Source organism: Aquirufa sp. A-Brett2-W8 (assembly GCF_054558755.1).
This window is the reverse complement of sequence record NZ_JBPXKS010000006.1, coordinates 115,344-230,686: the sequence shown is the minus strand read 5'-3', so window position 1 is coordinate 230,686 and position 115,343 is coordinate 115,344. Positions and strand designations below refer to the sequence as shown.

Here is a 115,343-nt window from a genome sequence, read left to right as displayed (position 1 = left end):
AATTCGAAGCCGCCATTCGACGCGCGTAAATCAATCATATCAATCATTTGGATCTTAGCGATCTCATTCACTGCCGTGTGGTCATCTGAAATGCCAAACGCATCTTGATCCACAAAAAGCTGGCTATAACCTAAATCCGTTGCCGTCGCCCAAACCGAGCGAACAATTCCTGGCGCATATTGCATCGACGTCCCCTCATGCGGGAACATCGCGCCTTTTCCGCCCACCATATCTAACAAGATACCATAATAAGGTCGGTAATTTACAGGAACTAGGTTAGCAGCCCAGTGTTGAGAACCTAAAGCCCAGCTAGTAGGCTTGTGTTCTCCCGTATAATCTTCTGGTTCGCCGTGATCTTCTAGGTCAAAAAAGATGATATCTACGCCCACAGCGGGTTTATTCTTAGCCTCGTGCAAATTGCGCGCGATTTCTAACAAGACGCCTACGCCACTCGCACCGTCATTCGCCGCATCGATGGGCTCGTTTTTACGTACCGAATCTTTGTCCGCCATACTGCGAGCATCCCAGTGGGCGGCTAAAAGTATACGTTTTGCGATGGCTGGTTGAAATTGAGCGATGATATTCGTGCCTTGTAATTTTTTGCCGTCATAGCGGAAAGCTGTAAAAGGCTGCTCGGTCACGGTCCAGCCGTAAGATTTCAATTTGGCAACCAAAAACTTCTGAGTATTTTGACTCGCCTCAGAACCCGGAATACGTGGGCCAAACGCAACTTGCTGAGCCACAAATGCATAGGCAGAATCCGCCTTAAAATCTGGGCTTTCTACAAGAGTGACTTCCGCGGCAGGTACCTCGGAAGCAGGCTTCCACAAAATATAGCCACCGCCTAAAGCGAAAGCAAGTAATAAAAAGAGGGCTATGCGAGAACGGTTCATCTGAAAAGGCTGAAAAACAAGCTCAAAGGTAGCAATAGAATGCCGAATTAGGAATTAAGAAATCAATAATGTGTACCTTGCGGGATAATTTGAATTGAAATACCATGTCATCCCCTAAGGAACAGAAATTTTTGAGCGGCTTGAAGGCTGAAATCCTAGAGTTTTTTGAATTAAACGATTACCGTTCGTATTCGTTGAATCAGCTACACAAGGCTTTTGCCATTCGTGATCGTAAAACGAAGGAGATTTATTCAGATCTAGTGGCAAAATTAGTCACGGAAAATCGCTTGATTCGCCACGATGATGGTAATATTCGATTTGATAATGAGTCTTTCCAAATAAAAGGACGCGTCGATCACGTAAATTCTCGTTTTGCCTTTGTGATTCCAGAAGAAGGAGGCAAAGATATTTGGATTGCAACAGGGGATTTAAAGAATGCCAAAGACGGGGATAAAGTACTCGTCCAAGCACGCAGACCATCAGAAAAGAGAAAAAATGACCGTCCGGAAGGAGAGGTAATTGAAATAATCGAACGCCGTTCAGCAGAATTAGTGGGAGTTATTCAAGTGACGCCACATTATTCCTTTTTAATTCCAGATTCGAAGAAAATCTACGAAGATATTTACCTGCCTAAGTTCGAAATCAAGAACGCAAAGCATTTAGACAAAGTAATCGTAGAGGTAACTCGCTGGGGTTCAGATGGAAAAAAGGCCGAAGGACGCGTAACCAAAGTATTAGGTAAGGCAGGGGAGAATGATACGGAGATGCACTCGATTTTAGCTGAGTATGGCCTACCTTATGATTTTCCAGAAGAGGTAGAAAAGGCGGCGGCCTCGATTCTGGTTCAAATACCAGCAACAGAAATTAAGAAGCGCAAAGACATGCGCAAAATCTTGACCTTTACGATCGACCCGATTGATGCAAAGGATTTTGATGATGCGATCTCTTACCAAAAACTCAAGAATGGTAACACCGAAATCGGGGTTCACATCGCCGACGTTTCACACTATGTAAAACCCGGATCTGTCCTTGATATCGAGGCCTACAAGCGGGCTACCTCGGTTTACCTAGTGGACCGCGTGGTGCCGATGTTACCAGAAAAGCTTTCGAATGGCCTATGTTCTCTTCGTCCAAACGAAGACAAATTGACCTTCTCGGCCGTTTTTGAATTAGATGCGAACGATACCATCGTGAAAGAATGGTTTGGCCGAACCGTGATCCACTCGGATCGCCGTTTTGCTTACGAACAAGCACAAGAATTAATCGAAAATGATTCAGATGATGTGTTAGTGCCGGTTATTCGGGACTTGAATCGCATTGCTAAAAGCTTCCGTAAACTTCGATTCGAGCACGGTTCGGTGAACTTCGAAACGGCGGAAGTTCGCTTCGAATTGGATGAGAACGGCAAGCCGATCGGAGTCTATCCTCGTATCAGGAAGGATGCGCATAAATTGATTGAAGAATTTATGCTTTTGGCCAACAAAAGAGTGGCAGAACACGTCTTCCATAAGAAAAAAGACGAGCCTAAAAACACGATGGTGTACCGTATTCACGAAGCACCGGATCCAGAAAAATTGCAGGTATTCTCGTCCTTCGCGAAGAAATTCGGCTACCAAGTCACGACCGATCCCCAACACGTCAGCAAATCGTTTAACGCCTTGATGGAAAACATCGAAGGCAAAGGCGAAGAGCGCGTATTGCAGAGTTTAGCTGTTCGTACGATGTCTAAAGCCCGTTATAGCACCGATGCTGTCGGTCACTTCGGCCTAGCATTTCCGTTCTATTCGCACTTTACGAGCCCGATTCGCCGTTACCCAGATGTAATGACACACCGTTTATTGCAACACTATTTAGACGGCGGGACTCCAGCTGAACGTTCCCCCTTAGAAATTCAATGTAAGCACAGTTCAGACCGTGAAAAACTCGCTTCTGACGCAGAGCGTGCTTCCATCAAGTACAAGCAAGTGGAATACATGAGCTTGCACGAACCTCAAGTTTTCGACGGTATCATCACAGGTGTAACCGAGTTCGGAATCTTCGTCGAAATAGGCGAGACTTCTTGCGAAGGCCTCGTGCGTATGGTCGACTTGAATGACGACTTCTATGATTTAGATAAAAATAATTACCGCATCGTGGGTAAATCGAATGGCCGCGTCTTCACTTTTGGGGATAAGGTGCAGGTCAAAGTCCGCGATACGAACTTAGCTAAACGTACCATTGACCTCGAACTAGTAGGCATGCGCGCTGGCCAAGTAGGTAAATTTGCTAACAACCGCTCTCGAAAGAGGGAGGCGCCGAGGGGTAATCGCGTTGTACCGCAGGGTAAGGAGCGTGGGAGGAGAAGATAATTTTATATTTCATTCAAAATTGTGCTGCGCAATAATTTTCGAATGAAACATAAAATTTCTCTCTCTTTTTTATGATTTATACATTTTGTAGATTTTTGAGAAAATGAAGGCGTTGATTTGTAGTTAGGTATGTTTTCAGAAAACTGAAATCAACCGAATTTAGGGTGTGTTTTCCTTACACAGTGGGTTTATTGTTTAAATGATTAACTTTAATCAAATTGCAATCATAGCCCTAACTGCAGCAATACTCGAAAGTTGTGTGCTAATGCCGACCGACATTTTAAAACAATCAACATGATTAAATTTTCAACGAAGTTTCTTCTATCATTTCTTCTCTTAGTTTCAACTAATGCCTTTGCACAATCTGAAAGTATTATTCTAAGTGATTTAAAATGGGATATAAACTCACCTGCCAGCTCGACTGAGCTTTTTATACCTTCAGGAAATTCACAAATAGCAGGTCTAATTTATAGTGCAAATGGTTTACAAAAACATCCTACCTTATTGCTTTTACATGGTTACCCAGGTAATGAACGCAATCTCGATATTGCGCAGGTTGTAAGAAGTCATGGATGGAATGTTATTTATTTTGATTATCGTGGTTCATGGGGAAGCCAAGGAAAATTTAGTTTCAAGAACTGTGTGGAAGATGTAGTCAATGTAGTTGCATTTTGCAATAAGTATCAGGACTCTTTAAAAATTGACACTTCTAACATTGTTCTGTTCGGACACAGTATGGGCGGATGGATTTGCCTTAAAGCACTACAAGAGTTGCCAACAATCAAAAAGGGGTTTGCCTTATCAACATGGAATATTGGTAATGACTATAAAAATGTTTCAACAGAAAAAGAAATGCTCCGTTTAGCCAACGACCCCAATACCGGCGGAAAGTATTTTGTTTTAAACACTTCGCTTAAAGATTTATATACTCCTGTTTTAAAAGATAAAACGTATTTCAATTTGTTAAATGACACAAAATCATTAGCTGATAAACAAATTATAATGATTGACGAGCATGAAAAAAATAGTCAATTAGCGACCAAAATGAAAGAATCTAGTAAATCCTATTTTGACTACTCTGTTTGGCAGACTGACCATTCATTTACAAATAAAAGAGTATCATTAATAAATAAGGTGCTTGCATTTCTAGAAAAATAATAAGTAAAAACAACAAAGGACCCACGATTTAACGTAAGTCCTTGATTTTCATGTAGCGAGAACGAGATTTGAACCCGGGACCTCAGGGTTATGAAGATTTTTTGAGAAAATGAAGGCATTGATTTGTAGTTAGTTATATTTTGACAAAACCGAAATCAACCGATTTGGACCGAATTAAAGGGGTGTTTTCCTCACGCAGGGGTTTTCTCAATTTTAGAACTGTTTAAAGTTGAGGCATGGAATTAATATTTAGAATTATTTTTGAATATATAAATATTTATAATTAATTTTTATTAGAAATTAACCTTAACAATTCTAAAAGCCCGATGTATGAAAAATTTATTGCTAATTATACTATTCGCATCTTCATCAAACTTTATTAAAGCACAAGACACCTTAACAATGAGATCTGGCGAAAATATAATTGTAAAAATAATTGAAGTCGGAAGCAATGAAGTAAAGTATAAAAAAACAGAAAATATTAATGGACCCATTTTTGCAACACTTAAATCAGACCTTTATTTGATTAGATACGAAAATGGAAGCAAAGATGATTTTAGTACTATTGGCAAAGCATCAAATACTCAAGAATTATATACTCAAGGATATAATGATGCTATAAAATATTATAAAAGTTATAAAGTTACAGGGAATTCTGTTTTAATCGCATCCGCCTTTCCAATGTATGGTTTCATGTTTGGTGGTACGACGGCAGCATTAACTTCTTTAGCAGAACCTTCGGATGAAAATTTAGATTATCCTGATATGAGTTTAATGAAAAATGAATATTACGCCAAAGGCTATAAGACAGCAGCAAAAAATATAAAAAGAAAAAAAATACTTACTAACTTCTTAACAGGGCTAGCCATTAGTATAGGGTCTACAGTAGCAATAGCTGTTGCTTTATCACCTCGTTAATAGTATGATAAAGTTCAATTTATTTATCAGCAGAGATAAACGGATTTCAGATGGTGTTTTCCTCACGCAGAGTAATAATACAAATATGATGTTCAGTTTGGCTCCCCTTACAGATGAAAGATGCAACTATAATACGATGATTGAGTATGTGACTATTAGGAGATTATTTTTCTGCTCTATTAATTAGATATTCATTTCTTTTAATCCACTTATCCGTACCATCAAATTTCACATCTTTAATGATTGAATAGGTATTCGATTTTAAAAAATAAGTGTGTCTTAAAACAGCCTTCTTATTTTCATTACCATCATTCCCATCTACTTCGGTAATCATTTTATATCCACCTTCAGAATCTTTCTTAAATTCAACAATTTTGTCTTTGCCAAAATAGTTTCCTACAATGAAAGTGGTATCCTTTGAGTTAGCGTGGGGTTCTTTAGGGTATTCATAACTCATTACATAGCCTACATTATCTGCAGTTAAACCAATTTTGATATTGGCTAGCATTGTAAAAGGTTTGCCTGAAGCATAATCCAAATAGGTTAATTTCCCTTCCCAACCCCCAACTGAACTTGATAAATCTTTGACTTGGACTGATTGTGCTTTTACTGATAAGCATAGCAACAAAAACGCAGTTGCAAATAAGATGTTTTTCATAGAACGAATATAATCAAAAGATGCAACTACCCTAACGCACTGAAAGACAACAAAAAAGGCGACATTTCTGTCGCCTTGTGCACTCTGGCTCCCCTTTCTGAGTTTGAACAAAGAAATGATAAAAACTAACACAATTCCTCACACAATAAAACCCAATGATAGCAAGTGTTTCAAGATAAAAAAGTGAGTTTTCCTCACACAACAAAGGACCCACGATTTAACGTAAGTCCCTGATTTTCATGTAGCGAGAACGAGATTTGAACCCGGGACCTCAGGGTTATGAAACCTGCAATTCTCCGCAAATAGTAGATTCAGAATCCATCGAAATTTAATATTTCTTTGCTGAATTAAATTTTTTACTTAGTTTATACTCTGAAAAACCTATTTACTTGTAAAAATTATTCAAAATGTCGCATAAAATAAAACTCGGATTGATTCTTATCGTAATCTCCGTTTTCACGATTAGCTTCTTTCAGCCAAAAGCGCCTACTTTTTTATCAATTGAAGGAAATACGAAGATCGCATTAGTGGGCGGCAATTTGGGCTCCCGCATGATCAATTATGATCATTTTGAAACAGAATTACATCTTCGTTACCCGTCCTTTAATTTGATGGTTCGCAATATGTGCGACGGTGGAGATACACCGGGATTTCGACCGCACTCAGCTCGAAATAAGCCATGGGCTTTTCCGGGAGCGGAAAAATTTCAATCGGAATTTGCTAATCCTTCGCAGAGTGAAGGCCACCTAGATACACATGACCAATGGATGAGCCGATTAAAAACGGATGTTGTCATCGGTTTTTTTGGATATAGCGAATCCTATGAAGGTAAGGCTGCGATTGCTATATACAAGGCAGAATTGGAGGCATTCATCAAGCACACTTTGGCACAAAAATACAATGGGGTTTCTGTTCCTCAACTAGCCATTGTTTCTCCTACGGCTTTCGAAGATTTAAGCGCAAAAATAGATTTACCTAACGGAACGGTTCAGAATACAAACATTACTTTGTACGCACAGGCGATGAAAGAAGTGTGTGAGAAGAATAATGTGTTATTCATTAATGCGTTTGATGCATCTAAAAAATGGTATGCAGAATCAGCGGAGGATTTGACCATCGACGGTTTACAATTAAATGATGCGGGATATAAAAAATTAGCGCTATTGCTTGCAGATCAAGTTTTTGGGAAGAAATCGACGGCTATCGAATCTAAAAGAGCGGATGTGTATGCAGCCGTTGCGGAGAAAAACTGGATGTGGCATACCGACTTTAAAATTCCCAATGGGGTTCACGTATATGGTCGCCGTTACAATCCGTTTGGACAAGATAATTATCCTGCTGAGATCGAAAAAATTCGTCAAATGACGGATAATCGGGAGGCTGCGATCCAAGCAGCAATTAAAGGGCTTCCGTATGATCTGGCCGCTGCAGATGCGAAGACGCGCAAGCTAGATCCCGTTAAAACGAATTTTAATCCGGATCAAAACGGCAGCTTGAAATACTTGTATGGAGATGAGGCGTTAAACGCCATTAAAGTAGCTCCGGGGTATAAAATTGAGCTGTTTGCTTCGGAAGAGGAATTTCCGAATTTGGCCAAACCGGTTCAAATGACTTTCGATAATAAGGGCCGACTTTGGGTAGTTTGTATGCCTTCCTATCCCCATTACAAGCCGGGGGATGCGAAACCTAACGATAAAATCATCATTCTTGAAGATACAGATAAGGATGGGAAAGCGGATAAGGAAACGATTTTTGCGGAAGGGTTGCACGTTCCGGTTGGGATGGAAATCACGGAATTTGGGGTATTTGTCAGCCAAGGAACAAATTTGGTTTTATTGAAAGATACGAATGGGGATGATCATGCAGATTCGAAGGAAGTCATTTTAAGCGGGTTTGATGACCATGACACGCACCATGAGATCTCCGCATTTGTCACAGACGAATCAGGCGCTATTTACATGGGAGAAGGGGTATTTTTGCACACGAATGTTGAAACACCCTACGGTACTGTTCGCGCAACGAATGGGGGTTTTATGCGTTACAATCCTGCTAGGCATCATTTGGAGCGGGTAGCTCAGTTGTCGATTCCTAATCCTTGGGGAATCGCCTTTGACAAATGGGGTCAAAACTTTTTTGCAGAAACCTCTGGTCCCGATGTTCGCTGGATGATGCCCGGGTCCACTAAAAATCGCTATGGTCAAACAGGTCACAAGTCATTTACCTTAGTGGAAGAAAAACATTTAGTTCGACCTACCTCCGGTTTAGAGTTTGTATCAAGCCGTCATTTTCCTGAAAATGTGCAAGGTGATTTTTTAATTAATAATACCATTGGATTTTTGGGAATGAAACAGCACCAACTAACCGATGATGGTACCGGATATAAATCAAAGCACCGCCAAGATTTGATTGTGGGCGAAGATCGCAATTTCCGACCGGTTGATATGGAATTTGCTCCCGATGGTTCACTTTATGTGATCGACTGGCATAATATTTTGATTGGACATATGCAGCATAGTGCGCGGGATCCATTGCGCGACCACACCCACGGCCGTGTGTACCGCCTAACGTATCCGTCTAGGCCTTTAGTGACACCTGCCAAAGTTTATGGGGCATCTATCGATCAGTTATTAGATAATTTAAAATTGCCAGAATACAGAACGCGGTACCGGGTGCGTAGAGAATTGCGTGGTCGTAAGGCTGCCGAGGTATTACCTAAAATTACGGCATGGGTGGCTAATTTGGATAAAAAGGATGCTGATTATGAGCACCATGTATTAGAGGCGCTGTGGGTTTCTTGGGGATTAAATAAGGTAGACCAAAAACTACTCAACCAGTTACTGCAATCAAAAGATTACCATGTTCGTGCCGCAGCCGTTCGCGTCTTGCGCTACACAGGTCATCAAGTTAAGAATCAAGCGGCGCTATTAGCAAAAGCAGTGGAAGATAAACACGGGCGTGTTCGAATGGAGGCTTATGTAGCCGCATCTTGGTTACCGAAACAAACAGCTCTGCCGATAGTAGCTTTGGCAAAAAAACATCCCTTAGATCCTTGGATGGATAAACCATACGAAATAGCCGTCGCTCATGCGAGTGGGGTGAACGTGGTTAAAAATAAGGAAGCGGCTTTAGTTTCATCTCTAAAAGGGAAAGATTTAGACTTGTATACCGCCGGCCAAAAATTGTATGCCAAGGACGGTTATTGTACTACCTGCCATCAGACCAATGGGAAAGGACTTCCTTCTTCTGGTTTTCCTCCCTTATCTAATTCTATCTGGGTGACAGGAAACCAGGAGCGTTTAATTAAATTAGTGATCAAGGGAATAATGGGGCCTATGGAATTGAATGGCGTTAAATATGCCGGCCAGGTTCCCATGACCCCGTATGGCGGCTTAATGTCTGATAAAGAGATTGCGTCCGTTCTTACCTATGTTCGAAATTCATTTGGCAATAAAGCAACGCCTATCGACCCGGAGAAAGTAAAGGAAGTGCGAGCTAAAATTGCCTATAAAAATGACTTATATAATGCCAAAATGTTATTATCTGAACACCCTATCGAAAAATAAGCATGAAAAAACTACGTCCTATTTTTCTTACCCTTGTACTTATTTTGACGGCCTGCATGCCGAGTTTTTCGCGGGAACAGGGCCCCAAAAAAGCGAAGAAGCCCCTGGTGGTATTTGTTTGTGGTGATCATGAATACTCAGGGGAGAACACGCTTCCCTTATTAGCTGCGGTTTTGGAAAAACAATACGGCTTTCGGACGAAGGTATTAAAATCGTTTCCGGATCAAAATGCGGAGCGAGACATACCGGGTTTAGACATATTAGCGGAGGCAGATTTAGCCGTATTTTTCCTTCGCTGGCGCCTACTTCCAGCAGATCAAGTAGCCCACATAGAGGCCTACTTAAAATCTGGAAAGCCGATCATGGGATTTAGGACAAGCACACATTCGTTTAACTATCCGAATACAGATCCATTAGTTGCCTATAATGGCTTTGCTGAAAGAGCCTTCGGAGCGCCTCCCGGCTGGGGTGGCCCCTCCCAGCATACACATTATGGCCATAATGCAAGTACGGATGCTACAGTCATTGCAGAAAAAGCAAAGCACCCAATTTTAACGGGTGTAGATCCTGCTTTTCATGTCAGGTCATGGCTATACCGTGTTTTGCCTGATTATCCTGCCAAAGGAACCGATTGGCTACTCATGGGCAAAGCGGTGAATCCCGATAAGCCAGCGGTAGATCAACCCATCGCCTGGACGTGGGAAAATCAATACAAAGGGAAAGTATTTTTTACCACCATGGGGCATCCGGAAGATTTTTCAGTGGAATCTTTTCAGCGACTTGTTGTCAATGCCGTCCATTGGGAATTAGGCCTGAAAGTCCCACAGACATGGGCAGGTAAATTAGCTATTCATGTTCCTTACAGAGGAATGGTCAACTCAAAATAGTCATACAATGAAATACCCGATTGCAATGAACACGCTGGTTTATGGACCTGATATGAATGAATCTATCATCCAGCATTTAGCCTATATCAAAGAAGTGGGTTATGAAGGAGTGGAGATACCCATTTTTGTGGTAGACCAGGAATATTGGAAACCTTGGAAAGCGGAAATAAATCGCCTGGGATTAAGCGTTTTTACGGTTACTTTTTTAGGAGCCGATATGAACACCATTTCTTCAGATCCTGCAGTGCGTCAAAAAGGGGTAGATTTTCTTAAAAAGGCCGTCGATATTACCGCTTATTTAGGAGCGTCCTACCTGTCAGGTCCTTTTCATTCTGCATTAGCGGTGTTTTCGGGTGCGGCACCGACCCAACAAGAATTAGATTGGTCGAAGGAAAGTATGTTAGCCGTGGCGGATCATGCCAAAGAAAAAAACGTGATTTTGGGATTAGAATATTTAAATCGATTTGAAAATTATGTAGTGAGCTCCGCAGACCAACTATACAGTTTGGTTAAAGCGATTAATCATCCAAATGTCAAGATCATGTTTGATACATTTCATGCGCACATCGAAGAATTCAATACAGGTGAAGCCATGGTCCGCATTGCGGATGAGGTGGGACATATTCAATTATCGGAAAGCACTCGTGCCACCTTAGGTGAGGGACAAGTGCATTGGGATAATGTATTTACACATTTGGAGAAAATGAATTACAAAGGCTGGTTAGTCGTAGAGGCCTTCACTCCTTTATTGCCTGCTGCCTGTATCTGGCGTAAAAATTATACGACAGAGGCTGAATTGATCTTAAAAAGTTACCAACATATTCAAAAGCATTTAGCGCAGTAATTGCTAAACCATAAAAAAGAGGCTTCAATTTGAAGCCTCTTTTTTATTCCATCTTTATTCTTTGTGCTTTATGCTCTATGCTTTAAATCTATACTCTCTACTCTATTATCTCTTATCTTTTAATTCAAGACAAAACGCTCCGCGTTTAATCTTGAATTAAAGCAGTCGGTTTTGTCGTATTATACAACTCATACCAATCCTGGTGATCCATCTCGATTTCGAATGCGTCCACGATATTTTGGATACGCTTTTCTTCCAAGGTACCGATTAATGGCAAGGCGCCTAATTTGATTAGCCAAGCGACAGCAACGGATTCGATATTGCTATCGTATTTCGTGGCCATTTCGTTTAGCTTCTTGCGTAATTTCAAGGCCTGCTCGTCTGTTCCATTTTCGATGCGACCTCCTGCTAAAGGCGAAACCGCTAAAGGACGCATGTATTTTTGCTTGATATAATCCACGACTCCGTTATCTAATGCACTTGTGTTTAACAAGTTCAAGTCGATGTGGTTAGAAACGATGGGGATGTTTAAGAAGGAAACTAATAGTTGGTGTTGGTAAACAGAGAAGTTAGAAACGCCGATGTTTTTTACTTTTCCAGAGCTCTTTAATTTCTCAAGTGCTAAAGCCGTCGCCTCGATGTCCGATAAAGGATCTAATTGATCTAACAAAAAGACATCTAAATAGTCCGTTTGTAAGTTGCGAAGCGAGTTTTCTACAGACGCAGTGATGTGGGCTGCAGAGGTATTTACGTGTGAGACGCGGTATTCGGGTCTCGCTGGGGAAGGGATGTTGACTCCGCATTTAGAGAACAAAACGATGTCAGAACGCTGGATGGATTTTTTTGCCAAAAGCTCTCCGAAGGTTTTCTCTGCCGTATATTGTCCATAGCGATCTGAATGATCGAAGGTGTTTATACCTTTATCTAGACAGAAATGTACGATTTCGTCCATTTTTCTGTCTTCTTTTTCCCATCGCCAGAAGCCGTAAATGGCTGGTGAAACTTTGGGGCCTGCGTCACTTAAATAGACTTTTTTCACGAATTAATTATTTTAGAGGCGGCTAATAAATCATCCACTAAATGTGTGGCTTTGGTTTCGGTTCCTGCTGGGGCTAAACGTATGGTACGTAGACCAGCGCGGGTTCCAGCTGTAATATCACGTTCATGGTCACCTACCATCCAGGAGGCCTCCATGTCTACCTCGTATTTCGCTGCGGCTTTTTCGATCAACAAGGATCCAGGTTTGCGCGTCAGCGAATGACTATCAAAGTTTTCGTGGTAAGGGCAAAAATAGATGTCATCTAATTTCACTCCCGTTCCTTCTTGAATCGCATCATGGATTAAATACACATCTTCGCGTTTATATATCCCTTTAGCGATACCACTTTGGTTTGTAATTACAATCAATAAATAGCCCGCGTCTTTCAAGGCTTGTAAGCCTTCTTTCACGCCGGGTGGGATCACAAAGTGGCCTAAATGGTACACGTAATCCACGCGATCCACATTTAGAACGCCATCGCGATCTAAAAAAATGCACTTATTCATTTAATGCTAATTTAGGCAAATAAAGCAGCTAAGCGGCTCCAAGGAATACGGCTTAAAATCAATACCAAACCAAGGCCATTTAATAACCACATGTTTTTGAATTTAGCAGCATCGGTAATAGCTTTCTTGTTTTTGGCATTAACAATCGTCGCTAAAACAATCGCAATGACGTTAACCGTAACGTGCTCTACTAAAATCAAGCGCGTTGCTGAATCCTTCATCGCTGCGCCAAAATCAGCAAAAGCTGCTGTTGTAACTGGGCTAAGAGCAAGATAAAGCACTAAACCGATCAATAATTGCGTGTGCAAAGAGATCATGTAAAACAAGCCGACTTTACGATCAGATTCCGTAAATGTTTTGCCTGTTAATCCTTTGTAAATAGATAAAATTCCTAGCGCTAACACGACTAGAAACAAGATCGAGTGAATGGTTACGAATGATGAATACATATGAGTGTGTTTAATTTTATCAAAGATACAAAAAGCCTTCGTAACGAGACCTTTGTTACGTTTAATCATCTAATTTTCTTTACCTTTGGGCATAAATTACCCGATTATATGTCTAATCCCAGCAAGCTTACGGCCTTAATTAATGCCCGTTGCCCACACTGCCATGAGGGCCGCCTGTTTAAATACAAGTGGTGGAATGTGTTCAATTTCGCCCAAATGCACGAACACTGTCCCTCCTGTGATGTTCGCTACGAAGTAGAGCCAGGATTTTTTTATGGCGCCATGTATATTTCCTATGCCTTCACGGTGGGAATTATGTTAGTAGGCGGAATTTTAGTTTTTAATTTTCTAAATGATCCTCCCGCAATGGGCTATGTGGTGCCTATTACGACCGTTTCACTCCTGCTAGTGCCGTCTAATTTTAGGACGGCTCGGGTATTATTTATACATTGGTTCTCTGGTTTAAAATACGATCCAAGCGCTGCTGCTAAGCATGAAAATTCTTGATTATTACATTTTAAAGAAATTTCTGAAGACCTACGTTTTCGCCGTTTTCATCATTGTTTTAATTGTGATGGTGATTGACTACACGGAGAAAATCGACGATTTCATTCGAAAACAAGCTCCTATTAAGGAAATTCTGTTCGATTACTATTTGAATTTCATCCCGTATTGGGCCTCCTATATAAGCCCCCTCATGGTCTTTATTGCGACCGTTTTTTTTACGGCAAACCTGGCTGCGAAGACTGAAATAATCGCGATTTTGAGTTCAGGTGTTAGCTTCACTCGATTGATGCGCCCCTATTTAATTGGGTCCGGAATTCTAGCCGTGGGAACTTTCATCATGATCGGTTGGGTAGTGCCAAACGCGAACAAGATTCGCGTTCCATTTGAGCATAAATACATCAATAATACCTACTATTTCGATAAGCGTGACGTACATATCAAGATCTCTCCTGATGTCTATGCCTATTTGGAAACCTACGATAATACGACGAATACAGGCTACCGATTCAGTTTAGAGCGCATTGTGGGGACGGAAATCAAGGAAAAATTGATGTCAGATCGCATCACTTGGGACTCGACTTCGAAGAAGTGGACGATTCACGATTACCGGATTCGGACGATGGGAGCGACTACGTTAAAATTTGGTTCTAAGATCGATACGACGCTTAATTTATTGCCAAAAGACTTCGAAAACAAACACTTATTGCACGAAACCTTCACGCTTCCCGAGTTAAACGAGCACATTGACTTAGTGGAATCGCGTGGTGCAGATGGAATTGAAGTTTTCCTAATCGAAAAATACCTTCGCTTCGCTAATCCTTTTTCCGTGATGATTTTGACGATTATCGGCTTCTTAGTTTCGGCTAGAAAAGCACGTGGTGGCGTAGGCTTCCAAATCGCTTTGGGCTTTAGTTTGGCCTTTATCTACATCCTCTTCTTTATGATGAGCAAGGGGATTGCGGAAGGGGGAGGAATGCCGCCTTTGTTAGCGGTATGGCTACCTAATCTGGTTTTCTCAGCCGTGGGTGTGGGGCTTTATTATACAATCCCGCGCTAAAGATGAGACAGGCGCCGCGTCTTCTCGATTATTTCAAGATTCATTTTATTGTGATTTTATACGCGTTTACCGCCATTTTAGGTAACGCGACGAATGCAAATGCGGTGACGATTGTATTCTTTCGCTGTGTAATTGCGGCGGCAGGATTAGGGTTGATTTTGGCGGCTTCTAAACAATCGTTTCGAGTTCCCTCCTCCGTTGTAAAGATTTGGCTATTGAACGGCGTGTTTGTTTCGCTTCACTGGCTTTTGTTTTTCGGGGCTGCTAAAGTTTCCACTGTCGCCATGTGTCTCGCTGGCCTTTCCACCCAAACTTTTTGGACTTCTATTTTAGAGCCTATCGCTAAGAAACAGCCCATTGCGAAGATCGAAGTCTTCCTCGGAATCTTAGTTATAATCGCGCTAGGTATCATTTTTTCGGTCGAACCGGGACAATGGATTGGCCTGGTGATGGGAATTGGGGCTGGATTTTTTGGTGCACTCTTCTCAGTCATTAATGGAAATTATACGAACACGCACGACCCTAAATTGATCACCGTTTATGAGATGGTCGCGGCGGGTTTTGTCACTGGTGCAGTGTGGTTAAGCGGCCTGTTAGGCGGTTCGCCCGGATTTGTACCGATGGGTCTTGATTGGCTTTGGATCGGGATTTTAGCGGTCGTTTGTACCGTTTACGCGTACACTGAGACCATACATTTGTATAAGGTTTTCTCCGTATTTTCGATTAATCTGGTCATCACGCTCGAGCCCGTTTATGGGATTTTGTTGGCGGTCTTTATTTTTGGCGCGAAAGAGGTCATGCAACCCGCCTTCTATTGGGGTACAGGACTGCTGGTGCTGACGGTGATGGTGCATCCTTTTTTGTCGCGGACGCACAAAGAATAAAGCATAGAGCACAAAGAATAAAGTCGGAATCCCCTCTGGGGATGAATTCGTGAAATATTTTTTCTATACGTCGCGAAGCGAAACCATCTTTATGCTCTATTCTCTACTCTCTCATCTCCCCTCTCCAATCAGGACAGCCGGGTAGATTTACCCAAATTTTTCTTTTATATTTAGTCGTTCTTGTGACCTGCGGACTCTTTTCCTCCGGACTGTCTACTGAATGATTGAAATTTATACAATATGAAAAAATATAACGTTGCGATTGTCGGACTAGGTTTTGGTGCAGAGTTTATTCCGATTTATTTGAAGCATCCGTTGGCTCATCTATATGCGATTTGCCAAAGAAATGAAGAAAAACTCAACTCCATCGGGGATGCCTACGGGATCGAGACGCGCTACTCGGATTTTGAGAAGCTACTACAAGACCCGAATGTAGATGTCGTTCACATCAATTCGCCGATTCACTTGCACGCAGAACAGACGCTAAAAGCGCTAAACGCAGGGAAACACGTGGCTTGTACGGTGCCTATGGCGACGACCGTGGAAGAATGCAAGGCGATCGTGGAGGCAAGCAAGCGCATGGGTAAAAAATACATGATGATGGAGACCGTGGTGTATGCGCGCGAGTTTTTGTACATCAAAGAATTATACGAAAAGGGCGAACTAGGCAAGATTCAATTCTTGAAAGCGTCTCACCAACAAGATATGGATGGCTGGCCGGATTATTGGCCAGGATTGCCTCCGATGCATTATGCGACACACTGCGTAGGTCCGGTGGCTGGTTTATTGCGCTTGGAAGCAGAATATGTTTCTTGCTTCGGATCGGGTACGATTCGGGAAGAATTGATTCAGCACTATAATTCTCCATTTGCGGTGGAATCAGCGCACATTAAGTTCCGTGATTCGGATTTGAGCGCGATGGTATACCGTTCGCTGTTCGACGTGGCGCGTCAATACCGCGAGAGTTTTGAAGTATATGGTTCGAAGAAATCGGTGGAATGGCCTTTAATTGAAGGCGAAGAATTAGTGGTGCATACGGCGAAAAAAGCGGAGCCAGAGATTCCATCCAAAGTTCCTACACCTGATTTTGCCCATTATTTGCCAGAAGAAATTCAACGTTTCACCACGAAAGGGGTGTACGATGAAGACGATAATACCCACCTTTCGTTTACGCAAGGTGGCGGACACGGCGGGTCGCACCCGCATTTGGTGAACGAATTCTTGCAGGCTTTGGCGGCAGATCGCGATCCATTCCCGAATGCACCGCAGTCCGCTAACTGGACTTCGGTAGGTATATTAGCTCACGAATCTGCTCTTCAAGGCGGAAAAATCATTGAAATTCCTAAATTCTAAGTCATGCGTTTTCTCTTATTTGCTGCGGCACTCTTGTTTCAATTTTCGGTTTCGGCTTCTCCTGGCAGACGCCTCGAATTATTGTTTTTAGGCGATAAAGGCCACCACAAACCCTTTGACAGATATCCTGCGCTGCAATCCGCGGTAGGAATCAAGGGGATGAATATCACTTACACGGAATCTTTGAAGGATTTGAATGAGGCCTATTTGAATAAATTCGATGCCTTGGTGATCTATGCGAACCACGATTCGATCGCGGCACCGCAGGAAAAAGCGCTGTTGAATTATGTGGCTTCGGGTCACGGTTTGGTGGCGATTCACTGCGCGTCCTTTAACTTCCGGAATTCGAAAGAGTTTGTCAAAATGGTGGGCGGTCAGTTTTGGCGTCACGGAATGGATTCGATTCGCGTGAAAAACGAGGAGAATACCTATGTGAAGATCAAGACGGTCGATGAGACCTATTTGCACAGCGCTTTGCAGTCGGATAACCAGATTTGGCAATCTAGAATTATAGGACCTGAGCAGGCCAAAGATAAGCCCGGTGCCACCACCGAACCCTACACTTGGACGCGCACTTACGGAAAAGGAAATGTATTTTACACAGCTTATGGTCACGACGAGCGCACCTGGGAGACCGAAGGGTTTCAGGATCTAGTGACGCAAGGAATCCTACATGCGGTAGGGGCAGAAAAAAGAGCCTTATTAACCGCATTGAACATTCCGGTATTGAAATACCGCGAAGCGAAATTACCTAATTATGAGAAACGTGAAGGCGCTCAATTGCAACAATTGCCTTTAAGTCCAGAGGAATCGGTGAAGTTTATTCAGGTGCCGGTGGACTTTAATTTACAGGTTTTTGCTTCTGAACCGAATGTGATGCACCCCATCGCGATGGCTTGGGATGAGCGCGGACGTTTGTATGTTTTGGTCACCAAAGATTATCCAAACGAACGCAAAGAAACCGGTGGTAGTGATTACATCTTATTGTGCGAAGACACGAACAAGGATGGCAAAGCAGATAAATTCACGAAATGGGCCGATGGCCTGAGTATTCCTACGGGGATGGTGTTCGCGAATGGCGGTTTGATTATTTCGCAAGCACCCCACATGATTTTGTTGAAAGATACGAATGGCGATGATGTGGCGGATGAGAAGAAGATTTTGTTCACCGGTTTTGGAACAGGTGATACACATGCTGGACCGTCGAATTTACATTATGGATTCGATAACTGGATCTGGGGTTGCGTAGGTTATTCCGGTTATAAGGGTAAAGTGGGAGCGGATTCGCTTCAATTTGCACAGGCCTTCTTCCGCTTCAAGCCAGATGGATCGAAGATGGAGCACATGACGACGACTTCGAACAATACCTGGGGATTTGATTTCAATGAGGCAGGCGATGTGTTTGGATCGACGGCAAACAACGCGCACGGCTGGTATATGGCCATTCCGCACCGCAATATTTGGCATGCGCCTATGACCTTAAATGGTTCCAAAAATACGGATACGCACAAGGACATGCGGACGATCACAAAGAAAGTGCGTCAGGTCGATGTTTTTGGCGGATTTACGGCAGCGGCTGGGCATAATTTCTATTCTGCACGTTCGTTCCCGAAAGAATATTGGAACCAAATCGCTTTCGTCTCAGAACCAACAGGTCACGTGATTCACCAGAATCGCCAAGTGCCGACGGGTTCCGATTTTAACGACAAAGAAGCCTTCAACTTCCTAGCTGGGGCTGACGAATGGGTCTCTCCGGTGTTCGCGCAAGTGGGTCCGGATGGAGCTGTTTGGGTAGCGGATTGGTATTCTTACATCATTCAGCACAATCCGGTGCCACAAGGATACAAGAACGGCGGTGGTAATGCGTATGACACGGATTTACGTGATTTCACGCACGGTCGTATTTACCGCGTGGGTTATAATAAGGCACCAGAATACACGCCAGTTTCCTTGAAAACGCCGGCGGAATGTGTGGCGGCTTTGAGTAATTCGAACTTATTTTGGCGTTTACAAGCGCAGCGTTTATTAGTGGAACGCGGTAATAAGGATGTGGTGCCAGCTTTAGTGGCTTTAATTAGTTCTGCCAAAACCGATGAAATCGGTCTCGCTCCAGGGGCCATTCACGCCCTAAGAACCTTAGAAGGCTTAGGCGTTTTACCGATGGACGCTTTAGCTCGTGCGATGAAACATTCATCTGCGGCGGTGCGCAAGCAAGCGGTGCAGGTTTTGCCCCGCACGGCAGCTTCGGCGAAATTGATTTTGGACCAAAAAATGCTCAACGACAAAGACTCCTTAGTCGTATTACATTCTATTTTAGCTTTAATCGAATCCCCCTCTTCCCCAGCTATAGAAGCAGCGATGGCACGTAAGATCGCAGTCTCCGCAAAAACAACGGACCGCTGGATCCCAGATGCATTAGCAGCCTACGTTATGGCAGGTGGCCCGGCACGTCGTGCCGCATTCATCGCGAAACAAGGCGCTCAATCAGGTGCCGTAGTAGCGGAGAAGTTAGCGAAAGAAGCCAAAAATCCAACTACAGCTGGCACCGAATCAGGCCTCGACTTAGTCGTGGAAGAAGTACAAATCAAAGGCGGAAACTTCCGTTTACGTGAAGGCGCTAGTTTCGTCATCCGCGTGAAAAATAGAGGCGACAAAGCCTTGCCAAAAGGCACACCTCTTCCATTAACCGTCAAAATCGAAGGAATGGGTCGTCGTACAGATTTAGAATCCTATACGTTCACAGACGGAGCGGCACCAGGCGAAACTGTTTCGGTAGTAAAGAATAACAATGGTCCTTGGACAGGTAACTTGGGTTGGACAGCAGACGAAGCGGGCAATTACGTGATGGAAGTTGCCTTGGATACAAAAGCGGCATTAGGGGAGTCTAATCGCAACAATAACATCTTCAGACAAGCCATCGTGGTTTCTTTACCGGCAGATTTAGGTTCGTATATCGTGGAAAAATCATTCCGTGGAATGACCTCGGATGATTCTGCGAACGATATCGTCGTTTTATTGCGCTCGATCAAACAACCGGCAGGTGCTACCATGGGCGCTGCCTTGAAAGGTGCTTCTGCGACTTGGAATGCAAAACGTATGGCAGAGTTATCAGCTGAAAACACCGACTTCCTAAAAGGCTTAGGCAAGCAATTACGTCCGCAGGATGTGGATGCGTATGAGCGTTTGGCGGGTCTTTGGAAAGTAGAAATACCATCAGCTGAAGTAAAAGGCGTGGTCGTTAAAAGAACGATTATGACGATCAAAGAAGCGATGAAATACAGCCCAGCTGAATTCACGGTTCCGGCAGGAGCGACTGTCGAGTTGATCTTCGAAAACGTCGATGCCATGCAGCATAACTGGGTTTTAGGGGCTTTAGGTAGTCAAGAAAAAATCGGATTAGCTGCAGATAAAATGATCACGGCAGCAGATGGCGCAGCGAAAAACTATATTCCTTCGTTGCCTGAAATTTTGGCCTATACTCCATTAGTGGAATCAGACGGCCGCGTGAAAGTGGTCTTTAAAGCGCCTAGCGTTCCAGGTAATTATCCATTCCTGTGTACGTTCCCAGGGCATTGGAGGATTATGAATGGAACAATGAAAGTAAATTAAAGCGGATGCTTTAATTTACTTTCATTGTTCTCAAAGCACAAAGAACAAAGCACAAAGAATAAAGTTGGGTGTTGCTGCGCAACGATTCGTGAAATGTTTTTGACTAAGACGGAGTCGACTAAGTCCGCAGGACGACTAAGCGACAACGTCGCGACTAAGCCGGAGTCGACTAAGTCCGCAGGACGACTAAGCGACAACGTCGCGACTAAGCTGCGCAGCAGCGACTACAGCTGCTGACAAGAAAATTCTTTCGTACCTTTATGGCATGAAATTTTCAATTAGCCACACGGATCCTAGCTCGAAGGCGCGCGCAGGGGAAATTACCACAGATCACGGGACGATTCAAACGCCCATTTTTATGCCTGTGGGCACTGCGGGGACCGTTAAAGGCGTTCATATTTCAGAATTAGCGGATCCGATTAAAGCCCAAATTATCCTCGGAAACACGTATCACCTGTACTTACGGCCAGGTATAGACGTGATCGAAAAGGCGGGTGGATTACATAAATTCAATGGCTGGCAAGGGCCTATTTTGACGGACTCGGGAGGATATCAAGTGTATTCTTTGGCAGGAACTGGCCGAAAAATTCAGGAAGAGGGGGTCAAATTCAAATCACATATTGATGGAAGTACCCATTATTTCACGCCGGAAGGGGTGATGGATATTCAGCGCACGATAGGGGCGGATATTATCATGGCTTTCGACGAGTGCACGCCGTATCCTTGCACCTACGAATACGCCCGTAAATCGATGGATATGACGCATCGCTGGCTGGATCGTTGCATTCAACGCTTTGATGAAACAGATCCTAAATACGGTTATAATCAGACCTTATTCCCGATTGTTCAGGGGAGTGTTTATTCGGATTTACGGAAGGTTTCGGCAGAATATATTGCTTCCAAAGGCGCTTTCGGCAATGCCATCGGTGGCTTATCCGTGGGAGAGCCGGTGGAAGATATGTACGCGATGGCGGATGAGGTGACGGATATTTTGCCCAAAGACAAACCGCGCTACCTAATGGGCGTGGGCACTCCGGCGAATATTTTGGAGGGAATTGCGCTCGGAATCGATATGTTTGATTGCGTGATGCCCACGCGTAATGCCCGCAATGGTATGATTTTTACCACCCAGGGAATCATTAATATCAAGAACAAGAAATGGGAGACAGACTTCTCTGTGGTTGATCCACAATTTGTGAACGAAGTCCACGGTTTATATACTAAATCCTACTTGCGTCACTTAGTGCGTTGCGAAGAGATGCTAGGGGCGATGATTGCGAGTGTGTGTAACCTTCGCTTCTATCTTTGGATGGTAGGCGAGGCGCGTAAGGAAATTGAAGCGGGAACTTTTACGGCTTGGAAAAACCGCATGATTCCGCAATTTATGCACCGACTATAAATTTTCAAGGAATCGGCAATACCTTACTTTCTTTGAACGAAGACAAGATCACCATCGTCGATGTGGCAGCCACTTCTTCGATTTCGTTGATCTTTTCAAGCATTAATTTCTGGTAGGTCGAAATATCTTTGGAAATTATTTTCAACATAAAATCGCCAGAACCCGTCACGTGATGGCACTCGATTACCTCTGGAATTTGGTTGATTTGCTTGACGAATGACTCCGTTACTTGCTTTTTGTGACCTGTTAAAGTCACCGTCACAAAAGTACTCACCCCTAAACCTACTTTTTCTCTATCCACCTGAGCATGATAGCTTTGGATAATTCCCAAAGTCTCTAATTTCTTCACACGCTCCAAAGTAGGTGCCGGAGAAAGACCGATTTCTTTAGATAATTGGGCGTTTGTGATCTTCGCATTTTGCTGTAAAATCTCTAGCAATTTGTGGTCAGTTAGGTCTAGTTTGTTGATGCTCATATTTTTTTCGAAAGCATAAATTTAGAGAATTATTTCACTAAAATTTTATTTCTACTTGCATAATTCAAAGGGAGGCCGTATTTTTGCATCCACAAAACGCGAAAGTAGCTCAGCTGGTAGAGCGCGACCTTGCCAAGGTCGAGGTCGCGGGTTCGAACCCCGTCTTTCGCTCAAAACGAAAAAGCACCGTTGGTGCTTTTAGTTTTATCAGGACGCTTGGGTGGTGGAACTGGTAGACACGCGGGACTTAAAATCCCGTGAGCCGTAACGCTCGTGTGGGTTCGATTCCCATCCCAAGTACAATTCAAGCGTCTGAAAAAGCCTTCCCTCGGGAAGACTTTTTTGTTTTACCTTTACAGTCTCTAAAGGATATCAAATTGCATTTTTTTGCGTAATTTCCCATTAACTAATTGTTCTAATTTAAAATAAAGTGATTCCTGCGATTTGTCTTCTTGGGTTCTTAGGAGCTATTCTGCTTTTGAATTTCGCAGACAAGGTAAATCCGGCTAACCGGTATTTAGCCTATCATTTTTTTCTGAATTCCTTATTTGGTTTCTCACACTAGGCTTCGGTTTTGACAGATTCGGAGAATCTAAGGGCAGTTTTTCTAATTCATTATTTCCCTATTTATCTCTTAAATACCCCCTTCTTGTATTTTTATGTAAGAGCGGTTTTAACGGAGAAAATACAAATCAAAGGTTGGGATTATCTGCACTTTGTTCCATTTCTAGTCATATTGATCAACATTCTACCGTATAGTTTATTGCCTTGGCAGCAGAAGCTAAACTTTGCTTATCAGCTGCATCAGAATTTTGGTCATATTTATGAAATCTATTTTCCATTCGTATCTTTTGCAGTTTATTTCGTTTTACGATCGGTACTTTCTTTGGCCTACATCATTGCCTCTGCATTAATTGTTAGAAAAGCGATTATGAGTGAAGAATTGACCCATAATACTACCTTAAAATCTTGGTTGCTCGTATGCCTTGGATTAGGGGCCATTTTTAATTTGGTCTTGATTATTTTCAGCCTTAGTTCCTTATTGAATAATGATTTTGTTCTGATGCTAGATGAGCAAGGTCGAGGTCGAGCAGTTGCGACGGTGTTAATGTCCGCTTTAACCATTTCGATTTATTTCTTTCCAAAAGTCCTGTACGGTCTACAATTTAAATCTGGCAATTCTTTAGGCGACGTCATTAAATTAAATGAAGAGATAACGAAGGTGGCGAAGACTCCAGAAGTCTCTAATGCTCGATTAAAACAGGTCGATAAATTGGTCGAAAATCATACGATTGAAAAACTATATTTAGTCCCAGGATATGCCTTATCTGATTTGGTAAAAAATATTTCTATTCCCGAGCACGTGTTGACTTATTATTTTAATAATTATAAAGGCATCACTTTTTTAAAGTGGAAAAACAAACTTCGAATTGAGGAAGCCATTAAGTTATTGAAATCTGGGGAGGCCGATACAAATACGTTAGAGAGTGTGGGTAAGGCTTGTGGGTATAAATCCCGGTCTAATTTTATTCAAGCATTTAAGTCCCAAACAGGGGAGTCGCCTTCTGCCTATCTTAAAAACATTACTTAGAAATTTGATTCAATTCGGCGAATCAGAACAAGTCATTTGTAAGAAATATTTTTTTCCGAACAGTAGGTTAGTATACTTGTCTTTACAACTGAATAAAAACAAGTTCTATGAAATCAATTTTTACCCTCCTCATTGCCCTATTTTTTGTTTCGTCCCTTAGTGCTCAAACATGGAATTTCGAAGCCGGCAACAACATCACCCGTTATGTGTTTACTAATTCGGCAGGCAATAACCCGGATTTTTTGAAGTCTAGTTCAGGACTTCATCTTTCGCTTTCTCGCGAGAATAAAATTTCGAAGGTATTTGTTTACGATTTGGGTTTGGCCTATAATCAATACAATAATGTGGGGGATGTGCAGAATATCCCTTTTTCTTATCAAGCTGATTTTATGGGTTTGACTGGTGGAATAGGGCCATCTATTACGAGTCGCAAAGGCCTAACTCTTTCTGCCAAAGCCTCAGCTGCCGTCCAAACCCTCATCAATGGCACTCAGTTTTTGCAAAATCGCTACATTGATTTAGCTGGGGATAATCAATTCACCGGTTTGAAAGTTTCCGTGGGTTATACGCTGGCGATTACTAAAAAAGTAAACGATCAGATATCGGTTTACACGAGTTTTCAACATTTAGACACGAACACCTTTGGGAGTTCGACACTGAATTTCATTCCATCGACCTTTAGTTTTGGCCTTAAAATAGCCACAAAATAATCCCTCATTCATCTGTTCTATAATCATGAAAAAATTACTACTCATTGTTCTTCTATTTGTTTCAGTTATTGCGAATGCTCAAAAGGGCATCTCCTACCAAGCGGTCATTCTAGACCCAGCAAAAATTGAAATCCCCGGTCAAGACATTTCTGGCCAACCTTTTGTTAATGGAAACGTTAACGTTAAGTTCGTCATCCTTTCAGGAACCACTTCTCAGTTCGAAGAAGTGCAGCAAACCAAAACGGATGCTTATGGTCTAGTTAATTTGACTATCGGATCTGTAGCAAGCACGGCATTTAATACTCTAACTTGGGATGCTAACCAGAAATCAATGCAAGTATTTGTTAGCTTTAATAATGGAGCATCCTACACAAAGGTTTCTGATCAGAAATTAACCTACACACCTTATGCCCTTTTCTCAGAAACGGCAGGTAAATTAGGAAGCACACTAGAAATTGCAAATGGTGGAACGGGTGCAACTACTGCGGTAGGTGCTCGCGCAAACTTGGGTTTAGGGAACGTGGATAATACGGCAGATGCTTCGAAGCCCATTTCAACGGCAACACAAGCGGCCTTAAATTTGAAGGCACCAATAGCTTCTCCAACTTTTACTGGAACCATTACTTCTGGATCTGATTTGTCAGGTAACGGACGAATTAAGATTTTAAGTAATAACAATGAATATAACGATGCCGTTGGAAATCAGTTATATGTTAATAGTTATGTTAAGACTTACACAGGTCCAGCAGGAAATATTCCAATATATAGTACGGCCTATATTAATGGTAATTTATTATTCAATAGTCGAAATAGTGTAACTGTTGACGATGCAACAACTTTACACTTATTGCCACCAATGAACTACAATATGGTAGCATCTAGATTATGGGCTCTTTATGCTGAAGGAAATATTAAATCTTTGGGTTCAATAGAAGCAACTGGATATAAAATACCTAATGGGACATCTACTCAATATTTGATGGCAGATGGATCGGTTTCCTCTGCACAAAATTTTGTGGATCTGACTTCAGCGCAAACAATCGCTGGTGTAAAAACCTTTAGCTCTAACGCAAATTTTAGTGGCACCATAACGGCCGGCGGAGTTACTTATCCTAATACTACCGGTACAAATGGCCAGGTATTAATTTCGAATGGCAGCGGTACTGCGAGCTGGGGAAATGCATCCGGAACAACCAAAAGTATTTGGGTTAATAATTTATCCTTTGAGATTCCTTCTACTCCATCTGCTGGGGTCGAGGCATTTGAAGGAAATTTTAATGGGTACAATTATAAGTTTTTATCATTGTATAACACTTTAGGGGGCATTTCTCAAACCAGGTCATTCATAACTCCTCCATCTTCATGGGGGAATGGATCATATACAATAGATGTTTATTTTTTAACAAATAATGCAAATGCAGGAAATATTAAGTTAGCATTAGGTATTCAACCGTTAACGATGACAGGAAATGTTACGTCAGGAAGTGAATTTTCGGGAAATAATACTGGAGGCTTTCAATTTGGTTCAATAATGTATACGTATGAAGTGACGGCTGCTGCTAATGGAACTGCTCCATTCATCAGACCTTTACAAAAAGCTAGCTTTACAACAACTTTGAATTTTCAAAATATTGATTTTGCAGCAGTTCAATTAGGTCGTTATATGAATCAAGGATATTCATACAGTGATACTTATACTGGCAAAGTGTATATTGTTGGTGTTAAAATCACCAAAAACTAACGTTATTTTTAATTATTCGAAGGGAAGTCCAATTGGGCTTCCCTTTTTTGTTCTAAAGTAAATAATTCCCCCTCCCCCTTTGCTCTCCGCAAAATCCTAGTACCTTTGTGCTCAACAAATTACCATCAATTTATATTCGTATTGCTTCTTAACCACTAATAAGCAATCTGTTCTTTTTTAAAGATTGCTTATGAAAAATTATTTCATACTCACGGCGCTGCTGTGTAGTTTCTATTCTGCGCAAGCGCAATCTTCCATTAAGTCGATAAATTACCAGGCCATCATTGTGGATCCTGAGGCGATTGAATTGCCCGGAAGTGCAGTTCAGGCCCAGCTGTATTTGAACAAGGATATTTGGGTGAAGTTTGGGATTTATGCGGGGACGATTTTGCAGTTTGAGGAGTTGCATAAGACAAAGACGGACGCGTATGGGCTGATTAATTTGGAGATAGGGGCGGGGGAAAATACGAGTGCGGCGGGGACTTTTACTAGTTTGAACTGGGGAGGTCCGTTGATGAAATTGGTGACGCAGGTGAGTTTTGATTTGGGTTTTAAATACACTGAGGTCAGCAATCGCGGCCTTAATTACTTACCCTATGCACATTTTTCAGAGGAAGCTGGGCGGCTCAGTGGTGTTTTGCCGGTTATTTCCGGAGGAACAGGGGCTGTGACGGCTCAGGCCGCGCGTGCGAATTTAGGACTAGGCAATGTGGACAATACGGCGGATGTGGACAAGCCGGTGTCTGGCTTGGTTTTGGCATAATTAAATACCAAAGAATCGCTAATCAATAAATCTACTTCGATTCTTTCAGACTCTGTGTCTCAGGTAAAATATCCGTCCGTAAAGGCAGTGAAAGAGTATGTAGACAGTCGAACGGCAAATGCAAGCGTCGCAAACCAGGCGAGCTCGGCAAAATTAGCAGCTAAGGCTACGGCCTTAGAAACGGCGCGCACAATCAATGGAGTGCCTTTTGATGGAACGACGAATATTTCAATTCCTTTCGCAGCCACAGGACTAACTACGTCTAATTTATCTGCGACAGCAGGAATCACAAACGGGCAATTAGCTTCAAGTGCATTTACTCTAGGATCGACGACCGCTTCTTTAGGTGGGACCTACACGAACGTGAATGGATTGACGTTAGCAAGTCCTATTTTAACAGGAACTCCTACTGCGCCTACCGCGGCTTTATCAGATAATAGCCAGCAAATTGCTACCACTGCTTTTGTTAAGGCAGTGGCGGCTAATTTAGGAGGTGTGACTACGGTTTCTTCGATTAATGTGAGTGCCGCAGGAAATGCCTTTTCATCTTCCGTAACTGACGCAACCACGGCTCCTCAGCTTTCAGTGACGATTCCACTTGCATCCGTTGCCGGAACATCTGCTGGTTTACTGAGCAATAGCGATTATAGTTCTTTTACGAATAAACAGACGGCATTAACGGCTGGAACAGATTATCAGCGGCCCTTAGTGTCTGGAACGGATTATCAAACACCTATAACTGCTGGCTCTGGAATTTCGATCACCTCTGGTTCTGTGGCTGTATCAGGTTTGACCCATACCAACTTATCTGCGACAGCAGGAATCACAAACGGGCAATTAGCTTCAAGTGCATTTACCCTAGGATCGACGACCGCTTCTTTAGGTGGAACCTACACGAACGTGAATGGATTGACGTTAGCAAGTCCTGTTTTAACTGGGACTCCTACCGGACCTACAGCGGCACCAGGAACTTCCTCGACTCAATTAGCAACTACCGCCTTTGTGACTAATCTAGTAGGTGCAGGTTCATCAACGCTAGACGCAGATGCTACGAACAAGGGTAAACTTAAATTAACAAATGATTTAGGTGGAACAGCCGATTTGCCTACGGTAATTAGTGTGGGAGGAGTGAGTTCATCCACCCTTGCAGCATTGCCTACTTCCATTGCTGCAAATACAGCAAGTATCACCGTTAATACTGCGCAAATTGCGTTAAAAGCCAGTATTAATTCACCATCCTTTACGGGTACACCTACAGCATCAACTGCGGAATTAGGTACGAATACCACGCAATTAGCAACTACGGCATTTGTTCAGAATACATTTTCTATACTTCCAGGGGCCGCAAATTATTTTATTCCATCATCCCTAAATGTGGGTAATACCTTAGTTAAAAGAGCAAGTGATGGAGGCTTTGCCTCGGGTCCAATTACAGCTACTAGTTTTATAGGTAATGTTATAGGAACGTCTTCTACGATTACGGGGATATTACCCCTTACTAATGGCGGAACAAATGCAACAAATACAACGGATGCAAGAGCAAACCTAGGAGTAGGAAACGTAAACAATACAAGTGATGTCAATAAACCAGTCAGTACAGCACAACAAACGGCATTCGATTTAAAGTCGAATTTGCTTTCACCCATTTTTACGGGCACTCCATCACTTCCCACAGGAGCGATAGCGGTAACTCAAAACGCAAATGATGCATCCACCGCGATCGCAACGACTGCATTCGTGAACAATGTGTTTACCACAACGAATATCGCGGCAGGTATACCGAGTGCGACATCAAGTGTAGCGGGAAAGATTTTGTTAGCAGGGGATTTAGGTGGCACTTTTTCAAGTCCTTTGGTCGTAAGCGTAGGCGGACATTCTAGTACGGATATCGCGAATGCGGTAGTGACGGTAGAATCAGCCACAAGTATCAATACGCCAAATACTGTAGTGATGCGAAACGCAAGCGGAAATTTTACGGTTAATGAAATTACCGCAAATACGCTTGTTGGTAATTATTCTGGGACGATTTCCCTAACCAATGGGGGTACTGGTGCAACGACAAAAGCAGGGGCTTTAACCGCACTCGGGTTAGATCAGGTAAATAATACGACAGATGCGAATAAGCCAATAAGTACTTTAACTCAAAATGCACTTAATTTAAAAGCTAACTCTACATTAATTGGTGCGATCAATGGAGTTGCTAGCTTAGGTTCAGATGGGAAAGTTCCCAATGCTCAGTTGCCAGCTTTTCAAACCACCTCAACGAATGTTGTGACAAGTACTACCGCCATGTATGCTTTAACAGGCTTATCTCTGGGGGCTGTCGTGATTAATACTACGGATAAGACCACTTGGATTTTAAGTTCTGTTCCAGGTGCTTTTCCATCAACGACAGCTAATTGGACACAGCTAACTACTTCCACTTCCGTGAGCTCGGTAAATGGATTGACTGGGGCCGTTGCATTAACAGGGACTTCAAATAGAGTGACAGTTAGCGCGGGGAACATTTTTGATATAGCCTCTACTTATACGGGCCAAAATTCAATCAATACAGTAGGGACCATTAACACAGGAGCATGGAACGGGACCGCTGTGGCTACGGCTTTTGGAGGGACTGGTGCAACCACCGCTAATGCTGGATTTAATTCATTAGCGCCGCCTCAATCTGGTAATTCAGGTAAATTCTTAATTACAAATGGCTCAAACACAAGTTGGTCTACTATCTCCGCTTCAGGGGGATGGGCAACGCTTGGCAACACGGGTATGACGGATTTTACGCTAGGCTTGACGCAGCATGTATCGGAGGTGATTACGGGTAAGTTTTTAGGTACTTTGGATGATTCCCCGTTAAATTTCAAGGTAGCCGGTATAAGATCGGGCCGGATAGATAACAATGTGGAAACGGGTCAAGCTAGTTTTGGTTATGGAGCTGGTCAGAATGCGTGGCTAGAGAATAGTAGTGGTTACAGAGGTACTAAGAATACGGCGATAGGATTTGGGTCTAGTTATTTTACGAATGTGGGTAAGGAGAATACTTCATTAGGCTATTATAGTTTATATAATAATCAATCTGGTTCGGGTTCTGTGGCCTTGGGATATCAAACGATGATGAATTATTCTAATAGTTTTTCAGCTACCCCAATGCTTACTTATAACACGGCGGTAGGTTATCAATCCTTGATGGGACCAGTGGGCTCAATGGCTACGAATCTTCACACTTATAACACGGCACTGGGTTATCAGTCGTTAATGAATACGGTATCGGGTCAGCAGAATGTTGCAGTAGGCGTTCAGTCGTTGTATTTGAATGGGACGGGTAGTCAGAACAACGCGGTAGGTTTCCAAGCGTTGTATGCCAATACGAGTGGTCAGATGAATAATGCGTTAGGCTATGCGGCGCTGAATTTGGTGACAACGGGTAGTAATAATGTTGGTTTAGGGTCCTATGCGGGTAGTGCGATTACGACTGGATCCAATAACACTTTAGTAGGTTTTAGTGCGAATGTAGTTAATGCAGGTTTAACGAATGCGACTGCGTTAGGCAATGGAGCGAGTGTGGATGCGAGTAACAAGGTGGTAGTAGGAAATACGGCGGTAAATTTAGTACAAACAACAGGCCGTTTGTATACGACGAATAGTACGGATGCTACGACTACGAGTACAGGAGCGCTGCAAGTAGCTGGCGGAGCAGGTATAGGATTGCAATTAAGAGTAGCTGGAGCGACGAGCTTAACGGGAGCTACCCAGATTAACAATACCTTAGCAGTGACAGGAATTACTAGCCTTACTAACACATCCGATGCGAGTAGTGTATCGACTGGTTCATTGGTATTATCGGGAGGCTTAGGGGTTGCCTCCCAGTTACGCGTGGGAGGGAATGTAACCTTAGGGAGTAGTTCGATTTTAAATGTGACAAACACGACTGCCTCAAATGCTACAAGCAATGGGGCGTTAGTAGTAGGAGGCGGAGTAGGTGTGGGGGGTAATTTGAATGTGGCAGGAACACTAAATGTAGCAGGAGCTACGATCTTTTCGAGTGCTAATGTAACAGGAGTAACCGCGAGCACTAATGACAAGAGTACGAAGTTAGCCACGACAGCCTATGTGATGTCTACTTTAGGTTCTACTGGTAATACACTGGTTTGGAATGCGCTTGGCAACACGGGTATGACGGATTTTACGCTAGGCTTGACGCAGCATGTATCGGAGGTGATTACGGGTAAGTTTTTAGGTACTTTGGATGGTTCCCCGTTAAATTTCAAGGTAGCCGGTATAAGATCGGGCCGGATAGATAACAATGTGGAAACGGGTCAAGCTAGTTTTGGTTATGGAGCTGGTCAGAATGCGTGGCTAGAGAATAGTAGTGGTTACAGAGGTACTAAGAATACGGCGATAGGATTTGGGTCTAGTTATTTTACGAATGTGGGTAAGGAGAATACTTCATTAGGCTATTATAGTTTATATAATAATCAATCTGGTTCGGGTTCTGTGGCCTTGGGATATCAAACGATGATGAATTATTCTAATAGTTTTTCAGCTACCCCAATGCTTACTTATAACACGGCGGTAGGTTATCAATCCTTGATGGGACCAGTGGGCTCAATGGCTACGAATCTTAACACTTATAACACGGCACTGGGTTATCAGTCGTTAATGAATACGGTATCGGGTCAGCAGAATGTTGCAGTAGGCGTTCAGTCGTTGTATTTGAATGGGACGGGTAGTCAGAACAACGCGGTAGGTTTCCAAGCGTTGTATGCCAATACGAGTGGTCAGATGAATAATGCGTTAGGCTATGCGGCGCTGAATTTGGTGACAACGGGTAGTAATAATGTTGGTTTAGGGTCCTATGCGGGTAGTGCGATTACGACTGGATCCAATAACACTTTAGTAGGTTTTAGTGCGAATGTAGTTAATGCAGGTTTAACGAATGCGACTGCGCTAGGCAATGGAGCGAGTGTAAGTGCGAGCAATAACGTACGAATTGGGAATACAGCTATCACTAGTATTGGCGGTCAGGTAGCTTGGACAGCAGCCTCAGATGCGCGAATTAAAAAGAATATTCGGAACTCAAAATATGGATTGGAGACTGTACTGCAATTAAGACCTGTTGAATATAATTTAATAAGTAATGATTTAAGGCAAGTTGGTTTTATCGCACAAGAAGTTCAAAAATTAGTGCCTGAAGTAGTGACAGGTATAGAGGGGGATATTAGTAAAGGCGAAGTTCTTGGAATTACTTATTCTAACTTAGTCCCTGTTCTAGCTAAGGCTGTTCAAGAATTAAATGCCTTGAACACCCAAACGCAGGTTGACGTTAATGCTAAATTGAGTTATGCAACGCCAGCGAATTTGATACTTGGAAATCAGACGGTGAAGGAGGTGATTACATCTGCAAATGTAACAGTCGGAGATATTTTAACGGTGAGGCACCTGAGGGGTAGTTCATTAACCCCAGTGATTGAAACGGCACCTGGTTCAGGAAAAGAATCCGTGTTGAGAATAATAGGTACGGATATTAGCGGCGTCATTGAGGTGAGAATAGGAGAAATGCCTATGCCAAGTGCTATTTTGGCAAATATCATTTACAGTATTCCGTATAGCACGCCCCCGTTGGTAATTATTACGCCTGGGAATGCTAATACAGCCAGCCTAATGGGATCATCGTCCGTTTTTGTAGGTAATAATGCAACGAGTAATTTCACAATAAATTCCAATGCAACTCCTTTAACGAGCAACACGGCATATAAATGGTATTATCAAGTTATTCAATAACTATTTCGAACCAATCAACAACCCTAACCCTACCAGATACAGCAGCAACATAATGTTGAGCATTCTGTGCGTTGCAGGCGAGGCGTTTTTGAATTCTTTCCAAATAAATATCCCCCAGACCGCCGCTACCACGGTCGCCCCTTGGCCTAAACCATAGGAAACTGCAGCCCCAGCTTTTTCGGAGGCAATAATTGAAAGCGCCATTCCCACGAACCAGATGGCGCCGCCTAAAATTCCCACTAAGTGGTCTTTTACAGAGCCCACTAAATAGTGTGCTAAATTCAAGGGTGCGCCGGAGAATGGCTTTTTCATTTGGAACGTATTAAAGACCAAAGAACTCGCGAAAACACCTACCGCGAAAACAACCAGCGCAGTATAAGGGGTTAATTTCCCTACTTCTGGTGCGGCGAAATTCACGGCCATCGAGGCTGCCACGTATTTGTAGAAAAGACCCATCAAGCAACCAGCGAGTACGGAAAGGACTAAACCTTTGTTAGAAGCAGAAGAGGAGGAGATGGATTTATACGCTCTCGCATTTAAAATAATGGCGATCGCGATCAACGCAACCCCGCCAAAAATCAAAAAAGGATTTCCCTGCGGAGCCGCTAAGTAATTCACTACCACACCTAAGACTAAAGCGATTCCAATCCCCACCGGAAAGGCCACCGACATTCCCGCGATACCGATCGCTGCGACTAATAAAATGTTCGCGGCATTAAATAAAACTCCACCGATGAAGGCGGATTGCAGATTTTCGCTGCTCGCTTGTCCATAGTCCGCTAAGAATCCACGTCCTTGTGTTCCGCTGGAACCCAGCGTAAAGGCTAGAATTAAGGAGGCTAAAACGATCCCGATGGCATAATCCCAATAGAATAATTCGAAGCGCCAGCTGGAGGAAGTTAGCTTCTGGGTGTTAGCCCAAGAGCCCCAGCACAGCATCGTCACAATGCACAATAAAACGGCAGATGAATAGGTTTCGATTATGAACATAGTGCTTATTTTAGGTTTCCTAAACGGTAATATTTGTCATTCGTAGCGATAAAAGGCTTTTCGGCATAGACGATCGCATCGAATAATTTGCAGTCATAGCCCGTGACTTTATTCAATACTTTCAGCTTCACGTGGTGTTTTCCTGTCGCTAATTTATACTTCCAGCTAATCTCGTGACGTCTGGTGGTGAAGGCCACCGGTAATTTTACTTTCTCCAAAAGCTTGCCGTCTAAGTACACCTCTAAGTCAAAAGTGCCTGGATCTAAAGAGGCCCATTTCGCAGTTTCGCCACGAACCACGAATCCATTTCCTTCGAAATCGAAGTCATATTCGTCGGTCAAGTTTTTCGCGATGTTGATCTTCTCAGTCGGGAAGGAATGGTCGAAGCTTTGCTCGAACGCCACCGCTTTAGGGGCAGAATAGGGAATGCTTACTGCGTTTTCAGAAACACTTCCGCCGTTATTTTTAATGTTTTGCAAAGCGTGTTTGAAACCGATTTCATATACGTCGTTTAGCGAAGTAGACGTGTATTTGAAGTCGATGTCCTCCGCCTCTTGTAAGCCTAATTTCCAGTAAGCTGGTATTTTATCATAGCCGATCATGGCTCCCAAAATCCCTCCCGCAGACGATGGGTTGCAGTCCGCATCTTGTCCACAGCGCGTGGAGATTTCTAGGGTTTTGGTGAAATCCCCATTCCCGTATAATAGTCCCATCACGACATAGGCCGAATTCACGGTCGCGTCGATGTTGAAGGGAGCGAAAACGCCGTCCGGACAACCGATGTCATTCGCCCATTTGTTTTGGACTTCTAACCAGGTTTTCGTCCAGTCGTTCGGGTATTGTTTGTGCCATTTGATGACGTCAGCGATACATTTATAGTATTGGCTGTTCGCTGGAATGGTTTTCAAAGCCTCGGAAACCACCTTGTTAATGTCGTTATTGATAAATGCCAAAGTATAGCAAGCCCCTAAATACACCCCACCATAATAGCCATCGCCATAGTTCATGATGTGCCCGATTTTATCGGAGATCTTAGACGCCGCATTCGGCATACCTGGTGACATTAACCCCGCAAAGTCGCATTCGATTTGGTAATCAATACAATCCGCATGTGGATTATTTTCCCAGTATCCAGACGCTGGAGGCATCATCCCGTTCAGAATATTATAACGTCCGGCCTGATTCGCATGCCAAAGCGCATAGCCCGCATTCGCATACGCCTTCGCGTGCGATTCGATAGGGGCATTCAAACCTTCCTTCTCAAAAACCTCCACAAAAGTCAAATCCATGTACAAATCATCGTACAATCCGGGATTATTGATCATCGTATTTTTTAGATAGCCATCGTACCACGGAATCGGGTGGTAGGAATTAATCATCGTCCCGTTATAGCGAAACTCGACAGGCCCGCCAAAAGTCACGCCGATCGTTTGGCCAGCCCAGCCGCCTTTAATTTTATCTTTAAGAACCGCCTTGCTCATCGAAATATTTTGCGCTTGAGCGGCTAATGTGATGAAACAGAAGAAGAGTAGTTTTTTCATGGTTGTAGGTTTTGATACACGTATTGGTGCATCAGTTTTTGAATGAATTCTGTGTGCTTAATACTTGTGCCTATCGTGGCATTGGCAGGCTTCGATGAATCTAGTCTGGTAAAGCCTTGGTCGTCCACAAAAACATGGACTTTCTCCGTTGTAAATAATTCTGGATTGGCTTCCATTCCAATGGCTACCGGGTCAAAAAGGGTAGGGGTTTCCTGCCCCCACAAAACATAGAGTCCTTGCATCGCACTCGTAAGAGGCGATTGGCGCATCAGTAATTTAAGTCGATTTTCTGCAGACAATTTCACCATCGCCGTCACATCCAGTCCGGCATAAATGATGTTCGCACCGGATTGCACAAAAGATTTTGCGGCAGGAATATCACATAGCACATTCCATTCGGAATTAATTTTCGTGCTGCCATCATAGCCTATTTTGAAGGAACCAAACATCGCATAGATCGCTTTCGCTTTCTGCAATTCAGCCCCTAAAGGCGCTAAATTCGTCACGGGTCCCACGGAGAAAATGATGACTTCGCCGGGATATTTTTTCAGTTGTGACCGAATGAAATCAGTCGCACCTTGTGGCTTTTTTGTCAAAGGAGAACCCTTCGCCCAATAAAACTGATCCGCATACCAATTCGCTCGAACAGAACTCGACGATGTATTTTTACCAACATAAACAGGAATCTGAGTCTCTCCAGTCACCGCTAGAAATTTCTGCGCTAAGATGGCTCGGTCATCGGTGCGACCGTAGCAGGTGGTGATTCCCAAAATCTCGTAGCGATCTTGCAATGTTAACAAATATCCCAAGGCATAGGCATCGTCGATGTCGTCACCCAGGTCACAGTCGAAGATGACTTTTTGGCGCTGCTGAGCGGTCAATGAAAAACTAATAAGAAAGAATAGGATTAGGTTTTTCATAGTTCATTTAGTCTAGGCATCGAAGCTTGCGCTCCTAATCGGGTAACGGAAATAGACGCTGCTTTGCAGGCAAAAGCGATGGCGTCTGGCCAGCTCATTCCTTCGGATAATCCGACGACAAGTGCTCCATTAAAACAATCCCCTGCTGCGGTGGTGTCTTGTGCTACCACTTTCGCTACTGGAATGTGTTGTGTTTCATAAGCCGTTTTATAGAGGGCGCCTTCGGCGCCCAAGGTAATAATGACATGTTGAACGCCTTTATTCAAGAGAATATTCGCTGCTTTTTCGGCAGAAAGTAGATCCGTCACTGCTATCCCTGTGAGAATTTCAGCCTCCGTCTCATTAGGCGTAATGGCGTATAAATGGGGGAATATTTCGGCAGGTAGTTCCGCCGCAGGGGCTGGATTTAAAACGACTTTCAGGCCTTTTTTCGCCGCGAGAGCTGAGGCATACACCACGGTTTCGAGTGGTGTTTCTAATTGAATCAAGACAAAATCCTCCGCCTCGAAAATCTCAGCAGCGTTGTCTATGTCGGCTTTCGAAAGGGCTTTATTCGCCCCTGAAGCCACGGTGATGCAGTTTTCGCCTTTGGCGTCTACATTAATCAAGGCAATACCAGAAGGAGCAGAAGGATCTTGTGTGACAAATCGCGTGTGAATTCCCTCGTTCTTAAATTGCTGCATGGCCGTCTCCCCAAAAACATCCTTCCCCACTTTGCACACAAAATGAACCTCGCCACCCAGCCGTGCCGCAGCCACCGCCTGGTTCGCACCTTTGCCGCCAGGATTCATAAAGAAATCCCCGCCTAAAACGGTTTCGCCTGGCGCCGGTAAATGAGCGGATTTGATCACCATGTCGGTGTTAGAACTACCGATAATTGTGATTTTCGTCATTTTAAATAGGTTTTGTAGCAGTTAATCACTGTAAATTAACATAATTTTTTCAATTTCTGACTTACCTTTACCGCAATGAGAATTTCTATCCTTCTCTTGTTCTTTTACCTATCCGCTTTCTATTCGAACGCGCAGCAGATCTCTTTTGACCAGATCACCAATCTCCCCGTTTCCGGTTTGAAAAACCCTTGGGCTGGCGGATTCAATTCGGTTCAGTTTTTCTCTATCGACCTCGATGGCGACGCGCGGGAAGACCTCGTTGTTTTTGATCGCAGTGCCCAACACCTAAAGACCTTTTTACGAAATACTACAGGAGGATTTACCTATGCCCCAGCCTATCAAACGCGTTTTCCTTTAGTTGAAAACTGGATGAATCTGTTGGATTATGATGGGGATGGCGACAAAGATCTTTTTACTTCAACTCCCGGCGGGATTCAAGTCTATCCTAACGTGAGCAATAATTTCCCTAAATCACTCGGTACTCTAAAATCGACTGGACTCAATGGGTTAATTAATATCTATGTTAGCGCATCGGATATTCCAGCCATTGCGGATGTGGATGGCGATGGCGATATGGATGTGCTCGCCTTTGAATCTGCGGGCCACTTTATCACCTATTACGAAAATATCGGGGACCTGAAGTATGCGACGAAGTCCTTGAATTGGGGAAATTTCTTTCTGAATGATTGCCAAGATATCGCGTTTGGGCTAATTCCGGAATCTGTTTTAAGTACGCAATCGACTGCGGCGGTGCAACATGCGGGTAGTACGCTTGCACTTTGGGATCCGGACAAAAATGGAGTGTATGACTTGATTATAGGACATGTGAATTGCTCGCGCTTTATCTACTTGCGTAACGAAGGGACTCGTTCGAAACCGAAATTCCGTACTGCCGACTATAATTTTCCTGCTGGAGCACCACATGCTGTTTCGTCTCTTGCCAGCGGATCGCCCATCGATTTGGATGGTGATGGAGCATTGGATTTGATCGCGTCGTCTCATTTGCCGGATCTAAATCCATCCTTAGAAACGGCATCTTATTACCGGTCGGAAAACGGACAATTGATATTAAAAACGAAAGCCTTTCTGCTAGAAGAGATGATCGATGTGGGCGATAATGCCTCGCCGGTTTTCTTTGATGTGGAGGGGGATGGCGACCTGGATTTATTGATAGCAAGTAGCAGTGTGACCTTATATGAAAATGTTAGTGGGACTCTCAGCCTGAAATCGCGTGATTTTTTGCCTCTAGCTGGAGCGCTGAATATTCAGCTTCAAGTCGTGAATCGTCGATTGATGCTGTATTATTTAAAAGGTTCTGCCGTGTATTACCGTGAATATAAGGCCGGCGTGCTGAATGAGGAAAAGCCTTTACCTGTTGTGAGTCTGCGAGAAACGCCGCGGCTATATGACGTGAATCAGGATGGCTCGCTTGAACTTGTTGTCTTGGATTATTTAGGAGGCACACGGGTGTATGATTGGTCGGATTTGGCCAAACCTTATCAGCGACAGGAAACCTTATTCCGCGGCATTGCCTATGCGGATATCACGGGAGATGGTAATTTTGAACAAATTAGTTTGGACGCGTCAGGATACCTATATGTATCTGGATTAGGTTTAGAAGTACAACGTTTGCCTTTTAATTTTGGCCAAAACGCCCAAATCTCCATCGCCGATTTCAATCGCGACGGGAAAGTCGATATTGTCATCGGATTAGCCTCCGGCGGGGTTCAATTAGTGCAGAATGCTAGCGAGATACTGATTCCATCGGATGAAATATATGTTTGGCCTAATCCTGCCTCTTCAGTAGTAAATATAAGAGTTAAATCGGCCGGCACTTTGCATTGGTTTGATCTTTCTGGACGCGAGTTAGGTTCGCCTATCTCCGTAAATGCCGGAGAAACGTTACGCATCCCAGCGCCACTTATGGGGGCAGGGAATTATATTTTGCGCTACGAATCTGCGTCTGGATCGGTAGCTAAGAAAGTGTTGATACAACCTTAAAATGAAACATTTTTGCCACTTATTTGTTTAAAAAACATGAAAAATACCCTGCTTCTACTGCTTTTTTCTTTTTCGGTTTTGGGCCAAAATTCAGGCCGCATCTCCGGAAAAATCATTGATCAATTAACACAAAAACCCATATCTGGAGTTTCTGTTACGCTAGATGGCGCCACAAAGGGCACCACGGCTGACGAAAAAGGGACATTTCGATTAACGGGTTTGGCCCTAAAAACCTATAACATCTCATTCTCCGCGGTAGGCTACGAGAAATACACGGCCTTCAATGTCATCATCAATGCGGGTAACGAAAATTACTTGAACATAGAGTTATTGCCATCAAATCAACAATTAACCGAAGTAGTGGTGACCCAAAACCGCCGCACAGCAAAAGCCGCCACCTTAGAGTCGCCCTTAAGTGTTCAGCGTTTGACCTCAGAAGAAATCAAAAGCAACCCGGGTGGAAATTTTGACGTCAGCAAAGTAATCCAAACCTTACCCGGCGTAGGCGGAGGCCCACAAGGTGGAGGCTTCAGAAATGACATCATCATCCGTGGCGGAGGCCCGAACGAAAATGTCTATTACCTAGACGGAATCGAAATCCCTGTCTTAAATCACTTTCAAACACAAGGCAGCAGCGGAGGCCCACAGGGAATGCTAAATGTATCTTTCATTGAAGATGTGAAACTGAGTTCCTCTGCTTTTGACGCCCGGTACGATAATGCCTTAAGCTCTGTTTTCCAGTTCAAACAACGCACCGGAAATCCGAATAAATTTCAAGGTAATGCCCGTCTAAGTGCGACGGAGTTTGCTTTAACCACTGAGGGCCCACTTTCAAAATCAGGAAAGACCACGTTTTTAGCCTCGGTTCGCCGCTCGTATTTGCAATTCCTTTTTCAAGCATTAGATATCCCGATTCGCCCCAATTTCTGGGATGGTCAGTTTAAAATCACCAAGCAGATCAACTCCACTACCACACTTTCGCTGATGGGATTAGGCGCGATTGATGACTTCTCTTTTGGGACACTTAAAAAAGTAACACCCGAGAAATTATACGTCTATAATTCGAATCCGCTAGTTAATCAATGGAATTATACGCTGGGTATGTCATTAAAAAAATTGTTGGATAATGGCTATGTGAATGTGGCGCTTTCCCGAAATGTGTTTGACAATAATTTCTTGCGTTATGAGGACAATTTAAAGAAGGATCCGTCGCAATTGAACTTTGATTATTCGTCCCGCGAAACGGAAAATAAGTTGCGTATCGACGTGAATAAGAACACGAATGGCTGGAAGATTAATTATGGTCTATCCACTCAATTCGTGGAATATGCGAACAGCACCTACCAAGTTTTGAGTAATACGTTCGCAAGCCCTGCTGTTCGTCTGTCCAATCCGATTACGAAAATTTCGTATACGAGCGCATTGAATTCCCTATGGAAATACGGGGCTTTTGCCCAGGTTTCGAAGACCTTTTTTGACTCCAAATTAGGTCTAAGCGCAGGCCTTCGGACGGACATGAACAGCTTCACAACGACGGGTTCGGATCCAATGGAAACCATCTCGCCTCGCGTTTCGGCTAGCTATGTATTATCTGATAAATGGACAGCAAATGCTTCGGTGGGTCGTTATTTCAAATTTGCGCCGTATACAATATTAGGGTACACCTCGTCGGCATTTCCGTATCCGACGTTTTCGAGTTTCGCCATTGTGACACCTCAGCTGGTAAACCAAGATGCGAAATACCAACAAAGTGATCATTATGTAGCAGGCCTGGAATACTTACACGACGAATCTTTGCGTTTCACGGCGGAAGCCTTCGTGAAAGAATATGCGAATGTGCCTATTTCAAATGCTAAGGGGATATCTTTGGCGAATTTAGGTGGTGATTTTAATATTCTTGGTAACGAAGATGTAACCACAACCGGAAAAGGTCGCGCCTATGGTTTCGAATTTTTTGCCCAAAAGAAATTAACCGATAAATTCTTCGGAATTCTTTCCTATACCTTTTACCGAAGCATGTACAGCGGATTTGATGATAAACTCATCGCCTCTAACTGGGATAACCAACATTTATTAAGTGTGACTTGGGGCTATAAATTCCCACGCAACTGGGAGCTAGGTCTTCGATTCCGCTACCAAGGGGGAGCACCCTATTCGCCGTATGACGAAGCAACATCTAAGTCAAGTTATTTGACTTTAGGCCAAGGCACGTTCGATTATTCCCGTTTGAATACCCAACGCCTTCCTAACTTCAATTCAAGTGATGTTCGGATCGATAAGAAATACAACTTGAAGAAAACGACCATCGACCTCTTTATAGATGTGACGAACTGGTACATCGCAGTGAATCCCGGAATTCCTACTTATACGTTCAAGCGATTGGAGGACAATTCAGCCTTTGCAACGACAAATGGCTTGCCTATCGCGAAAGACGGTAGCAATGCCATTCCGACCCAATTCTTAAATGACAAGGCGCAAGTAACGCCTACGATTGGATTTATTGTGGAGTTTTAAGACTATTTAGCGCTTGGCTTTCAGCGCTTTAGCAAATTCCAAAGCATAAGGGCCGTCACCATGGATACACCAGGTTTCGGCCTTTATTTTTTCCACCTGATCTAACACATCTTGTATTTCTGTAAAACAAGCTCCCGGCTGACTGCGCTGAGTTAAGGAACCATCGCTTTCATAGCGACGATCTGCGAAAGCTTCGTCTGCTGTTTTTAGACCCATTGTCTGCGCGACCTCGATAGACAGACTGCCTTTCAGTCCGAATAAAATTAAGTCTCCATTAACATCTTTCACCGCTTTCGCGATCGCTCGCGCTACTTCTGCATTTTTCGCGGAAGTATTATACAGGGCACCATGAGGTTTTACGTGGTTTAACGTACCTCCTGCGTTTTTTACGATTTGATTTAGTATTTCGATCTGCTTTTTCACTAACAGATAGATTTCCTCGGGACTCAGTTCTATCTCTTTTCTCCCAAAATTCTCTCGATCTAAATAGGAGGGGTGTGCACCCATTTTTACGCCGTGGCGAATGCATAAGGCCACCGTCTCGCGCATAGTGAATGCATCTCCGGCATGAAATCCGCAGGCAATATTTGCCTCATCGATGTAGGGCATGAGTGCGGCATCATTTCCAATGCCTTCGCCCAAGTCGCAGTTTAAAGTCATATTTAGTCGCCACTTCGTGGCTTAGTCGTGACTATGTCACTTAGTCGCCTTCGGCTTAGTCGTTTATCAAGTTGCTGTTACAATGTTAAATAAAAAACAGCTAATCTTGAAGAATTATGAAAATTAACCATTTTGAAGAAATTGAGGCCTGGAAGAAGTCTCAAATCGTAGCCATAAAAATTTATAAAATACTCAAGGAAAATGTAGATTTTGGATTTAAGAACCAAGTTCAGCGGGCATCAGTCTCTATTTCTAATAATATAGCCGAGGGTTTTGAAAGAGGTTCAGATGCTGATTTTCGACGGTTTCTGTTTATCTCTTTGGGATCCTGTAGCGAGGTGAAGTCTATGATTTATATCGCATATCAGTTGAATTATATGACATATGAAGACTCCATTAAATTGAGAGAAGACTTAATAGAAATTTCTAGAATGATTAAGGGATTTATTCGAATTCTTGACAAAAGTGGATATCGACTGAATTGATATTGTAGCAAAAAAAAGCTCATCCAACTATGCGAATGAGCTTTTGATTTATTGACTAAGTCCGAAGGACGACTAAACGACGAAGTCGTGACTAAGTCACGCAGTGACGACTACCGCAACGCGGCTAAGTCCGAAGGACGACTAAACGACGAAGTCGCGACTAAGTCACGCAGTGACGACTACCGCAACGCGGCTACTACTCTTCGATAAAAGGATAATTTTCCTCAACATACACATCTTTGTAAGCCTCTGATTTATCTGGGAATGGAGATACCTCTGCGAAATCAACAGATTCTTGAACTTGAACCTTGATTTTTGCATCGATCTCGTCTAATTCTGCTTGCGTTAAGATGTTGTGTTCTAAGATCGTGTACTTCACCTGCTCGATTGGGTCGCGGTCTTTGTAAGCCTCTACCTCTTCTTTAGAACGGTATTTTTGGGGATCTGACATTGAGTGACCTCTGTAACGGTAGGTTCTAAATTCTAAGAAAGTAGGACCTTCACCTGCACGAGCACGAGCTGCTGCGCGAGAAACTGCCTCGTGGACTGCTTCTACATTCATTGCGTCTACTGGCTCAGAAGGCATATCGTATGCTTCACCTATTTTATATAATTCAGTTACGTTGGATGTACGCGCTACGGAAGTTCCCATCGCATAACCGTTGTTTTCTACGACGAAAATCGCAGGTAATTTCCAAATCATCGCCATGTTAAATGCCTCGTGCAAAGCACCTTGACGAACGGCACCATCACCAAAATAGGTGATAGAAACGTTACCTGTTTTTTTATATTTCTCGGCGAAGGCAAGGCCAGCTCCTAAGGGGATTTGGGCCCCTACGATACCATGTCCTCCTACAAAACCTACTTCTTTATCGAAGATGTGCATCGAGCCACCTTTTCCTTTAGAAGCGCCGGTGATTTTACCGTATAATTCCGCCATTATCGCGTTAGGAGAGGTTCCTAAGGCCAGAGGGATACCATGGTCACGGTAAGCTGTGATGTATTTATCGCCTTCAATTAGGGCAGATTTAGCACCTGAAGAACAAGCCTCTTGTCCAATATATAAGTGACAGAACCCTTTAATTTTCTGCATTCCGTACAATTGACCGCATTTTTCTTCGAATTTGCGTTGTAATTGCATGGATTCGTACCAATACTTGTACGTCTCTTTAGAATACTTGGGTGCGTCTGCGTTTTTCTTTGCCATCTTCTTGATAGAATATTTTTTAAGCGGAAAGCCGGCATTAATTCCAGGCTATATGCCTGCAAAATTAGTACAAAATCTTTATTTTTACACGCTTTTAATCGCATTCCTACATCTATGCATCTCAAATCTCTTCAGGTCAATCAGTTTAAATCCTATGAGGAGGCTAGATTTAGCTTTATTTCGGAGATAAACTGCATTGTGGGGGAGAATGGAATTGGTAAAACGAATCTCTTAGACGCGATCCATTTCCTATCGATGACGAAAAGTGCACGTGGAATTTCGGATCAGCTATGCGTGAAACATACGCAGGATTTTTTCCGGGTGCAGGGAGATTTTGTCGATACCCAGGATCGCGAAACCCAGATTACTTGTTTGTTTCAGAAGGGGGCCAAAAAGCAATTCCTCCGCGATGACAAACCCTATCCCCGTTTAGCGGACCACATTGGCCACTTTCCAGTTGTTTTAATGGATCCACACGACACGGATTTAGTGCGCGAGGGAAGTGAAGAACGCCGCCGCTTCTTTGACGGGATGATGTCCCAGCTCGACCGTAACTTCTTAGACCAATTATTACGCTATAACCGAATCGTTCAGCAACGCAACGTATTATTAAAGCAATTTGCAGAACGTGGCCAGGTCGATCGCCTACATTTAGATAGTTACCACGCTCCCTTAGTTGAACTAGGAGAATCGCTAGCAAAGTCGCGAAGGGAATTCCTGGAGATCTTTTTGCCTAGTTTTACCTTTCACTATTCCAAACTCTCAGACGACCGCGAGGACGTCGATATTCAGCTCGAATCTACTTTCGAAGCAGGGAGTTTTGACGCGGCGCTGCGCGCCGCGGAACCGCTGGATTTGTCCGCGCAGCGGACATCCATCGGAATTCATCGAGATGAATTTGATTTTAAAATCAATGGCTATTCCTTGCGCAAATTTGGCTCCCAAGGCCAACAAAAATCCTTCGTCGTCGCGCTAAAACTAGCGCAATTCGACTCCCTCGTAGCCGCCAAACCTCGCAAACCACTCTTACTCCTCGACGACATCTTCGACAAACTCGACGACCGCCGCATCCAGCGTTTGGTCCAAATGATGGCCGAAGAGCACTTTGGCCAAGTCTTCATCACTGACGCTAGACCGGAAAGGACGAAGAAGCTGTTGAAGGATTTGAAGGGGAATATTCATTACATTTCGCTTTAAGTAGATTAGAGATAGGAGAGCATAGAGTAGAGATAAGTCCGAAGGGAATGAGTCCGGAGTCTAAATGTCTGAGGCAAATTTAATCTATACTCTATACTCTCTTCTCTATACTCTTTACTCTTTTATCATATTTCCCTATCTTTGGTTAAACCTATTAACACCACATGATTTCCATTTTTGCCCAAGCTGAGAAGCACCTGGAGAAGACAGCCATAATTTCGGATGGCACAACTTATACTTATTTCCTGCTATTAGACGCTTCGAAAGCTTTTGCTTCGACCTTATTAGATAAAAATACGGACCTAAGTGAAGCCCGAGTTGCCTACATGGTGAACCCTGGCTTTGATTATGTTCGGGTCCAATGGGGGATTTGGCGTGCGGGGGGTGTGGCCGTTCCGCTTTGTTTGACCTATCCGTTACCCTCTTTGCGCTATACCATAGAGAATTCTGGCTCAAGCATCGTGGTCGTTTCCCCAGAATTCGAGGACCTTTTGAAGCCTTTGTGCGCGGAGCTTAATCTACGGTTAATCATCCTTCGGACTTCGGACTCCCTCCCTTCTGACTCTCTTCCTTCGGACTCCCTCCCCACTTTCCCTTCCTCCCGCCGCGCCATGATGCTTTACACCTCTGGCACGACGAATTTGCCTAAAGGTGTGGTGTCTACCCACGCGAATTTGAATGCGCAGATTTCGACGTTAATCGACGCTTGGCGCTGGACGTCTGCGGATTATTCGATTTGTATTTTGCCGCTGCACCACATTCACGGGGTGATTAATATCGTTTCTTGCTCGCTTTGGGCGGGGGCGACCTGCCAGTTTTTGCCTAATTTTTCGGCGGAAGCGCTGTTCGATATTTTCAAAAAAGGTCAGTTGAACGTCTTTATGGCCGTTCCTACCATCTATTATAAGTTGATTACGCATTGGGAATCGTTGTCGGATATGGACCAAAAAGAGATGACCCGCATCCTATCCAAATTCAGACTCATGATCTCGGGTTCTGCTGCGCTGCCCGTTTCGGTGATGGAACGTTGGAAGACGATCAGTAAGCATAGTCTTTTGGAACGTTATGGCATGACCGAAATCGGGATGGCCCTGAGTAATCCCTACAACGGTCCACGCGTACCGGGTCACGTGGGATATCCGCTGCCGGGCGTTCAAGTGCGTTTAGCAGATGAAGAGGATAATGTAATTCCGGGTAAGGAAATAGGGGAGATTCAGGTCAAAGGGCCAAACGTCTTCAACGAATACTGGCAAATACCAGAGTCAACTGCAGAGTCATTTACAAAGGATGGCTTCTTCAAAACTGGCGATATCGCGACGATGGATGAGCTGGGAGGCTACCGAATTTTGGGTCGAAACTCCGTCGACATTATCAAATCAGGAGGCTACAAAATTTCCGCTTTGGAAATCGAAGAAGTCCTCCGGACCTACCCTGGAATCGACGATTGCTGCGTCGTGGGAGTCGAAAATGAAGAATGGGGCGAGCTCGTAAGCGCCGCCATCGTCTGCAAAGATGACTTTGACACGAAAGCCTTAAATGCCTGGATGCGCGAGCAAATGCCTGCTTATAAAACCCCTCGGGCTTACCACCGTTTGGCAGAATTGCCTCGAAACGCGATGGGAAAAGTCACGAAAAAAGATGTTGTTAACCTAATCAAAAACTAATATGCTATTACGCGGAGTTGCCTTATTAGCCGCCTGTTTCGTTGCAGGCCAAATCCTGGGGGAAACCCTCGGTCGTTTCTTGGGCATCCAAGCAAACGTAGGAGGTGTCGGATTTGCGATGCTTTTCCTTATTTTATCCCAAAATGAGCTCGAAAAACGCGGCCTCTTCCACCTCGAAATGGGTGAGGGCGTACACTTTTGGTCCAAAATGTACATCCCCATCATCGTGGCCATGTCCTCCGTTCAAAACGTCCGCGTCGCCTTCTCTAACGGCATGCTCGCACTTTTGGCAGGCATCATCCCCGTCATCGCCTGCCTCGCCTTAATGCCCCTTTTATCTAAACTAGCGCCCAAAGACTAATGGAATACATCATCACCTTCCTCGACAAAAATGGCCTAGTCTTCGCATTTCTAGTTACGGGCCTCATCATGTATTTTTCCGAGTGGATCTCCAAAACCCTCACCCGCAACAAAATCCCAGGCTCCGCCATCTCCATCTTCATGGGCTTGGTTTTGGCCTATTTCGCTGGCCTTGAAACCCTGGGCAAAAAAGGCATTGCCGACCTTCCCGGATTCTCCGGCTTTGAATTGATGGGAGGCCCCATGTTCCGCGACTTCGCCATCGTCTCTACCGCCATGGGCGCCAGCTTTGCCATCATCAAAAAGACGGGTCCTGTCGGAATTTTGTCCCTATTCTTAGGGGTCATCATCTCCTTTTTATCGGGTGTCATTATTGCCTATGCCTTAGGAATCACAGATGCCGAAAGCCTCACCACCATCGGTGCCGGTGCATGCACTTTCGTAGTAGGGCCTGTGACTGGAACTGCTTTAGGAGCGAGTTCGGATATCATCGCCATCAGCATCGCTGCTGGCGTAGTAAAATCTATTTTGGTAACTATTGTAACCCCTTTAATCGCACCCTACATCGGTTTGAAGACACCACAATCGGCGATGATTTTTGGCGGACTCATGGGAACCACCAGCGGTACTGCGGCTGGTCTTGCTGCTACAGATCCTAAACTAGTACCTTATGGTGCGATGACTGCTACTTTCTATACGGGATTGGGATGTTTGCTGTGTCCGTCGGTGTTGTATTTTATTATGCGAGCGATTCTATAAGATTCTATAAAAAGAAAGCACAAAGCATAAAGCACAAAGAATAAAGTTGGAGTCCCCGCAGGGGACAAGTATAGTGATTGAATGGTAAATGTGTTTTCCGGACTCTTTGATTAAGCTGTAGGCGACTAAATCGCGGAGCGATGACATGAGTAAACCTAGATCAACGTTTATTCTTTGTGCTTTTTGCTTTGCTCTTTGGAGCTGCGCAGCAGCGACCCATTGACTAAATCGCACGGCGATGACCAGGACGTAGTCGACTAAGTCACGAAGTGACGACCACGGCCCCCCACGCCGCCTAAGCGCATAAAAAATGGGCGACAGAAACTGCCACCCAATCTTTATTCTTTATGCTTTGTGCTTTATGCTTTTAATTTTTCGCTTTGCGAAAAATTAAAGGTTTCTCTTCTTCAATTCACTTACCGCAAAGTCAGCTGCACGAGCTGTCATCGCCATGTAAGTTAAGGAAGGATTCACACAAGAAGCAGACGCCATTACCGCACCATCCGTCATGAAAACGTTTTTCACATCGTGTATTTGGTTGTGACTGTTAACAATCGAGTTCTTCACCGACGTACCCATACGAGCCGTACCCATTTCGTGAATACCTAAACCGATGTGTGTACCTTGTTTGTTGTACGCGTTGATGTTTTTGAAACCAGCCGCTTCTAGCATGTTGGCAGCCTCGTTCATCATGTCCTCGCGCATTTGGATTTCGTTTTGGCCAAATTCCGCAGAGAATTCCAATACTGGCAAACCCCACTTATCTTTTTGATTGCTTAAAACGAAACGGTTCTCTGGATTAGCCAGAATTTCGCCAAAACCTCCAAAACCAACTGTCCACTGACCTGGGTGTGTTAAGCTCTCTTTGAACTCAGCACCAAAGCCATCGGCTCCCACGCCACGGCCCCAACCTTCGCGGCTCGCGCCACCTTGGTATCCGAAACCGCGTGAATAAGCACGCTTGTCTTTACCCCAGTTTGAGAAACGAGGAATATATAAACCATTCGGACGATTTCCGAACATATAATCTTTTTCGAAACCTTCTACCGTCGCACTAGCACCCGCACCTAAGTGGTGATCCATGATGTTACGGCCTAATTGATCTGAATCATTTCCCATACCGTTTTGGTAACGAGCTGACTTAGAGTTCATTAAGATCGAAGTAGATTGGATAGCACCTGCGTTAACGAAGATGATTTTGGCAAAATATTCTTTCGACTCCATCGTGTTTTGATCGATCACACGAACGCCTTTTGCTTTTTGAGTCGCCTCATCGTAGATGATTTCTGCTGCAATCGCGTTGTGAACCATCGTTAAACGACCTGTGCGCATCGCTGCTGGCAAAGTCGCCGAAAGTGACGAGAAGTAAGCGCCGTATGGACAACCACGCATACATTTATTACGGAAGTTACATGAAGAACGACCTATATCTGTCTGCTGTTTTCCAGGGTTGGTTAAGTGCGCCACACGACCTACGGTTACGGGGCGGCCTAATTTCTTATTTACTGCATTCTTGAAGTGAACCTCCGGAGCAGTCATCTGCATCGCTGGTTGGAATTCACTATCTGGTAAAACGTCTAAGCCTTCTGCCTGACCTGAAATACCTGCAAATTTCTCTACATACGAATACCAAGGAGCTAAATCATCGTATTTAATCGCCCAAGGAGTACCGATTCCCTCTTTTTCGTTCGCTAAGAAATCCTCGCGGTTCCAACGATACGTTTGGCGACCCCATAATAAAGATTTACCACCTGTGTGGTAAGCGCGGGTCCAATCGAAACCACCTCTTTTTTCGAGGTAAGGATTTTGTTTATCATTTTCGAATAAGTAGCGATGCTCCTCATTAGGAGTATATCCTGTACGCATTCCTGCCCAGTATTCCTCTGCTGCCATATTCGTAGGACGACCACGGTGATCAAATTCCCATGGGTTTTTCATCGCAGTTTCATAACCCTCGATGTGCTTGATCTCGCGACCACGCTCTAAAACGGCTACTTTTAAGCCCTTTTCTGTTAATTCTTTTGCAGCCCAACCTCCGGAAATACCTGATCCGATGACGATTGCGTCAAATGTTTGGCCTTTAATTGCATCTATATTCAGATTCATTTTCTTCTAATTTTTCAGATTAATAAGCGAAAGATTTTTGAGTCGGTTTCATGTCCGTAATCAACTCAAATTTGCCAGGAACGGGCTCGTAAACGAAGGATGCTTGAATTCCTTTTTCGGAAGTGTAGTATCCTAAAAGCGTTAATTCCTTCATTAATCTCCAGAATGGAACGCCGTTAGCGCCTTCTAATGTGTCCTTGTCAATGTTATCACCCACTTTGATTTTCTTCTGAGAAAAGCTCTTCATTAAATCTTTCGTGTTAGCTTCCAATAGTTTTAGCATGGCTACCTGACCTGCCGCTGATTGTCCTAAGAAATCAGCTTTAACTAAGTCGTTCGTCCCTTTTAAAAAGCTGTATTGCTCTGTTTTTTTGTAGCAATCTTGTAACATCAACTCGATGAAAGCAGGAACACCTGCATCGATAGCGCCTGGGGTAGACGTTCTTGGAATAATATGTTCAGCGACTGCTGAAACGATTTTGCGTTGCACATCTGTTAGGCTGAAATCAGCTGCAATGATGGAGCTCTTGCCGTTTCTCACATCCATAGCCATTAAGGTAGGAGCTGTGAAAGCACCCCCTAATAACAACGCGATTTGAGAGATGGCATCTCTTCTTTTCATCATGGTATTTATTGTTAAATTGTTCTAGGTATTCGCCTAAAATGAGGCAGAAAACAAATTTAATGACATTCTTCATTATTCAAGGGCAAAATGTAATTTTTTTGTTAAATTTCTTTCATGAATAAACGTACTTTCCTAAAAGCCTGCACTCTTTTAGGGGCATCAGCACCCTGGTTTTCATATGCCAAAACCCAAACAGCCCAATCACTTGCTTCTGATGAAGATTTTTGGGAAGGAATTCGGGGTGGATACAAACTAAGACCAGACTATATCAACTTAGAAAGTGGCTATTATAACATGACTCCAGAGGCAACTTTGGAAAAATACTTCCAACACATCCTCGAAGTCAACGCGCAAGGCGCGTATTACATGCGGACGGTGCAATTTGACAATAAAAAACGGATTGCAGCGCGTTCGATTCCATCATTCGGCTGATCCCACTAAATCTTGTGCGATTGCAAACGTGGGAATCGAAGGCATCAAACCGGCTCTTTTAGCCGAACGCCTGATGAAAGAATACAAGATTTTTACCGTCGCCATCGACGGAGGAAACATCCACGGTTGTAGAATTACTCCCAATGTCTTCACGACATTAAAAGAACTCGATGTCTTGGTGAAGGCGATTACCGAATTAGCAAGCTAACGGGGGATTTGACGAAAATGTCTTGATGCAAGTCTGTGAGCGAACCATTCGCGTCGTTGAAGGAGAAGACCTGCACACGGTCTTCCTCTTGACTCGCTACTAACACAAATTTACCTGAAGGATCGAACGTGAAGTTGCGGGGAATTTTGGCGACGTTTTGGTGGAATACGCGGGTTAGTTTCCCATCAGCTTCGATCTTAAATACCACCACTTGATTACTCGAAATGCGGTTAGAGGCAATGAGCCATTTGCCGTTCGGCGAAAGGTGAATATCTGCGGAGCCTTTCACTTTAACCGCCGAAGTATCCGCTGGAATGCTTTGGATCTTTTTTAGTTCTATGCCGTTAACCGAAAACACGTCTACATCTGAACTCAATTCATTTAGTAAATAGGCACGATTGCCTTTCGCATTAAAGCGAATGTGGCGAGGTCCGTTGCCGGGGGTTAGGGCGATTTCTGAGCGACTTTCTTCTAAAAGCCCGCTCTCTAATATCCTCTGCGCATAGATTTTATCCGAGCCTAAATCGGTTACGAATAAGGTGTTTTGATCGGGAGAAAGGGCGACCATGTGGGCGTGGGCGCTGTTTTGGCGGTCTTTGTTTACGCTGGATCCCTGGTAGGCGATGTATTGGGCTAGAGGCTTGAGTCTCCCGGACACCGTTTGAAATACACTCACACTTCCGCCAGAATAATTCGCGGTGTAGAGCGTTTTTGATTTTTCGCGGTAAAGAATAAAGCAGGGGTGATCACCGCGGCTTAATTCGGTATTAATAGCCTTGTATTTCCCATCGCGCAATTGAAAAGAGGAAACGCTCGCCTTGCCGTCGCCTTCTTCAGAAACCGAGAACAAATAATTCCCAGAAATAGCCTGATAGGAAGCTTGTGGTACAGTTAAGGGATAAGATTTTGTTGCTGTTCCTGTTTTGGCAGCCCAGTTAAATACCTCGATGCCCGGGTTACCTTTGGACGTATACGAACCAATAATCAGTTGCGGAAGGAGTAAAATCGTGCTCAAAGTCATATGGCTGGAGGGATTAATTTATAGACAACGGGAGTGACGATGCGGGATAGGAGGGTGGAGCTAATTAGTCCGCCGATCATCACGATTGCAAGGGGTGAAATGAGCGGATTAATCGAAATGGCGATTGGAATAAGGCCGCCTATCGCCGTCAAAGTCGTCAAAATAATCGGTAAAAAACGAACTTCGCCGGCCTCACGGATGGCTTGCTCCATCGGCATACCTTCGGCCCTCAATTGGTTGGTAAAATCAACCAACAAGATGGTATTTTTCACCTCGATTCCAGCTAGAGCAATCAGTCCCACGGTGGCGACAAAGGAAAGCGGAATACCCGTTACCCAAAGTGCTAACAAGGCCCCCACAATGCCTAATGGAATAACTGAAAGCACAATAAGCGTACTTTTGAAGGTACCGAATTCCAAAATTAACACAGCCACAAAGAAGAAAACGGTCACTAAAATGATCGTCCCAAAACCACTAAAACTCTCATTCGCGCTCTCCACTTCTCCCCCCATTTCGAAATGGTATCCGGCTGGCAAGGCAATCTTAGCCAGGTTTTTCTCTGTCTCTGCGATGACCTCATTATTCAAAAAGCCTTTCTCGACGAAAGAGCTCACCGAAACCAAGCGATTCTTATTCAAGTGGCTAATGCTGACCGGAGAGGTCTGCAAGCGTTTTGTCGCTACTTGACTCAGCGGAATCGCCGTTCCTTGCACGTTATTCACATAGAGATTATCAAATACTTCCAGGCTCGGATGCTTTGGATGTGGTTTAGAAACCACAATCGCATATTCTTTGCCTTCTTTATCAGTCATTTTTCCCAAATCAAAACCCGCTACTACTAAGCGAATCATTCGGTCGATAGTCACGGTTGGAATGCCCAGCATACTTGCTTTTTCCTTGTCGATGTCGAATTTGATATCAGATTTTAAATTTTTTAGGGGATTTTTGACGTAAATCGTTCCCTTCGTTTCTTTCAGCATCGTTTCGACGCGGCTGGCGATTTGGCGTAAGGTGTCTACATTATCTCCTAAAATACGTACCTCTATGGGTGCTACCACTGGCGGACCTTGTTCGAAGTTTTTCACTTCGATAGTCGCAGCAGGATAATTCGTGTATTTCGTGCGCAGTTTTTCGATGAGGTTGATCTTTTCTTCGACGCTTACTTCTTCCTGCAATTGAATGAAAAGATTTCCGTAATCCGTCCGATCGTTCAAAGGAATAGCATTATAGTATATCCGAGGATTTCCTTTGCCCACGTTTGCAGAAACATATTTTACTTCCGGAAGCTTGCGCAAATCGCTTTCGATCAGTTTGGAAACCGAATCCGTATAGGCCAAATTCGACTGCAAGGGACTGAAAATATTCACCATAAACTGTGGCTTTTCAGACGCCGGGAAAAGGCTAAAACCGACTACGGGGAATAACCGTAAAGAAGCAACAAAAATGACAAGAGCAAACAGCAATGTCGTTTTAGGACGTTGAATCGCCCAATCTAATAAGCGAGAATAGGAACCCGAAATAAGCTTTTTTAACAAACGCATAAACAGATTTCCCTCGGGATTTCCCTGATGCGATTTCAGGATGCGGCTCGACAAAAACGGCACCACCGTTAGGGACACTACTAGGGAAGCCACGATACAGAAAATCACCGCCATCGGTAGACTGCGGATGAATTCGCCAGATGCTTCCGGTAAAAATACTAAGGGCAAAAAGGCGATAATCAAGGTCACTGTGCAACCTAAAACGGCCATCCCGATCTGATTCGTCGCTTTTAGCGTTGCATCTAGACGACTGTGGCCCTCGCGCATCCAGCGTTCAATATTCTCCACCACCACGATGCTGTCATCCACTAAAAGACCCAGGGCGACGACTAAACCCACAATACTCAACTGATTCAGGCTATAGCCCATTAAATTTAGAATGATAATTCCGATCGCAAGGGAAAGCGGGATCGAAATCATTACGATGGATGCCGCGCGTAATCCCAAAGGCAATAAGGTTAGCGCCACTAATAAAATCGCGATAATAAAGTCCTTCATTAAGCCACTCAAGCGTGTATTTACGTTTTCCGCTTGGTCGAAATTGACGACTAAATCTATGTTCTTAGGGAGCGTCTTTTTAAACGCCGCAATGACAGGCTGGTAGGCTTCCTGGGTTTTAGCGATGTTCTCGCCGGATTTTTGGGCGGCGGAGATGAACAGACAGCGGTTTTGATTTAGACGGGTGATGTGATTTTCGGGGGCATAGTCAAAATAGACTTGTGCAATGTCCTTTAGAAACACATTTTTCCCCTGGTAGGAGAACACAATCGTATTTTTAATCTCATCGATGTTCTGGTAATTCCCCGAAGTCAGGATATTATAGGACTTCGAGTTCTCCACAATACTTCCGCCGGGAATGTTGGCGATTTCACTTTGGATCGCTTGCAAAACACGGTCTGGTGAAACCTGCATTTGCGCCATTTTTTCGATGTTTAAATCGATCTTCACCTGTGATTCCGGTAATCCAGAAATGGTCACTTTCTTTAAAGTCGTCACCTTCTCTAAATCTTCCTGAAGTCGTTCGGCGGTAGATTTTAATACGTCCAAAGACGCATTATTCGATATCAGCGCCATCTGCAACACGTTCGTGCCGGAAGGCGTCGCTTTTTGCGCCTCGAGCCGGATCACCTCTTTAGGCAGATCCCCTTTGATGCTATTCAATTCGCGGACGATTTCGGAGTATTTCTCGTCGACCACTACACCATATTTATAATACACCGCGAACACGGCTAAACCATCACTGATCGTCGTGTTGATCTTGCGCACATTCTCCAATTCGTAGAGTCTTTTCTCCACGGGTTTCACCACCAATTCCTCCATATCTTCTGGACTCGTTCCTGGATAAACCGCAATAATAGGGAATTGCGGGGCATTCATGTCCGGATCCTCTGCCCGTGGCATGGTCATAATCGTGACAACACCCACGACCACGACCATCAGGAACATGGTCAAGGTAAACTGGTAATTTTTTACCGCGTAATTAGCTATTTTCATGATTAGCGGACGATTTTAATGGCTGAACCTGCATCTAAATAGGCATTTCCGCTCGTGATGAGTGATGTTGCGTTTTCCAAACCAGCGGAAACAAATACCTTCCCGTGGTCAATACTCGAGATCTGAATCTTCACTTTCTCCGCCTTTTTTCCATCTTTTGTGATGAAAACATAGCCTTCTGTCGCGTTTCCATCTAATATCGCATCGTATGGAATCACCCAGGATTTTATCTGCTTCCGCGGACTAATCTTCGCTTTCCCAAAAAGCCCCGCCGCCAGCTGCGCTGTCGGCGCACCACTCATGCGCAAACTCACCCACAGCGTCCCCGTCACCGGATCCACTCCCTCGGATTTTGCTAAGACAGAACCGCTATATTTTTCTCCGGCCACTGCATCCAACGTAATTTCCGCCGGATCCCCCGCCTGCGTTGCCGCCCAGTCTCGGTCGCTCAACCCTACCTTTAACACCCAATTTCCTTTGTTCGCTCCGTTCATTAAAACGACCGGAGTTCCGGGTCCCACTACCTGGCCATCGTTCGCTAATTTCTTTAATACAAAACCGGATTTTACGGCTCTAATTTCGGCATAGCTTTGGTTAAACGCACCGGCATTATAGGCCTGTTGTGCGATCTCTAGGCCGGTTTTAGCATTTTGAAATTGCTCCAAAGTCGCCACGCTGTCACGGTATAAATTCTTCGCTCTCGCGTGATCGCGTTGCGCTTTATCAAGCATGATTTGCGCTTGCTGCACCTGTGCTTTTATTTCGGTGAGATTTAGACTCGCTAATAGCTGACCCGCTTTCACGGCGTCGCCTTCTTTGACAAACACGTGTTGAATCACGCCGCCGATTTTGAAACCTAAATAGGTCTCATCTTCGGTCGTGAAGACGCCAGAAGCCTGAATGGGGCGGGTGATGGATTCTTGTTGCAAGGAAATTACCGAAACGGGGATCACGTCGCTGGTCACCGCTGCGGCTTCTTTTTTCTTCGAAGAACAAGCGGAAAATACCGTGATGAGGGAAATGAGTAGGCAGATCTTTTTCATTATAAAGGGTAGCTAGCGGCTTCGCGCTCGTAAGCGGCGGCGGCGATTAATACGTTGAATTGTTTTAATTGGTAGTTGATTTGGGCGTTCATCCATTGATTTCTGGCGTCCACCGTTTCTAAATAGGTGCTCACGCCTTCTTTATAGCCCTTTTCGATTAAGCGTAAATAAGCGGAGGCTGCCTCGTAAGATTTCGTGGAGGCCTGAAAACTGATAAGCGAAGATTGTACGTTTTTCTGTGCGATCTCGGTGGCCATATTGAATTGCTTCGTGCTTAGATCCAAGGTGTTTTTCGCCGAGGCAATATCTAATTGCGTCTGTTTCACTTTGTATAGGTTACGTTTTCCGGAGAAAATGGGAATGTCCATTTGAAGCCCTAGGAAATAGTAGCCACTTTTTGAGCTGATGTTATTCAAAGTAGACTGCGATCCTAAATTCACGAATCCATTTAATTTAGGCAGGTAGAAGGACTCGTTCATTTTCAAAACGGTCTCTTGGATGTTAATCGATTTAGAAAGCAAGGATAATTCCTCCCGAACACCGGGCGCGACAGAGTAGACCCCAGCCACCGCTTTCTCCACTTCGAAATCGATGCGGATTTCAGAACGCAATTCACGGTTCAATAAGAAATTGAAATAATATTGAGCCGCCTGATTTTGCTTTACAGCATCAGCGATTTGAGCCTGAATCGTGGCAATCTCACTGTCTGAGCGTAATAAATAGGCGGGTAAACCTTTTCCATTTGCTAGCAATTTTTCATTCACCTTTTTGCCCTCTAGTGCGAGATTAAGGCTGTTTTCGTAGACTTTCACTAAACCCAAGCTGAGCAAGTAGTTATAGTAAGCCGTCTTTATTTGCTTCACTAATTCGCGCTTATACAGAGTTGCGTCTTCGCGTTGAAGGCTGAGCGTTTGTTCCTGGATTTGCTTGTTGTAGCTGATGTCTTTGTTGTATAAAGGCATTGTGGTCTGCACCTTCACATCGTAGAAATCGCGGGGGAAGAAATTCGTTTCTACGTTTGAAATCTGCGGGAAGGCGGTGCTTTTCGTCAATGCGTTTAGTGTCGAATACACCGGATTTAGCAAATCGCCTACCGGGAAAGCGATGCTACGACCTCCTTCACCACTTTGGTAGCCCCCTTGGAAGGCGACGCTAGGTTGGTAGAGGCTTTGGGCGGTTTTCAAGGCAATCATCGCTTTTTCCACTTGAATGTTTTTCTGTTGCAGCGTGATGTTCTGCTGAAAGGCCGTGGCGACGTATTCGTCGAGGACGGACTTTTGGCCATATAAAGGCAGGGCAAATAATAAAAACAAATATTTCATCTTAGGCTTTTTTCATTGTTTTCAATAACCAATCTAATGACTCGTGCATCGTCTTTTCGACATCTTCAGCGGGAACTAATTTATCTAGACGCTGACGAATGGCGAGGGAAACCAGGCCGTGCACCATGCTCCAAACCGCCATCGCCACCGTTTCCACTTTGGCAGGAACTAAAACACCCTTATCCATCGCATCTTGAACGATCATTTTTAAAGCTTCCAGTGCCTGATCACCGCTCGACCAGCCCGCACCCATTTCAATCAAAGCAGCCATAGGCGCCTCTTGAATGAACATTAAATCATAATATTCCGGATTTTCTAGGCCAAAATTCAAGTAATTCACGCCCATCTGGTGCAGCCTTTCGATGGGATCGTTGATGAGTCCGAGCGCTATATTATGCTCCAGCATTTTCTTAAATCCCGACTCGCAGCAATAAAACAGGATCTCATTTTTGTCCTTAAAATACAGGTAGAGCGTCGTAGGGCTATATTGAACGCGTTCGGCAATCTTCCGAACGGACACTTTACTGAAGCCCTCCTCCACGAATAATTTCATCGATTCGTCTAGGATCAAGGACCGAACCTCCTGTTTTTGTTTCTCTTTTCTGGCGACTATTCCCATTATTTTTTAATTACAGCGTAAATATAATTAACAGTGTTAAGTTTTCAAAATTTAGTATTTTGCATCAAATCCAAAAACTATGAAAATTGACTTTATCCATAAAATCCAGCACATCGGAATTCCCGTTCACTGCATGGAAATCTCCATACCCTTCTACGAGCGCCTTGGTTTCGAAAATGTGATGGAATCCCCCTTTGAATTTGACGGTGGTTTTGGGACCTGCGTGATGATGAAAAATCACGAGGTAATCGTGGAGTTATACCAAATGCCGGAAAAGCAATTAGCCGAAATCAAACAACGCAAAGCCGGTCATATCGATCATTTTGCTATCGATGTCAAGGATGTCGATTATGCTTTTGAGGCCTTGAAGCAGGCAGGATTTGAGATTGTAGAGAAGGAGCCTACGTTCTTGGCTTTTTGGAAAAACGGAACACGCTTCTTTAATGTGAAAGGCCCGAACGGCGAGACTATTGAATTCAATCAAATACTCTAAAAGAAAAAGGCGAACCACTGGTCCGCCTTTTTGCCCCTTAATCTTTCACTATGTAATTTCAATGAGGTTTAGTTCATGGCGATAATATCGCGCTTCACTTCTGTTTTAATCGTAAATGATTTAGAAGACAATACGTTTTTGTGGATATCTAACACGACCATACGGTAGTTGCCATCCGATAATCCAGCCAAATTGAACAATTTCTTCGTTGCGATCGCTTCCTTGTGAATCTCGTTATTTTCTCCATCGTAGATAAGTACCGTTGCACCCGCCTTTGCTTGTACAGATACCATGTATTTTAATTTACCGACAGATTCGATGTTCACAGGAAGTGATAATTCTGCTCCAGTAGCGGCAGAAGCGACAGACAGGTTTGCTGCGAATAAGAAGGCAGCGACAAAGTACTTTTTCATAAATGCTTGAATTAAAATCTTAGGCGGAATTATTTCCGTTTGATGTCCCAAAACTACCGCTTTCCAATCCCCCGCAAATTAACCCTATGTTAAATTTAATTTTTCTAAGAAAGTTCTTCCATAAAAAATGCAAAAACTTGAAATTGTGCTATAAAAAAGTCTAAAAACGGCTAATTTTCTAAGAAAAATAGATATGTTATCGAATTGTTAACTAATCTGACTTTGGTTTAACAATTTCATAACACTTTCCTAATAAATACGTAATCCCACACTTTTAGGTAAGAGGTACTTTTGTGATGAAAAAAATCACCAGTATCAAAACTTTTATGAAATCAGTTTTCAAGTTAACCAACCTTATCATTTTATTCTTTACGCTTTCAACAGCGGCATTAGCGCAAGAAGGAACCCTTCGTGGTACCATTAAGGACGCAAAAACAAAAGAAGACATCATCGGAGCTACCATCTTAGTGCAAGGCATTAACAAAGGCGCTGCAACAGACATTAACGGGTTTTTCTCGTTCGCTAAACTTCCAGTAGGATCTTATTCTTTAAAGATTTCCTATGTAGGATACGATTCTAAAATTTATGAAGGAGTTAAAGTAGAAGCAGGTCAGGTAACTGATTTGAACTTAGACATTCAAGAAACTAGCTCTACTTTAGCTGAAGTAAAAGTCGTAGCACAACGCTTAACGAACACGGAAGTTTCGGTTATCTCAGAAATCAAAGCATCCCAATTAGTCGTAAGTGGTATCTCAGCCGCGCAAATCACTAAGACTTTAGACCGTACAGCGGCAGAAGTAGTGAAGCGTGTTCCGGGTGTTACTATTTTCGGAGAGCGTTTCATTAACATTCGTGGTCTTAACGAGCGTTATAACACAGTACAATTGAACAACGCCTTTGCTCCATCGATGGAGACAGACGTTCGTTCTTTCTCATTCGATATCATTCCAGCCGGCCAAATCGACCGCATCTTAGTTTTCAAATCTCCTTCAGCAGAAATTCCAGGTGAATTCGCAGGTGGTGTAGTAAAAATCTTTACGAAGTCGATTCCAGAAAATAATTATTTAACTCTAGATGTTTCTAGCTCTTATAGAGAGGGAACAACAGGCGAAAAATTCTATTCAACTAAAAATGCTAATTTATCTTGGACGGGTTTTGACCAAGGGTATTTTGATTTGCCTAAATCTTTTCCTGCATCTAGATCTGCACTAATTGGATCATCTCCAGCCGGATTAGATGTAATAGGATCATCTTTAAAGAACAATTGGTTACCTGTTCAATCAAATGCATTGCCAGACTTGAGAGCATCTTTAGCGGGAGGTCTGAAATTTAATTTAGGCGGAACAAAAATCGGAAATGTAACAGCCATCAACTTTTCAAATACTCGTTCGATTTTTAAGATGGAGCGTAATGATTGGGGATACTCACAAATTGGTACTACAGGCCAACCTGACGAAGTTTTTACATTCGTTGATAATCAATTCACAAACGCTCTTCGCGTAGGTATTTCTCACAACTGGTCTGCTAAATTGCCTGGTGGTTCTGTATTAGAATTTAAAAATTTATTTAATCAACTAGCAAATACCCAATACATACAGCGCGAAGGTTTTGACAATGGTTCTCAATGGGATATTCGTTCTTTTGACCAAGTTTTCCGAGGTATTTATACGGGTCAATTAACAGGTCGCTACGAGTTTCAGGATGGTACATTAAAAACAGATTGGATGGTTGGTTATAACTCAGCCTATAGAAATCAACCTGATTATAAGCGTTTCCGTTATAATACAGGGGGTGCTAATATTAGTTTATTCATCCCCAATGGTGCTGCTCAAACCTTCCTATTAGGGCGTACGTACATTAATTTGGATGAGTATTCCTATACTGGGGCTTGGAATTTAATCAAAAAAATAGCCGTCGGTTCTAAGGAATCAGGTAAGGAGTTGGAATTTAAGACAGGCTTGTTTTATGAGGATAAAGCTAGAAATTTTGGAGCACGTAACTTAGGGTATGTCAAATCAACGCCTACTTTCCAAACCACTTTACCTATTGATCAATTATTTAATCCACAAAATTTTAATTCTTCTACAGGAATCAAAATAGATGAGCAAACAAATCCCAATGATTCCTACAAGGCAACAAATAATTTAATTGCAGCGTACGCCTCAGCAAACTACGCTTTAGGGAAGAAGTTTAATGTAATTGCTGGTGTTCGTGCTGAGCAGAATAGTCAAAAATTAAATTCAGCTGACTTGGTGGGTAAGGCGATCAACTATGACAACACACGATTAGATTTATTGCCATCAATGAACCTAACCTATAACTTCTCGGAGAAATCACTTCTTCGTTTAGCTTATGGTAAGACATTGAATAGACCTGAATTTAGAGAGCTTGCTCCTTTTTCTTTCTATGATTTCGTAAATAATAGAACGGTATCAGGTAATCCTACTTTAAAGAACGCAGATATTCAAAACTTTGATTTCCGTTATGAATTCTATCCTACTCCTTCTGAGTTAATTAGCATTGCAGCATTCTATAAGGACTTTACTAATCCAATTGAGGTAGTTTTTGCTTCAGGGGCAAATCCAATACTTAATTTCTCTAATGCTAAATCAGCTTATTCAACAGGTCTAGAAGCAGAGTTTAGAAAGAACTTAAACGTTACAAGTCCGTCTTCGTTTTTAGGTAAAACTAGTTTAGTGTTTAACGGTACGTATATTTTCAGTAGAGTTAAGTTAGAGGATGGTGTTGCAAAAGATCAATCGGATAATCGTCCATTGCAAGGTCAATCCCCTTACATCATTAATGCTGGGGTGAATTACAATGATTCGAAGCGTGGCTTACAAGTCAACTTTAATTACAACGTCATTGGTAAACGCATTTTCGCGGTAGGTAACAACTTTGGTTCACCATATCCTGATTGGTATGAAATGCCTAGAAACGTGATTGACTTTAATTTCTCTAAAGAGATTTCTAAAACGATTATGATTAAAGGAGGGGTAACGGATTTATTAAACCAGGATAATTATATCCTACAGGATGGTAACCAAGATAATAATTTTGATAAAGGGAAAGATCAAATCATCCAGTCTTATGCACCGGGTCGTGTGATCTCATTAGGTATCGTCATTTCACCATTTGCAAACTAATAATTTAAATTTTAAACAACTATCTAAAAATTAATTCAAATGAAACTTTTACAAACATCTATGTTTAAGGTTTTCGCTGTTTTAGCCGTTTGCGCGGTTACATTAACAGGATGCCAAAAAGAAGAGGAAGTATTCCCTCTACCTACCGTTAGTTCTTCAGGAACATTAGCGGGTATTATCGGTGCAACCGTGCAAGTGAAGGCAACTATCAATGCGCCTGCAGGTATCAAGTCTATCACAGTTTTAAAGAACGGTGCTGCTTTTGATTCTAAAGTTTTAGCTGGCGAAAAAACGTATGAGTACATCAAGGATTACGTAATTGATGGTACTGCAGGATCTGCGGTTAACTTTACTATTCAAGTAACAGATAACAAGAACCAAGTTTCTTCATTAGTAGCTATTCCAGTTACAGTTTCTGCTATCCCTCCTAAGACAATTGTGGAAGTAGAAGGTGTTATCGAAGGTAACGTGACTTGGACTGCTAACAAAATCTACCGTTTGAAGGGTTATGTACGTGTAGGTGAAGAAGCAGTTTTTGGTACAATTACTAAAACTGGTGTTTTGACTATTGAAGCAGGAACAGTAATTATTGGAGATAAGGGAACTAAAGGTACATTAATCGTACAACGTGGTTCTAAGTTGATCGCTAATGGTACTGCATCAGCGCCGATCGTATTTACATCTGCTGAAGGTGTAGGTAGCCGTGCTCCAGGAGATTGGGGTGGAGTTGTTATTTGTGGTAAAGCACCAAACAACTTAACTGGTACAATTGAATTAGAAGGTGGTTACAAAGGTTTCCATGGTGGTACAGCTTCAGACGACAATTCAGGTTCAATGAAATATGTACGTATCGAGTACGCCGGTATTCCATTGAATCCAAACCAAGAGATCAACTCATTAACGATGGGTTCAGTAGGTTCAGGTACTACATTAGAGTATATCCAAGCTTCTTTTGGCTTAGATGATTCATTCGAGTGGTTTGGTGGAACGGTAAATGCAAAATACTTAATCGCATATAAAGGTACAGATGATGACTTTGATGTAGATAACGGGTATGTAGGAAACGTTCAATTTGGTTTAGGATACCGTGATGGTAACTTAGCGGATGCCTCTGGATCGAATGGTTTTGAAGTAGATAATAATTCAGCAGGAGATGGTGCAACACCTTTTACAGCTGCAACTTTTGCTAATATTTCTATTATTGGAGCTAAAGGAACGTCTTCATCTTATTTAGATAATAACTTCCAAAACGGTGCTCAATTACGTCGTAATAGCAAATTGAAAGTTTACAATACGTTTATTACAGGTTACCCTACCGGTTTATATATTGATAGCCAAAAAGGTAGCGCAAAAACGAATGCAGCAAACGGTGATATAGTAGTTAAAAACGTTGTTATTGCTGGTACTTCTGGTTGGGGAACGTCTGGATTCACTTCATTAAACGCTAACATTTATGGTTTTGGTGTTGCTGTTGCTGATGAAGAGCAAATCGCTAAAACTAGTGCTACTGGTACTGTAGCTACTAAGCCAATTGAAATTGGTGCAGGTGTTACCGCAACAGCATGGTTTAATGCAATCGCAGGAAACAAAGTTCTTGGTACTACGGCTAACACAGGTATTTCATCTGCTCTTTGGTCAGCTCGTCCTACGTTAACTTTAACTGCGGGTGGTTCTGAGTCATTAATTGGAACAGCTCTACCTACTTTAACAGGTATGACTGCTACAGATTATATTGGAGCATTTAATGCTACAGATTGGACTGCAGGTTGGGCTGAATATTCTCCTAACTCAGTACTTTATATCAAATAGTAAGTCTTTGATTAAAGGTCGTGTAGAGAATTTCTACACGACCTTTTTTACACACCAATGAAAAAAATACTCGCACCAATATTCATCAGTTTATTTATTTTTTCTGCTTGTCATTCGAAGGATGAAGCCGAATATTATTTCTCGGATGCTGACCGAGATACCTTATTAACTAATGTGATTACCTACGTTTCAGAAAGTGCAACTTATGCAAACGTTGACACGAGGTTTCAAAAAAAATTTAGAGTAGAATACGTCAGTCGTTTACCACTCTATCATTTTGTCAAATTGACCAAATCAGATAATGGTGACTGTTATTTTTTGCTAAGCAGACCGGTAGCTAATTCGAAAGAATTACGTCGCGGAGTGGTCGGTAAATTCAATTTAAAAGAGGGGAGTTTACAGCCCGAAAACTTTGAGGAAGTGGTTAACACGCCTCATTTCACCGAAGAGTTAGTGACGGAACGCGGATCATTCTTATTTAGAGAATTAATGAAGAAGGGGAAATTAGACGAATATTTATCCATGGAACATTATGTAGAATGGCCGGATAAGTATTTGAAATACGATAAACAAAAAAAGACTTGGGTTTCGACCGGAGCTTTGTAAAGATAATATATTGGTGTAATACAGAAAATGCTGAGGAGATTCTCCCCAGCATTTCTTGTTTTATTGATTTGATAATCTGCACATTATTCCAGCTTTATTTTAGCTGTTTAAATTTGTGGGATAAGGGTAGCTATATAAACGAAAAGCTATTTAACAATTCCTTAACATTGAATTTGGTTTAGAAGTGTACCTTAGTAAATTGAGTTTTATATATAATACTAGTTTTATGTTCGGATTAGATCCTACGTTGTTCTTCCTACTTTGTTTCTGTCTATTAGCCGCATGTGCTTTTGAATTTGTGAATGGTTTTCACGATACAGCGAACGCCGTAGCGACTGTTATATATACGCATTCCTTGCGTCCTACGCAGGCAGTTGTTTGGTCAGGATTCATGAATTTTATTGGTTTATTAACCGGTGGGGTCGGGGTGACGATGAGTATTATTGGATTACTCCCCACGGAGTTACTCGTCGATACAAATGTCTACCATTCCATGGCGATGGCGCTTTCTCTCTTGATTTCAGCGATTTTATGGAACTTAGGAACCTGGTATTTTGGTATTCCAGCTTCTAGTTCACATACCTTAATCGGTTCTATTATTGGCGTAGGATTAGGCCATACGCTTTTGCGAGAGGCCTCTAATAAAGGAGTTTCAGCTTTAAATTGGGATAAAGTCATTGAAGTGGGACAGGCCTTATTGCTTTCTCCCTTGTTTGGTTTCGCTCTAGCTATCGTGTTAATGTATATCTTGAAAAAGACGGTGAAGAACCAGGATATTTTCAAAGAGCCTAAGAAGAAATCACCTCCACCGTTGTGGATTCGTTCGATCTTAATTGCGACGTGTACCTTGGTTTCTTTCTTCCATGGCCGTAATGATGGTCAAAAAGGGATTGGTTTAGTGATGGTGATTTTGATCGCCTTCTTGCCTGGTTATTTTGCAATCAACACCTCCTTAGACATGCAAATGATTAAGTCAAGTTTAGCCACGGTTCAAACGATCACGGCTAAAATTGATGCGTTGCCGCTTTCAGAAAAGGAACGCGCGAATTTAGTTGAATTGAAAAATTCGTCAGCTGATTTAGCCGTAATCACCGCACAAAATTTAAATCCGTCTACCTTATCAACAGATCAAAAATTCGCTATACGTAAAGCAGCCTTAACGATTAATAAGCATTCGAAGAAATTACTTGAAAGTGAATCGGTTGCTCTTTCAGAGACTGATAAACATACCTGGAAGACGGCTACGGCTGGCTCGAAAGCACCGTTCTTTACTTTTGGTGCTTCCTCAGCTACTGGCATGGCTGGTGTGACTGATTTTGCGCCGAACTGGGTCATGTGGATGATCGCCTTGTCCCTTGGATTAGGAACGATGATTGGTTGGAAACGTATCGTAGTGACGATTGGTGAGAAGATCGGTAAAGACCATTTAACCTATGCTCAAGGTGCGTCAGCAGAATTAATTGCTTCACTTACAATTGGATTAGCTACGGCCTATAAATGGCCTGTAAGTACGACACACGTATTAAGTTCGGGTATCGCTGGAACGATGGTGGCGCAACGTGGTATTAAAAACCTGCAAGGGGATACGGTGAAAAATATTGTCCTTGCTTGGATTCTAACTATGCCTGTTACGATTGTTCTTTCGGCGGCATTATTCTTATTCTTCCGTTGGATTACGGGATAATTTTTGGGTAAAATAAATCCACGATCCGGCGGAAAGCGCAAGTCCTGCAAACCCTAAGATCGTAATCCAAGAGAAAAAGAGTTGCGGTAGGTTCCAATTTGGAAAAATAAAACCTGCCGCAATTAATAATACATTATATCCTAGGTAGCCCACCGAGTCTACGATATACATCAAGAATCCGATGTTAGCCTTGTGTCTAGTGATCGCAATCAGGCGTTCAAACACGGAGGTTGTAATCATTAAATAAGGCAGGTAGATACCGAATCCGGTTAGTACAATTAGCCAAAAACTATTCATCGAGTTCACCCCCCACAATCCAGCAATGACTAATAATAAATAGCCCGTCGCAATCGCTGAAAGGCTAATGAAGAAGGCCAGGTAATTACGTTTTATGAGCACTAAACTTCCATTGATTACGAGTATTCCCACAGTCACCCAAATCTCTGTTTGGGAATATATAGACGGCACTCCTTCATAGCCTAAATAGTGCCAAATCTCAGGAGCAAAATCAGATCGAATCCCGCGCAAAAGAGCCGCGAATAAATAAAGAAGCGAGATGGCAATTATCCCAGGCCATAACTGCATTACCAGCTGAATGCGATCCTTTTGCGTCATAGGTTGACGCTCTGCTCGATCTGCCACCTCTTCCGCTGTAGGGCGAGGAATTTGCGTTAGCATCCAGACAAAAAATAGAAAGGGTAAAGCATAAATCAAACCTGCCGCAAAGGGCATCCAGTTTTCCGCCACGCCCCAGTTTAATAAAGAAACTCCCACCGATTTAGATACGCCATCGGCTAAGATAAAACTACTGCCTAAGGCGGCGATGAATAATTCGGTATTCTTTTTGCCTTCTAAAAATCCTTGGATATAACCGAAGATCATTCCTAACGGAAGGCCATTGAGTAGTAAGAAGATTAAATTGTAGGGTTTTGGCACTAGCCCAAAACCTAAAAGCGCCAGTTCTGCGATAATAATACTGATAATAATCGCTTTCGCTCTTTTCTCCCAGGTGATGGAGGAGACTAAGAATATGCCACACCATTTAGAGAGCATATAGCCCGCGATTTGGGAGGAAATGAGGATGGATTTCCAATGGATTCCCAAAAAGAATTGTTCTTCATAAGTGCCCGCAGTAAAGGGTTTGCGAAATCCATAGACACAGAAATAACAACCAAAGGCGGCAATCATCGACCAGGCGGGATACCATCTCCAAGCTTTTGTGTTCGCTTGGATCATTTCAGGTTTTCCTGTAAGAATGTAGCGTAAAATTCGATGGGTTGCACGCTGAGATTAGGAACTTTGGCCATATCATCATAGCGACGCAATTGCACCGCATCTTTGTGGTAGGGATTCGCTTCGAATGCCTGGCATTCTTCCGTTGACATCGGCCCACCTTGTAACTGTAGGCTTAGAACCGAAGGCTCGCTCAGTAGGGCAAAATAGTCCGGTTCCACGGCACACAAATAGCGCTTTGCAGCCACGTGTAAATGCACGGGTTCGGAAACAGCTGGGATGAAATACTTGATTAAAAATCGATTGCCTAATTCCTCATGCAAATCATCAATTCCTTGCTCCGGCGCATCGTCTGGTAGCGCATGCAATAAATGACCAATGTCGTGTAATAGCGAAGCGATGACTAAACTAGTCGGCGCCTTTTCGGCTAAAGCTAAATACGCAGCTTGCAAAGCATGTTCCCCTTGTGTGACAGGCTCTCCTCCATATTCAGAGTCTCCTTGATCGTTAAATAAGGTGATGATTTTTTCGACGATTGCGCTAGACATAGTTATTCGATTATTTATGTTAATTTAGGGCTTATAATAGGCCTAAAAAAGGCCAATAGGGCGATTTAAACTAGATTTTACCTGGGGGTAATTATTTAATAATATGAAAGAGGAATACACGATAAGGCAGGCTGTTGAGTCGGATGCAGTCAGCGTAAAATGCTTACTGGAGGAGTTAGAAAATCGGGTATTTGATCAGGCTATTTTCATGCGCATTTATATGGAGTACCTGCGTGTTCCGCTCACGCTCATGCAAGTGGCAGTTCAGAATGAAAACGAGATTATCGGTTTCCTAGCCTGCAAAGGACAGTCACTTTTACACCACGAAGGACTCGTTTTTGAGATTCAAGAATTGATTGTGACGAAGGCGCACCAGGGGAGAGGAGTAGGCCGAAAATTGATCGAAGCCTTGCGTCCTGAATTATTGCGCCACGGAGCGATTTCCCTAGAGGTTACCACCAATAAAAGACGCAAAGAAGCCCACGCATTTTATCAATCCGTGGGCTTCCTAAATTCGCATGAAAAGTTTACGATCTACTTTTGACCCAGCTTAAGTGCCTGCTTAATTTTCGTAAAAATATCGTAGTTATTATAGATACCACCGAAAGCCTCAGCCCCTGGCCCGAAGGCAAAAACAGGAATCATTTGGCCGGTATGTCCTTTCGTAGTGAAAGCCGCTTTAACCTCACCAGTCTTCATATTTCCGCCCATCAACGCCATTCCACCTGTCTCGTGGTCCGCTGTAATAATCACTAAAGTCTCCTTGTTTTTCGCTGCAAAATCAAGAGCAAAACCGATGCTCTTATCGAAGTCGACCATTTCCGTAATCGCGTAATCTGCATCATTCGCATGGCCACCCCAATCGATTTGTGAACCCTCGATCATTACGAAAAATCCTTTTTTATTTTGACCTAATAGCTCTAGTGTTTTTTTAGTCGACTTTAAAAGCGCATCACCTCGACCTTCCATCACTTTGATGGGATTTTCTTCCGCGTACAAAGCGAAAAGCGGCCCCTTTGTGACTCCGTCTAAATTCAATTCTCGACGCACCTCGTACCCCTTTTTACGTAAGGTATCTAGCAGATTTAAACCATCTTTTCGCTTCTCAAAATACTTCCTTCCACCACCAATCACGACATCTACCTTCGTCTTAAGAAAATCCAAAGCAATCTCTTCGTGCATGGAGCGCTTTAATTGATGCGCAATGAAAGAAGAGGGAGTCGCGTCCGTAATATCGCAGGTAGAAACAAGACCAGTGGATAATCCTTTTTGCTCCGCCATTTCTAAAAGAGTGACAGAAGGAACTTTCAATGAGTCTAATCCAATAGCCCCGTTATAGGTTTGTTTCCCCGTAGCAAATGCCGTTGCACCTGCCGCTGAATCTGTCACATAATTGTCAGAAGCCTGGTTTTTATGAAAACCGATTACCTTGACGCGTTCGAGATTTAGGTGCCCCCGATTCGCTGTTAAACCAGCATATATTTGACTAACACCCATTCCGTCACCTATTAAAAAGATGACATTTTTAGGGGTTTTTTGGGCGAATAATTGTGCACTAATTAGGCAAAGGGTGATGAATTTTTTCATGCGTATAGATTTTGAATGTATTCTGCAGTGAAACCAGGGGAAGTGGTCATTCCTTTTCCACCGATTCCATTGATAATATGGATAACGTCATCCACGACTTTGGTATACACTTCTGAATGCGTTCCTTGTAGGTAAAAACCTGCCCAAGTCGAATCGACCGTCCAGTTTTCGAGTGTAGTAATTCGTTTTGCCTCTTGTAACATCATTTCATTGATTTCTGAAGACACTTCAAACCCAAAATTCGCCGCATCATTCGCCGGCACATATTCATGGGAATCACCTAAAATAATGGAGCCATCATCCGCTTGTTTAAACAAGATATGGATGCCTTTATCTTGCAGCACTTTTTGTTCAGCAGTGGTGTGAATTTTAGCGTAAGACGGACAAGATTTAAAACTATCGTATCGGCGAATCGTTAAGCCAGTTAAAATATTGGATTTTAAAATCTTCTTTTGTGGCGCCAAACGCATCATCTGCAATTTGCTGATTTTTAGCATTTCGGCAGGATAATATTCCGGCAATAAAAATTGCGTATCACGGCCATTCGCTAATATCACTTGATCTCCCCAAAACGTTTGTTTTTTCGACGTGCTGATCATGGCCACCCCGCGCTTTTTCTCCACACCTATCACTGGACAATGATTTTGGTAATGCAAGCCTAAATGCTTAATCATAAATTCACGTACTCGGTGTACCATAACCAGTGGATTCAGCGAAGCTTCGTCTGGAATAAATAATCCGCCCCTCACATAGTCCTTCTTAAAATGTGGATTGATTTCTAAGGTCTCAGAAGCAGTGTATAGACGCGAGGTATAATCACGTTCTTTAAAGAGCTGTAACATCTCCTCCAATAAGGTCATTTCTTGATCATCGGATGCCACATACCAAGAACCATTTTTCACCACAGAAATATCTGTTTCCTGTTGTAGGTCCTTATAAATTTGTAAAGATTTTCGACCATAATCAAACCAGGAATCTAAGGCTTGTCCAGATGGAACCGCTTGCCCAAAATTACGAAAACTCGCTTCGTAAGGTTGCGCATCTTTCTCCAATAATAATACGGATTTTCCTTTTCTAAGGGCATGATAGGCGCAATAAGTGCCTATTACTCCACCGCCCACAATGATTAAATCGTATTTTCTGTTCTTATACATAAGAGAGTAAATCAGAAATTTTATCTAGTAAACCATCATTCGGATGCGCGGCTAATTGCTCGCGGGTATGGGTTCCATTACAAACGCCTAAAGCGCAACGAACACCAGCATTTTTACCAAAGAGAAGATCAACCGGAGTATCCCCCACATTGATTACCTCTTCTACATCTGTAATGCCGAGTTTCTCCATCGCATACTGAATCATGGCAGGGGAAGGTCTTCCTTCTCCATTCACTTCATCTGGAGTCACAGAAAGATGAATGCCTGCAGTAGCTGTAAGGGAAGGAACCCAGCCTAAACGACCTAAAATAATATCAGCTACCTCGCGGTAAAAACCCGTCGTTAAAGCAATCTTGATTCCTTTCGCATGCAAGGCTTCGAATAATTCTATGCACCCTTTCGTAGGATAAACTGGTTGAGTCCGGTAATGGTTTTCCAGAATAGCTTTAAAGTCTTGATAGGATTGCAAGGCAAGTTCTGAAATCCGTGGATCCCCTTCCCCTAATTGCTCTGTCCACAGCAGTGTAAATACATATAATTTAGCATAGCCTTGCAGCGCTAATATACGCTCATCGCTAGAATGCAATTCGTTTTTAATGGCAGCTTGTTTAAAGCAATGTTCCACCTCATGTTGGTCAGCCACCGTGGTGCCTGCCATATCTAAAATAACTAATTTAACATATTTCATGCGGGTAAGTTAGCACCTCAAAATTACCGATCTATTAACCCTAAATAATCAAATTATTATGCTTTAATATATTGCACTTTTCTAAGTTTTTATACTGAAAAATTTATTTCCCAAACGAGGCATAACACAGGCGTAATATGCGACGCGTTTTCTTAATCATTTCTTGTTTTATCGGATTAATAGCCTTTAAATATCGGGCTTACTTTTGTGCAGATATTTAATAAACTAACTCATATGAAAAACAATGTACAAATGTTTTTTGCTAAAATGAGCCCCAAATCGTTGATTTGGCTTGTTTTTGCATTAATTTCTACGGTAAGTATGACCTCATTTGGTCAATCGCGTAGTTTGAAAGGAACGGTTACTTCCGTAGAGGAGAAATCAGGTGTTCCAGGTGTTACTATCCGGGTAAAGGGTAGTTCTAAGGGTACGTTAACGGATGCACAAGGTGCTTATTCGATCTCAGTATCAGGAAACGAAGTATTACAATTTTCCATGATTGGCTATACTTCCAAAGAGGTTGCTTTTGGGAATGTTTCAGAACTAAACGTCGTTTTATCTCAAGACGAAAAACAATTACAAGAAGTAGTTGTAACGGCCTTAGGTATTAAGAAAGACATTCGTAGAATCGGTGTTGCCATCCAAACAGTAGACGGAGCTAGCACGATTAAAGCACGTGAGCCTAATGCGATCAACGCATTATCAGGTCGCGTAGCTGGTTTGACGATTGGTTCACAACCAGAATTATTACGTAAGCCTAATATCTCTTTACGTGGTAGCTCTACTATACTTTATGTAGTAGATGGTGTGCCGATTAACTCAGATACTTGGAATATCTCTCCGGATGATATCGAAACTTATTCAGTTTTAAAAGGAGCATCTGCTTCTGCACTTTATGGTTTTCGCGGTAAGAACGGTGCGATCTTAATCACGACAAAACGTGGTTCAGCTGATAAGCGCGGTTTCTCAGTAGAAGTTAACTCTTCTACTCAAATGCAATCAGGTTTCTATGCGATCCCAGAAGTGCAAGACGAATATGGTCCTGGTGATCACGGTACGTATGCTTTCGGTGATGGTAAAGGTGGTGGTTTGAACGATGGTGACTACGATGGTGGTTGGGGTCCACGTTTTAACGGACAATTAATTCCACAATACGATTCTCCAGTGGATCCAATTACAGGCAAACGTTCAAGCACTCCTTGGATTGCTCGTGGTAAAGACAACTTAAAGCGTTTCCTAGAAACAGGTATCTTATCTACGAATAATATTTCGGTTGCAGCAACTGGCGAGAAGTATAACTTGCGATTCTCTACGTCTCATATCTATCAAAAAGGTATTGTTCCTAATACCCAATTGAATATGACGAACTTTAACATTACGGCTGATTACAAGTTCTCTAACAAATTAAAGTTTGAGTCGAACTTACAGTATAACCGTCAATACACGCCTAACATTCCAGATGTAAACTACGGTCCTAACTCAATCATCTACAATATTATCTATTGGGCAGGTGCTGACTGGAACGTGGATGACATGCGTAACTACTGGCAAAAAGGTAAAGAAGGTGTTCAACAAATCTATGCGGAATACCAACGTTATAACAACCCTTATTTCATGTCTTACGAGTGGTTACGTTCTCACTACAAGACAGATATCGTAGGTCAAGCGTCTTTACGTTACACGTTTAACGAGAACTTGGACTTATTAGCACGTACGCAAGTAACGACTTGGGACATGGTACGGACAGAGAAATTCCCTTACTCTGCAGGTACATACAGTCGTGATGAGCGTCGTGGTGATTACCGCGAGGATCGTCGTTCTTTATTTGAGAACAACACAGAATTATTGTTAACATTCGATAAAGACTTATTACCAGGCTTTAATACGAAGATTAACGCGGGTGTATCTCAACGTCTTTTCCAATACAAGTCGATGTTTGCATCTACTAACTATTTGAACGTTCCAGGATTATATAACTTCTCGAACTCATCTAACCCAGTTCAGGTTGGTAATTTTGGTTCTGACATGCAAGTGCTTTCAGCGTATTATTCTGCTGACTTCTCGTACAAGAAATTCTTAACCGTATTTGCTACAGGTCGTTTGGATAAATTATCTACGTTACCAGCTGGTAAGAACTCCTTCTTCTACCCTTCCTTTGGAGCAGTTTCAGTAGTATCTGATTATGTGAATTTACCAGAAGTAGTTTCTTTCTTGAAATTCCGTGGATCTTACGCTAACGTAAAAGATGGCTTAACTTCATCTACGATTGATAACCGTGTAGGAACTTATTCTGGAGAAAACTATAATTCTCCTTATGATGGTCCATCTTACCAAAACAATACGGTTTACTCAACTGGTTTCTATTATAATAACCAAACAGGTGCAGCTTACGGTAACGAATTGAGCAACCCGAACTTGAATCCATCAGAGACTTCTCAGACGGAATTCGGTATGGACTTGCGTTTATTGAAAAACCGTATCGCGATTGATGCAGCTTATTTCATCTCGAATGACGGTCCTTCGATCTTCTCTTTACCTATCTCGTCTACTTCAGGATATACCTCTGCTTTAGTGAATGGTATCAAGACGCAGAAAAAAGGGTATGAGATCTCGGTAACAGGAACACCTATCCAAACGGCTGACTTTAGCTGGGATGTATTAGCGAATTATTCTACTTTCGAGCAAACGTTAACTGAAATTTATCCAGGTATCACGAATTTAAATACCTTCTTAAAAGTGGGTGATCGTACGGATAAAATTTATGGTTCAGCTTTTGTTCGCACTCCAGATGGAAAAATCATCAATACGTCAGGTGGTATTCCAGAAAGATTAACTGGAACACAATCGCAATACTTAGGAAATGCAAACCCTGACTTTGTATTTGGTTTTAATAACAAGTTTACTTATAAGAATGTAAGCTTAAGCATCTTATTTGATGGTCGTATTGGTGGTAAAATTATCAACTTCACGCAACAGCAAGCTTACCGTGGTGGTCGCCACATCGGTACTACAACAGGAATCTTCGCAGCAGCTCGTCCACAAGATGCGTTAGGTGTGAAAGCATTCGTAGGTCAAGGTGTAGTAGTTTCTAACGGTGTTGCGATCAAGTATGATGCAAACGGTAAAGTAACGAACTTCTCTGAATTACAATTCGCTCCTAACACGGTGAAAACGTATGTTCAAGATTACGTAGGTCGTTATTACAACACGAATGAAGGTAACTTAATGAGCCGCTCTTTCGGAATGCTAAAAGAAGTGGTTGTGGGAGTTAAGCTTCCTACTAAGTGGTTTGGAAAAGCAGTTTCAGGAGCGAACGTTTCTTTCGTAGGTCGTAACTTATTGTACTTCGCTGAAGCAAAAGATACGGATCTATCTCAGTACCTGACGGATGGAGCTACAGGTTCTCAAACTCCTTCTGTTAGAAGCTACGGAGTTAACTTAAACTTCACATTCTAATTTTTCATTTATATAAATGTTACAAACAATGAAAGTTAAAAATATAATCTTAGGTATGTTGAGCTTCTCTCTAATTGCATTAAGCGGTTGCGAGAAAACGTTCGACCAGTTAGAGAAAGACTCTAACCGCGCGGTACAAGTTCCTGCTTCCTTAGTGTTGCAGTCAGTTGAATTCAACTTAATGAATGATAATGGTCGCCCATTCTCTTCGGAGGCTCGTTATAACCAGTTCTATTGCTCTAACTATAATTATTATGCAAATAATGAGTATAATTTAGGCCAAATGCCTAACCAGTTCACTACGTTAAAAAACGTTGTGAAGATGGAGGAGGAAGCGAAGAAATTGGGTTTAGCAGATGTGAATGGATATTCTGCTTTAGGAAAATTCTTCCGCGCGTATTTCTTTGATCAAATGTCAAAGCGTGTAGGTGACTTGCCTATGACAGATGCGTTAAAGGGAATTGCAAACACAGCTCCTAAATACGATTCACAAAAAGTAATCTACATTCAAATCTTAAAGTGGTTAGACGACGCAAATGCGGACTTAACTACGTTGATTGCAAAAGGGGAAAACGTTTCTGGTGACTTCTACTTTGGTGGAGATTTGAAGAAATGGCAAAAAGTAGTAAACGCTTACCGTTTACGTGTGTTGATCACTTTATCGAAGAAAGATGCAGATGCAGAAATAGGTGTAAAAGCGAAGTTTGCTGAAATGGTATCGAATGCTACTAAATACCCAATGATGGCGTCTAACGCAGAGTCGTTGCAATTTGTTTGGAACGCATTTAACAAATACCCATCTAATCCGGATAACTTTGGTTTCGATGCAACGCGTCAAAATATGGCTTCTACCTACGTAGGGTTGTTAACTTCTACTCAAGATCCACGAGTGATGATTACTTGCGAGCCAGCTGGTTCAGATTTAAAAGCAGGTAAATTGCCTTCAGATTTCACGGCTTACCGTGGAGCCGGTTCTGGTGATAATATAGATGACATGGCTAAGAATGCAGGTTTGACAAATGGTGCAGGTTTTGCTCCAGGTATTTACTCTTTCCAAAGCCGTTCACGTTACTACCAAAACTACACAGGCGAAAACACGTTTATCGTAGGATATCCTGAGTTATGCTTTAACATCGCTGAAGGGTATGCACGTGGTTGGGCATCAGGTTCTGCTGAGGTATGGTACAAGAAAGGTATCAAGGCATCTCATACATTCTACGGTATCGTAGATGGAGCTAATACATTCACGTATTCTAAAACGGGTACAAAAGATGCCGCTGACCAAACGAAGTACACGGTGAACTTTAACTTCGATACGTACTATGCACAATCAGTTGTTGCTTATGATGCGACGAATGCGATCCAGAAAATTGTTTCTCAAAAATACGCAGCCTTCTTCATGAATTCAGGAATGGAAGCTTATTTCAACTGGAGAAGAACAGGTTTCCCTGCGTTCTCTTCAGGAGTGGGTAATGGAAACTCGAATCGTATCGCTCAGCGTTGGATCTATCCAGCGACAGAGAGAACGGCTAACGCTACGAATTACACAGCGGCTATCACAAGCCAGTATGCTGGTAAGGATGATATCAACGACGTGATGTGGTTGAATAAATAGTTCTAAATAATGAAAAGGGTAGCAGATTTCTGCTACCCTTTTTTAATTCCTAAAATTATGAAAAAAATAATCTTATTATTGCTGGTTGTGGGAACTATGTTTTCTTGCCAAAAAGAGGACATATTGACTTATGCAACAGATCCTCAAATTTATCAATTCAAGGAAATTAGTGCCATTACTTTAGGTGGCGTAGGAGCATCTGAAATTTCGGCCTATGATCCCACCACTAAAAAACTTTTCGTTGTAAACAACTCCGACATTAACCGCATTGATGTCGTGGATTTGTCTAATCCAACTAGCCCTGTTTTACTTGGTAAAATACTGATGGCACCTTACGGTGGTTACGTAAATAGCGTTGCTGTTTCAAACGGTAAATTGGCCGCGGCCATAGAGGCTTCGAACAAACAAGCAGCAGGAAAATGTGTCGTGTTTAATACGAGTGATTTAGCAGAGATTAAACAAATTACGGTAGGGTCATTGCCTGACATGATTACTTTTTCACCAGACGGTAATTTCATCATGACCGCAAACGAAGGCGAACCTTCAGACGATTATGTTAACGATCCAGAAGGTAGTATTTCTATCATTAATGTATCGGCTGGTTATGCTGTTAAAACGTTAAATTTTGCTGGATTTGAATCAAATTTGGCTGCTTTAAAGACTAAAGGTTTCCGTGTTTTTGGACCAGGAGCATCTTTAGCTAAAGATACTGAGCCAGAGTACGTAACCATATCAGCTGATTCGAAAACGGCCTGGGTTACACTACAAGAGAACAATGCTATTGCAAAAGTGGATTTAACTTCACAAACAATTACCGATGTGTTCCCATTAGGCTTTAAAGATTATTCTGATTTAAATAATGCGTTTGACTTTAGTGATAAAGATGCCAAAGTTCAATTTTCTTCTTATGCTAAAATCAAAGGTATTTACATGCCTGACGCGATAGCTGTATATGAAAAAAATGGCATCCCTTATTTGTTTACTGCAAACGAAGGGGATGCGCGCGAATACGCGAAATTTGCGGAGGTAAAGCGCGTGAAGGATATCAACTTAGATGCTACTAATTTCCCTACAGGGGCAGCACTAAAAGTGGATGCAGCTTTAGGTCGCTTAAACATCACGACAACTTTGGGCGATACGGATGGAGACGGCGATTTCGATGAATTGTATTCATTAGGCGCACGTTCAATGAGTGTTTGGAATGGAATTACGGGAGCTCAAGTTTTTGACACTAAAAATGAAATCGATCACCGTTCTATACTAGCGGGACTTTATGACGATAACCGTTCAGACGATAAAGGTTCAGAGCCAGAAGGTATTGCTATTGGAAAAATTGGAGATCGTATGTATGCCTTTATTGTTTGCGAACGTACAGATGCTTTGATGATTTATGATATCACAATTCCGGAAAGACCGTTGTATAAATTAACACTTAAAACGGGGGATGCTCCAGAAGGAGTCTTGTTTATTCCGGCAGATAAAAGCCCTAATAAATTGCCTCTAATAATTGTATCATCTGAAAGTGATGGACAGGTGAAATGTTATTCTCCTATTCAATAAATTTAGTCGATGATTCTGGTAAAACAAAAAAGGGGGACATCGTCCCCCTTTTTTTTTCTTTATAACCTTATTATTTTTTTGCTCTTGGAGTACGTGCTCTTGGTTTTGCTTTTGGCTTTGCAGGAGCTGCAGGAGCTGCAGGTGCTTTTTTAGCGGCTGCTGGTGCGGCAGACTTTTCTTTTGCGATTAAGGAAGCTAACAGTTTCGCTTTCGCTACCTTTTTGCCTTCTTTCGCTTTTTTCTTAGCCTCTTTTTCTGTTTTCTTTTTAGCTTCTTTAGCAGCTTTCGCTTTCGCTTTTGCTTTCTCTTTTTCTTGCTCTGCAATTAGCTTGCTATATTTCTTAGCTACGGAAGCAATTGACTTATGTGTTTCTTGTAATACTTTCTTTGCATTTTTTTCAGAAAGTCCCTTTAATTTAGGCAAGATTGCTTGCACTAATTGGTCGGTCAATTTTTTAGTATCTTCACTCATAATGATTTATTTTAATGTGATGATCAAAGCTATGTAAAGAAATTGTTAAATAAAATTAAACTATGTTAACATTTACGTAACATGGAAAAATTTAACATTGGAACTAGCTAGGGGAGCTGAATTTAAGCCCTATAATCCCCACTATAATCAGTGTTAAGAAGAAGACTTCCAGACTGTTAGTGGGTGTTTTCAATATAAAAACATCAAATAGTTTAATGAAAACGAGGGATATCGCTGTCCAACTGGCGATAGCTAATGTTAATGGGATACTTTTTAGAGAGAGAGATAAAAAGAAAATATTGGCGCCACCTAATCCTAAGTAAATGAGCAAATAGCCAATTTCTTTTCCTACGGTGACACTGAAAAAAGGATTTTCAGTAATGGCAAACTTAATGGCATTCAGACTTACTTTTTTTAGTGAGTAGGTCCAGGCCGCTTCGAATCCTGCTGCAATTAAAAGAAAGACCCAGGCTTTAAACATAGGAGGAATACGTGTTAGTAAATCGACCGTCTGAATATAAATCGATAATGGCGTAGCCTGGTTTTGTTTGTTGGTAATTTCCGCCCCACCAGGCTCCGCTTACGGCTCCATTGCAACAATACGTCACTCCATTGTATTCGACACGATCCAATAAGTGTATATGGCCTGATATGGCTAATTTTACATTTGGGTAGTGTAGGAAAAGGTTTTTGAGTTCATTCGCATCTTCGTGCATCCATCTGCCAGGAACGTTCCATTGATTATTTTCAAAGCGATTTCCATCGAAGAAAATGCATGCCGCTAAAATGGGAATATGAGAAACAATCATGATAGGTTTGTGGCTAGGAACGGCTTTTAATTCATGCTGCAGCCAGTGCATTTGAGCCTCATCGATTTTTCCCGTGTACCATTTTCCTTCTACGTTTGGACTGATACTGTCTAGGCTGATCAGATGCCAATCGCCTAAGTCTTTAGAGAAATACAAAGACGACTCCTTTATCTCATCTAAGGCATATTTTTTGCCTTCTATAATGCTTTCTGGACTTTCGTTCTTCACCCAAATATCGTGATTTCCCAAGGACTGAATGATAGGCACAGATAGCTCTTTTTCGATCACATTATTCCAGGTACGCCACTGTTTTTCAGCGATAGCCCGTCCTCCTCTATGCGCATCCATAATCGCATCACCACTGTTGATAATAAGATCTGGTTTGTGAGGTAAAGATTGGATATGGTCCAAACATTTTGCAAAGCCTTTCGCCGCACCAATTAATGGCATCATGTGCACATCTGTTATGTGTGCAATTCGAAAAGGTTTTTCAGGAGTGGGGGTGGTATTTCCTCTTCCGATGGTGGGAAGAGTGAGGGTTCCGAGGGTTAATCCCAAGGTTTGCAGAAGGGATCTTCTATTCATTTAATAGAACTAAATGTCTACACAAAATTAGGTCTTAGACAATTTTACTATGTTGATTAATGATAAAGTTATTATTAACAAATCATAAAAAAAGGGAGCTTCATAGGCTCCCTTTTTATGTTTATTTAACGCGACCAGCGGAATCGACGCCTGCTTAACATACCCGATAAACCCGTTCCTTGGTTTTCTCTGAAGTTAGCCACGTAAACAGGCTGTGCGATTAATTCTGAAAGGTGTCCTGCCATTAAGCTTTGGGACTTAGCCACCCATTCCTGGTATTGATTTTGTACCGAAACGTGAGAGGGTAAATATTTTTTGAAAATGCTTAAGTCAAATGACGAAGCACCGATTCCCGCTCCTGACATTTCGCCATCGAAAGCATTAATCATCTGTTCGATGTGATTAGGTACCGGAACCATCATCGCGGGCTTACCTAAGTACATCGCCTCAGCTACTGATTCAAAACCTGCGGTCGAAATTAAACCGGCACACTCCGTCATTTTGGCTAAATAATTCTCCGCATCTATCGGATGGAAAGTCAATGAATCAGAATAATGATACGTTTCTTTTCGAGCAGGATTATCCCAAAAGCAATCCAATTTCACGTCTGGATTCGCATTTGACCAGTTCATGATATCTTCAGATAGACGGAAGTGCGTTAAATACGCTAACCAGCGCTCGCCCGCTTTCGGTACGATGCTTTTCACTTGCTGACGCAAAAGGGGAGGAACCACTTCAATCTTAGCGTCATTGTCAATCGGGCGGAAGGATAAACCTAATAATTTCTTAGAACCAATCGACGTGATCATCGTATTCATATTCAAAAGTATACGGTCGATTTTCTTATCTGGGATGCTTTCGAAATTCTTGTTTAATAACAAATATTGATGACCTACGGACATCGTTGGAATTTTAGATCCCGATTTTAATTTATATAATCCCGTAATGGATTCGTAGAAATTCACGATTCCGTCTGGCTTTAAGTCATTTATGAATAACTCTAATTGAGTGGCGCTATTCCAGAAAGTTTTGAAATTGGTCACCGCTTGCATCGCCGTTTTAGCTAATTGAACGGATTTTCCATTGCCAAAAATAATGGACGGACTATTGTATTGTAACAGGGGAGTATCGCCAATGAAATCCAGAAAAAAGGATGGAATTTTGCGACCCTGAAAAGATCCCACGGCATATCCGATTACATCATGACCGGCTTCACGAGCGATCTGTGTAAATGAAATCGCTTGGGTTAAATGCCCACGACCTTCTCCTTGTACGGTAAATATGAATTTCCCCATTTTATTTAGCTTCTATAGCGATTGCTTCGCCTAAAATTTCGTTTAACTCTGCTTTCAAATTATAGTTCGGGAATTCGATGATTTGCCATTCCCCTTTATGTGTTTCCACTAAGGCCGTTAAGGATTCCACCCAATCTCCAGAATTCATATAGGTGATTCCATCGATCAATTTGATTTCGGCTTTGTGAATATGACCGCAGATGATGCCATCTGCGCCTTTGGCCTTCGCTAATTCTGCTAATTTCTCCTCAAAATCCGAGATGAAATTCACCGCCGCCTTCACCTTTTGCTTAATGACCTGAGATAAAGAATAGTACGGTTTCCCTTGCCAGCTGCGGTATTGATTATACCATTTATTCAACCACAACAAGAACGTGTAGCCGATGTCGCCTAAATAGGCAAGCCATTTCATTTGGCTCGTAATGCTGTCGAAAATATCGCCGTGTGTGATGAAATATTTTTTGCCAAAACTCTTCAACATATAGTCCTGGCGGATCGAAAACTGTTTCCCAATCTTCAACGGAAGTACCTGCTCTAAGAAATCATCGTGATTTCCGCGCAAATAAATCACCTCCGTATCCCACTTGTCCATCATCTTTAACACACTTCGGAAAAATGCCGTGTGCTTCTTCTTCCAGCTGCCGCCTTTTTTTAGCTGCCAGCCGTCGATGATGTCGCCGTTTAAGATGAGTTGGTGGCACGAATGTGCGCTTAAGAATTCGTTTACCTCGGCTGCTCTAGCTCCCTTGCTACCTAAATGCAAGTCTGAGATAACGATCGTTTTGTAGGTGGGTTGAGAATGTCGGCCCATGTTTACCTATTTGGTTTATCAAAAATAGGCCAACACTGTAAACTCCTCATTAAGCGAATGTTACGCTTATGTAAAATCTACCATACCATAGGAACCTCGATTAAAAGCACCTTCGTTTCTGCAGATAAAGCTGTCACTTCGATTGAGTCCGTTTGCGAAATACCGATCGCATCTCTTCTGCTCAGTTTTTCTCCAGCGACCTCGATTCCGCCCTCAATCACGAACACAAAGGCTCCTTGCTGTGCTCCGTGTAGTGCATAGCTCAAGCTTTGGTCTGCAACTAATTCCGTAATATTAAAATAGGTATCCTGATTGACTTGAAGCGAATCAATGTCTGTGCCCAGTGGCGAAACCACCGTCTTCCATTGCCCCTTAAAATCTGCTGGATTATACGTACGCTGATCGTAGCGCGGAGTGATATTTTTCAGCTTAGGCATGACCCAGATTTGGAATAGTTCCAAAGCCTCGGTTTGACTCGCATTAAATTCCGAATGATAAATCCCAGACCCCGCAGACATAATCTGCACATCTCCCGCATTAATAATGCCATTCGTCCCCATCGAATCCTCATGCGCCACCGCACCCTTCATAGGAATGGTCACGATCTCCATATTATCATGTGGATGTTTGCCAAAACCCATTCCAGCCGCAATGTAGTCATCATTTAGCACGCGTAACGCACCAAAATGAATTCTCGCCGGATTATGATAGCCAGCAAAACTAAAACTAAAAGCGGTCTTTAACCAGCCGTGATCGGCGGTTCCGCGGGAGGAGGAGGGGTGTAGTTCGGTTTTCATAAAACAGTAGTCAGTATCCAGTAGTCAGTAATCAGTATTCAGTAGTCAGTAATCAGTAATCAGTAATCAGGATCCAGTAGACAGTAGTCAGGTGCAAAGTTCGGGATTTATTATCTTTTCTCTACACTCTCTACTCTATAATCTATTAAAACTAAAAAAGCCGGAACTTTGTTCCGGCTTTTACTGATTACTGGATACTGACTACTGAGTAGTTCCGGCTTTTACTGATTACTGGATACTGACTACTGAGTAGTTCCGGCTTTTACTGATTACTGGATACTGACTACAAATATTGATTCGCATTAGTAGCGTTCAAGTCTTCGAAAGCTGTTTTTAAACGAGCCACTAAAGTCTCTTCGCCCTTACGTAACCAAACACGTGGGTCATAGTATTTCTTGTTCGGAGAATCGTCACCTGTTGGGTTACCGATTTGGCCTTGTAAATAAGCCTCGTTTGCTTTGTAGAATCCTAAGATACCTTCCCAGAATGCCCATTGCGTATCTGTATCGATATTCATTTTGATTGCACCATAAGATAATGCCTCACGGATCTCCGCGCGAGATGAACCAGAACCACCGTGGAATACGAAGTTGATTGGTTTCTCAGGAGTCAAATTGTATTTCGCTTTAATAAACTCTTGTGAGTTCTTCAAAATTACTGGTTGTAACTTCACGTTACCCGGCTTGTAAACTCCGTGTACGTTACCGAATGCCGCAGCGATCGTGAAACGGTGAGAGATTTTGGACAATACTTCATAAGCATATGCCACCTCTTCCGGTTGTGTATATAATTTAGATGAATCTACGTCAGAGTTATCCACACCATCTTCCTCACCACCTGTAACACCTAATTCGATTTCTAAGGTCATGCCCATTTTAGACATACGCTCTAAATATTTAGCGCAGATTTCTAAGTTTTCTTCCAAAGGCTCTTCAGACAAATCAATCATGTGAGAAGAGAACAAAGGTTGTCCTGTCTCAGCGAAGTATTTCTCGCCAGCATCTAATAAACCGTCGATCCAAGGCAATAATTTTTTCGCGCAGTGGTCAGTGTGCAAAACCACTTGAACACCGTAAGCTTTCGCCATTTGGTGAACGTGGTAAGCGCCAGAGATCGAACCAGCGATCGCCGCTGCTTGATTCTCGTTAGAAAGCGTCTTTCCAGCGTAGAAAATACCACCACCGTTAGAAAATTGGATGATTACTGGAGAATTCACCGCTTTCGCTGCTTCTAATACTGCATTCACTGTATTTGTACCAGTTACGTTAACCGCTGGTAATGCGAATTGATTTTTTTTAGCGATTTCAAATAACTCTTGAACCGCATCTCCGTGCAACACTCCTTTTTGATTGGATAAACTTGACATAGTACTTTTTTTTCTTGGGAAATAAATATAAACTGCCTGATTTTCAGCAAGTAAAGCCTAAAAGTACAAACAATTATTCGTTTTTCGAGGGCAGATATGAGAAAAATACAATTTTTAGTGGACAGTAGACAGTAGACAGTAGTCAGTCCGGAGGGAATGAGTCCGGAGTCCGAAGGATAATTCACCATTCACCATCTCTACTCTATTATCTCTACTCTATACTCTACTATCTCTTATCTCCTTTTTTCTAGCCATTCAACATTTTATAATCATTTAACATTCACCATTCACCATTTACCATTAATTTAACGCCATGAAAAAAATCCTCCTCCTTCTACTTTCTTTTTCTGCGTTCAGCCAAAACGATTCGATCGTTCGCGGACCTTATTTACAATCGATGACCACGGAATCGGTCATCATTCACTGGCGAACGGCGACGCCCACGGCGAGTCGTATTCGTTTCGGTTTAGGCGAGAATGCCCAGAATCAGGACGCGCTGGATACGAACAAGGTGATCGACCATGTGCTGAAACTAGCTGGACTTAAAGCGAATAAAACTTATAGCTATTCCATTTCGGAGGGAAAAGGCGGCAAATTTCATACCAAACCGAAGGCGGGGGATCCTAATTCGGTGCGGATTTGGGCTTTAGGGGACTTTGGCTATGATACGCCGAATCAAAAAGCCGTCGCCGCTTCTGTTAAAAATTTCATGGCTACAAAGCCGATCGATGCCTGGATTTGGTTAGGGGATAATGCCTATAATACCGGGAAAGAGGAGGAATACCAAAAATACGTTTTTGATGTCTACGGCAAAGATTTTTTCCCTTATCTAGCGCTTTATCCTTCTCCTGGAAATCACGATTATGCTGGGAAGCACGATCCCACGAAGCCACCTTATTTTACTATTTTTTCACTTCCTTCTGGTGGGCAGTCGGGCGGAATTCCCTCGCGTTCTGAATCCTATTATTCGGTGGATTATGGCTCTTTGCATCTTATTTCGTTAGACACAGAATTGCGGGATACTGCTGGAAATCAAGTGATGGATGGGAAAGGCGATCAGTATGATTGGTTGGCCAAAGATTTAGCTGCAAATCGCCTCCCTTTCACCATCGTCTATTTTCATAAGCCACCTTATTCTAAGGGATCGCATGATTCAGATACCGAATCTGATATGAAAAATATGCGCGAAAAGGTGAATCCACTTTTTGAGAAATTTAAGGTAGACATCGTTTTAGCCGGTCATAGTCACGTCTATGAAAGAACATTGCCTATCCGCGGGCATTTTGGAATAAATGATACGTTTGACGCAGCTAAGCACGTGTTTGCCACGGAAAAATCACCTAATCATTATCAAGTGGGCAAAAATGGTCAAGGCGTTATTTATATCGTGAATGGTTCAGGTGGGAAATTAGGTGGACGCCAGCCAGGTTTTCCATTGAAATCCGCGGTTTATACAAACACGGAAATAGGGGGATCGATGATTTTAGATGTGTCGAAATCAAAATTAGACGCTAAATGGCTGGCTGCCGATGGGCAGATCCGGGATCAGTTTATCATTGAAAAGTAATAATATCAAATTGTAAAATCTAACCTGTACGGGACAAGTTACTCAGGTCTTTACTGTAATTTTCCTTCAAATAAAAAAACATGAAATCAACACGCCTATTGCTTCTATTATTGAGTATTTCTATCGCAGGATGGGCTCAATCAGATTTAAAATCACAACTAACAGCGAAGCGAGTTACGCTTCCGAACGGTTGGAAATTATCTCCACACGGTTCTTCTATCGCTTTAGGAGATTTACCCTTAAATGTGGTGGTTTCACCTGATCAACGCTACTTGTTAGTTACGAATAATGGCCAAAGCGTACAAAGCTTACAGTTGATTGATGCTGCATCAAGCAAGCTTTTGGATTCCAAGGAATTACCTAAGTCATGGTATGGTTTAAAAGTTGCGGCAGATAATAAAACGGTTTTTGTTTCTGGTGGAAATGATAATTGTATTTTGGTATTTGAAATTACCGCAGGTAAGCTGGTGCAGAAAGATAAAATTCTGTTAACAGAAGAAAAAAAGGCAGTCATTTCTCCAGCGGGTATCGAATATGATGACGCATCAGGCTTATTATATGTAGTAACGAAGGAAAATAATTCTCTTTATGTGGTCGATGTAGCGAAAAAAGAGGTTCTCTCTGTTCACGCACTACCAGCGGAGGCTTTTACTTGTTTGTTAGACAAGAAGAAGGAGATATTGTATATCTCGGTTTGGGGAGCGCGTCAGATTCTTCCTTTTCAAATTTCCTCGAAAAAATTCTTGCCAGCCATTGCCGTGGGTGATCATCCGAACGAGATGGTATTGACGAAAATGGGCAACATCATGTATGTAGCAAACGCTAATGATAATTCTGTTTCGGTGGTAGATTTGCGCGCAGGAAAAGAGATCGAAGTTTTAAATGCAGCTTTAGTTCCTAATGCATTGGAAGGCAGTTCAACGAACGGTTTGGCCTTATCTGTAGATGAAGAAAGATTGTACATAGCGAATGCAGATAATAACTGTTTAGCGGTTTTTGAAGTAGAAAAACCAGGTCAATCGAAGTCTTTAGGTTTCATCCCAGTGGGCTGGTATCCGACGTCTTTGAAAGTAGTCAAAGGAAAATTATATGTGGCGAATGGAAAAGGATTCTCTTCTTTCGCTAATCCCAAGGGACCGAATCCGATCGCTAAAAAACAAACGGTTAACTATCAGAAATCGGATAACACAGCGACTGCGCCTAGTGAATATATTGGTGGTTTAATGAAGGGGACGATGTCGGTTTTCAAAGAACCTAGCACGCAAGAATTAGCGATACTTTCTGAGGCTGTTTATAAAAACACGCCGTATACGAAGGAGATCGAAATGAACGCAGCAGGGGAGAAAGGTAATCCAATCCCAATGAAAGTAGGGGATGCGTCTCCTATTAAATATGTATACTATATTTTAAAGGAGAACCGTACGTATGACCAAGTATTATCTGATGTAGCTGGCGGAAATGGCGATACGACATTATTGTTGTTTGGTGAAAAATATACTCCTAATCAACACAAACTGGTGAAGGATTTCGTCTTGTTAGATAATTTCTATGTAGATGGCGAAGTGAGTTCGGATGGACATAACTGGTCTACTTCGGCACATGCGACGGATTATTTAGAGAAAACCTGGCCTACTTCCTACGGTGGACGTGGTGGTAATTACGACGGCGAGGGTAACCGCGCCATTGCGAATCCTAAGAATGGATTTATTTGGGATTACGCTAAAAGAGCAGGGATTTCATACCGTACCTATGGCGAATTTGCCACCGATTTTAAACCCAATATTCCAGCCATTGCTGATCATTTTTGTCCAGATTATTCATCGTTTAATCAAGATGTGATGGATACGACTCGTTTCCAGGCTTGGAAAAGAGACTTTGATCGTTTGTTAGCAAAAAATGAGGTGCCTCGTTTTAATTCCATGCAATTTCCTAATGACCATACAGAAGGTCAGCGTTTAGGCAAGAAGACCCCTTTCGCGTATGTAGCGGATAATGATTATGCCATCGGTTTATTTATCGAGCATTTATCTAAATCTCCAATTTGGAAAGAGACGGTGGTTTTCATCGTAGAAGATGATGCCCAAAACGGTCCCGACCACGTAGACGCACACCGCACCACTGCTTATGTGGCTGGTGGATTTGTGAAACGTGGATTCGTGGATCACACGCCTTATTCGACTTCGTCGATGTTACGTACGATCGAATTAATTTTAGGCTTGCCTCCAATGAGTCAATATGATGCGGCTGCCACTCCGATGTTTCGTAGCTTCTCTGCGACGCCTAATTTGACTCCATTTATTCATGAATTACCTCGCACGAATTTATTCGAATTAAATGTGAAAAATACACCAAGCGCTCAAAAAAGTGCTAAGTTTGATTTCAAAAAGGAGGATTCGGTCCCGGATTTAGAGTTTAGCGAAGTGATTTGGAAAGCCGTAAAAGGAGAAGATTCGGTAATGCCAGCTCCTAGAAGAGCCGCGATTTTAGCCACAACAGAGATCGATTAAGAATGAATTTACTTATAGTAGGAGTTTTAGGTGTCCGATTGGCGTTTTCAGGCCTTTCGGACACTTTAGTAAATGTAGTAGTTAGCGCTAGCAGACAACCCGTGGCTATACAGCGCGCTCCACTCGCCATTTCAAAAAGAAAGGTGGCGAATCAGCAGCTAATGAATACCCCGGAGTTCTTTCAGCAATCTACCGGAGTCTTTGTGCAACGCACGAATCAAGGAGGAGGTTCTGTTTTTGTACGCGGTTTAACCGGAAACCAAACCCTTTTGGTCTTAGATGGCATTCGATTCAATAATTCCACCTTTCGCTATGGCCCTAATCAATACCTGAATACGATAGACCCCTTTAATTTAAGCGCAGTTGAAATTGTAAAGGGCTCCGGCTCCGTTCAATATGGCTCCGATGCCTTAACTGGTGCAGTTCAGCTATTCACGGAAAAACCTGAATTTGCATCAACTACCGCCCTTCATGGGGAAATTTTAGGTCGATGGACTTCGCAGGGAATGGAGACAAGCGGCCTTGGTAAAGTGCAGTATCAGTCGGCAAATACAGCTTTTTCCGTCCATGCGGGAATGAAATCATTTGGGGATATAACCCGTGGAGGCGATGGTGAATTCCAGCGACCGACAGGTTATGACGAACAAAATCTACTTTTTCAATTTCGCCAAAAACTAGGCTCGAACTGGATCTTCGAAAATATAATTCAGCAGAATCAGCAAGATCATGTGCCGGTTTATCACAAGGTAAGCCTTGAAAATTTTGCCGTCAATGAGATGACATTGCAATCCTATCGCAGAGCTTTGGGCCGTTTATCTTATTCCGGTTCGAAGCCTTGGTTAAAGCAAGTGGATTTGACGGCGTCCTATCAGCAGAGTTTGGAAAATCGCACCTTGCAGAAAAAGGGAAGTGCAACACGCCGCGAAGAAGGCGATCTTGTTCAGACCTGGGGATTTGTAGCCCAAGCTAAAAGTAACTGGACAGAGGAACTAAGTTCCACTACCGGGTTAGAATTTTACCAAGATCAAGTAGGTAGTAGTCGAAAAGATATGACGGGGGCTAAGCAGGTTTCTCTGCGCGGATTATATCCAGATCAATCACGATATGGCACATTTTCAGCCTTTACTTTACATCAACTCGCTTTAAAATCCTGGCAATTACAGGCAGGGTTACGTTACCAGCACGCGATCGCTGCCTTGCCTGATACGACGGTGGGGAATGCGAATTTATCTATCGGTGCTTTGGTTTATGATTTGGGGGCGGCCTATTTACTCAGCGAAAGAACGACCGTATTCGCGGGAATCTCCACCGGATTTAGATCCCCTAATTTAGATGATTTGGGAAGCTTAGGCGTAGTGGATTTTCGTTATGAATTGCCTGCTGATGCACTGAAGCCGGAATATTCGCTAAATAAGCAAGTGGGTATTCGTTTTAATACGCCTCGGTGGAAATCAGAAGTAGTGGTGTTTCATACACAGCTGACAAATTTAATCAGCCGCCTGAAGACGGCTGAAGTGATTCAAGGCTATTCTGTGTACAAAAAAGAGAATGTGGATCAGGCCTATTTGATGGGATTTGAGTGGTCGCAAACACTTCGACTTTCGGATCACTTGATGTGGGAGAACGGCCTTTCGTATACGTTAGGGGATAATAGTAGCCAAAAAGAACCCATGCGCCGCATTCCCCCACTTCACGGACACGCGTCCTTAACTTACACTGCAACGAAAGGAAGTATTGGACTGGTTTGGCTATTTGCGGACCGCCAAGACCGCCTTAGTGCCGGTGATAAATCCGATAACCGTATGAGTCCGTTAGGAACGGCGGGATGGGGAATTCTCCGACTACAAGCATCCTATAAAGTAACGCCCGGCATTCAACTAGGAATACAGGGCGAAAATTTAGGTAATGTGCGCTACCGCATGCACGGTTCTGGCATCGATGGCATGGGCCGCAGCCTACATGTCCAAGCGGCCTATGCCTGGTAATTAATGGTTTTTTCTTTGGTCCTCTTCATTATCCATTTCAACCGTCTTCTTGATTTTACGCCAATCAATCGTGCGATTGTAGCGAATCATCGTCTTATCCGCATCGAAGATCCGTTTATCCGGGAAGCTAAACTGGTAAGGCTTGAAGTTAGGCGTATCCGTAAAGAAGTCATCTAAGATACTCGCCGTTTGATCGTAATTATTCACGGCAGGAACACCTAAAAGCGTATAAATCACGCGCAAAATCGATCCAAAATTCGCGTGGCGATGCGACACATAATCCCGTTTCACATAGGGCCCGGCCATCATCAAAATACTCCGGTGCGCATCGATGTGATCGACGCCCCCTTGCGGATCATCTTCCGTAACAATCACTAACATATTTTTCCAATACGGCGTGTGCGACAAGAATTGTAACATGCGACCTAAGGCTAAATCATTATCGGCCATAAAAGAGGAGCGATACGGAAACCCCGCCGTGGAATCCAAATCCCCGCCGTGGTCATTAGGTAATTGAATTGTCACTAAAGCCGGCATTTTCTCTTTCCCCTTTATCCACTTCTCCGTAAATTCTGTTTCGAATTGTTCAACTCTGAATTGATCCGGAATACTAGTGTTAAATCCAGCATAATTATGGCTGGTATTTTTGAATAAGGCTTTTTGCATCGGCACCATCACGATGTGACCGGCACCCGTTAAGGTATCTGACCAGGATTCACGGACGTGCCCCGTTTCATTTGCTTCCCCAAAATTATAAAAAGGGATATTCTTGCGCTCTAAAGCCTCCCAAATTCCACCGATTTCTGCATAATCCTCCGGATCCATACTTCCCGTAGAACCTGGGAATCGACGACCCGCAGCTTCTGAGAAGTAGTTAGCCGTCTTACTTACGCTCGAATTTGTCTCCACCCACTCATTTGGAATCACCCCCATCATCCAGTGGTGGCCGTGAATCGAGGCATCACTATCACAATAGAAGTTATCGCTCATAGAGAAGGCTTTCGCAATCTGGTGGTGATTCGGTGTTACATCTACGTTTTTAAAGGTTTTACCTTTTTCGTAAACCGTCCTGTTTAGACCATATTTTGCAATCGTTGAATCGCCATTAGCCCCTTTAAACTGGCCAAAAAACTCATCATACGTTCTATTCTCTTTTGTGATGTAAACGATATGTTTAATAGGGGATTGACCCGGTTTCGCAATCGAGAAGGTTTTGTTGCCTCTTGAAGAGCCGTCCTTCACCACGAACGTGTTATTTTTAACTTGGGTTGTTAACTGAGCTAAACCTGTCGCAGATGGCATTGGAATCGCTTGGAAAGTGCCTAATTGAACATCTCCGATATAGGTTCCTTGTTTAGGCGCCTTGTATCCAGCGCCGCCATTGGGCCCAGCACCATACCCGCGGCAAGATGTTACATAGAGCATCTTTTCGTCTGCTGATAATTTCACCCGCGTAGGCCCCCAACCGGTAGGAATAAATCCGATCGTTTTTTGGGATGCTACATCAATTACCGCCACCGCATTCAATCCTAAAAGTGTGACATATAATTTTTTCTCATCCTTACTTAAGGCAAGGCCAAAAGGTAAATACCCCCGGCGCTTATCTAATAAAGCAGAAAACTGAATGGGAATATGTGCCTTGATTTTTTTGGTTTTATAATCGATGACCGCAATGTTATCGTTCGTCGCATTGCTCACATAAACAAATTGCGAACCCACCGCGATGGAATTTGGGCTAGAACCACCCACCACTTCCATTTCTTCTACCATCTCACCTAATTGAAAACCAGGTTTATATACTTTGACGGTTTGATTTGTTTGTAAATCGATTTGAAATACACTCATCGCCTCATCTGCCCGCGGATCCCCTAATCCCGGAATTTTTTTACCATCTATAATTGTACCCTCGCGCGATTCTTTCGTATCATTTCCAAAAGGATGGTAGGGAATATACTGCGATTGAATATTCTCTGGCGTCGTTCCCTCTACGATGGGATACGCATACATGCCCACATTCGCTACGAAAGCATATTGATGATCTGGACTTAAAGTTATGCCAAAAGGCAGGCGCCCTGTCCCCGTGCTCGACTTCAGCGTTCCCGTACTCAAATCAATACGCACCATCCGGTAATTCGCCTGATCCAGCACAAACAACTCATTCTTTTCAGCCAAAATTGCCATATCCGACGCAAAACTGTCATTGAACGTTTTTTCGCCAATTTTTCCATCCAGCGAAATAGTTCTTATTACCTTACCCGTTAAAATATCCACTTGAAGTACATTTCCGGCATCCCCACCACTTAAATAAAAGCTTTGGCTATCAGACGCAAATACTATCCCTAAGAAGGAACTCTTTCCATACGGAGAAACTTTATCAGATGTCCCAAAATCCGGGAAACGCTTCGAGGTATTGCTCATCAAATCCACCCGCGTAAACGCCGCATTATGAATCGTGACCGCCCATTTCTTATCCGGACTAATTGATAAGCCAAAAGGATCATCTGTTATACGAATCGTTTTCCCCGCCGGCGTCACATAGCGTCCACTCGGAAGAACCGAATGTCCGTTCGTATCAATCTTAGCAAATTCGTTTAATCCCGGAACCTCCAGAATTTGTTGTGCCTGCGCGGAAGTAGTATATAATAGAGTAAAGGCAAAAAGAGTCAGTAGTTTTTTCATGTAAGGAAATGTTTCTACTAAGGTAGATAGGCTTAGCGGGATGTATATTATGGGAGTGATAAATTTTAACAGTAGACAGTAGTCAGTAGTCAGTATCCAGTAGTCAGTATCCAGTAGACAGTAGTCAGTAGGCCGTTCTTAGGGGTCATTCACCATTTACCATTCACCATTTACCGTCTACTGATTACTGACCACTAGATACTGTCTACTAATTCCCTGAATTATAAATATTTTTACCCACCCTCTTGTTTGTAATATATTTCTTCTTACCTTTGCACTCCCGTTCGACAAACGCAGTTTTTTATTCAGAGAGAGGTTGGCAGAACTTCCCGAATTTATTTAAAACACATAAAATGCATGTCAAACAGGTCTTAAATCGAGGAAAGCTTGATTTTTGTGTTAGAACTGGTATTGATTGATGACCGTTGAATGCCCAGCCCATCGATTAAATATTAAGCTACACAAGGTGTTTTCTCCCTGTTATTCACAGTGGGTCCATCTTGTCGCCTTATACCAATTCTGCAGTATTTATTGTTTAGGTTCCTATATCACGTTCAGTAGAACGATGATTTTGAATAAAAGTCTTACAACAAGCCACGTTAGCCTTGTAAGCGTATTTATATTTTAAATATTAACATATTATGTCAGGAATTATTGGTAAAAAAGTCGGAATGACTAGCCTATACATGGAAGACGGTAAAGCCGTTCCTTGTACGCTAATTGAAGCCGGTCCTTGTGTGGTTACACAAGTGAAAACTGTAGAGAAAGAAGGCTATAACGCTATTCAAATCGGCTACGGTGAGAAAAAAGAAAAGCACACAACAAAATCTTTGTTGGGTCACTTCAAGAAAGCAAATACAACTCCCAAGAAAAAATTGGTAGAATTTCGCACGTTTGAGCAACCACTAGCATTAGGGGATGTTTTAACGGTAGAAATGTTAGAATTAGACACTTACGTTGACGTAGTGGGTACTTCTAAAGGTAAAGGTTTCCAGGGTGTTGTTAAGCGTCACGGATTTTCTGGTGTGGGTGGTCAAACTCACGGTCAGCATAATCGTGGTCGTCACCCAGGTTCAATTGGTGCGTGTTCATTCCCAGGTCGTGTATTCAAAGGTTTACGCATGGCGGGTCGTACGGGTGGTAATCGTGTAAAGGTTCAAAACTTACAAGTTTTGAGAATCTATCCGGAGAAAAACTTGTTAGTAGTTTCTGGATCAGTACCAGGAGCTAAGAACTCATACGTAATCATTGAAAATTAGAAATTGGGCCTAGCCTAAACAATAGACATTCTGAAACATGGAATTATCAGTATATAACATAGCAGGAAAAGATACCGGAAAGAAGATTACTCTTTCGGATGAAATCTTTGGTATCGTTCCTAACGAGCATGTGGTTTACTTAGATGTGAAGCAATATTTAGCTAACCAACGTCAAGGAACTCACAAAGCGAAAGAGCGTGCAGAAGTTTCTCGCTCGACTCGTAAGATTAAGAAACAAAAAGGTACGGGTGGTGCTCGTGCAGGTTCAGCTAAATCTCCTTTAATGAAAGGTGGTGGACGTATTTTTGGACCACGCCCACGTGATTACCACTTCAAATTGAACAAGAAAGTGAAAATATTGGCTCGCCAATCAGCTCTAGCTGCTAAAGCACAAAGTGGAGATATCGCGATCTTAGATTCAGTTTCATTCGCAACGCCACAAACGAAAGCTTATTTAGCGATGTTGAAAGCGCTTCAATTAGATAACATAAGAACATTATTGATTACACAAGATGTAGACAAAAATGTTGTTTTATCTGGTCGTAATGTTCCTAAGACGAAGGTAACAACCGCAGGCGATGTGAACACATACGATTTAGTGAACGCAGGTAAGTTGTTAATTACAACTGCAGCGATTGAAAAAATTGAGTCATCATTCAGTAACTAATTGACAGAAGATTTTCTGTTATAAACGAAAATAAAAATGGGCATTATTAAACGTCCGGCCTTGACTGAAAAGTCGCAAGCCATGCAAGAGAAAGGCCAATACACGTTTGTGGTTGAATTGACAGCAAACAAAATCGAAATTGCCAAAGAGGTGAAGAAGATGTACGGTGTTGATGTTCAAGATGTGAGAACAATGCGTCAAATTGGAAAAGTAAAATCCAAGAGTACACGTACGAAAGTCACTTCTGGACGTACTTCTACGATCAAGAAAGCAATTGTAACAGTAGCTCCAGGTGAAGTAATTGACTTCTACCAAGGAATCTAATTAAAATAACTAAGGGGGTTCATCCCGATAAATTGAACTAATTAAATGGCAGCAATTAAAAAAATTAAACCAACAACTCCAGGACAACGTCACCGCATCGCGCCGACGTTCGAGGAGATTACTACGGACAAACCGTACAAGCCTTTACTAGAACCGATCAAAAGAACGGGTGGTAGAAACGCGGATGGTCGTCGCTCAATGCGTTACATTGGTGGTGGTCACAAGCGTCGTTACCGTGTGATTGATTTCGCTCGTTTGAAATTTGACGTTCCAGCAACGGTATTGACAGTAGAGTATGATCCTAACCGGACTTCTCGTATTGCTCTTATTGAGTATTCGGACGGTCAGAAAACATATATTTTGGCACCAGCTGGTATCCAAGTGGGCCAAACAGTTATCTCAGGAGAGAAAGTATCTCCAGAGGTGGGTAATGCATTGCCTTTGGCAAACATCCCATTAGGTACATTAGTGCACGCAATCGAATTACAACCTGGTAAAGGAGCTGAAATGGCTCGTTCTGCTGGTACGTACGCTCAATTGTTAGCACGTGATGGAAAATATGCAACCTTGAAATTACCTTCAGGTGAGATGCGTATGGTATTAGCTCGTTGTCTTGCGACAATTGGAACAGTATCTAACTCGGATCACATGAATGTTAACTTAGGTAAAGCAGGACGTCACCGTTGGTTAGGTCGTCGTCCACGTGTTCGTGGTGTTGTAATGAACCCAGTCGATCACCCGATGGGTGGTGGTGAGGGTCGCTCTTCAGGAGGTCACCCACGTTCTCGTAACGGTTTATTGGCTAAGGGTAAGAAAACTCGTAATCCAAAGAAAAACACAAATCGTCTTATCATCAGTAGAAGAAAAAAATAGTTAGATGGCACGTTCACTAAAAAAAGGTCCTTACATTGATTACCGCCTTGATAACAAGGTTCAGGCTATGAATGAATCCGGAAAAAAATCCGTGATCAAAACATGGTCTAGACGTTCAATGATCTCTCCAGATTTCGTAGGTCACACATTCGCAGTTCACAACGGGAATAAATTCATTCCAGTTTTTGCAACGGAGAATATGGTAGGTCACAAATTAGGGGAGTTCTCTCCCACACGTAACTTCCGTGGTCACGTGGCGAAAAAAGACAAAGGTAAAAGGTAAATAGATAGACTCTCGGGTCTTAATCAATATTGAAAATGGAAGCAATTGCTAAATTAAGAAATGTCCCTACGTCGCCGCAGAAAATGCGTATTGTCGCAGACATGGTACGTGGACAGAAAGTATCCAAAGCATTGGGTATCTTAAAATTTGAGCCCAAAGTTGGTGCTGCATCGATAGAGAAATTATTACTCTCTGCGGTTTCTAACTGGCAAAACAAGCATGTCGATGCTAAAATCGAGGAAGCGGACTTGTTTATCAAGACGATCTTCGTTGATGGTGGTGCTTCGATTAAGCGTTTACGTCCTGCTCCGCAAGGAAGAGGTCACCGCATCTTGAAGCGTTCGAATCACATTACCATTGTAGTTGCGTCTTCTGAGGCACCTATTTTGGCAGAAACTACAGCAGAATAATAGACTATTAGATAAAACTAGAAATGGGACAAAAAATTAACCCTATTGGATTAAGATTAGGTATCGTGAGAGGTTGGGATTCTAATTGGTACGGAGGAAAGACTTTCGCTGATAAGCTTGTCGAAGACGAGAAAATCAGAAAGTACGTAGCCGCTCGTATTCCTAAAGGATCTATCTCAAAAGTTATCATTGAGCGCACGTTAAAGCGGATCACATTAACGATTAATACAGCTCGTGCTGGTGTCGTTATTGGTAAGCAAGGTGCAGAGGTAGATAAACTTAAAGAAGAGTTAAAGAAAATCACTGGTAAGGATGTTCAAATCAACATCTTTGAGATTAAGCGTCCAGAAATCGATGCGAAATTAATCGGTGAAGCTATCGCTCAACAATTACAAGCTCGTATTTCATTCCGTCGTGCTATGAAGCAAGCAATCGCATCAGCGATGCGTGTAGGTGCTCAAGGAATTAAATTAAAGTTATCAGGTCGTTTAGGTGGTGCTGAAATGGCACGTTCTGAAGGATACAAAGAAGGTCGTATTCCTCTTCACACGCTTCGTGCGGATGTAGATTACGCGATCTCTGAGGCTTTAACTGTATACGGAAAGATCGGTATCAAAGTATGGGTATTCCGTGGTGAAATCTATGGTAAACCAGATTTATCTCCTAATGCGAACATGGGATTACAATCAACTGCAGCGGATTCTCGCGGTGGTGATCGTGGACCTCGTGGACGTGGTGATGACCGCGGTGGTCGTCGTCGTCCAGAAGGAGCGGCTGATCAAGGTGGAGACCGTAATAAGCCAGGTGCTGGCGGTGCGAACCGCGGCCGTGGTGGAAAGCGATAAAATATATTTGAATTAGATATTAGACTTATAAGAAGATGTTACAACCAAAAAGAACGAAATTTCGTAAGCAGCAAAAAGGTCGCGTAAGAGGTGTTGCAACCCGTGGCCACGAGATTGATTTTGGATCATTCGCTATTAAATCTTTAGAGCCAGGTCGTATCACCGCTCGTCAAATTGAAGCAGCTCGTATCTCGGTAACCCGTGCTATGAAACGTGAAGGACAAGTTTGGATCCGTGTTTTCCCTGACAAACCTATTACTAAGAAACCTGCAGAGGTTCGTATGGGTAAGGGTAAGGGTGCTCCTGAGTATTGGGTAGCTAATGTTCGTCCAGGAACTATCTTGTTTGAATCGTCAGGAGTTCCTTTGGCGGTTGCTCAAGAGGCTTTACGTTTAGCAGCACAGAAGTTGCCAATGCGTACAAAGTTTGTTGTTCGTAGAGATTATTCAGAATAGGATATTAGACTCACAGTTTAATACATCCAAATAACATTGTTATGAAAAACGCAGAAATACAAAAATTAGGGGTTGAAGAATTAACAAAGCAGATTACTGCTGAGCAAGAGAATATCTCTCGTTTGAAATTAGCTCACGCTATTTCACCGATTGAGAACCCAATGCGCATTCGTCAAAACCGCAAATTGATCGCGAAGTTAGAAACTGCTCTAAGCGCGGCAAAAAAAGCATAAGTATTAATTTTTAATAGGCTGGTTCAAATACGCTATCGGCCAATTGTTTAACAGTAATCCAATAACCATGGAAGAAAGAAATCTAAGAAAAGTTAGAGTAGGGAAAGTGGTGAGTAACAAGATGGACAAGTCTATCACGTTAACCGTTGACCGTAAGGTAAAACACCCATTGTACGGAAAGTTCGTACAAAAGACAACAAAATTGATGGCACACGATGAGAACAACGAGTGCGGAATCGGTGACACAGTGAAAGTAATGGAAACACGTCCTCTTTCTAAAAATAAGTGTTGGAGATTAATAGAAATCGTCGCTAAAGCGAAGTAATTCTATATTGTTATACAAAATTTAAAATTTAAAGATCAAATAGTATGTTACAGCAAGAATCAAGATTGGGTGTAGCGGATAATTCTGGAGCAAAAGAAGTTTTAGTCATTCGCGTTTTAGGCGGTACTGGCAAAAGATACGCTTCTATTGGTGACAAGATTGTCGTTTCTGTGAAGTCGGCTTTATCTTCTTCTAGTATGAAGAAAGGTACCGTTTCAAGAGCAGTAGTTGTTCGTGTGAAGAAGGAAATTCGTCGTAAAGATGGTTCTTACATTCGTTTCGAAGATAACGCAGCCGTTTTATTAAACGCAAATGACGAGCCGAGAGGAACTCGTATTTTCGGGCCAGTTGCGCGTGAGTTGCGTGATGCAGGATTCATGAAAATTGTTTCCCTAGCTCCTGAAGTTTTATAATTAGATGAAATATTGGGTGAACCCAATTTAAGAATCATACAATGGAAAAAAATACAAGTAAGCCAGCAAAATTGCACGTTAAAAAAGGAGATACTGTTCAAGTTATCGCAGGTAATGCGAAAGGAAAAACAGGTGTAATCAAACAAATGATTGTTGATAAATCTCGTGCGATCGTAGAAGGAGCTAATTTGCAAACAAAGCACGTTAAGCCATCTGCAGCTAATCCTCAAGGAGGAATTGAAAAGCGTGAAGGTTCAATCCACATCTCTAACCTTATGGTTGTAGAAAATGGAAAGCCGGTACGTACAGGTCGTAAAATGAACGAGAAGGGTAAATTACAACGCTATTCTAAAACGACTGGTAAATTTATCGCATAATTAGAACTTAACCGTGGGTCGGAAATCCACAAAATATACTACAATGGCAGTACCTAGATTAAAAGAACGTTTTGTTAAGGAGATTGTACCAAGCTTAAAAGAAAAGTTTCAGTACAAGTCTATCATGCAAGTACCTAAGATTACTAAAATCGTAATCAATAAGGGCGTGGGAGCCGCAGTGTCGGACAAAAAATTAATCGATATCGCTATCGAGGAAATCTCGCAAATCGCTGGTCAAAAGGCAGTAGCTACGATCTCTAAGAAAGCCATCTCGAACTTTAAGTTACGCGAGGACATGCCTATTGGTGTGAAAGTAACTTTACGCGGAGATCGTATGTACGAATTCTTAGATCGTTTGACAACAGTTTCTTTAGCACGTGTTCGTGACTTTAAAGGAATCTCTGAAAAAGGATTTGATGGTCGTGGAAACTATACATTAGGGGTAAAAGAGCAAATTATCTTCCCTGAGATTTCAATCGATAAAGTAAGTAAGATCTCTGGTATGGACATCACGTTTGTGACGTCTGCAGCAACAGATGAAGAAGCTTACGCTTTATTAGCAGCGGTTGGAATGCCTTTTTCAAATCAAAAAAAATAAGTAGCCCGTAAGGCTTTCATAAAAACCTTTAAATTTTTACAAAATGGCTAAAGAGTCAGTAAAAGCAAGAGAAAGAAAACGCGAAGCAGCAGTTGCAAAATATGCAGTGAAGCGCGCAGCTTTAAAAGCAGCTGGAGATTACGTTGGATTGGATAAACTTCCAAAAAATGCATCTCCTGTCCGTTTACACAACCGTTGTAAATTAACAGGACGTCCTCGTGGATATATGCGTAAGTTCGGCATTAGCCGTGTTACGTTCCGTGAGATGGCATCTAACGGTTTAATTCCAGGTGTGACTAAGTCAAGCTGGTAATATTATTTGATTAATTAAATTCATTTTTGTAATTTTGCAGGCTCATTTGAAAACCCTGCGGCAAATTTAAAAACAATGACAGATCCAATAGCAGATTATTTAACCCGATTGAGAAATGCCTTGAAGGCACGCCATAGGGTAGTTGAAATTCCTGCTTCCAACATTAAAAAGGAAATTACGAAAGTACTTTTTGATAAAGGATACATTTCAAACTATAAATTCGATGATTCATCCGTACAGGGAACCATCAAAATTGCGTTGAAATACAACTCAGTAACGAAGCAACCTGCTATCGTTAACTTGACTCGTATTTCTAAGCCAGGTCTTCGTAAATACAATGGTGCTGAAGAGTTACCACGCGTATTGAATGGATTAGGTATCGCTATCTTATCTACTTCTAAAGGAGTAATTACAGATAAGGAAGCACGTACACTTCACATAGGTGGAGAAGTACTTTGTTACGTATATTAATTTTTGTTTCACGCTGAAAGGGGAGCAATCTCGAAATTTAAGCTATAATTAAAGTCTAATGTCAAGAATTGGAAAGAAGATTATCACTATACCTGCAGGAGTTACTGTAGAAGTTAGTACTGGTAATTTAGTGTCGGTGAAAGGTCCTAAAGGATCATTGTCACAACAAATTGATCAAGATATGATCATTACCATCGAAGAGGGTGTTTTAACTGTGGCTCGTCCGACAGAACAAAAGCGTCATAAAGCGATGCATGGATTATACCGTTCATTGATCAATAACATGGTCGTGGGTGTGAGTGAAGGTTACCAAAAAGACTTGGAAATCATCGGTGTTGGTTACAAGGCCACAAATCAGGGAAACATTTTGGAATTGAGTTTAGGTTATTCTCACTCGATTTTTATGGCCATTCCTGTTGAAGTTTCTATCGTAACTGCCATGGAAAAAGGTAAGAGTCCATTGGTTTCTTTGAAGTCTATCGATAAGCAATTAATCGGTCAGGTAGCAGCGAAAATCAAGTCTCTACGTCCAGTTGAACCATACAAAGGTAAAGGTGTTCGTTTCTTAGGAGAGCAAGTACGTCGTAAAGCTGGTAAAGCAGGCGGTAAAAAATAAATTATAAGCGTGGGCCGGAAATCCACACAAACAAGTTAACAAATGGCAACAATTAAAAATTTACGCAGAACCCGCATTAAACGTGCGATTCGTGCTAAAATCGCAGGAACAGCGGAGCGTCCGCGTTTAAGTGTATATCGTTCTAATTCTGCAGTTTATGCGCAATTAGTTGATGATTTAGCAGGCAAGACTTTATTCGCCGCTACTTCATACAAGAAAGATAAAGTGAATAACAATATTGAAGCTGCTAAAACAGTAGGTTTAGCAATCGCCGCGAAAGCGAAGGCTGCCGGAATTGAGAAGGTAGTTTTTGACCGTAACGGTTATTTGTATCACGGAAGAATTAAATCATTAGCTGAAGGTGCTCGCGAGGGTGGCTTACAATTTTAAGAAATAGATATGTCGCATTTACAAGCAAAACCAGTAAAGGTTAACGAAGGAGAGTTGAAGGAGAAAGTAGTAGCCATCAACCGTGTTGCAAAAGTAGTTAAAGGTGGTCGTCGTTTTAGTTTCTCAGCGATCGTTGTCGTAGGTGACGGAGCTGGTGTCGTAGGATACGGTTTAGGAAAAGCAAACGAGGTAACTGATGCTATCACGAAAGGTATCGAAGATGCTAAGAAGAATTTATTCCAAATTCCTTTGTTGAAGAACACCGTTCCTCACGAACAATTAGGAAAATTCTCTGGCGGTTTCGTTTTAATTAAGCCAGCTGCTCCAGGAACAGGATTGATCGCCGGTGGTGCGATGCGTGCTGTGTTAGAATCAGTAGGTGTGCATGATGTCCTAGCTAAGTCTAAAGGATCATCTAACCCACACAACGTAGTAAAAGCAACCATCGATGCATTAGTAAAGATGAGAGCTCCACATACGGTAGCTTTCCAACGTGGAATTTCTATTGCTAAAGTATTTAATGGATAATCAGAGCGCGAAAGCCTCTCTAATAGAACATACAATGTCTAAAGTTAAAATTACTCAAGTTAAAAGTGCAATTAAGCGCCCGGAAGTACAGAAACGTACGATCACAGCTTTAGGATTAGGTAAAATCCGTAAAAGTGTTGAGGTGGAATTGAATCCAGCGATTGCAGGAATGATTCGCGCCGTAAACCACTTAATTGTAGTTGAAAATATTTAATTAACATGCGAGTTACTGGAAACAGTAGCGCTAAGCCCCAATTAGAATGAAATTATCATCATTAAAGCCTGCTGAAGGCTCGGTAAAAGTTAGAAAAAGAGTTGGTCGTGGTCAAGGTTCTGGATTAGGTGGAACTTCAGCTCGTGGTCACAAAGGTGCTCAATCTCGTTCAGGTTATTCTCGTAAGAGAGGATTTGAAGGTGGTCAGATGCCATTACAACGTCGTGTTCCTAAGTTTGGTTTTAAGAACCATAACCGAGTGGAATACAAAGCAATCAACTTAGATACATTGCAAGCATTAGCTGATGCAATCGGAACTAAGGTGATCACATTTGAAACACTTTACACGCATGGTCTTGTATCTAAGTCTGACTTAGTGAAGATTTTATCTCGTGGATCTGTAACATCTGCTTTAGACGTAACAGTAAAAGGTTTCTCAGGTGCTGCTAAAGCTGCTATTGAAGCGGCAGGTGGTAAAGCAAATGTAGGTTAATCCTCTATTCTAATCGAATGAACAAGTTTATAACAACTTTCAAGCATATTTTCTCAATCGATGAGTTAAGAAGTCGTATCATAAATACACTTCTTTTCATTGCTTTCTTCCGTTTAGGTTCTTATGTCGCTTTACCAGGTGTAGATGCGACTAAGTTATCTCAAGCTGGAGAAGGTGGACTTTTCGGTTTGTTGAATATCTTTTCAGGCGGTGCTTTAAGTAATGCTTCGGTGTTTGCTTTAGGTATTATGCCTTACATTTCTGCTTCTATCGCGATTCAGTTATTGACCATTGCGCTTCCGTATTTCCAAAAAATGCAGAAAGACGGTGAGTCAGGTCGTAAGAAGTTAAACCAAATCACCCGTATCTTAACCATTTTCGTAACGGCTGCGCAAGCGTTTACTTATTTACAAGTAACGATTCCATCTGAAGCAATCATGGTAGATCCTTGGTTCTTCCGTTTATATGGCGTAGCTATCTTAATTGGTGGTACGATGTTGTGTATGTGGTTAGGAGAGAAGATTACAGATAAAGGTATCGGTAACGGTATTTCTATGTTGATCATGATCGGTATCGTTTCTCGTTTCCCAGCCTCTATTTTACAAGAAGCAGGTTCACGCGGAATGAGCGGTGCTTTGATGTTCATCATTGAACTAATCGCTTTATTCTTTGTTGTCATGGGTGCGATTATGGTAACTCAAGCAGTTCGCCGTATCCCTGTTCAATATGCGAAGCAAGTAGTGGGAAGCAAAGCAACAGCTGTAGGTGGAGAGCGTCAATACATTCCTTTGAAGTTAAATGCTTCAGGTGTAATGCCGATCATCTTTGCTCAGGCGCTTATGTTTATTCCGGGTTTAGTTGCTCAGTCGTTTGCTGATAAGTCAGAGTTTGCCTCTTCGGTTGCCTCGGCTTTTGGTGATTTTACGACTTGGCAATACAACGTATTATTTGCCTTCTTAATCATTGTGTTCACTTTCTTTTACACGGCGATCTCTATTAACCCGACTCAAATCTCTGATGATATGAAGCGTGGTGGAGGTTTTGTTCCAGGAGTGAAACCGGGTGAAGAAACAGCCGGTTTTATTGCAACGATTTTAGATCGTATTACTTTACCCGGAGCAGTGATGTTATCGTTAATTGCGGTTCTTCCTGCGGTCGCTAACTTGTTTGGCGTGACTAGAGGTTTTGCATCCTTCTTTGGAGGAACATCACTTTTAATCCTAGTAGGTGTAGTATTAGATACATTGCAACAAATAGAAAGTTATTTGTTGATGCGTAAGTATGAAGGTTTAATGCAATCAGGACGAGTGAAAGGTCGCTCTGAGATGATTAGCCGTTAAGATGATATATTTAAAGACACCCGCTGAATTAGCGATCATTCAAGAGAATGGCGAAATTTTAGCGAAGTGTCATGCGGAAGTAGCGAAGGCGATAGTGCCGGGAGTTAGTACTTTGGCTTTAGATAAAATCGCTTACGAATATATTAAAGATAATGGAGCGCATCCATCTTTTTTGAATTACCAAGTAGGAGCCCAAAAATATGCATACTCTTTGTGTATTTCGGTGAATGATGTGGTGGTTCACGGCTTACCAGGAGAATTACTCTTGAAAGACGGAGATATTATCTCGATAGATGGGGGAGTTTATAAGAATGGTTACCATGCTGACAGCGCTTATACCTATGCAATAGGAAATGTGGCAGAGGAGGTAGTTAAATTATTACAACGGACGAAAGAGTCCTTGTATTTAGGTTTGAATCAAGCCGCACCAGGCAAACGAGTAGGCGACATTGGTTTCGCCGTTCAATCGTACACGGAATCTTTTGGTTACGGTGTAGTGAGAGAGCTAGTAGGTCACGGTGTAGGTAAAAAGCTTCACGAAAGCCCAGAGGTGCCTAATTATGGTCGCCGCGGGGAAGGAGCTAAGTTAAAAGAAGGTATGGTCATTGCGATCGAGCCGATGATTAACTTAGGGAAGCGTCAAATCTCAGTTGACAAGGATGGTTGGACTATCCGAACACAAGATCGCAAGCCAAGTGCTCACTTTGAACACACGGTAGCGGTAGGGAAAGAAGGACCGATCATTTTGACGACTTTTGTCCCGATTGAAGAAGTGATTAAAACATCAACAGTATTGTTGAATATATAAATTAATAATTATGGCCAAACAGTCCTCGATTGAAGTAGACGGAATTATTTTGGAAGCTCTTTCGAACGCCATGTTTCGGGTAGAATTGGAAAATACGCACCAAGTTATTGCACATATTTCGGGCAAGATGAGGATGCACTACATCAAGATTTTACCAGGAGATAAGGTGAAGTTAGAAATGTCTCCTTATGATTTAAGTAAGGCTAGAATTGTTTACAGATACAAGTAATTAAAGGTTTGATTTTATAAATACAGTTAATATGAAAGTTAAAGCATCTATCAAGAAACGTAGTGCAGATTGCAAAGTAATCCGTCGTCACGGAAAGCTTTACGTAATCAACAAGAAGAATCCTAAGTTTAAACAAAGACAAGGATAATTCGACAGAATTTTAAATTGATTAATAACAACAATTAATTACCTATATGGCTCGTATTGCAGGGGTTGATATTCCCGACAAAAAAAGAGGAGAAATTGCACTAACTTATATTTTTGGTATAGGTCGCAGCACTGCTCAAAAAATATTAACGAAAGCTGCGGTTTCGTATGATAAGAAAGCTGGTGAGTGGAACGATACGGAGGCTAGCGCCATCCGTGCGATCATCGCTGCTGAATTCAAAACGGAAGGTCAGTTGAAATCTGAGGTTCAATTAAACATTAAGCGTTTAATGGACATCGGTTGTTATCGTGGATTACGTCACCGTAAAGGTCTTCCAGTACGTGGTCAACGCACGAAGAACAACTCACGTACTCGTAAGGGTCGTAGAAAAACAGTTGCTAACAAGAAAAAAGTAACTAAATAAAAAAATAGAGGGTAACACCTCTTCGTATTTTCATTTTCAAATTATGGCACAAGCAAAAAGAAAAGATAAAGCGAAGAAGAGAGTAGTTGTCGTTGAACAAAACGGTCAAGTACACATCAAAGCTTCCTTTAACAACATTATTATCTCCATTACTAACTCAGCAGGTCAAGTGATCTCTTGGGCTTCAGCAGGAAAGATGGGTTTCCGTGGGTCTAAGAAAAACACACCTTATGCAGCACAGATGGCAGCATCTAACTGCGCAGCGGTAGCTGTTGAAGCAGGAATGAAGAAAGCAGAGGTTTTCGTAAAAGGACCGGGAGCAGGACGTGAGTCGGCTATCCGTACTATCCAAAACTCAGGAATTGAAGTTTCTATCATCAAAGATATTACACCAATGCCTCACAATGGATGTCGTCCTCCGAAACGTCGTCGCGTTTAATAATTTTTATGCAGGGGTAATTAGTAATTATTTTCCCCCGCTTTTATTCACAATTTAATTACTTCATTGGGCATAAGAGGTCCAATGACTTTTAAGAAAAATGGCTAGATACACAGGTCCCAAATCCAAGATTGCACGTCGTTTCGGTGAAGCAATTCTAGGTCCGAGCAAAGCATTAGCTCGTAAAAACTATGCACCAGGTATGCACGGTAAAGGAAAACGTTCAAAGGTTTCTGAATACGCAGTGCAACTGAAGGAAAAGCAAAAAATGAAATACACATATGGTATTTTAGAGCGCCAATTCGAAAACTTGTTCCACAAAGCTGCTGTTAAGGCAGGGATCACCGGTGAAAACTTGATCAAATTATGTGAAGCTCGCTTAGATAATGTAGTATACCGTTTAGGAATTGCGCCTACTCGTCGTGCAGCGCGCCAATTAGTTATTCACAAACACATCAACGTGGATGGTGAAGTAGTAAATGTGCCTTCTTACTCTTTACGTCCAGGTCAATTAGTAGGTGTTCGTGCAAAATCAAAGTCTCTTGAAGTAGTTTCTAACTCTTTAGCAGCTCGTTCTCCTAAGATCTTTAATTGGTTAGAGTGGGATGGAGTTGAATTAGTAGGCAAGTTTATTGCTATGCCAGAGAGAGATCAGATTCCTGAAAACTTCAACGAACAAGCAATTGTCGAATTATACTCTAAGTAATCTCCTAACGAGATTGCTAGAGTTTTTAAAGAGTACCAATAACGTTTTTTCAGTATCATTTTAAGCTACGAAATATGTCAATATTAGCATTCCAAATGCCCGAAAAAGTTGTGATGGAAAAAGCCACAGACTTCCATGGGTTATTTGAGTTCAAGCCACTCGAAAAAGGTTACGGTGTTACCATTGGTAACGCACTTCGTAGAATCTTACTTTCTTCTTTAGAAGGATATGCTATCACTAGCGTTAAGATTTCTGGTGTGTTACACGAATTTTCTGCCATTGAAGGCGTTCATGAAGATGTATCTGAGATCATCTTGAACTTGAAAAAAATTCGTTTCAAGAAGACACAAGAAATTTTGGATAACAAAGTTTCTATGAAAATCAAAGGACAAACAGCCATCACTGCAGGTGATATCGCTAAGTTTACTCCTTACTTTGAAATTTTAAACCCAGAATTGGTTATTTGCAATTTAGATTCTTCGAAAGAAGTTGAAATTGATTTAGTAATCGAAAAGGGTCGTGGTTATGTTGCTGCTGATGAGCCTCGTGCAAACGAGTTGCCATTCGGACACATTGCTACTGATGCGATTTACACTCCGATCAAAAATGTGAAGTTTAGCATTGAGAACACACGTGTAGAGCAGAAGACAGATTATGAGAAATTAGTTTTAGATATCGAAACGGATGGTTCAATCCACCCAGAAGATGCATTGAAAGGTGCAGCGTATATCTTGATCCAACACTTTATGTTGTTCTCTGATCAAACAATGACATTTGAAACTCCTAAAGCAGAAGAAGATAATGTAGTAGATGAGGAATTACTTCACATGCGCAAGTTATTGAAGACTTCATTAGCTGACTTAGATTTATCTGTACGTGCTTACAACTGCTTGAAATCAGCTGACGTACGCACTTTAGGTGAATTAGCGAAATTAGAAATCTCTGATATGATGAAATTCCGCAATTTTGGAAAGAAATCATTAACTGAATTAGAGCAATTGATCGAGGAAAAAGGCTTGACCTTTGGAATGGATGTTTCTAAATATCGTTTAGACGAAGATTAATAAATAATTTAAACAAAGTAATAGGTGGTTTGCCGTGAGGTAAACTAACCGCAGCTCGCAAGAGCTTTTAACTTACGAAATAACACAATGAGACACGGTAAAAAATTTAATCACCTAGGAAGAACGGCTTCACATAGAGCTGCTTTGTTATCTAACATGGCATCTTCTTTGATCTTGCACAAACGCATCCAAACTACAGTTGCAAAAGCAAAGGAATTACGTAAATACGTAGAGCCAATGATCACAAAATCAAAAACAGATAGCACAAACAATCGTCGTGTTGTATTCTCTTATTTACAAAGTAAGGATGCAATAAAAGAATTGTTCTCTATCGTTTCTGAGAAAGTAGCGAATCGTCCAGGTGGATATACACGTATTATCAAGTTAGGTAATCGTTTAGGTGATAACGCAGAAATGTGCTTCATTGAATTAGTTGACTTCAACGAAACAATGTTAGCTGCATCAGCGGAGAAAGCGGGTAAAACTCGTCGTAGCCGTCGTGGTGGCGCTGCAAAAGCAACGGAAACAACGGAAGCTACGGCTCCAGTTGTAGTTCCGGTAGCTGCTGCTGAGCAACCATCTGCTGAAGTAATTGAAGAAGCACCAGTAGCAGAGGTAGTAGCTGAAGAGGCTGCACCAGAGGTGGCTGAAGAAGAAGCTCCAGTAGCGGAGGTTGTAGCTGAAGAGGCAGCACCAGAAGTAACTGAAGAAGAAGCTCCAGAAGCACCAGCAACTGAGGAGTCCACTGAAGAAAAAGGAGAAGACGCTTAATCTTTCTCTTATTATTTTTTAAAGGGCTTCAACTTTCCGTTGAAGCCCTTTTTTTAGGCAATAAGGATTTGACCCATATTTTATAACAGCATATTATGAGATTTACTGAGTCCACACCAGCAGTTTTACTTTTACAAGACGGAACTATTTTCCACGGGAAAGCACTAGGAAAAATAGGAACTCACGGAGGTGAGATCTGTTTTAACACCGGTATGACGGGTTACCAAGAAATTTATACTGATCCGTCTTATGCAGGTCAGGTGATTATTAATACAACAGCACACATCGGTAATTATGGTGTGATGAATACAGAGGAAGCGGAATCCCATCAGGTCCAAATCGCCGGCATAGTTTGTAATGAATTCTCCAGTATTCACTCCCGTGAAACAGCAGATGGTTCGTTGCAGGATTATTTAGCGAATGCGGGAATTGTTGGAATCTCAGGGATTGATACCCGCGCTTTGGTTCGTCACATTCGTACGAAGGGTGTAATGAATTGCTTAATCTCGTCAGAAATATTTGATGAAGCAGCCTTACAAGCGGCGCTTGCTAAAATCCCTTCCATGGAAGGTTTAGAGTTATCTTCACAAGTTTGTACTCAGGAAGCCTATTTCATAGGGGATGAGAAAGCAGAGCGCAAGGTCGCTGTGTTAGATTTAGGCGTGAAGAAAAGCATATTAAGCAATATTGCGGAGCGAGGATGCTACTTAAAAGTATTCCCAGCGAAGACGTCTTATACAGAAATTGCAGCTTGGAATCCAGATGGCTTCTTTGTTTCAAATGGTCCAGGGGATCCAGCGGTGATGTCTTATGCGATTGATACGGTGGCAGAGTTCTTGAAGAGCGATAAGCCTGTTTTTGGGATTTGTTTAGGACACCAAATCTTAGCACAAGTAGTAGGCCTACGTACCTACAAAATGCATAATGGACACCGTGGATTAAATCATCCCGTGAAGAACCTGATTTCAGGTCTTTCCGAAATCACGTCACAAAATCACGGTTTTGCGGTCAAGATGGACGAATTAAAGTCCTCTGATCAAGCAGAATTAACGCACATTAACCTGAATGACCAAACAGTCGAAGGTCTTCGTGTGAAAGGTCGCAAAGCCTTCTCGGTACAACATCACCCAGAAGCAAGCCCAGGACCACATGATTCACGTTATCTTTTTGATCAGTTTATCGATCTAATGAAATAAAAAAAAGCCCTGAGAGATCAGGGCTTTTTTTAAGAGGCTTTATAGCCAAAGAGCGAATTCTCTTTGATCATTTTGGAAACCGATTTCGGTACAAATTGTACCCATTCGTCCGTTCCAGATTGAATCATTTCTAACACTTGATCGGTGCGAATATTCATTAGTTTCTCATCGTAATTTTTGATTTCGGCTAATTTCTCATTGTCGATCAAATACTGGAATAGTCCTTGAAGATGACCTTCTGGTTTGAAATTTTTCAATTGAACAATCTCGCCAGTGGACGAAACAGTCGGGTAGAGGTATAATTTTATTTTCATTCCGAACAAACACCCGAAAGCGCTCATAATCCCACCCGGCACATCTTTATAATGATTTTCTTCGAAAATATATTCTAAATTAGGCATACCCATCACTAGGGCCATTTTTAATTTAGAAAATTTGCTTAAGTAGTCAACTAATTTGAAGTACTCGTGGAAGTTAGAAATTAATACGGTTTGGCCTAATGAACAAAGAATATCCACGCGATCTAAGAAGTCTTTCTCGTCGATTTTGTGCGTCTCATTTTCTAAACTTTTCAGCGTTAATTCAGACAATACGCAGATTTTATCATCGTCCACGTCTGGTTCTTGCTCAAACTGAGTAAGGCCCTTCTTTAACATGTCTGAGAAGATGTTCGTTACAGGACGGAAACGACCACGAACAGCTACGATATGTTTTTTAGCCAAAGCATCATAAGGCTGCATCACCTTTCCATCTGGACCAAAAACCGCGGCCATCGTATAGCCGTGCTTCACTAAATTAAGGGACATTAAGCGATTATCCACCTCTTTAAAGTCTGGACCCTCGAAGCGAATCATGTCGATCTCGATACGGTCTTTGTTTAAATCATCTAAAAGAGATAATAATAACTTCTCTGGATTTTCGTAATAATTATAGCATCCATACAATAGATTCACGCCAATAACCCCTAGAGCCTGCTGTTGTAAAATATTATCGTTATCCAGCATATTGACGTGAATAACCACATCGTTAAATCCCCCATTCGGAGTTAACTGAAAACGTAATCCGATCCAGCCGTGGGCGTCATTTGTCTTTTGGAAATTCAAGGCAGAAACCGTGTCTGCGAAGGCAAAAAAGCGTTTCTCTGCTGCAGATTCTGTCAAACGGACATTCAATAATTTGAATTCCCGATTTAACATTTTCATTAATCGTGTTTCGCACACATATTTGCCTGAAGCCTCTTCCCCATAAATGGCATCCGAAAATGCCATATCATAGGCTGAAATCGTTTTTGCAATAGTTCCAGACGCTCCACCGGCTTTGAAGAAATTAGCAGCCACATCTTGACCCGCACCGATCTCCGCGAAAGAGCCGTAAATACTGCGGTCTAAATTAACCTGTAGTGCTTTTTGCTTTGTTCCTATGGATTTAATATGTGATGTCATAGGTAGTGTTTTAAGTTTGTTGTCTTAGGCTTTTTAGCTTGTAGTGCAATTTACGAATTTATGGCCAAAACTCCCCTTTGTGATACAAGCAAAGTCCCGCCATCGGCCCCTCGCTGATGTGCCCTAGCTTCAATCCACTTTTCTTCATCACCTTTTTCAAGATGTCAGAATAGTAAAAGGCAACCGAGCCAGTGAAGTGAAAAATAGACGCCTCCTGATATCGCTTCAAGTATAATGTAATAAAGGATTCGAATGATTCTTCGATTAACGAATAACAAAAGGCCTCTTTTCGATGGTCAAATAAGAACTTTGAAAAACTAGCAAACCAGCGGTTTGGGAAAGCTTGTTTATAGGCCTTATCTAAAACCGTCAGACGATCTAACTCGCCAAACCTCTTTTCAAATACGGTCCGCAATTCCAAAGGCATGTGTCCGTGCAAATAACTCAAAACAAGGCTTTTCCCTAAATGGCCGCCACTTCCCTCATCCCCTAACCAAAATCCCAATGGAGGTATTTGTGCTGAAATTTGTGCACCATCCCAAAATCCTGAATTGGATCCAGTCCCTAAAATACAAGCTATACCCGCCTCTTTACCACAAAGTGATCTAGCCGCAGCGATCAAGTCATTTTGGATTTCAAGTGTGCAGCTGCTGGGAAAATAGGGCCTAAATGCCTCTGCAATAATCTCCCGCTGAGCGTCGCCCGTTACTCCGGTTCCATAATAATATACAGCTTGAATCGCGACTCCTATAAAACCAGATAACACCTTTTCTTGTGAAGTCTTAATTTCAGCAGAGGTCTCATAGTAGGGATTTATTCCAGCACTAAGGAAGCTATCGTAGGCAGATGTTGGATCCTTTATCAGTCTCCAAGCCGTTTTAGTCGAACCACTCTCAACGATTAAAATCATATTATGCTAGAATTCCGATGGGGGTAAATTTCTCAAAGACTTTCTCTGAATGAGGGGCATCTGCTAGCTCAGGTGTTAAGTCCTGACCCGCCCAATGCTCATAATGTTTGCCGTTTTTCCACAGTTTGGAATGCGTCATATCATAAATGAGCCCCTGAAAGGCGACCCAAATCTCAGGCTTATCCTGCCCATTTCTGAGAGCTAACTGTCCGCGAGTATATGTCTTCATATTTTACACGAAGCTAAAAAAAAAGGGCCAAAGACCATTTTTTTAAGAAAGATTTTTAATTTTACATCACAATACAAATTTCTATGAAACAATTCATTGTCTTTTTGTTTGCTATCTCCGTGATGGCATGTAGTGGCGGAGGGGATCCGGCTCCTACACCTACTCCACCACCTACACCTACGGTGAGTGTGGCCACATTAGTAAAGAAAGCGTGGACCGCCAGCTCAGCGCAGTGGGATGGTGTAGTAAAATACGATAAAACAAGTACTTCGAACGTAGTTCAAGGCTATTCTCAATATAAGTTAGATTTATCTACGGCTGGATCAGTTACCTTGACTGAATTTGACGGTAAAATATTCACAGGCACCTACACCGTGGCAACGGATGGTCTAAGTTTGACATTAAATGGATTGACTAGTGCTGATGGAGCACCTACAGGAACTGGTGGAACGATCATTTACACGATTTTAGCTACACCTACAGCAACAGGACTTAGCCTTCAACAAACAACGGCTTACGTAAAAGCGAGCAGTGCCATTGTTAAATTGGCTTTAGTTAATCCTTAATTAGAATTAATCAAATCAGAGCCGTCCTCGTGACGGCTTTTTTGTTATATGGAAAAGAGAACAGAAATCGGAGAAATAGGGGAGTTTGGTTTAATTAATCACCTGGCCGCACAATTTGTAGAGAAGCAGGCTTGGACAGATGTAGGTATTGGCGACGATACAGCTGTGTTAGATCCGAAGGGGAATAAGGTGGTAACGACGACTGAATTGTTGATTGAAGGCGTACACTTTGATTTAGCCTATACTCCATTGCAACATTTAGGTTTTAAGGCGGTTTCTGTGGTCTTATCTGATATCGCAGCGATGAATGCGATTCCTGCTCAAATCACGATTGGTTTAGGCTTAAGCAATCGTTTTTCAGTTGAATCAGTCGATGCGCTTTACGAAGGAATAAAATTAGCCTGTGAAGAATACAAAGTAGACCTTGTAGGAGGTGACACGACTTCTAGCCCTCAGGGTTTAATTATAGCCATGAATGCCACGGGAGTGGTAGAGGAGGAGAAATTAGTGAAGCGAAATGGGGCTAAAGAGAATGATGTACTTTGTGTTTCGGGCGATTTAGGTGCCGCATTGATGGGATTGCATTCGTTAGAAAGAGAGAAACAGGTGTTCTTATCTAATCCTGAAATGCAGCCGGAATTAGAGGGTAAAAGCTATGTCGTTTTACGACAGCTAAAACCGATGGCTCGTTTTGATATCATTCACGAATTAAGAGATTTAGGCGTTATTCCTACCTCGATGATCGATTGTTCGGATGGATTAGCCTCAGAAATTATTCATTTATGTAATGCCTCAGGCTTGGGTGCTCGAATTTTTGAGAAAAATATTCCGATTGATGACGAGACTTATCTTTCAGCTACCGAATTTAATCTGAGCCCATTAACGGCCGCCCTTAATGGAGGGGAGGATTATGAACTATTATTCACCGTTTCTCAGGAGGATTTTCCCAAAGTAGAGAAGATCGCAGACGTCACCGCGATCGGATATATGACTAATATGACTAAAGAACGGGTAATGGTCATGAAATCAGATGCAATCGTCGATTTAACGGCTCCGGGCTTCGGTAAAGCTTAGCCATTGGTCTACAAAATCAGCCGTTTGATAAATTTTAGGTAGTTTATGTTATATAATTGGTAATTTTGAATGTTGGGAATTGCCTGATATTTTTTTACGAGAAGATAATAACATGACGAAGTCGTCCTTCATCCGGAAATATTCGAATCGCTTTCTTTCGAGATGGCTGGTATTAGTCTTTGATTCATTCATTGTACTCTTCTCATTTTCCATTGCGACTTTACTAAGAATGAATTTCCAGTTGTCGGAAATTGATTTCTCCATATTTGCGTCTCAGCTTGTTTTTATCTTAGGATTACGCCTTTTGGCCTTCTTG

At 42.4% G+C, this 115,343-nt stretch carries 107 protein-coding genes and 2 tRNA genes (2 of these 109 cut by a window edge); 73 read left to right on the top strand and 36 right to left on the bottom strand.

Features of this window, described 5'->3' with window-relative positions; all coding sequences use genetic code 11:
* Positions 1-893: the 5' portion of a M28 family peptidase gene (locus tag ACST13_RS07410; protein ID WP_459522561.1), read on the bottom strand. Its footprint begins 103 nt before the window's first position; the window shows 893 of its 996 coding nt (coding positions 1-893); the start codon lies at positions 891-893; its stop codon lies off the left edge, out of view.
* A gap of 104 nt (positions 894-997) precedes the next feature.
* Between ACST13_RS07410 and rnr the strand changes: the two genes are divergently transcribed.
* The 3 genes from rnr to ACST13_RS07395 all read left to right on the top strand — a co-directional run bounded on the left by rnr (position 998) and on the right by ACST13_RS07395 (position 5,317).
* Positions 998-3,241: a ribonuclease R gene (gene rnr / locus ACST13_RS07405; protein ID WP_459522560.1), complete on the top strand. Its 2,244-nt coding sequence runs from the start codon at positions 998-1,000 to the stop codon at positions 3,239-3,241.
* Between the two features lie 294 nt (positions 3,242-3,535).
* Entirely contained in the window at positions 3,536-4,399 is an 864-nt protein-coding gene (locus ACST13_RS07400) for an alpha/beta hydrolase family protein (RefSeq protein WP_459522559.1), read from the top strand.
* A gap of 330 nt (positions 4,400-4,729) precedes the next feature.
* Positions 4,730-5,317 (top strand): hypothetical protein, encoded by a 588-nt coding sequence (locus ACST13_RS07395; RefSeq protein WP_459522558.1) that lies wholly within the window; start codon positions 4,730-4,732, stop codon positions 5,315-5,317.
* A 163-nt stretch (positions 5,318-5,480) separates the two neighbouring features.
* On the opposite strand, the gene ACST13_RS07390 is transcribed toward ACST13_RS07395, so the two are convergent.
* A complete protein-coding gene (locus ACST13_RS07390) occupies positions 5,481-5,975 on the bottom strand; it encodes a hypothetical protein (protein ID WP_459522557.1) in 495 nt (164 codons plus the stop codon).
* Between the two features lie 407 nt (positions 5,976-6,382).
* Between ACST13_RS07390 and ACST13_RS07385 the strand changes: the two genes are divergently transcribed.
* From ACST13_RS07385 to ACST13_RS07375, 3 genes are read left to right on the top strand one after another with little or no spacing between them, the layout of a single operon-like run.
* Entirely contained in the window at positions 6,383-9,538 is a 3,156-nt protein-coding gene (locus ACST13_RS07385; RefSeq protein WP_459522556.1) for a PVC-type heme-binding CxxCH protein, read from the top strand.
* A gap of 56 nt (positions 9,539-9,594) precedes the next feature.
* A complete protein-coding gene (locus ACST13_RS07380; RefSeq protein WP_459522602.1) occupies positions 9,595-10,425 on the top strand; it encodes a ThuA domain-containing protein in 831 nt (276 codons plus the stop codon).
* Positions 10,426-10,432: 7 nt separating this feature from the next.
* Positions 10,433-11,269: a sugar phosphate isomerase/epimerase family protein gene (locus ACST13_RS07375; RefSeq protein WP_459522555.1), complete on the top strand. Its 837-nt coding sequence runs from the start codon at positions 10,433-10,435 to the stop codon at positions 11,267-11,269.
* A gap of 145 nt (positions 11,270-11,414) precedes the next feature.
* On the opposite strand, the gene ACST13_RS07370 is transcribed toward ACST13_RS07375, so the two are convergent.
* From ACST13_RS07370 to ACST13_RS07360, 3 genes are read right to left on the bottom strand one after another with little or no spacing between them, the layout of a single operon-like run.
* Positions 11,415-12,308 (bottom strand): aldo/keto reductase, encoded by an 894-nt coding sequence (locus ACST13_RS07370; protein ID WP_459522554.1) that lies wholly within the window; start codon positions 12,306-12,308, stop codon positions 11,415-11,417.
* The gene (locus ACST13_RS07365) at positions 12,305-12,814 is read right to left on the bottom strand and encodes a D-glycero-alpha-D-manno-heptose-1,7-bisphosphate 7-phosphatase (protein ID WP_459522553.1); all 510 of its coding nucleotides are present in this window, start codon (positions 12,812-12,814) and stop codon (positions 12,305-12,307) included. The genes ACST13_RS07370 and ACST13_RS07365 overlap by 4 nt, the downstream gene beginning before the upstream one ends.
* A gap of 11 nt (positions 12,815-12,825) precedes the next feature.
* On the bottom strand, positions 12,826-13,263 hold the full coding sequence (locus ACST13_RS07360) for a hypothetical protein (RefSeq protein WP_459522552.1): 438 nt from the start codon (positions 13,261-13,263) through the stop codon (positions 12,826-12,828).
* Positions 13,264-13,371: 108 nt separating this feature from the next.
* Here ACST13_RS07360 and ACST13_RS07355 point away from each other — a divergent pair, with 108 nt between their 5' ends.
* From ACST13_RS07355 to tgt, 6 genes are all read left to right on the top strand, one after another.
* Entirely contained in the window at positions 13,372-13,770 is a 399-nt protein-coding gene (locus ACST13_RS07355) for a DUF983 domain-containing protein (protein WP_459522551.1), read from the top strand.
* Positions 13,757-14,827, top strand: coding sequence for an LptF/LptG family permease (locus ACST13_RS07350; RefSeq protein WP_459522550.1), 1,071 nt, complete (start codon positions 13,757-13,759; stop codon positions 14,825-14,827). The genes ACST13_RS07355 and ACST13_RS07350 overlap by 14 nt, the downstream gene beginning before the upstream one ends.
* Before the next feature lie 2 nt (positions 14,828-14,829).
* The gene (locus ACST13_RS07345; RefSeq protein ID WP_459522549.1) at positions 14,830-15,711 is read left to right on the top strand and encodes a DMT family transporter; all 882 of its coding nucleotides are present in this window, start codon (positions 14,830-14,832) and stop codon (positions 15,709-15,711) included.
* Positions 15,712-15,951: 240 nt separating this feature from the next.
* The gene (locus tag ACST13_RS07340) at positions 15,952-17,064 is read left to right on the top strand and encodes a Gfo/Idh/MocA family protein (RefSeq protein WP_459522548.1); all 1,113 of its coding nucleotides are present in this window, start codon (positions 15,952-15,954) and stop codon (positions 17,062-17,064) included.
* Between the two features lie 3 nt (positions 17,065-17,067).
* Complete coding sequence (locus ACST13_RS07335) at positions 17,068-20,673, top strand: PVC-type heme-binding CxxCH protein (protein ID WP_459522547.1); 3,606 nt, start codon at positions 17,068-17,070, stop codon at positions 20,671-20,673.
* 265 nt (positions 20,674-20,938) lie between these two features.
* Positions 20,939-22,072 carry a tRNA guanosine(34) transglycosylase Tgt gene (gene tgt / locus ACST13_RS07330; RefSeq protein ID WP_459522546.1) on the top strand — a complete coding sequence of 378 codons (1,134 nt, stop codon included), beginning with the start codon at positions 20,939-20,941 and terminating at the stop codon, positions 22,070-22,072.
* Between the two features lie 4 nt (positions 22,073-22,076).
* Here tgt and ACST13_RS07325 read toward each other — a convergent pair whose 3' ends face one another.
* Complete coding sequence (locus ACST13_RS07325) at positions 22,077-22,547, bottom strand: Lrp/AsnC family transcriptional regulator (RefSeq protein WP_459522545.1); 471 nt, start codon at positions 22,545-22,547, stop codon at positions 22,077-22,079.
* Between the two features lie 98 nt (positions 22,548-22,645).
* On the opposite strand from ACST13_RS07325, the gene ACST13_RS07320 reads away from it, so the two are divergent.
* The 7 genes from ACST13_RS07320 (at position 22,646) to ACST13_RS07290 (ending at position 33,127) form a co-directional block, all read left to right on the top strand.
* Positions 22,646-22,718: transfer RNA gene (locus ACST13_RS07320), tRNA-Gly, on the top strand.
* 43 nt (positions 22,719-22,761) lie between these two features.
* Positions 22,762-22,847 (top strand) — tRNA-Leu (locus ACST13_RS07315).
* Positions 22,848-23,196: 349 nt separating this feature from the next.
* On the top strand, positions 23,197-24,138 hold the full coding sequence (locus tag ACST13_RS07310; RefSeq protein WP_459522544.1) for a helix-turn-helix domain-containing protein: 942 nt from the start codon (positions 23,197-23,199) through the stop codon (positions 24,136-24,138).
* Positions 24,139-24,245: 107 nt separating this feature from the next.
* Complete coding sequence (locus ACST13_RS07305; protein WP_459522543.1) at positions 24,246-24,848, top strand: hypothetical protein; 603 nt, start codon at positions 24,246-24,248, stop codon at positions 24,846-24,848.
* A gap of 25 nt (positions 24,849-24,873) precedes the next feature.
* Positions 24,874-26,589: a hypothetical protein gene (locus ACST13_RS07300; RefSeq protein ID WP_459522542.1), complete on the top strand. Its 1,716-nt coding sequence runs from the start codon at positions 24,874-24,876 to the stop codon at positions 26,587-26,589.
* Between the two features lie 190 nt (positions 26,590-26,779).
* Positions 26,780-27,352, top strand: a complete 573-nt coding sequence (locus ACST13_RS07295; RefSeq protein WP_459522541.1) for a hypothetical protein — start codon at positions 26,780-26,782, stop codon at positions 27,350-27,352.
* A 54-nt stretch (positions 27,353-27,406) separates the two neighbouring features.
* Positions 27,407-33,127, top strand: coding sequence for a tail fiber domain-containing protein (locus tag ACST13_RS07290; protein ID WP_459522540.1), 5,721 nt, complete (start codon positions 27,407-27,409; stop codon positions 33,125-33,127).
* Here ACST13_RS07290 and ACST13_RS07285 read toward each other — a convergent pair whose 3' ends face one another.
* Genes ACST13_RS07285 through rbsK form a run of 4 tightly spaced genes read right to left on the bottom strand, consistent with a single transcriptional unit; the run spans position 33,128 to position 37,471 of the window.
* The gene (locus tag ACST13_RS07285; protein ID WP_459522539.1) at positions 33,128-34,117 is read right to left on the bottom strand and encodes a GRP family sugar transporter; all 990 of its coding nucleotides are present in this window, start codon (positions 34,115-34,117) and stop codon (positions 33,128-33,130) included. It abuts the gene before it with no gap.
* A gap of 5 nt (positions 34,118-34,122) precedes the next feature.
* Entirely contained in the window at positions 34,123-35,658 is a 1,536-nt protein-coding gene (locus ACST13_RS07280) for an ADP-ribosylglycohydrolase family protein (protein ID WP_459522538.1), read from the bottom strand.
* On the bottom strand, positions 35,655-36,578 hold the full coding sequence (locus ACST13_RS07275) for a nucleoside hydrolase (protein ID WP_459522537.1): 924 nt from the start codon (positions 36,576-36,578) through the stop codon (positions 35,655-35,657). Before ACST13_RS07275 ends, ACST13_RS07280 begins: the two co-directional genes overlap by 4 nt.
* Complete coding sequence (gene rbsK / locus ACST13_RS07270; protein WP_459522536.1) at positions 36,575-37,471, bottom strand: ribokinase; 897 nt, start codon at positions 37,469-37,471, stop codon at positions 36,575-36,577. The genes ACST13_RS07275 and rbsK overlap by 4 nt, the downstream gene beginning before the upstream one ends.
* Positions 37,472-37,546: 75 nt before the next feature.
* Here rbsK and ACST13_RS07265 point away from each other — a divergent pair, with 75 nt between their 5' ends.
* Both ACST13_RS07265 and ACST13_RS07260 read left to right on the top strand, forming a co-directional pair.
* Entirely contained in the window at positions 37,547-39,472 is a 1,926-nt protein-coding gene (locus ACST13_RS07265) for an FG-GAP-like repeat-containing protein (protein ID WP_459522535.1), read from the top strand.
* Between the two features lie 36 nt (positions 39,473-39,508).
* Positions 39,509-41,986, top strand: a complete 2,478-nt coding sequence (locus tag ACST13_RS07260; protein ID WP_459522534.1) for a TonB-dependent receptor — start codon at positions 39,509-39,511, stop codon at positions 41,984-41,986.
* Positions 41,987-41,992: 6 nt separating this feature from the next.
* Here ACST13_RS07260 and ACST13_RS07255 read toward each other — a convergent pair whose 3' ends face one another.
* On the bottom strand, positions 41,993-42,646 hold the full coding sequence (locus tag ACST13_RS07255) for a 5-oxoprolinase subunit PxpA (protein ID WP_459522533.1): 654 nt from the start codon (positions 42,644-42,646) through the stop codon (positions 41,993-41,995).
* 116 nt (positions 42,647-42,762) lie between these two features.
* On the opposite strand from ACST13_RS07255, the gene ACST13_RS07250 reads away from it, so the two are divergent.
* Entirely contained in the window at positions 42,763-43,131 is a 369-nt protein-coding gene (locus tag ACST13_RS07250) for a four helix bundle protein (protein WP_459522532.1), read from the top strand.
* A 196-nt stretch (positions 43,132-43,327) separates the two neighbouring features.
* On the opposite strand, the gene pdhA is transcribed toward ACST13_RS07250, so the two are convergent.
* Positions 43,328-44,338 (bottom strand): pyruvate dehydrogenase (acetyl-transferring) E1 component subunit alpha, encoded by a 1,011-nt coding sequence (gene pdhA / locus ACST13_RS07245; protein ID WP_459522531.1) that lies wholly within the window; start codon positions 44,336-44,338, stop codon positions 43,328-43,330.
* Positions 44,339-44,452: 114 nt separating this feature from the next.
* Here pdhA and recF point away from each other — a divergent pair, with 114 nt between their 5' ends.
* The 4 genes from recF to madM all read left to right on the top strand — a co-directional run bounded on the left by recF (position 44,453) and on the right by madM (position 48,318).
* Complete coding sequence (gene recF / locus ACST13_RS07240) at positions 44,453-45,535, top strand: DNA replication/repair protein RecF (RefSeq protein ID WP_459522530.1); 1,083 nt, start codon at positions 44,453-44,455, stop codon at positions 45,533-45,535.
* A gap of 164 nt (positions 45,536-45,699) precedes the next feature.
* Positions 45,700-47,199, top strand: a complete 1,500-nt coding sequence (locus ACST13_RS07235; protein WP_459522529.1) for an acyl-CoA synthetase — start codon at positions 45,700-45,702, stop codon at positions 47,197-47,199.
* Between the two features lies 1 nt (position 47,200).
* A complete protein-coding gene (madL, locus tag ACST13_RS07230; RefSeq protein ID WP_459522528.1) occupies positions 47,201-47,560 on the top strand; it encodes a malonate transporter subunit MadL in 360 nt (119 codons plus the stop codon).
* On the top strand, positions 47,560-48,318 hold the full coding sequence (madM, locus tag ACST13_RS07225; RefSeq protein WP_459522527.1) for a malonate transporter subunit MadM: 759 nt from the start codon (positions 47,560-47,562) through the stop codon (positions 48,316-48,318). Before madL ends, madM begins: the two co-directional genes overlap by 1 nt.
* Before the next feature lie 390 nt (positions 48,319-48,708).
* On the opposite strand, the gene ACST13_RS07220 is transcribed toward madM, so the two are convergent.
* Both ACST13_RS07220 and ACST13_RS07215 read right to left on the bottom strand, forming a co-directional pair.
* The gene (locus ACST13_RS07220) at positions 48,709-50,424 is read right to left on the bottom strand and encodes an FAD-dependent oxidoreductase (protein ID WP_459522526.1); all 1,716 of its coding nucleotides are present in this window, start codon (positions 50,422-50,424) and stop codon (positions 48,709-48,711) included.
* A 19-nt stretch (positions 50,425-50,443) separates the two neighbouring features.
* Positions 50,444-51,049, bottom strand: coding sequence for a gluconate 2-dehydrogenase subunit 3 family protein (locus ACST13_RS07215; protein WP_459522525.1), 606 nt, complete (start codon positions 51,047-51,049; stop codon positions 50,444-50,446).
* A gap of 114 nt (positions 51,050-51,163) precedes the next feature.
* Here ACST13_RS07215 and ACST13_RS07210 point away from each other — a divergent pair, with 114 nt between their 5' ends.
* Complete coding sequence (locus tag ACST13_RS07210) at positions 51,164-51,481, top strand: hypothetical protein (RefSeq protein ID WP_459522524.1); 318 nt, start codon at positions 51,164-51,166, stop codon at positions 51,479-51,481.
* Complete coding sequence (locus tag ACST13_RS07205; protein WP_459522523.1) at positions 51,450-51,689, top strand: hypothetical protein; 240 nt, start codon at positions 51,450-51,452, stop codon at positions 51,687-51,689. Before ACST13_RS07210 ends, ACST13_RS07205 begins: the two co-directional genes overlap by 32 nt.
* Here the strand turns inward: ACST13_RS07205 and ACST13_RS07200 are convergent.
* Genes ACST13_RS07200 through ACST13_RS07180 form a run of 5 tightly spaced genes read right to left on the bottom strand, consistent with a single transcriptional unit; the run spans position 51,670 to position 58,729 of the window.
* Entirely contained in the window at positions 51,670-52,710 is a 1,041-nt protein-coding gene (locus ACST13_RS07200) for a lactonase family protein (RefSeq protein WP_459522522.1), read from the bottom strand. The genes ACST13_RS07205 and ACST13_RS07200 overlap by 20 nt on opposite strands.
* Entirely contained in the window at positions 52,707-55,745 is a 3,039-nt protein-coding gene (locus ACST13_RS07195; RefSeq protein ID WP_459522521.1) for an efflux RND transporter permease subunit, read from the bottom strand. The genes ACST13_RS07200 and ACST13_RS07195 overlap by 4 nt, the downstream gene beginning before the upstream one ends.
* 2 nt (positions 55,746-55,747) lie before the next feature.
* On the bottom strand, positions 55,748-56,788 hold the full coding sequence (locus ACST13_RS07190) for an efflux RND transporter periplasmic adaptor subunit (RefSeq protein ID WP_459522520.1): 1,041 nt from the start codon (positions 56,786-56,788) through the stop codon (positions 55,748-55,750).
* On the bottom strand, positions 56,788-58,110 hold the full coding sequence (locus ACST13_RS07185; RefSeq protein ID WP_459522519.1) for a TolC family protein: 1,323 nt from the start codon (positions 58,108-58,110) through the stop codon (positions 56,788-56,790). Before ACST13_RS07185 ends, ACST13_RS07190 begins: the two co-directional genes overlap by 1 nt.
* A gap of 1 nt (position 58,111) precedes the next feature.
* Positions 58,112-58,729, bottom strand: coding sequence for a TetR/AcrR family transcriptional regulator (locus ACST13_RS07180; RefSeq protein ID WP_459522518.1), 618 nt, complete (start codon positions 58,727-58,729; stop codon positions 58,112-58,114).
* Positions 58,730-58,808: 79 nt separating this feature from the next.
* On the opposite strand from ACST13_RS07180, the gene ACST13_RS07175 reads away from it, so the two are divergent.
* Entirely contained in the window at positions 58,809-59,222 is a 414-nt protein-coding gene (locus ACST13_RS07175) for a VOC family protein (RefSeq protein ID WP_459522517.1), read from the top strand.
* A gap of 68 nt (positions 59,223-59,290) precedes the next feature.
* Here the strand turns inward: ACST13_RS07175 and ACST13_RS07170 are convergent, their stop codons facing one another.
* A complete protein-coding gene (locus tag ACST13_RS07170) occupies positions 59,291-59,635 on the bottom strand; it encodes a hypothetical protein (protein WP_459522516.1) in 345 nt (114 codons plus the stop codon).
* A 326-nt stretch (positions 59,636-59,961) separates the two neighbouring features.
* On the opposite strand from ACST13_RS07170, the gene ACST13_RS07165 reads away from it, so the two are divergent.
* The 4 genes from ACST13_RS07165 (at position 59,962) to ACST13_RS07150 (ending at position 66,880) form a co-directional block, all read left to right on the top strand.
* On the top strand, positions 59,962-62,781 hold the full coding sequence (locus ACST13_RS07165; RefSeq protein ID WP_459522515.1) for a TonB-dependent receptor: 2,820 nt from the start codon (positions 59,962-59,964) through the stop codon (positions 62,779-62,781).
* Positions 62,782-62,820: 39 nt separating this feature from the next.
* On the top strand, positions 62,821-64,590 hold the full coding sequence (locus tag ACST13_RS07160; RefSeq protein WP_459522514.1) for an Ig-like domain repeat protein: 1,770 nt from the start codon (positions 62,821-62,823) through the stop codon (positions 64,588-64,590).
* Positions 64,591-64,647: 57 nt separating this feature from the next.
* A complete protein-coding gene (locus ACST13_RS07155; protein ID WP_459522513.1) occupies positions 64,648-65,196 on the top strand; it encodes a hypothetical protein in 549 nt (182 codons plus the stop codon).
* 226 nt (positions 65,197-65,422) lie between these two features.
* Positions 65,423-66,880: an inorganic phosphate transporter gene (locus ACST13_RS07150; protein ID WP_459522512.1), complete on the top strand. Its 1,458-nt coding sequence runs from the start codon at positions 65,423-65,425 to the stop codon at positions 66,878-66,880.
* Here the strand turns inward: ACST13_RS07150 and ACST13_RS07145 are convergent.
* Both ACST13_RS07145 and ACST13_RS07140 read right to left on the bottom strand, forming a co-directional pair.
* Positions 66,854-68,116: a DUF5690 family protein gene (locus tag ACST13_RS07145; RefSeq protein ID WP_459522511.1), complete on the bottom strand. Its 1,263-nt coding sequence runs from the start codon at positions 68,114-68,116 to the stop codon at positions 66,854-66,856. The two genes, ACST13_RS07150 and ACST13_RS07145, sit on opposite strands and share 27 nt — an antisense overlap.
* Entirely contained in the window at positions 68,113-68,661 is a 549-nt protein-coding gene (locus tag ACST13_RS07140) for an HD domain-containing protein (protein WP_459522510.1), read from the bottom strand. The genes ACST13_RS07145 and ACST13_RS07140 overlap by 4 nt, the downstream gene beginning before the upstream one ends.
* Positions 68,662-68,764: 103 nt before the next feature.
* Here ACST13_RS07140 and ACST13_RS07135 point away from each other — a divergent pair, with 103 nt between their 5' ends.
* The gene (locus tag ACST13_RS07135) at positions 68,765-69,205 is read left to right on the top strand and encodes a GNAT family N-acetyltransferase (RefSeq protein ID WP_459522509.1); all 441 of its coding nucleotides are present in this window, start codon (positions 68,765-68,767) and stop codon (positions 69,203-69,205) included.
* On the opposite strand, the gene ACST13_RS07130 is transcribed toward ACST13_RS07135, so the two are convergent.
* Genes ACST13_RS07130 through ACST13_RS07120 form a run of 3 tightly spaced genes read right to left on the bottom strand, consistent with a single transcriptional unit; the run spans position 69,196 to position 72,090 of the window.
* Positions 69,196-70,248: an alkaline phosphatase gene (locus ACST13_RS07130; protein ID WP_459522508.1), complete on the bottom strand. Its 1,053-nt coding sequence runs from the start codon at positions 70,246-70,248 to the stop codon at positions 69,196-69,198. The genes ACST13_RS07135 and ACST13_RS07130 overlap by 10 nt on opposite strands.
* A complete protein-coding gene (locus tag ACST13_RS07125; protein WP_459522507.1) occupies positions 70,245-71,402 on the bottom strand; it encodes a TIGR03364 family FAD-dependent oxidoreductase in 1,158 nt (385 codons plus the stop codon). Before ACST13_RS07125 ends, ACST13_RS07130 begins: the two co-directional genes overlap by 4 nt.
* On the bottom strand, positions 71,395-72,090 hold the full coding sequence (locus tag ACST13_RS07120) for an HAD family hydrolase (RefSeq protein WP_459522506.1): 696 nt from the start codon (positions 72,088-72,090) through the stop codon (positions 71,395-71,397). Before ACST13_RS07120 ends, ACST13_RS07125 begins: the two co-directional genes overlap by 8 nt.
* A gap of 234 nt (positions 72,091-72,324) precedes the next feature.
* Here ACST13_RS07120 and ACST13_RS07115 point away from each other — a divergent pair, with 234 nt between their 5' ends.
* The 3 genes from ACST13_RS07115 to ACST13_RS07105 are packed head-to-tail and all read left to right on the top strand — an operon-like array spanning position 72,325 to position 78,721.
* Positions 72,325-75,546 (top strand): SusC/RagA family TonB-linked outer membrane protein, encoded by a 3,222-nt coding sequence (locus ACST13_RS07115; RefSeq protein ID WP_459522505.1) that lies wholly within the window; start codon positions 72,325-72,327, stop codon positions 75,544-75,546.
* Between the two features lie 28 nt (positions 75,547-75,574).
* Positions 75,575-77,161, top strand: coding sequence for a SusD/RagB family nutrient-binding outer membrane lipoprotein (locus tag ACST13_RS07110; protein WP_459522504.1), 1,587 nt, complete (start codon positions 75,575-75,577; stop codon positions 77,159-77,161).
* Positions 77,162-77,218: 57 nt separating this feature from the next.
* Positions 77,219-78,721, top strand: coding sequence for a choice-of-anchor I family protein (locus ACST13_RS07105; RefSeq protein WP_459522503.1), 1,503 nt, complete (start codon positions 77,219-77,221; stop codon positions 78,719-78,721).
* 70 nt (positions 78,722-78,791) lie between these two features.
* Here the strand turns inward: ACST13_RS07105 and ACST13_RS07100 are convergent, their stop codons facing one another.
* From ACST13_RS07100 to fbaA, 7 genes are all read right to left on the bottom strand, one after another.
* Positions 78,792-79,193 carry a hypothetical protein gene (locus ACST13_RS07100; protein ID WP_459522502.1) on the bottom strand — a complete coding sequence of 134 codons (402 nt, stop codon included), beginning with the start codon at positions 79,191-79,193 and terminating at the stop codon, positions 78,792-78,794.
* Positions 79,194-79,296: 103 nt separating this feature from the next.
* Positions 79,297-79,674 carry a DMT family transporter gene (locus ACST13_RS07095; RefSeq protein ID WP_459522501.1) on the bottom strand — a complete coding sequence of 126 codons (378 nt, stop codon included), beginning with the start codon at positions 79,672-79,674 and terminating at the stop codon, positions 79,297-79,299.
* Positions 79,667-80,587, bottom strand: coding sequence for a metallophosphoesterase family protein (locus ACST13_RS07090; protein ID WP_459522500.1), 921 nt, complete (start codon positions 80,585-80,587; stop codon positions 79,667-79,669). Before ACST13_RS07090 ends, ACST13_RS07095 begins: the two co-directional genes overlap by 8 nt.
* A gap of 125 nt (positions 80,588-80,712) precedes the next feature.
* Positions 80,713-81,882 carry a glycosyltransferase family protein gene (locus tag ACST13_RS07085; protein WP_459522499.1) on the bottom strand — a complete coding sequence of 390 codons (1,170 nt, stop codon included), beginning with the start codon at positions 81,880-81,882 and terminating at the stop codon, positions 80,713-80,715.
* Between the two features lies 1 nt (position 81,883).
* Positions 81,884-82,693, bottom strand: coding sequence for a UDP-2,3-diacylglucosamine diphosphatase (locus ACST13_RS07080; RefSeq protein ID WP_459522498.1), 810 nt, complete (start codon positions 82,691-82,693; stop codon positions 81,884-81,886).
* A gap of 77 nt (positions 82,694-82,770) precedes the next feature.
* A complete protein-coding gene (locus tag ACST13_RS07075; RefSeq protein ID WP_459522497.1) occupies positions 82,771-83,490 on the bottom strand; it encodes a pirin family protein in 720 nt (239 codons plus the stop codon).
* A 283-nt stretch (positions 83,491-83,773) separates the two neighbouring features.
* Entirely contained in the window at positions 83,774-84,856 is a 1,083-nt protein-coding gene (gene fbaA / locus ACST13_RS07070) for a class II fructose-bisphosphate aldolase (RefSeq protein WP_459522496.1), read from the bottom strand.
* A 313-nt stretch (positions 84,857-85,169) separates the two neighbouring features.
* Between fbaA and ACST13_RS07065 the strand changes: the two genes are divergently transcribed.
* From ACST13_RS07065 to ACST13_RS07055, 3 genes are all read left to right on the top strand, one after another.
* A complete protein-coding gene (locus ACST13_RS07065) occupies positions 85,170-86,423 on the top strand; it encodes a metallophosphoesterase (protein WP_459522495.1) in 1,254 nt (417 codons plus the stop codon).
* A gap of 80 nt (positions 86,424-86,503) precedes the next feature.
* Positions 86,504-88,930: a bifunctional YncE family protein/alkaline phosphatase family protein gene (locus ACST13_RS07060; protein ID WP_459522494.1), complete on the top strand. Its 2,427-nt coding sequence runs from the start codon at positions 86,504-86,506 to the stop codon at positions 88,928-88,930.
* A 2-nt stretch (positions 88,931-88,932) separates the two neighbouring features.
* Entirely contained in the window at positions 88,933-90,915 is a 1,983-nt protein-coding gene (locus ACST13_RS07055; protein ID WP_459522493.1) for a TonB-dependent receptor plug domain-containing protein, read from the top strand.
* Here ACST13_RS07055 and ACST13_RS07050 read toward each other — a convergent pair whose 3' ends face one another.
* Positions 90,916-93,594, bottom strand: coding sequence for a bifunctional YncE family protein/alkaline phosphatase family protein (locus ACST13_RS07050; protein WP_459522492.1), 2,679 nt, complete (start codon positions 93,592-93,594; stop codon positions 90,916-90,918). It lies immediately after the preceding gene.
* A gap of 641 nt (positions 93,595-94,235) precedes the next feature.
* Here ACST13_RS07050 and rplC point away from each other — a divergent pair.
* The 30 genes from rplC to carA all read left to right on the top strand — a co-directional run bounded on the left by rplC (position 94,236) and on the right by carA (position 110,806).
* Positions 94,236-94,853 carry a 50S ribosomal protein L3 gene (gene rplC, locus ACST13_RS07045; protein ID WP_459463227.1) on the top strand — a complete coding sequence of 206 codons (618 nt, stop codon included), beginning with the start codon at positions 94,236-94,238 and terminating at the stop codon, positions 94,851-94,853.
* 37 nt (positions 94,854-94,890) lie between these two features.
* A complete protein-coding gene (gene rplD / locus ACST13_RS07040; protein ID WP_459522491.1) occupies positions 94,891-95,520 on the top strand; it encodes a 50S ribosomal protein L4 in 630 nt (209 codons plus the stop codon).
* A gap of 36 nt (positions 95,521-95,556) precedes the next feature.
* On the top strand, positions 95,557-95,844 hold the full coding sequence (gene rplW / locus ACST13_RS07035; RefSeq protein ID WP_223131599.1) for a 50S ribosomal protein L23: 288 nt from the start codon (positions 95,557-95,559) through the stop codon (positions 95,842-95,844).
* Between the two features lie 45 nt (positions 95,845-95,889).
* The gene (gene rplB / locus ACST13_RS07030) at positions 95,890-96,717 is read left to right on the top strand and encodes a 50S ribosomal protein L2 (RefSeq protein WP_459463231.1); all 828 of its coding nucleotides are present in this window, start codon (positions 95,890-95,892) and stop codon (positions 96,715-96,717) included.
* Between the two features lie 4 nt (positions 96,718-96,721).
* On the top strand, positions 96,722-97,000 hold the full coding sequence (gene rpsS / locus ACST13_RS07025) for a 30S ribosomal protein S19 (RefSeq protein ID WP_130895442.1): 279 nt from the start codon (positions 96,722-96,724) through the stop codon (positions 96,998-97,000).
* A gap of 35 nt (positions 97,001-97,035) precedes the next feature.
* Positions 97,036-97,410 (top strand): 50S ribosomal protein L22, encoded by a 375-nt coding sequence (gene rplV, locus ACST13_RS07020; protein WP_459522490.1) that lies wholly within the window; start codon positions 97,036-97,038, stop codon positions 97,408-97,410.
* Between the two features lie 23 nt (positions 97,411-97,433).
* Entirely contained in the window at positions 97,434-98,255 is an 822-nt protein-coding gene (gene rpsC / locus ACST13_RS07015; RefSeq protein ID WP_459522489.1) for a 30S ribosomal protein S3, read from the top strand.
* Between the two features lie 35 nt (positions 98,256-98,290).
* Positions 98,291-98,710 carry a 50S ribosomal protein L16 gene (gene rplP / locus ACST13_RS07010; protein WP_130895439.1) on the top strand — a complete coding sequence of 140 codons (420 nt, stop codon included), beginning with the start codon at positions 98,291-98,293 and terminating at the stop codon, positions 98,708-98,710.
* A gap of 41 nt (positions 98,711-98,751) precedes the next feature.
* A complete protein-coding gene (rpmC, locus tag ACST13_RS07005; protein ID WP_459463237.1) occupies positions 98,752-98,943 on the top strand; it encodes a 50S ribosomal protein L29 in 192 nt (63 codons plus the stop codon).
* Between the two features lie 67 nt (positions 98,944-99,010).
* Positions 99,011-99,268, top strand: coding sequence for a 30S ribosomal protein S17 (rpsQ, locus tag ACST13_RS07000; RefSeq protein ID WP_459522488.1), 258 nt, complete (start codon positions 99,011-99,013; stop codon positions 99,266-99,268).
* Between the two features lie 44 nt (positions 99,269-99,312).
* Entirely contained in the window at positions 99,313-99,681 is a 369-nt protein-coding gene (gene rplN / locus ACST13_RS06995; protein ID WP_377978501.1) for a 50S ribosomal protein L14, read from the top strand.
* A gap of 41 nt (positions 99,682-99,722) precedes the next feature.
* A complete protein-coding gene (gene rplX, locus ACST13_RS06990; protein ID WP_459522487.1) occupies positions 99,723-100,058 on the top strand; it encodes a 50S ribosomal protein L24 in 336 nt (111 codons plus the stop codon).
* Positions 100,059-100,101: 43 nt separating this feature from the next.
* Complete coding sequence (rplE, locus tag ACST13_RS06985; protein WP_459522486.1) at positions 100,102-100,656, top strand: 50S ribosomal protein L5; 555 nt, start codon at positions 100,102-100,104, stop codon at positions 100,654-100,656.
* Positions 100,657-100,699: 43 nt separating this feature from the next.
* On the top strand, positions 100,700-100,969 hold the full coding sequence (gene rpsN / locus ACST13_RS06980; protein ID WP_130895433.1) for a 30S ribosomal protein S14: 270 nt from the start codon (positions 100,700-100,702) through the stop codon (positions 100,967-100,969).
* Between the two features lie 75 nt (positions 100,970-101,044).
* Positions 101,045-101,440, top strand: coding sequence for a 30S ribosomal protein S8 (gene rpsH, locus ACST13_RS06975; RefSeq protein WP_459522485.1), 396 nt, complete (start codon positions 101,045-101,047; stop codon positions 101,438-101,440).
* A gap of 58 nt (positions 101,441-101,498) precedes the next feature.
* Complete coding sequence (rplF, locus tag ACST13_RS06970; protein WP_459522484.1) at positions 101,499-102,056, top strand: 50S ribosomal protein L6; 558 nt, start codon at positions 101,499-101,501, stop codon at positions 102,054-102,056.
* Positions 102,057-102,098: 42 nt separating this feature from the next.
* Positions 102,099-102,446, top strand: a complete 348-nt coding sequence (rplR, locus tag ACST13_RS06965; protein ID WP_459522483.1) for a 50S ribosomal protein L18 — start codon at positions 102,099-102,101, stop codon at positions 102,444-102,446.
* A gap of 9 nt (positions 102,447-102,455) precedes the next feature.
* The gene (gene rpsE, locus ACST13_RS06960) at positions 102,456-102,974 is read left to right on the top strand and encodes a 30S ribosomal protein S5 (protein ID WP_459463247.1); all 519 of its coding nucleotides are present in this window, start codon (positions 102,456-102,458) and stop codon (positions 102,972-102,974) included.
* 34 nt (positions 102,975-103,008) lie between these two features.
* Entirely contained in the window at positions 103,009-103,188 is a 180-nt protein-coding gene (gene rpmD, locus ACST13_RS06955) for a 50S ribosomal protein L30 (protein WP_236633164.1), read from the top strand.
* Positions 103,189-103,234: 46 nt separating this feature from the next.
* A complete protein-coding gene (gene rplO / locus ACST13_RS06950) occupies positions 103,235-103,681 on the top strand; it encodes a 50S ribosomal protein L15 (RefSeq protein WP_459522482.1) in 447 nt (148 codons plus the stop codon).
* 17 nt (positions 103,682-103,698) lie between these two features.
* Entirely contained in the window at positions 103,699-105,021 is a 1,323-nt protein-coding gene (secY, locus tag ACST13_RS06945; RefSeq protein ID WP_459522481.1) for a preprotein translocase subunit SecY, read from the top strand.
* A gap of 1 nt (position 105,022) precedes the next feature.
* Entirely contained in the window at positions 105,023-105,829 is an 807-nt protein-coding gene (gene map, locus ACST13_RS06940; RefSeq protein WP_459522480.1) for a type I methionyl aminopeptidase, read from the top strand.
* 10 nt (positions 105,830-105,839) lie between these two features.
* The gene (gene infA / locus ACST13_RS06935) at positions 105,840-106,058 is read left to right on the top strand and encodes a translation initiation factor IF-1 (RefSeq protein WP_127803117.1); all 219 of its coding nucleotides are present in this window, start codon (positions 105,840-105,842) and stop codon (positions 106,056-106,058) included.
* A gap of 31 nt (positions 106,059-106,089) precedes the next feature.
* Complete coding sequence (gene ykgO, locus ACST13_RS06930) at positions 106,090-106,206, top strand: type B 50S ribosomal protein L36 (RefSeq protein WP_130895424.1); 117 nt, start codon at positions 106,090-106,092, stop codon at positions 106,204-106,206.
* Between the two features lie 46 nt (positions 106,207-106,252).
* A complete protein-coding gene (gene rpsM, locus ACST13_RS06925) occupies positions 106,253-106,630 on the top strand; it encodes a 30S ribosomal protein S13 (RefSeq protein ID WP_459522479.1) in 378 nt (125 codons plus the stop codon).
* A gap of 43 nt (positions 106,631-106,673) precedes the next feature.
* The gene (rpsK, locus tag ACST13_RS06920; protein WP_130895422.1) at positions 106,674-107,069 is read left to right on the top strand and encodes a 30S ribosomal protein S11; all 396 of its coding nucleotides are present in this window, start codon (positions 106,674-106,676) and stop codon (positions 107,067-107,069) included.
* A gap of 100 nt (positions 107,070-107,169) precedes the next feature.
* On the top strand, positions 107,170-107,775 hold the full coding sequence (gene rpsD / locus ACST13_RS06915; protein ID WP_459463258.1) for a 30S ribosomal protein S4: 606 nt from the start codon (positions 107,170-107,172) through the stop codon (positions 107,773-107,775).
* Positions 107,776-107,849: 74 nt separating this feature from the next.
* Complete coding sequence (locus ACST13_RS06910) at positions 107,850-108,839, top strand: DNA-directed RNA polymerase subunit alpha (RefSeq protein WP_459522478.1); 990 nt, start codon at positions 107,850-107,852, stop codon at positions 108,837-108,839.
* An 87-nt stretch (positions 108,840-108,926) separates the two neighbouring features.
* A complete protein-coding gene (gene rplQ, locus ACST13_RS06905; RefSeq protein ID WP_459522477.1) occupies positions 108,927-109,610 on the top strand; it encodes a 50S ribosomal protein L17 in 684 nt (227 codons plus the stop codon).
* Between the two features lie 95 nt (positions 109,611-109,705).
* Entirely contained in the window at positions 109,706-110,806 is a 1,101-nt protein-coding gene (carA, locus tag ACST13_RS06900) for a glutamine-hydrolyzing carbamoyl-phosphate synthase small subunit (RefSeq protein ID WP_459522476.1), read from the top strand.
* 29 nt (positions 110,807-110,835) lie between these two features.
* Here carA and ACST13_RS06895 read toward each other — a convergent pair whose 3' ends face one another.
* Genes ACST13_RS06895 through ACST13_RS06885 form a run of 3 tightly spaced genes read right to left on the bottom strand, consistent with a single transcriptional unit; the run spans position 110,836 to position 113,387 of the window.
* Positions 110,836-112,248 carry a TonB-dependent receptor gene (locus ACST13_RS06895; protein WP_459522475.1) on the bottom strand — a complete coding sequence of 471 codons (1,413 nt, stop codon included), beginning with the start codon at positions 112,246-112,248 and terminating at the stop codon, positions 110,836-110,838.
* 58 nt (positions 112,249-112,306) lie between these two features.
* Complete coding sequence (locus tag ACST13_RS06890) at positions 112,307-113,158, bottom strand: N-acetylglucosamine kinase (RefSeq protein WP_459522474.1); 852 nt, start codon at positions 113,156-113,158, stop codon at positions 112,307-112,309.
* Between the two features lies 1 nt (position 113,159).
* Positions 113,160-113,387 (bottom strand): cytochrome b5 domain-containing protein, encoded by a 228-nt coding sequence (locus ACST13_RS06885; protein ID WP_459458214.1) that lies wholly within the window; start codon positions 113,385-113,387, stop codon positions 113,160-113,162.
* Positions 113,388-113,470: 83 nt separating this feature from the next.
* Here ACST13_RS06885 and ACST13_RS06880 point away from each other — a divergent pair, with 83 nt between their 5' ends.
* The 3 genes from ACST13_RS06880 to ACST13_RS06870 form a co-directional block, all read left to right on the top strand.
* Positions 113,471-113,953: a hypothetical protein gene (locus tag ACST13_RS06880; protein WP_459522473.1), complete on the top strand. Its 483-nt coding sequence runs from the start codon at positions 113,471-113,473 to the stop codon at positions 113,951-113,953.
* Between the two features lie 48 nt (positions 113,954-114,001).
* Positions 114,002-115,027: a thiamine-phosphate kinase gene (gene thiL, locus ACST13_RS06875; protein WP_459522472.1), complete on the top strand. Its 1,026-nt coding sequence runs from the start codon at positions 114,002-114,004 to the stop codon at positions 115,025-115,027.
* Between the two features lie 112 nt (positions 115,028-115,139).
* On the top strand, positions 115,140-115,343 hold the 5' portion of the coding sequence (locus ACST13_RS06870) for a polysaccharide biosynthesis protein (RefSeq protein WP_459522471.1). The gene runs 1,713 nt beyond the window's last position; 204 of the gene's 1,917 nt are visible here — the first part of the coding sequence; it begins with the start codon at positions 115,140-115,142; its stop codon lies beyond the right edge, outside the window.

Excerpts from the sequence above, each read along its gene's own strand:
- rpsE (WP_459463247.1), top strand. The coding sequence starts at position 102,456 with ATGTCGCATTTACAAGCAAAACCAGTAAAGGTTAACGAAGGAGAGTTG.
- rplE (WP_459522486.1), top strand. The coding sequence starts at position 100,102 with ATGGCAGTACCTAGATTAAAAGAACGTTTTGTTAAGGAGATTGTACCA.
- ACST13_RS07390 (WP_459522557.1), bottom strand. The coding sequence starts at position 5,975 with ATGAAAAACATCTTATTTGCAACTGCGTTTTTGTTGCTATGCTTATCA.
- ACST13_RS06895 (WP_459522475.1), bottom strand. The coding sequence starts at position 112,248 with ATGACATCACATATTAAATCCATAGGAACAAAGCAAAAAGCACTACAG.
- ACST13_RS07400 (WP_459522559.1), top strand. The coding sequence starts at position 3,536 with ATGATTAAATTTTCAACGAAGTTTCTTCTATCATTTCTTCTCTTAGTT.
- rplX (WP_459522487.1), top strand. The coding sequence starts at position 99,723 with ATGGAAAAAAATACAAGTAAGCCAGCAAAATTGCACGTTAAAAAAGGA.
- ACST13_RS07065 (WP_459522495.1), top strand. The coding sequence starts at position 85,170 with ATGAAAAAAATCCTCCTCCTTCTACTTTCTTTTTCTGCGTTCAGCCAA.
- thiL (WP_459522472.1), top strand. The coding sequence starts at position 114,002 with ATGGAAAAGAGAACAGAAATCGGAGAAATAGGGGAGTTTGGTTTAATT.
- rpsM (WP_459522479.1), top strand. The coding sequence starts at position 106,253 with ATGGCTCGTATTGCAGGGGTTGATATTCCCGACAAAAAAAGAGGAGAA.
- madM (WP_459522527.1), top strand. The coding sequence starts at position 47,560 with ATGGAATACATCATCACCTTCCTCGACAAAAATGGCCTAGTCTTCGCA.
- rplN (WP_377978501.1), top strand. The coding sequence starts at position 99,313 with ATGTTACAGCAAGAATCAAGATTGGGTGTAGCGGATAATTCTGGAGCA.
- ACST13_RS07140 (WP_459522510.1), bottom strand. The coding sequence starts at position 68,661 with ATGTCTAGCGCAATCGTCGAAAAAATCATCACCTTATTTAACGATCAA.
- ACST13_RS07260 (WP_459522534.1), top strand. The coding sequence starts at position 39,509 with ATGAAAAATACCCTGCTTCTACTGCTTTTTTCTTTTTCGGTTTTGGGC.
- ACST13_RS07355 (WP_459522551.1), top strand. The coding sequence starts at position 13,372 with ATGTCTAATCCCAGCAAGCTTACGGCCTTAATTAATGCCCGTTGCCCA.
- fbaA (WP_459522496.1), bottom strand. The coding sequence starts at position 84,856 with ATGTCAAGTTTATCCAATCAAAAAGGAGTGTTGCACGGAGATGCGGTT.
- ACST13_RS07300 (WP_459522542.1), top strand. The coding sequence starts at position 24,874 with ATGAAAAAATTACTACTCATTGTTCTTCTATTTGTTTCAGTTATTGCG.
- ACST13_RS07350 (WP_459522550.1), top strand. The coding sequence starts at position 13,757 with ATGAAAATTCTTGATTATTACATTTTAAAGAAATTTCTGAAGACCTAC.
- ACST13_RS06910 (WP_459522478.1), top strand. The coding sequence starts at position 107,850 with ATGTCAATATTAGCATTCCAAATGCCCGAAAAAGTTGTGATGGAAAAA.
- ACST13_RS07095 (WP_459522501.1), bottom strand. The coding sequence starts at position 79,674 with ATGTTTAAAGCCTGGGTCTTTCTTTTAATTGCAGCAGGATTCGAAGCG.
- rpsD (WP_459463258.1), top strand. The coding sequence starts at position 107,170 with ATGGCTAGATACACAGGTCCCAAATCCAAGATTGCACGTCGTTTCGGT.
- recF (WP_459522530.1), top strand. The coding sequence starts at position 44,453 with ATGCATCTCAAATCTCTTCAGGTCAATCAGTTTAAATCCTATGAGGAG.
- rnr (WP_459522560.1), top strand. The coding sequence starts at position 998 with ATGTCATCCCCTAAGGAACAGAAATTTTTGAGCGGCTTGAAGGCTGAA.
- rpsH (WP_459522485.1), top strand. The coding sequence starts at position 101,045 with ATGACAGATCCAATAGCAGATTATTTAACCCGATTGAGAAATGCCTTG.
- carA (WP_459522476.1), top strand. The coding sequence starts at position 109,706 with ATGAGATTTACTGAGTCCACACCAGCAGTTTTACTTTTACAAGACGGA.
- ACST13_RS07255 (WP_459522533.1), bottom strand. The coding sequence starts at position 42,646 with ATGACTTTAAACTGCGACTTGGGCGAAGGCATTGGAAATGATGCCGCA.
- rplO (WP_459522482.1), top strand. The coding sequence starts at position 103,235 with ATGAAATTATCATCATTAAAGCCTGCTGAAGGCTCGGTAAAAGTTAGA.
- ACST13_RS07155 (WP_459522513.1), top strand. The coding sequence starts at position 64,648 with ATGAAAAAAATACTCGCACCAATATTCATCAGTTTATTTATTTTTTCT.
- ACST13_RS07295 (WP_459522541.1), top strand. The coding sequence starts at position 26,780 with ATGAAAAATTATTTCATACTCACGGCGCTGCTGTGTAGTTTCTATTCT.
- infA (WP_127803117.1), top strand. The coding sequence starts at position 105,840 with ATGGCCAAACAGTCCTCGATTGAAGTAGACGGAATTATTTTGGAAGCT.
- ACST13_RS07285 (WP_459522539.1), bottom strand. The coding sequence starts at position 34,117 with ATGTTCATAATCGAAACCTATTCATCTGCCGTTTTATTGTGCATTGTG.
- ACST13_RS07115 (WP_459522505.1), top strand. The coding sequence starts at position 72,325 with ATGAAAAACAATGTACAAATGTTTTTTGCTAAAATGAGCCCCAAATCG.
- ACST13_RS07340 (WP_459522548.1), top strand. The coding sequence starts at position 15,952 with ATGAAAAAATATAACGTTGCGATTGTCGGACTAGGTTTTGGTGCAGAG.
- madL (WP_459522528.1), top strand. The coding sequence starts at position 47,201 with ATGCTATTACGCGGAGTTGCCTTATTAGCCGCCTGTTTCGTTGCAGGC.
- pdhA (WP_459522531.1), bottom strand. The coding sequence starts at position 44,338 with ATGGCAAAGAAAAACGCAGACGCACCCAAGTATTCTAAAGAGACGTAC.
- rpsS (WP_130895442.1), top strand. The coding sequence starts at position 96,722 with ATGGCACGTTCACTAAAAAAAGGTCCTTACATTGATTACCGCCTTGAT.
- ACST13_RS07215 (WP_459522525.1), bottom strand. The coding sequence starts at position 51,049 with ATGATGAAAAGAAGAGATGCCATCTCTCAAATCGCGTTGTTATTAGGG.
- ACST13_RS07150 (WP_459522512.1), top strand. The coding sequence starts at position 65,423 with ATGTTCGGATTAGATCCTACGTTGTTCTTCCTACTTTGTTTCTGTCTA.
- map (WP_459522480.1), top strand. The coding sequence starts at position 105,023 with ATGATATATTTAAAGACACCCGCTGAATTAGCGATCATTCAAGAGAAT.
- rplD (WP_459522491.1), top strand. The coding sequence starts at position 94,891 with ATGGAATTATCAGTATATAACATAGCAGGAAAAGATACCGGAAAGAAG.
- rpmD (WP_236633164.1), top strand. The coding sequence starts at position 103,009 with ATGTCTAAAGTTAAAATTACTCAAGTTAAAAGTGCAATTAAGCGCCCG.
- ACST13_RS07125 (WP_459522507.1), bottom strand. The coding sequence starts at position 71,402 with ATGTATAAGAACAGAAAATACGATTTAATCATTGTGGGCGGTGGAGTA.
- ACST13_RS07170 (WP_459522516.1), bottom strand. The coding sequence starts at position 59,635 with ATGAAAAAGTACTTTGTCGCTGCCTTCTTATTCGCAGCAAACCTGTCT.
- ACST13_RS07175 (WP_459522517.1), top strand. The coding sequence starts at position 58,809 with ATGAAAATTGACTTTATCCATAAAATCCAGCACATCGGAATTCCCGTT.
- ACST13_RS07250 (WP_459522532.1), top strand. The coding sequence starts at position 42,763 with ATGAAAATTAACCATTTTGAAGAAATTGAGGCCTGGAAGAAGTCTCAA.
- ACST13_RS07195 (WP_459522521.1), bottom strand. The coding sequence starts at position 55,745 with ATGAAAATAGCTAATTACGCGGTAAAAAATTACCAGTTTACCTTGACC.
- rplP (WP_130895439.1), top strand. The coding sequence starts at position 98,291 with ATGTTACAACCAAAAAGAACGAAATTTCGTAAGCAGCAAAAAGGTCGC.
- ACST13_RS07345 (WP_459522549.1), top strand. The coding sequence starts at position 14,830 with ATGAGACAGGCGCCGCGTCTTCTCGATTATTTCAAGATTCATTTTATT.
- ACST13_RS07160 (WP_459522514.1), top strand. The coding sequence starts at position 62,821 with ATGAAACTTTTACAAACATCTATGTTTAAGGTTTTCGCTGTTTTAGCC.
- ACST13_RS07220 (WP_459522526.1), bottom strand. The coding sequence starts at position 50,424 with ATGAATCTGAATATAGATGCAATTAAAGGCCAAACATTTGACGCAATC.
- ACST13_RS07210 (WP_459522524.1), top strand. The coding sequence starts at position 51,164 with ATGAATAAACGTACTTTCCTAAAAGCCTGCACTCTTTTAGGGGCATCA.
- ACST13_RS07130 (WP_459522508.1), bottom strand. The coding sequence starts at position 70,248 with ATGAAAAAATTCATCACCCTTTGCCTAATTAGTGCACAATTATTCGCC.
- rplV (WP_459522490.1), top strand. The coding sequence starts at position 97,036 with ATGGAAGCAATTGCTAAATTAAGAAATGTCCCTACGTCGCCGCAGAAA.
- ACST13_RS07185 (WP_459522519.1), bottom strand. The coding sequence starts at position 58,110 with ATGAAATATTTGTTTTTATTATTTGCCCTGCCTTTATATGGCCAAAAG.
- ACST13_RS07200 (WP_459522522.1), bottom strand. The coding sequence starts at position 52,710 with ATGACTTTGAGCACGATTTTACTCCTTCCGCAACTGATTATTGGTTCG.
- ACST13_RS07365 (WP_459522553.1), bottom strand. The coding sequence starts at position 12,814 with ATGAATAAGTGCATTTTTTTAGATCGCGATGGCGTTCTAAATGTGGAT.
- ACST13_RS07060 (WP_459522494.1), top strand. The coding sequence starts at position 86,504 with ATGAAATCAACACGCCTATTGCTTCTATTATTGAGTATTTCTATCGCA.
- rpsQ (WP_459522488.1), top strand. The coding sequence starts at position 99,011 with ATGGAAGAAAGAAATCTAAGAAAAGTTAGAGTAGGGAAAGTGGTGAGT.
- ACST13_RS07090 (WP_459522500.1), bottom strand. The coding sequence starts at position 80,587 with ATGAATAGAAGATCCCTTCTGCAAACCTTGGGATTAACCCTCGGAACC.
- ACST13_RS07145 (WP_459522511.1), bottom strand. The coding sequence starts at position 68,116 with ATGATCCAAGCGAACACAAAAGCTTGGAGATGGTATCCCGCCTGGTCG.
- rpmC (WP_459463237.1), top strand. The coding sequence starts at position 98,752 with ATGAAAAACGCAGAAATACAAAAATTAGGGGTTGAAGAATTAACAAAG.
- rplW (WP_223131599.1), top strand. The coding sequence starts at position 95,557 with ATGGGCATTATTAAACGTCCGGCCTTGACTGAAAAGTCGCAAGCCATG.
- rplQ (WP_459522477.1), top strand. The coding sequence starts at position 108,927 with ATGAGACACGGTAAAAAATTTAATCACCTAGGAAGAACGGCTTCACAT.
- secY (WP_459522481.1), top strand. The coding sequence starts at position 103,699 with ATGAACAAGTTTATAACAACTTTCAAGCATATTTTCTCAATCGATGAG.
- ACST13_RS07075 (WP_459522497.1), bottom strand. The coding sequence starts at position 83,490 with ATGAAAACCGAACTACACCCCTCCTCCTCCCGCGGAACCGCCGATCAC.
- ykgO (WP_130895424.1), top strand. The coding sequence starts at position 106,090 with ATGAAAGTTAAAGCATCTATCAAGAAACGTAGTGCAGATTGCAAAGTA.
- ACST13_RS07165 (WP_459522515.1), top strand. The coding sequence starts at position 59,962 with ATGAAATCAGTTTTCAAGTTAACCAACCTTATCATTTTATTCTTTACG.
- ACST13_RS07265 (WP_459522535.1), top strand. The coding sequence starts at position 37,547 with ATGAGAATTTCTATCCTTCTCTTGTTCTTTTACCTATCCGCTTTCTAT.
- ACST13_RS06890 (WP_459522474.1), bottom strand. The coding sequence starts at position 113,158 with ATGATTTTAATCGTTGAGAGTGGTTCGACTAAAACGGCTTGGAGACTG.
- ACST13_RS07375 (WP_459522555.1), top strand. The coding sequence starts at position 10,433 with ATGAAATACCCGATTGCAATGAACACGCTGGTTTATGGACCTGATATG.
- ACST13_RS06885 (WP_459458214.1), bottom strand. The coding sequence starts at position 113,387 with ATGAAGACATATACTCGCGGACAGTTAGCTCTCAGAAATGGGCAGGAT.
- ACST13_RS07050 (WP_459522492.1), bottom strand. The coding sequence starts at position 93,594 with ATGAAAAAACTACTGACTCTTTTTGCCTTTACTCTATTATATACTACT.
- rpsC (WP_459522489.1), top strand. The coding sequence starts at position 97,434 with ATGGGACAAAAAATTAACCCTATTGGATTAAGATTAGGTATCGTGAGA.
- rbsK (WP_459522536.1), bottom strand. The coding sequence starts at position 37,471 with ATGACGAAAATCACAATTATCGGTAGTTCTAACACCGACATGGTGATC.
- ACST13_RS07235 (WP_459522529.1), top strand. The coding sequence starts at position 45,700 with ATGATTTCCATTTTTGCCCAAGCTGAGAAGCACCTGGAGAAGACAGCC.
- ACST13_RS07085 (WP_459522499.1), bottom strand. The coding sequence starts at position 81,882 with ATGGGGAAATTCATATTTACCGTACAAGGAGAAGGTCGTGGGCATTTA.
- ACST13_RS07080 (WP_459522498.1), bottom strand. The coding sequence starts at position 82,693 with ATGGGCCGACATTCTCAACCCACCTACAAAACGATCGTTATCTCAGAC.
- ACST13_RS07275 (WP_459522537.1), bottom strand. The coding sequence starts at position 36,578 with ATGAAAAACCTAATCCTATTCTTTCTTATTAGTTTTTCATTGACCGCT.
- rplR (WP_459522483.1), top strand. The coding sequence starts at position 102,099 with ATGGCAACAATTAAAAATTTACGCAGAACCCGCATTAAACGTGCGATT.
- ACST13_RS07100 (WP_459522502.1), bottom strand. The coding sequence starts at position 79,193 with ATGAGTGAAGATACTAAAAAATTGACCGACCAATTAGTGCAAGCAATC.
- ACST13_RS07190 (WP_459522520.1), bottom strand. The coding sequence starts at position 56,788 with ATGAAAAAGATCTGCCTACTCATTTCCCTCATCACGGTATTTTCCGCT.
- rplF (WP_459522484.1), top strand. The coding sequence starts at position 101,499 with ATGTCAAGAATTGGAAAGAAGATTATCACTATACCTGCAGGAGTTACT.
- rplC (WP_459463227.1), top strand. The coding sequence starts at position 94,236 with ATGTCAGGAATTATTGGTAAAAAAGTCGGAATGACTAGCCTATACATG.
- ACST13_RS07305 (WP_459522543.1), top strand. The coding sequence starts at position 24,246 with ATGAAATCAATTTTTACCCTCCTCATTGCCCTATTTTTTGTTTCGTCC.
- rplB (WP_459463231.1), top strand. The coding sequence starts at position 95,890 with ATGGCAGCAATTAAAAAAATTAAACCAACAACTCCAGGACAACGTCAC.
- ACST13_RS07385 (WP_459522556.1), top strand. The coding sequence starts at position 6,383 with ATGTCGCATAAAATAAAACTCGGATTGATTCTTATCGTAATCTCCGTT.
- ACST13_RS07055 (WP_459522493.1), top strand. The coding sequence starts at position 88,933 with ATGAATTTACTTATAGTAGGAGTTTTAGGTGTCCGATTGGCGTTTTCA.
- ACST13_RS06880 (WP_459522473.1), top strand. The coding sequence starts at position 113,471 with ATGAAACAATTCATTGTCTTTTTGTTTGCTATCTCCGTGATGGCATGT.
- ACST13_RS07105 (WP_459522503.1), top strand. The coding sequence starts at position 77,219 with ATGAAAAAAATAATCTTATTATTGCTGGTTGTGGGAACTATGTTTTCT.
- ACST13_RS07325 (WP_459522545.1), bottom strand. The coding sequence starts at position 22,547 with ATGAGCATCAACAAACTAGACCTAACTGACCACAAATTGCTAGAGATT.
- ACST13_RS07395 (WP_459522558.1), top strand. The coding sequence starts at position 4,730 with ATGAAAAATTTATTGCTAATTATACTATTCGCATCTTCATCAAACTTT.
- tgt (WP_459522546.1), top strand. The coding sequence starts at position 20,939 with ATGAAATTTTCAATTAGCCACACGGATCCTAGCTCGAAGGCGCGCGCA.
- rpsK (WP_130895422.1), top strand. The coding sequence starts at position 106,674 with ATGGCACAAGCAAAAAGAAAAGATAAAGCGAAGAAGAGAGTAGTTGTC.
- rpsN (WP_130895433.1), top strand. The coding sequence starts at position 100,700 with ATGGCTAAAGAGTCAGTAAAAGCAAGAGAAAGAAAACGCGAAGCAGCA.
- ACST13_RS07180 (WP_459522518.1), bottom strand. The coding sequence starts at position 58,729 with ATGGGAATAGTCGCCAGAAAAGAGAAACAAAAACAGGAGGTTCGGTCC.
- ACST13_RS07380 (WP_459522602.1), top strand. The coding sequence starts at position 9,595 with ATGCCGAGTTTTTCGCGGGAACAGGGCCCCAAAAAAGCGAAGAAGCCC.
- ACST13_RS07110 (WP_459522504.1), top strand. The coding sequence starts at position 75,575 with ATGAAAGTTAAAAATATAATCTTAGGTATGTTGAGCTTCTCTCTAATT.
- ACST13_RS07135 (WP_459522509.1), top strand. The coding sequence starts at position 68,765 with ATGAAAGAGGAATACACGATAAGGCAGGCTGTTGAGTCGGATGCAGTC.
- ACST13_RS07335 (WP_459522547.1), top strand. The coding sequence starts at position 17,068 with ATGCGTTTTCTCTTATTTGCTGCGGCACTCTTGTTTCAATTTTCGGTT.
- ACST13_RS07360 (WP_459522552.1), bottom strand. The coding sequence starts at position 13,263 with ATGTATTCATCATTCGTAACCATTCACTCGATCTTGTTTCTAGTCGTG.
- ACST13_RS07120 (WP_459522506.1), bottom strand. The coding sequence starts at position 72,090 with ATGAAATATGTTAAATTAGTTATTTTAGATATGGCAGGCACCACGGTG.
- ACST13_RS07280 (WP_459522538.1), bottom strand. The coding sequence starts at position 35,658 with ATGAAAAAACTACTCTTCTTCTGTTTCATCACATTAGCCGCTCAAGCG.